This is a genomic window from Streptomyces lydicus (assembly GCF_000717345.1).
Classification (GTDB): domain Bacteria; phylum Actinomycetota; class Actinomycetes; order Streptomycetales; family Streptomycetaceae; genus Streptomyces; species Streptomyces lydicus.
Genome location: NZ_JNZA01000028.1, coordinates 1 through 94432 on the forward strand (window position 1 = coordinate 1; position 94432 = coordinate 94432).

The 94432-nt window shown below is 72.4% G+C and carries 91 protein-coding genes and 2 tRNA genes; 44 read left to right on the plus strand and 49 right to left on the minus strand.

The genetic code is table 11. The features are described 5' to 3' along the window. Together OO62_RS24750 and OO62_RS24755 are read right to left on the minus strand one after the other, a co-directional pair. Window positions 1-486, minus strand: a 486-nt coding sequence (locus OO62_RS24750; RefSeq protein WP_033269771.1) for a DEAD/DEAH box helicase, incomplete at its 3' end; no start/stop codon positions are given. 190 nt (window positions 487-676) lie between these two features. Then, window positions 677-880 (minus strand): cold-shock protein, encoded by a 204-nt coding sequence (locus OO62_RS24755; protein ID WP_033269772.1) that lies wholly within the window; start codon window positions 878-880, stop codon window positions 677-679. A gap of 760 nt (window positions 881-1640) precedes the next feature. On the opposite strand from OO62_RS24755, the gene OO62_RS24760 reads away from it, so the two are divergent. After that, window positions 1641-1988: a MerR family transcriptional regulator gene (locus OO62_RS24760; RefSeq protein ID WP_033269773.1), complete on the plus strand. Its 348-nt coding sequence runs from the start codon at window positions 1641-1643 to the stop codon at window positions 1986-1988. 36 nt (window positions 1989-2024) lie between these two features. On the opposite strand, the gene OO62_RS24765 is transcribed toward OO62_RS24760, so the two are convergent. Further along, window positions 2025-3317 carry a cation:proton antiporter gene (locus tag OO62_RS24765; protein WP_033269774.1) on the minus strand — a complete coding sequence of 431 codons (1293 nt, stop codon included), beginning with the start codon at window positions 3315-3317 and terminating at the stop codon, window positions 2025-2027. A gap of 239 nt (window positions 3318-3556) precedes the next feature. Between OO62_RS24765 and OO62_RS24770 the strand changes: the two genes are divergently transcribed. Both OO62_RS24770 and OO62_RS24775 read left to right on the plus strand, forming a co-directional pair. Continuing rightward, window positions 3557-4750: a hypothetical protein gene (locus tag OO62_RS24770; protein WP_129322869.1), complete on the plus strand. Its 1194-nt coding sequence runs from the start codon at window positions 3557-3559 to the stop codon at window positions 4748-4750. Beyond that, entirely contained in the window at window positions 4740-5702 is a 963-nt protein-coding gene (locus OO62_RS24775; protein WP_033269775.1) for a hypothetical protein, read from the plus strand. Before OO62_RS24770 ends, OO62_RS24775 begins: the two co-directional genes overlap by 11 nt. Before the next feature lie 16 nt (window positions 5703-5718). On the opposite strand, the gene OO62_RS24780 is transcribed toward OO62_RS24775, so the two are convergent. Continuing rightward, window positions 5719-6678 carry a LysR family transcriptional regulator gene (locus OO62_RS24780; protein ID WP_033269776.1) on the minus strand — a complete coding sequence of 320 codons (960 nt, stop codon included), beginning with the start codon at window positions 6676-6678 and terminating at the stop codon, window positions 5719-5721. Window positions 6679-6897: 219 nt separating this feature from the next. On the opposite strand from OO62_RS24780, the gene snpA reads away from it, so the two are divergent. Next, window positions 6898-7563: a snapalysin gene (gene snpA, locus OO62_RS24785; RefSeq protein ID WP_033269777.1), complete on the plus strand. Its 666-nt coding sequence runs from the start codon at window positions 6898-6900 to the stop codon at window positions 7561-7563. Between the two features lie 211 nt (window positions 7564-7774). Here snpA and crcB read toward each other — a convergent pair whose 3' ends face one another. The 3 genes from crcB to OO62_RS24800 are packed head-to-tail and all read right to left on the minus strand — an operon-like array spanning window position 7775 to window position 8972. Continuing rightward, entirely contained in the window at window positions 7775-8149 is a 375-nt protein-coding gene (crcB, locus tag OO62_RS24790) for a fluoride efflux transporter CrcB (protein WP_033269778.1), read from the minus strand. After that, entirely contained in the window at window positions 8146-8538 is a 393-nt protein-coding gene (locus OO62_RS24795; protein ID WP_033269779.1) for a DUF190 domain-containing protein, read from the minus strand. Before OO62_RS24795 ends, crcB begins: the two co-directional genes overlap by 4 nt. Beyond that, window positions 8535-8972, minus strand: a complete 438-nt coding sequence (locus OO62_RS24800) for a fluoride efflux transporter FluC (RefSeq protein WP_033269780.1) — start codon at window positions 8970-8972, stop codon at window positions 8535-8537. Before OO62_RS24800 ends, OO62_RS24795 begins: the two co-directional genes overlap by 4 nt. Window positions 8973-9073: 101 nt before the next feature. Here OO62_RS24800 and OO62_RS24805 point away from each other — a divergent pair, with 101 nt between their 5' ends. Together OO62_RS24805 and OO62_RS24810 are read left to right on the plus strand one after the other, a co-directional pair. Then, window positions 9074-9808, plus strand: coding sequence for a FadR/GntR family transcriptional regulator (locus OO62_RS24805; protein WP_033269781.1), 735 nt, complete (start codon window positions 9074-9076; stop codon window positions 9806-9808). Beyond that, complete coding sequence (locus OO62_RS24810) at window positions 9805-11058, plus strand: CynX/NimT family MFS transporter (protein ID WP_051733565.1); 1254 nt, start codon at window positions 9805-9807, stop codon at window positions 11056-11058. The genes OO62_RS24805 and OO62_RS24810 overlap by 4 nt, the downstream gene beginning before the upstream one ends. 47 nt (window positions 11059-11105) lie before the next feature. Here the strand turns inward: OO62_RS24810 and OO62_RS24815 are convergent, their stop codons facing one another. Together OO62_RS24815 and OO62_RS24820 are read right to left on the minus strand one after the other, a co-directional pair. Next, window positions 11106-12191 (minus strand): magnesium and cobalt transport protein CorA, encoded by a 1086-nt coding sequence (locus OO62_RS24815; RefSeq protein WP_033269782.1) that lies wholly within the window; start codon window positions 12189-12191, stop codon window positions 11106-11108. A gap of 147 nt (window positions 12192-12338) precedes the next feature. Then, window positions 12339-13874, minus strand: a complete 1536-nt coding sequence (locus OO62_RS24820; protein WP_051733566.1) for an MFS transporter — start codon at window positions 13872-13874, stop codon at window positions 12339-12341. A gap of 94 nt (window positions 13875-13968) precedes the next feature. Here OO62_RS24820 and OO62_RS24825 point away from each other — a divergent pair, with 94 nt between their 5' ends. The 4 genes from OO62_RS24825 to OO62_RS24840 all read left to right on the plus strand — a co-directional run bounded on the left by OO62_RS24825 (window position 13969) and on the right by OO62_RS24840 (window position 18941). Beyond that, window positions 13969-14973: a helix-turn-helix transcriptional regulator gene (locus tag OO62_RS24825; RefSeq protein WP_033269783.1), complete on the plus strand. Its 1005-nt coding sequence runs from the start codon at window positions 13969-13971 to the stop codon at window positions 14971-14973. Window positions 14974-15067: 94 nt separating this feature from the next. Next, the gene (locus OO62_RS24830; protein WP_106974895.1) at window positions 15068-17347 is read left to right on the plus strand and encodes a heavy metal translocating P-type ATPase; all 2280 of its coding nucleotides are present in this window, start codon (window positions 15068-15070) and stop codon (window positions 17345-17347) included. 138 nt (window positions 17348-17485) lie between these two features. Further along, a complete protein-coding gene (locus OO62_RS24835; protein ID WP_033269785.1) occupies window positions 17486-18424 on the plus strand; it encodes a beta-ketoacyl-ACP synthase III in 939 nt (312 codons plus the stop codon). A gap of 94 nt (window positions 18425-18518) precedes the next feature. Beyond that, window positions 18519-18941, plus strand: a complete 423-nt coding sequence (locus tag OO62_RS24840) for a VOC family protein (RefSeq protein ID WP_033269786.1) — start codon at window positions 18519-18521, stop codon at window positions 18939-18941. A 64-nt stretch (window positions 18942-19005) separates the two neighbouring features. Here OO62_RS24840 and OO62_RS24845 read toward each other — a convergent pair whose 3' ends face one another. The 3 genes from OO62_RS24845 to OO62_RS24855 all read right to left on the minus strand — a co-directional run bounded on the left by OO62_RS24845 (window position 19006) and on the right by OO62_RS24855 (window position 20922). Beyond that, on the minus strand, window positions 19006-19233 hold the full coding sequence (locus tag OO62_RS24845) for a hypothetical protein (RefSeq protein ID WP_033269787.1): 228 nt from the start codon (window positions 19231-19233) through the stop codon (window positions 19006-19008). 74 nt (window positions 19234-19307) lie between these two features. Beyond that, on the minus strand, window positions 19308-20234 hold the full coding sequence (locus tag OO62_RS24850; protein ID WP_033269845.1) for a glutaminase: 927 nt from the start codon (window positions 20232-20234) through the stop codon (window positions 19308-19310). A 10-nt stretch (window positions 20235-20244) separates the two neighbouring features. Next, complete coding sequence (locus OO62_RS24855) at window positions 20245-20922, minus strand: helix-turn-helix transcriptional regulator (RefSeq protein ID WP_051733567.1); 678 nt, start codon at window positions 20920-20922, stop codon at window positions 20245-20247. Window positions 20923-21115: 193 nt separating this feature from the next. Between OO62_RS24855 and OO62_RS24860 the strand changes: the two genes are divergently transcribed. The 3 genes from OO62_RS24860 to OO62_RS24870 all read left to right on the plus strand — a co-directional run bounded on the left by OO62_RS24860 (window position 21116) and on the right by OO62_RS24870 (window position 23166). Continuing rightward, window positions 21116-21349: a hypothetical protein gene (locus OO62_RS24860; RefSeq protein ID WP_033269789.1), complete on the plus strand. Its 234-nt coding sequence runs from the start codon at window positions 21116-21118 to the stop codon at window positions 21347-21349. Between the two features lie 210 nt (window positions 21350-21559). Continuing rightward, window positions 21560-22150 carry an N-acetylmuramoyl-L-alanine amidase gene (locus OO62_RS24865; RefSeq protein ID WP_033269846.1) on the plus strand — a complete coding sequence of 197 codons (591 nt, stop codon included), beginning with the start codon at window positions 21560-21562 and terminating at the stop codon, window positions 22148-22150. 86 nt (window positions 22151-22236) lie between these two features. Continuing rightward, window positions 22237-23166 carry a 1-aminocyclopropane-1-carboxylate deaminase/D-cysteine desulfhydrase gene (locus tag OO62_RS24870; RefSeq protein WP_051733568.1) on the plus strand — a complete coding sequence of 310 codons (930 nt, stop codon included), beginning with the start codon at window positions 22237-22239 and terminating at the stop codon, window positions 23164-23166. 77 nt (window positions 23167-23243) lie between these two features. Here the strand turns inward: OO62_RS24870 and OO62_RS24875 are convergent, their stop codons facing one another. After that, window positions 23244-24845, minus strand: coding sequence for a Na+/H+ antiporter (locus OO62_RS24875; RefSeq protein ID WP_033269791.1), 1602 nt, complete (start codon window positions 24843-24845; stop codon window positions 23244-23246). 58 nt (window positions 24846-24903) lie between these two features. Between OO62_RS24875 and OO62_RS24880 the strand changes: the two genes are divergently transcribed. The 4 genes from OO62_RS24880 (at window position 24904) to OO62_RS24895 (ending at window position 27412) form a co-directional block, all read left to right on the plus strand. Continuing rightward, window positions 24904-25164, plus strand: coding sequence for a UBP-type zinc finger domain-containing protein (locus OO62_RS24880; RefSeq protein ID WP_033269792.1), 261 nt, complete (start codon window positions 24904-24906; stop codon window positions 25162-25164). Window positions 25165-25214: 50 nt separating this feature from the next. Next, the gene (locus OO62_RS24885) at window positions 25215-25703 is read left to right on the plus strand and encodes a GNAT family N-acetyltransferase (protein ID WP_033269793.1); all 489 of its coding nucleotides are present in this window, start codon (window positions 25215-25217) and stop codon (window positions 25701-25703) included. A 292-nt stretch (window positions 25704-25995) separates the two neighbouring features. Continuing rightward, on the plus strand, window positions 25996-26409 hold the full coding sequence (locus OO62_RS24890; RefSeq protein WP_033269794.1) for an ATP-binding protein: 414 nt from the start codon (window positions 25996-25998) through the stop codon (window positions 26407-26409). Between the two features lie 43 nt (window positions 26410-26452). After that, entirely contained in the window at window positions 26453-27412 is a 960-nt protein-coding gene (locus OO62_RS24895; protein WP_033269795.1) for an RNA polymerase sigma factor SigF, read from the plus strand. Window positions 27413-27475: 63 nt separating this feature from the next. Here the strand turns inward: OO62_RS24895 and OO62_RS24900 are convergent, their stop codons facing one another. Then, a complete protein-coding gene (locus OO62_RS24900; protein WP_033269796.1) occupies window positions 27476-27937 on the minus strand; it encodes a hypothetical protein in 462 nt (153 codons plus the stop codon). A gap of 96 nt (window positions 27938-28033) precedes the next feature. On the opposite strand from OO62_RS24900, the gene OO62_RS24905 reads away from it, so the two are divergent. Together OO62_RS24905 and OO62_RS24910 are read left to right on the plus strand one after the other, a co-directional pair. Then, complete coding sequence (locus tag OO62_RS24905) at window positions 28034-29017, plus strand: diacylglycerol/lipid kinase family protein (RefSeq protein WP_033269797.1); 984 nt, start codon at window positions 28034-28036, stop codon at window positions 29015-29017. 317 nt (window positions 29018-29334) lie between these two features. Further along, window positions 29335-29592: a WhiB family transcriptional regulator gene (locus OO62_RS24910; RefSeq protein ID WP_003983230.1), complete on the plus strand. Its 258-nt coding sequence runs from the start codon at window positions 29335-29337 to the stop codon at window positions 29590-29592. A 232-nt stretch (window positions 29593-29824) separates the two neighbouring features. Here OO62_RS24910 and OO62_RS24915 read toward each other — a convergent pair whose 3' ends face one another. Together OO62_RS24915 and OO62_RS24920 are read right to left on the minus strand one after the other, a co-directional pair. Continuing rightward, window positions 29825-31297, minus strand: a complete 1473-nt coding sequence (locus OO62_RS24915) for a sensor histidine kinase (protein WP_033269847.1) — start codon at window positions 31295-31297, stop codon at window positions 29825-29827. A gap of 322 nt (window positions 31298-31619) precedes the next feature. Continuing rightward, complete coding sequence (locus OO62_RS24920; RefSeq protein WP_051733569.1) at window positions 31620-32273, minus strand: TetR/AcrR family transcriptional regulator; 654 nt, start codon at window positions 32271-32273, stop codon at window positions 31620-31622. Window positions 32274-32396: 123 nt separating this feature from the next. On the opposite strand from OO62_RS24920, the gene OO62_RS24925 reads away from it, so the two are divergent. Both OO62_RS24925 and nagB read left to right on the plus strand, forming a co-directional pair. Further along, window positions 32397-33170 carry an SDR family oxidoreductase gene (locus tag OO62_RS24925; RefSeq protein ID WP_033269798.1) on the plus strand — a complete coding sequence of 258 codons (774 nt, stop codon included), beginning with the start codon at window positions 32397-32399 and terminating at the stop codon, window positions 33168-33170. 167 nt (window positions 33171-33337) lie between these two features. Beyond that, window positions 33338-34120: a glucosamine-6-phosphate deaminase gene (gene nagB / locus OO62_RS24930; RefSeq protein WP_033269799.1), complete on the plus strand. Its 783-nt coding sequence runs from the start codon at window positions 33338-33340 to the stop codon at window positions 34118-34120. 94 nt (window positions 34121-34214) lie between these two features. On the opposite strand, the gene yczR is transcribed toward nagB, so the two are convergent. After that, window positions 34215-35702, minus strand: a complete 1488-nt coding sequence (gene yczR / locus OO62_RS24935) for a MocR-like transcription factor YczR (protein ID WP_051733570.1) — start codon at window positions 35700-35702, stop codon at window positions 34215-34217. Between the two features lie 103 nt (window positions 35703-35805). Here yczR and yczE point away from each other — a divergent pair, with 103 nt between their 5' ends. Further along, window positions 35806-36618 (plus strand): membrane protein YczE, encoded by an 813-nt coding sequence (gene yczE / locus OO62_RS24940; protein WP_228332530.1) that lies wholly within the window; start codon window positions 35806-35808, stop codon window positions 36616-36618. Here yczE and OO62_RS24945 read toward each other — a convergent pair. The 4 genes from OO62_RS24945 to OO62_RS24960 all read right to left on the minus strand — a co-directional run bounded on the left by OO62_RS24945 (window position 36587) and on the right by OO62_RS24960 (window position 41433). Further along, complete coding sequence (locus tag OO62_RS24945; RefSeq protein ID WP_033269801.1) at window positions 36587-38161, minus strand: glycoside hydrolase family 3 protein; 1575 nt, start codon at window positions 38159-38161, stop codon at window positions 36587-36589. The genes yczE and OO62_RS24945 overlap by 32 nt on opposite strands. 8 nt (window positions 38162-38169) lie before the next feature. After that, window positions 38170-39009, minus strand: a complete 840-nt coding sequence (locus OO62_RS24950) for a carbohydrate ABC transporter permease (RefSeq protein ID WP_033269802.1) — start codon at window positions 39007-39009, stop codon at window positions 38170-38172. Further along, entirely contained in the window at window positions 39006-40067 is a 1062-nt protein-coding gene (locus tag OO62_RS24955; RefSeq protein WP_033269803.1) for a carbohydrate ABC transporter permease, read from the minus strand. The genes OO62_RS24950 and OO62_RS24955 overlap by 4 nt, the downstream gene beginning before the upstream one ends. A 97-nt stretch (window positions 40068-40164) precedes the next feature. Then, the gene (locus OO62_RS24960) at window positions 40165-41433 is read right to left on the minus strand and encodes an extracellular solute-binding protein (protein WP_033269804.1); all 1269 of its coding nucleotides are present in this window, start codon (window positions 41431-41433) and stop codon (window positions 40165-40167) included. A gap of 241 nt (window positions 41434-41674) precedes the next feature. Between OO62_RS24960 and OO62_RS24965 the strand changes: the two genes are divergently transcribed. The 3 genes from OO62_RS24965 to mctP all read left to right on the plus strand — a co-directional run bounded on the left by OO62_RS24965 (window position 41675) and on the right by mctP (window position 44569). After that, window positions 41675-42433 (plus strand): GntR family transcriptional regulator, encoded by a 759-nt coding sequence (locus tag OO62_RS24965; protein ID WP_033269805.1) that lies wholly within the window; start codon window positions 41675-41677, stop codon window positions 42431-42433. A gap of 205 nt (window positions 42434-42638) precedes the next feature. Further along, window positions 42639-42899: a DUF3311 domain-containing protein gene (locus OO62_RS24970; protein WP_078617344.1), complete on the plus strand. Its 261-nt coding sequence runs from the start codon at window positions 42639-42641 to the stop codon at window positions 42897-42899. Next, window positions 42896-44569 (plus strand): monocarboxylate uptake permease MctP, encoded by a 1674-nt coding sequence (gene mctP / locus OO62_RS24975; RefSeq protein ID WP_206738428.1) that lies wholly within the window; start codon window positions 42896-42898, stop codon window positions 44567-44569. The genes OO62_RS24970 and mctP overlap by 4 nt, the downstream gene beginning before the upstream one ends. Before the next feature lie 72 nt (window positions 44570-44641). On the opposite strand, the gene OO62_RS24980 is transcribed toward mctP, so the two are convergent. Continuing rightward, complete coding sequence (locus tag OO62_RS24980) at window positions 44642-45229, minus strand: Uma2 family endonuclease (RefSeq protein WP_033269807.1); 588 nt, start codon at window positions 45227-45229, stop codon at window positions 44642-44644. A gap of 449 nt (window positions 45230-45678) precedes the next feature. On the opposite strand from OO62_RS24980, the gene OO62_RS24985 reads away from it, so the two are divergent. From OO62_RS24985 to OO62_RS24995, 3 genes are all read left to right on the plus strand, one after another. After that, a complete protein-coding gene (locus OO62_RS24985; protein ID WP_033269808.1) occupies window positions 45679-48102 on the plus strand; it encodes a ribonucleoside-diphosphate reductase subunit alpha in 2424 nt (807 codons plus the stop codon). Beyond that, the gene (locus OO62_RS24990) at window positions 48102-49154 is read left to right on the plus strand and encodes a ribonucleotide-diphosphate reductase subunit beta (protein ID WP_033269809.1); all 1053 of its coding nucleotides are present in this window, start codon (window positions 48102-48104) and stop codon (window positions 49152-49154) included. The genes OO62_RS24985 and OO62_RS24990 overlap by 1 nt, the downstream gene beginning before the upstream one ends. Before the next feature lie 119 nt (window positions 49155-49273). Beyond that, window positions 49274-51235: a transglycosylase domain-containing protein gene (locus tag OO62_RS24995; RefSeq protein WP_033269810.1), complete on the plus strand. Its 1962-nt coding sequence runs from the start codon at window positions 49274-49276 to the stop codon at window positions 51233-51235. A gap of 45 nt (window positions 51236-51280) precedes the next feature. Here the strand turns inward: OO62_RS24995 and def are convergent, their stop codons facing one another. The 6 genes from def to OO62_RS25025 all read right to left on the minus strand — a co-directional run bounded on the left by def (window position 51281) and on the right by OO62_RS25025 (window position 57461). After that, entirely contained in the window at window positions 51281-51925 is a 645-nt protein-coding gene (gene def / locus OO62_RS25000; protein WP_033269811.1) for a peptide deformylase, read from the minus strand. Between the two features lie 67 nt (window positions 51926-51992). After that, window positions 51993-52994: a tetratricopeptide repeat protein gene (locus OO62_RS25005; protein WP_033269851.1), complete on the minus strand. Its 1002-nt coding sequence runs from the start codon at window positions 52992-52994 to the stop codon at window positions 51993-51995. Window positions 52995-53388: 394 nt separating this feature from the next. Continuing rightward, window positions 53389-54750, minus strand: a complete 1362-nt coding sequence (locus OO62_RS25010) for an HD-GYP domain-containing protein (protein ID WP_078617345.1) — start codon at window positions 54748-54750, stop codon at window positions 53389-53391. Further along, window positions 54747-56168, minus strand: coding sequence for an HD-GYP domain-containing protein (locus OO62_RS25015; protein WP_323135825.1), 1422 nt, complete (start codon window positions 56166-56168; stop codon window positions 54747-54749). Before OO62_RS25015 ends, OO62_RS25010 begins: the two co-directional genes overlap by 4 nt. A gap of 190 nt (window positions 56169-56358) precedes the next feature. Next, window positions 56359-56760, minus strand: coding sequence for a mycothiol system anti-sigma-R factor (gene rsrA, locus OO62_RS25020; protein ID WP_033269812.1), 402 nt, complete (start codon window positions 56758-56760; stop codon window positions 56359-56361). After that, on the minus strand, window positions 56757-57461 hold the full coding sequence (locus tag OO62_RS25025; protein ID WP_169748613.1) for a sigma-70 family RNA polymerase sigma factor: 705 nt from the start codon (window positions 57459-57461) through the stop codon (window positions 56757-56759). Before OO62_RS25025 ends, rsrA begins: the two co-directional genes overlap by 4 nt. Window positions 57462-57914: 453 nt before the next feature. On the opposite strand from OO62_RS25025, the gene OO62_RS25030 reads away from it, so the two are divergent. Continuing rightward, window positions 57915-58478: a helix-turn-helix domain-containing protein gene (locus OO62_RS25030; protein ID WP_033269855.1), complete on the plus strand. Its 564-nt coding sequence runs from the start codon at window positions 57915-57917 to the stop codon at window positions 58476-58478. A 45-nt stretch (window positions 58479-58523) separates the two neighbouring features. Here the strand turns inward: OO62_RS25030 and OO62_RS25035 are convergent, their stop codons facing one another. Then, entirely contained in the window at window positions 58524-59171 is a 648-nt protein-coding gene (locus tag OO62_RS25035) for an alpha/beta hydrolase family protein (RefSeq protein WP_033269813.1), read from the minus strand. A 154-nt stretch (window positions 59172-59325) separates the two neighbouring features. Further along, window positions 59326-60153: an SOS response-associated peptidase gene (locus OO62_RS25040; protein WP_033269814.1), complete on the minus strand. Its 828-nt coding sequence runs from the start codon at window positions 60151-60153 to the stop codon at window positions 59326-59328. 35 nt (window positions 60154-60188) lie between these two features. Here OO62_RS25040 and OO62_RS25045 point away from each other — a divergent pair, with 35 nt between their 5' ends. The 4 genes from OO62_RS25045 to OO62_RS25060 all read left to right on the plus strand — a co-directional run bounded on the left by OO62_RS25045 (window position 60189) and on the right by OO62_RS25060 (window position 63933). Beyond that, entirely contained in the window at window positions 60189-60902 is a 714-nt protein-coding gene (locus tag OO62_RS25045; protein WP_033269815.1) for a M50 family metallopeptidase, read from the plus strand. A 142-nt stretch (window positions 60903-61044) separates the two neighbouring features. Beyond that, entirely contained in the window at window positions 61045-62427 is a 1383-nt protein-coding gene (gene aroA / locus OO62_RS25050; protein ID WP_033269816.1) for a 3-phosphoshikimate 1-carboxyvinyltransferase, read from the plus strand. Window positions 62428-62441: 14 nt separating this feature from the next. After that, complete coding sequence (rsgA, locus tag OO62_RS25055) at window positions 62442-63449, plus strand: ribosome small subunit-dependent GTPase A (RefSeq protein ID WP_033269817.1); 1008 nt, start codon at window positions 62442-62444, stop codon at window positions 63447-63449. 151 nt (window positions 63450-63600) lie between these two features. After that, window positions 63601-63933, plus strand: a complete 333-nt coding sequence (locus OO62_RS25060) for a DMT family transporter (protein WP_033269818.1) — start codon at window positions 63601-63603, stop codon at window positions 63931-63933. A 39-nt stretch (window positions 63934-63972) separates the two neighbouring features. Here OO62_RS25060 and OO62_RS25065 read toward each other — a convergent pair whose 3' ends face one another. Continuing rightward, entirely contained in the window at window positions 63973-64707 is a 735-nt protein-coding gene (locus OO62_RS25065) for a TetR/AcrR family transcriptional regulator (protein WP_033269819.1), read from the minus strand. 210 nt (window positions 64708-64917) lie between these two features. Here OO62_RS25065 and hisN point away from each other — a divergent pair, with 210 nt between their 5' ends. Together hisN and OO62_RS25075 are read left to right on the plus strand one after the other, a co-directional pair. After that, entirely contained in the window at window positions 64918-65721 is an 804-nt protein-coding gene (gene hisN / locus OO62_RS25070; RefSeq protein WP_033269820.1) for a histidinol-phosphatase, read from the plus strand. A gap of 209 nt (window positions 65722-65930) precedes the next feature. After that, the gene (locus tag OO62_RS25075; RefSeq protein ID WP_033269821.1) at window positions 65931-66332 is read left to right on the plus strand and encodes a CBS domain-containing protein; all 402 of its coding nucleotides are present in this window, start codon (window positions 65931-65933) and stop codon (window positions 66330-66332) included. An 85-nt stretch (window positions 66333-66417) separates the two neighbouring features. Here the strand turns inward: OO62_RS25075 and OO62_RS25080 are convergent, their stop codons facing one another. Beyond that, window positions 66418-67881 carry a catalase gene (locus tag OO62_RS25080; protein WP_033269822.1) on the minus strand — a complete coding sequence of 488 codons (1464 nt, stop codon included), beginning with the start codon at window positions 67879-67881 and terminating at the stop codon, window positions 66418-66420. Window positions 67882-68040: 159 nt separating this feature from the next. Between OO62_RS25080 and OO62_RS25085 the strand changes: the two genes are divergently transcribed. The 4 genes from OO62_RS25085 (at window position 68041) to OO62_RS25100 (ending at window position 71707) form a co-directional block, all read left to right on the plus strand. After that, complete coding sequence (locus tag OO62_RS25085; protein WP_033269823.1) at window positions 68041-68457, plus strand: Fur family transcriptional regulator; 417 nt, start codon at window positions 68041-68043, stop codon at window positions 68455-68457. A 373-nt stretch (window positions 68458-68830) separates the two neighbouring features. Beyond that, window positions 68831-69613 carry an ABC transporter ATP-binding protein gene (locus OO62_RS25090; RefSeq protein WP_051733577.1) on the plus strand — a complete coding sequence of 261 codons (783 nt, stop codon included), beginning with the start codon at window positions 68831-68833 and terminating at the stop codon, window positions 69611-69613. Continuing rightward, complete coding sequence (locus OO62_RS25095) at window positions 69610-70506, plus strand: ABC transporter permease (RefSeq protein ID WP_228332529.1); 897 nt, start codon at window positions 69610-69612, stop codon at window positions 70504-70506. Before OO62_RS25090 ends, OO62_RS25095 begins: the two co-directional genes overlap by 4 nt. Window positions 70507-70576: 70 nt before the next feature. After that, the gene (locus tag OO62_RS25100) at window positions 70577-71707 is read left to right on the plus strand and encodes an ABC transporter substrate-binding protein (RefSeq protein WP_033269825.1); all 1131 of its coding nucleotides are present in this window, start codon (window positions 70577-70579) and stop codon (window positions 71705-71707) included. Between the two features lie 70 nt (window positions 71708-71777). Here the strand turns inward: OO62_RS25100 and OO62_RS25105 are convergent. The 4 genes from OO62_RS25105 to OO62_RS25120 form a co-directional block, all read right to left on the minus strand. Beyond that, window positions 71778-71851, minus strand: a tRNA-Met gene (locus OO62_RS25105). 139 nt (window positions 71852-71990) lie between these two features. After that, window positions 71991-73841: a tetratricopeptide repeat protein gene (locus tag OO62_RS25110; RefSeq protein ID WP_180290209.1), complete on the minus strand. Its 1851-nt coding sequence runs from the start codon at window positions 73839-73841 to the stop codon at window positions 71991-71993. A gap of 218 nt (window positions 73842-74059) precedes the next feature. After that, window positions 74060-74133 (minus strand) — tRNA-Met (locus tag OO62_RS25115). A 110-nt stretch (window positions 74134-74243) separates the two neighbouring features. Continuing rightward, a complete protein-coding gene (locus OO62_RS25120; protein WP_228332668.1) occupies window positions 74244-77129 on the minus strand; it encodes a UPF0182 family membrane protein in 2886 nt (961 codons plus the stop codon). Between the two features lie 136 nt (window positions 77130-77265). On the opposite strand from OO62_RS25120, the gene OO62_RS25125 reads away from it, so the two are divergent. Next, window positions 77266-77820: a PPA1309 family protein gene (locus OO62_RS25125; RefSeq protein ID WP_033269828.1), complete on the plus strand. Its 555-nt coding sequence runs from the start codon at window positions 77266-77268 to the stop codon at window positions 77818-77820. Between the two features lie 112 nt (window positions 77821-77932). Here the strand turns inward: OO62_RS25125 and OO62_RS25130 are convergent, their stop codons facing one another. The 4 genes from OO62_RS25130 to OO62_RS25145 all read right to left on the minus strand — a co-directional run bounded on the left by OO62_RS25130 (window position 77933) and on the right by OO62_RS25145 (window position 81286). Beyond that, complete coding sequence (locus OO62_RS25130) at window positions 77933-79030, minus strand: YlbL family protein (protein WP_033269829.1); 1098 nt, start codon at window positions 79028-79030, stop codon at window positions 77933-77935. A 126-nt stretch (window positions 79031-79156) separates the two neighbouring features. After that, complete coding sequence (locus OO62_RS25135) at window positions 79157-79348, minus strand: hypothetical protein (protein ID WP_033269830.1); 192 nt, start codon at window positions 79346-79348, stop codon at window positions 79157-79159. A 180-nt stretch (window positions 79349-79528) separates the two neighbouring features. Further along, window positions 79529-80011 carry a molybdenum cofactor biosynthesis protein MoaE gene (locus tag OO62_RS25140; RefSeq protein WP_033269831.1) on the minus strand — a complete coding sequence of 161 codons (483 nt, stop codon included), beginning with the start codon at window positions 80009-80011 and terminating at the stop codon, window positions 79529-79531. Between the two features lie 123 nt (window positions 80012-80134). Continuing rightward, entirely contained in the window at window positions 80135-81286 is a 1152-nt protein-coding gene (locus tag OO62_RS25145; protein ID WP_033269832.1) for an SDR family oxidoreductase, read from the minus strand. 191 nt (window positions 81287-81477) lie between these two features. On the opposite strand from OO62_RS25145, the gene OO62_RS25150 reads away from it, so the two are divergent. Together OO62_RS25150 and OO62_RS25155 are read left to right on the plus strand one after the other, a co-directional pair. Beyond that, window positions 81478-82938, plus strand: coding sequence for a zinc-dependent metalloprotease (locus OO62_RS25150; RefSeq protein ID WP_033269833.1), 1461 nt, complete (start codon window positions 81478-81480; stop codon window positions 82936-82938). After that, window positions 82935-83465 (plus strand): NUDIX hydrolase, encoded by a 531-nt coding sequence (locus OO62_RS25155; RefSeq protein WP_033269834.1) that lies wholly within the window; start codon window positions 82935-82937, stop codon window positions 83463-83465. The genes OO62_RS25150 and OO62_RS25155 overlap by 4 nt, the downstream gene beginning before the upstream one ends. 57 nt (window positions 83466-83522) lie before the next feature. Here OO62_RS25155 and OO62_RS25160 read toward each other — a convergent pair whose 3' ends face one another. From OO62_RS25160 to OO62_RS25175, 4 genes are all read right to left on the minus strand, one after another. Then, window positions 83523-84281, minus strand: coding sequence for an AIM24 family protein (locus tag OO62_RS25160; RefSeq protein ID WP_033269835.1), 759 nt, complete (start codon window positions 84279-84281; stop codon window positions 83523-83525). Window positions 84282-84299: 18 nt separating this feature from the next. Continuing rightward, window positions 84300-84983, minus strand: coding sequence for an AIM24 family protein (locus tag OO62_RS25165; RefSeq protein WP_033269836.1), 684 nt, complete (start codon window positions 84981-84983; stop codon window positions 84300-84302). 11 nt (window positions 84984-84994) lie between these two features. Next, window positions 84995-86674 carry a TerD family protein gene (locus tag OO62_RS25170; protein ID WP_033269837.1) on the minus strand — a complete coding sequence of 560 codons (1680 nt, stop codon included), beginning with the start codon at window positions 86672-86674 and terminating at the stop codon, window positions 84995-84997. A gap of 111 nt (window positions 86675-86785) precedes the next feature. Then, the gene (locus OO62_RS25175; RefSeq protein ID WP_099871886.1) at window positions 86786-87412 is read right to left on the minus strand and encodes a M48 metallopeptidase family protein; all 627 of its coding nucleotides are present in this window, start codon (window positions 87410-87412) and stop codon (window positions 86786-86788) included. Window positions 87413-87596: 184 nt separating this feature from the next. Between OO62_RS25175 and OO62_RS25180 the strand changes: the two genes are divergently transcribed. Beyond that, window positions 87597-88733: a TOMM precursor leader peptide-binding protein gene (locus OO62_RS25180; protein ID WP_051733572.1), complete on the plus strand. Its 1137-nt coding sequence runs from the start codon at window positions 87597-87599 to the stop codon at window positions 88731-88733. A gap of 42 nt (window positions 88734-88775) precedes the next feature. Continuing rightward, on the plus strand, window positions 88776-90227 hold the full coding sequence (locus tag OO62_RS25185; protein ID WP_033269838.1) for an ABC1 kinase family protein: 1452 nt from the start codon (window positions 88776-88778) through the stop codon (window positions 90225-90227). A 34-nt stretch (window positions 90228-90261) separates the two neighbouring features. On the opposite strand, the gene OO62_RS25190 is transcribed toward OO62_RS25185, so the two are convergent. The 5 genes from OO62_RS25190 to OO62_RS25210 form a co-directional block, all read right to left on the minus strand. Next, window positions 90262-90459, minus strand: a complete 198-nt coding sequence (locus tag OO62_RS25190; protein WP_033269839.1) for a hypothetical protein — start codon at window positions 90457-90459, stop codon at window positions 90262-90264. Window positions 90460-90564: 105 nt separating this feature from the next. Then, window positions 90565-90882 (minus strand): hypothetical protein, encoded by a 318-nt coding sequence (locus tag OO62_RS25195; RefSeq protein WP_033269840.1) that lies wholly within the window; start codon window positions 90880-90882, stop codon window positions 90565-90567. After that, entirely contained in the window at window positions 90879-91232 is a 354-nt protein-coding gene (locus tag OO62_RS25200) for a WhiB family transcriptional regulator (RefSeq protein WP_026169602.1), read from the minus strand. The genes OO62_RS25195 and OO62_RS25200 overlap by 4 nt, the downstream gene beginning before the upstream one ends. A gap of 117 nt (window positions 91233-91349) precedes the next feature. Next, complete coding sequence (locus OO62_RS39700; RefSeq protein ID WP_033269841.1) at window positions 91350-91676, minus strand: hypothetical protein; 327 nt, start codon at window positions 91674-91676, stop codon at window positions 91350-91352. Between the two features lie 143 nt (window positions 91677-91819). Further along, window positions 91820-94048, minus strand: a complete 2229-nt coding sequence (locus OO62_RS25210) for an ATP-dependent DNA helicase UvrD2 (protein ID WP_051733573.1) — start codon at window positions 94046-94048, stop codon at window positions 91820-91822. Window positions 94049-94432 lie beyond the last annotated feature (384 nt).

The following is a 94432-nucleotide window of genomic DNA, read 5'->3' on the forward strand; positions in this document are numbered from 1 at the left end:
CAGCCGCAGCGTCAGCGAACGGGCGTAGGGGGTCAGGGCGTCGGTGACCTGCTGAGCCAGCTCCCGGGTGGGGACCAGGATCAGCGCCAGGGGCCGACGTGACTCGGCGCGCCGCCCGGCGATGCGGGCCAGCAGGGCCAGACCGAAGGCAAGCGTCTTGCCCGAACCCGTACGCCCGCGGCCCAGAACATCACGTCCGGCCAGCGAGTTCGGCAGCGTGGCGGCCTGGATCGGGAACGGGACCGTGACCCCTTCCGCGGTCAGCGACGCCAGCAGCGCGGACGGCATGTCCAGTTCCGCGAAGGTGTCGACCGGGGGCAGGGCGGGGGTGTTCGTGACGGGCAGGGCGAACTCTGCCGGCCGTGCGGCCGGACGGCGCCCCTTGCCGCCGGAGCGGTGCGCGGGCTGCGAGCGGTAGCCGCCGCGGCCGGAGCCGGCGGAGCGGGCGCGGGGTGAGCGGTCTTTCGAACGGACTGTGCGGTTCATGGAGAACCTTCCTCGATGCGGTACGTCGAGGAATTCCCGGCGGCCATGAGCCACAACGCAGAGAATCGCAAGAACGAACCGATGAACCGCTCGCGCGGCCGTTGCAGCACGCAACGGAAGTACGGAAAAGCAACGGGCTGGGGCCCGCACCCAAGGTGCGGGCCCCAGCCACGGCGTACGCGTGTCAGCGTCAGGCGGGAGTGATGTTCTCGGCCTGCGGGCCCTTCTGGCCCTGCGTGACGTCGAAGTTCACCTTCTGGCCCTCCTGCAGCTCACGGAAGCCCTGGGCGGCGATGTTCGAGTAGTGGGCGAAGACGTCAGCGCCGCCACCGTCCTGCTCGATGAAGCCGAAACCCTTTTCCGAGTTGAACCACTTCACGGTGCCAGTAGCCATGTCATATCTCCTTCGGGGCAGTGCCCGGAACCCACACCGTGTGGGCTCCGTGTCGCCGCGATGATTATCCCGTCGGAAATATTCCGGGAAATAGAAAAGCGCTCCCGCCGTGTACTACGGCGAGCGCACTTGAAGCCTTCGGGAACCACAACTGCAACTGAAAACGACGTTAGCACGACGCCGACGGCCCTGCACAGCGCATACGCCCGGAGCTTCCGAGAGGGTAAAAAATCCCTACCGCGCCCGTGGCCATTTCTGTCGTTGCGGCATTAGATATTCGACCTCGGTACCCGCCACAGTCCGGTGGGGAAACCCGGCCGGACCGCGGGGCCGCCGGGCGGCTCGCGGCGCGGCACGCCGGCGGACGCCGCAGCAGGCGCCTGGGGGGACGCCGTGCCAAGCCGACCGCACCGTCGGATTCTGTTACTGCAGCAGAGGGAAATCTGCGCTGACCGCGGTAGACACTCCCCCTTCTTACGGTTAGCGTTTCTTCCATAGACGACGAACCGCGAGAAGGAGAGGAGCAGGCACCATCAGGATCGCCCGGGTGGGGGCTCAGCCCGCTCGCTCGGGTACCGCAGGACCCGGATTGGACGGTGATCCACGGTCACGCAGCCAAGATCCCCGCACCCCCGCCCCTTCGGGCGCGCGTGCGGAAACAGAAGGCCGGCGCCCGGCGCCGGCAGATGGTGTTGAAAACCTCGGGGCCCTGGTGCCGTACGGCACCAGGGCCCCTCGACGCGCCCCATGAAGAGGTTCAATGACCCGACAGACCCCCGCACGCCCCACCGACAAGTTCGATGACGACGACTACCCCGCCTACACCATGGGCCGCGCCGCAGAGATGATCGGCACCACGCCCGCCTTTCTGCGGGCCGTCGGCGAAGCCCGCCTCATCGTTCCCCTGCGCTCCGAGGGCGGCCACCGCCGCTACTCCCGCTACCAGTTGCGTATCGCTGCCCGTGCCCGCGAACTCGTCGACCAGGGCACCCCGGTCGAGGCCGCCTGCCGCATCGTCATCCTTGAGGACCAGCTCGAAGAGGCCCAGCGCCTCAACGAAGAACTGCGCCGGCCCGCCGCCGGCCCCGGTCAGCCTCCCGGCGCCTGAACACCGTGTCGGCCGACGTCCCGTCCCCCGGAGCGGTCAGTGCGTGTGCCGCCGGTTCCGGGCCCGCCGGCGCAGGCCGTGCAGGCCGCCGGCCGCCATGGCGCGCACCGGGAGTTCGGGCAGCTCCGGCGGCGGGGCGGCGGGGACGGGCGCGGTGCGCCCGTAGCGCTTCGCCAGGGGGGCGGAGGTCAGGCCGTGGGCGAGGACACTGAGGAGCACGGTGATGCCGACCACCGGCACCAGGGTGCGCCTGTCGGGTCCGGACAGTTCCTCGATCGCCAGCAGGCCGAAGATGATCGAGGCCAGGCCGCGGGGGCCGAACCAGCCCACGAAGAGGACCGACCGGACGTCCAGACCGCTTCCGACCAGTGACAGCGCCACCGGCACCATCCGGACGACGGTCAGGCTCAGCACCGCGTAGAGCACGGCCTGCCAGGTGAGGGCGTCGAACACCGCCGGCAGCAGCAGCGCGCCGAAGACCAGCCACACCAGGACCGAGAGCAGCGAGGCGGACTGCTCGACGTAGAGCAGGACCCGCGGCGGGGCGCCGTGCGCGCTGCCGAAGGCCAGGCCCGCGAGGAAGGCGGCGACGAACCCGTTGCCGCCGAGCGCGAGGGCGGAGGTGTAGCCGAGGAGGGCCAGGGCCAGCACACCGGCGCCGGCGAAGTCCTCCGTCGCCCAGCCGGCGCGCAGCGCGGCCCGCAGCAGCAGGCCGGCCACCAGCCCGAGCGCCACGCCGTACGCCGCGCCGATGAGGAGCTCCACCACGGCCTGCCCGGAGGCGCCCGGCCCGGCCGTGCCTTCGGCGGCGGTGACACCGGCCAGGGCGAGCACCACGAACGGCGTGGCGATGCCGTCGTTCAGACCGCTCTCCACATTGATCAGCCGGCGGATCCGCGCCGGCACGTCGGGGTTCACCATCATCGTGGCGCCGAGCGCGGCGTCCGTCGGCGCGAGCGCGGCGCCGACGTACAGCGCGCCCCACCCCGACACCCCGGGCAGCAGGGCGGCCGCGAGGAGCGAGCCGAGTGCCATGCACAGCGGCAGTCCGACGCCCAGCAGCCGTACGCAGAGGCCGAGTTCGGGCCGCAGGGACCGGAAGGAGAGCCGCGCGGCGTCGGTGAAGAGGACCCAGACCAGGGTGATCTCCGCGAGCGCGGTGACCGTCTCGTGCGGCAGGGCGAGGTCCAGGACGCCGATGCCCTCGGCCAGCAGCAGGCCCGCCAGGACGAACGCGGCCGGCGCGGTGAGTTCGTAGCGCTCCATCCGCCGGGCGCACAGGCACCAGACGAACAACAGCAGCAGAACGAGGGAAAAGGTGCCGTCCACGGAGTCTCCAGGGCTTGGCCGCGCTGACGTCCGGCAGCCCACTCTCGGCCATCGGCAGACCGTACGGGCGCTGCCGGGAGGCCCGGGGACCGCCTTTCACACGGTTGGTCGACGCAGGCCGAGGCCGCCCGCCCCCGGACTGACGCATGATCATGCGGCGCTGGTACCGGAGGGGTTGGTGCGGCAGACTGGGAGCGGAGCCCGTCAGCGGGGGCGGGCCGCTCGGGGGAGTGCAGTCGATGAACCGCTTGATGTCCCTGCTGCTGGCCGCGGGGTACGCCATGGGCCAGGCGGTGTTCCTGTTCGCCTGCCACCCGGTGCGACTGCGCGCCGCCGGCGGCGGCCCCGGCCTCGTCCTGCACGACGTCCGGCTGTTCGGTCTGGATCTCGACGGCTTCTCGGTACAGGACACCGGCCGGGCCCAGGAGTGGGTCCCCCAGCTCGTCTTCCTCGTCCTGTGCTCCGTACTGACGTACGCGGTGCTCAGGTCCGCACCGCCGGACGCCCGGCCCCGGCTGCGGACGGTCCTGGCGCTGCTGGGGGCGGGCCTGCTGGCCGCGGGGGTCGCGGAGCTGGTCGGTCCGGCGCTGGACCCGCGCTCGCCGCTGCTGCTGCCCACCTCCGGCGAGTGGGTGGGCAGGGCGCAGGTGGCCGGGGCGACGGCCCTGCCCGAGCAGTACGCGCTGTGGTCGTGCTGGCTGCTGATGCCGTCCTGGGCGGCGGCGTGGCTGCTCCGGCGGTGGACACCCGTGCGGGTGCTGCTGGGGACGGCGGACGGCGCGGCCGGCGGGGCGGAGTCGCCGGCGCCGGGGTCAACGGTGCGACGGCGCGACGTGGTGTGCGCCGGGCTGATTCCGATGGTGCTGCTGGCCGTCGCCGGCGGGGCGGTCCTGCGGCACACGAACGTCCGGCAGCTGGACCAGTCGTCGAGCATCACCTTCGCCCCCGAACTCTGGCTCCCCTACCACCCGCCGGCCCTCGTCGACCGGTGGAGCGGCGTCCTCTACCCGGCGCTGCGGATGCGCCCGCTCGCCACGGAGGAGACCGCCGGGTGGCTGGCGACCCTGGTGGTCTGCCTGGTCTTCCTCGCGGTGCTGGCGGCGGCGCTGTACGCGGTGGTCCGGTGGGTGGAGGGACGGCACCCGGTACGCCTCTTCATGAACTGCTGGTACGCGACCGTGCTCGCCGCCGTCGCGGCCGCCCTCGTCGAGAGCGGCCTCCTGCAGGGGCCCTGGGCCGCCCCGCGCGAGGGGGCGGGCCCGATGGGCCTCGTCCGCCCCTTCGAGGCGGCCCTGGGCGACGCCGTCCGCTTCGGCGCCGTGTGGGGATGGGCGACGGGCGCCTGTTGCCTGGGCGTGGTCTGGGTGATGACGCGGCGGGGAGCCCGTACGCGGCCGAGGGTGCAAGAGGAGCAACTGAGCCATGCCGAGTAACCGACCGCGGGTCCGCACGTCCGGGGCGCTGACGCGCAAGAGCGTCAGCCGGGGCCGTGCGCGTCCGGCACCGGCGGATCCCCCGGACCGGCTGCGGCACCTCAAGAAGCCCGCCACCTGGCTGGCCGGCATCGTGCTGGCGGTGGCGGCGGTGACCTTCCAGGACGTGCTGGGCGGCACGGTGAAGGCGATCCTGCCGCTGGACCGGCTGCCGGACCGGCTCTCGCCGCAGGACGCGATCGACGTCGTCGAGGTCAAGGACGTCAAGGACACCGGCCGGTACGTGCTCCGCGGTGGCGCGGGCAAGGGCTTCGGCAAGGCCCTCCGGTCCGGCGACGCGTGGCGGCACCAGGCGGACGTCGTCGACGCCGGGGAGTCGGAGTGGATGGTCACCCTCCAGGGCCGGGCCGCCCAGCAGGTCCGGATCACCGACATCGTGCCGCAGCTGGTGGGCGGGAAGTGCGCGCCGCCGCTCCGCGGGGACCTGGTCCTGGCCCCGGGGCAGGGCGTGACGGACGTGATTCCGCTGGAGGTCACCATCGACGGCCCGATGCCCCGGCTCACGGCGTACACCAAGGGCGCGAAGAAGGGCGCACCGTACTTCACGGGCCCCGGGGCGAAGCAGATCACGCTGAACCAGAACGAGAGCGAGTCGTTCCTCATCCGGGCGTCGTCCGGGCGGGGCCACTGCCTGTGGCGCTACCGCGTCGAGTACCAGGTCGGCGGCGGCACCGCGTCGATGACGCTCAGCCGCGAGGGCGGCAAGCCGTTCGAGCTGACCGGTGAGCTGTCCGACGCGGGCGGCTACGGGTCCGTCTACTTCCCGTCCTTCACCTGTCTCTCCCCGTCCGGGCAGACCGCCGCCGGCAGGTGGTACCGGCAGACCGGCGCGGACTACGCCCGGGCCAGGAGCAGGAGCAAGGGCCGTCCCGTGCCCTGCCCGAAGGACTGAGCGCGGGGACGCCGGTTCAGGTCGCGACCGGCAGCGGGGCGTCGTGGCGCACCAGCCAGGCCCGGTACGCCTCGCTCGCCCAGGCGATCTCCATGTACGAGGAGGTCAGGTCAGCGAAGAGGTCGTCGGGGGCGGCGGCCGGGGTGCCGTCCTGGCGGCAGGCCATGAAGAGCCGGACGGCCAGCGGATCGCCGTGCAGCGGGCGGATGGCCATGCCGTGCCGGGAGCGGGCGGTGGGCTGGCAGGGGGTGACCACCTCGCCGGCCGTGACCAGGTCCACCGCGGTGAGGTAGTCGCCGTGCACGACCCGGGGGTTGATGCCGGCCGCGGCCCAGATCCGGCGCAATCCGGCCCATTCGCCGTCCACGGTCGGGTCGACCATCCACTGGTCGTCGGCTAGGTCGGCGACCCGGATGATCTCCTCGGCGGCCGCCGGATGGCTGTCCGACAGGGCGATGAACTGCGGTTCCCTGGCCAGGAGTTCATGGGCCACCAGGCCGTCGGGGATGCGCAGCGGCGCGCCCTCGACCTCGTGCACGAACGCCGCGTCGAGCTGCCCCATGGCGACCATGTGCAACAGGGCGTTGGCGGACACATCGGTCCGTATCGTGGTGTCCGTCTCCGGCAGGCGCACCCGTAGCCGGCGCAACCAGCCGGCGACCGCGGGGCTGTTGGTGCTGCCGATGTGCAGCCGGGCGCCCTGTTCGCGGTGCGAGGCGGAGGCCACCTCGTCGAGGAGGGCCCGCATTTCGGCCACTATGGGGCGGGCCCGGCACAGCACCGAGTGCCCCAGCGGGGTCGGCCGGCTGCCGGTCGGCTCGCGGAAGAAGAGCTGGCCGCCGAGCGCCTTTTCGATGCGGTGGAGTTGGGTCGTCAGGGAAGGCTGCGTCATGCCGAGCTGCCGGGCCGCCTTGCGTACGCTGCCGGAGTCCGCGATGGCGCACAATGCGCGAAGATGCCGTACCTCGAGCTCCACAACGGGAGCATAACGAGCACGGCATCCGTCACACCAGCCTCTCAAACCCGGCGGAACTCGCCTTTTTCGCAGGGGTATTGGCTGGTGCTATCGCCACCTAACATCTCCGTCCTCCGGGTGAACTCCGTCCAGACTCAACGGCACCAAGAAATCCGCAGGGCCCCGGTCGCCGCCCCACACGGCGACCGTACGGCCCTCGGAAATTAAGGAGCCCCCCACATGAGATCTCCTAAGACGGCGCTGTCGGCGGCGCTCGGTCTGGGCCTTGTCGCCGCGCTCGCAGCCGCGGCCCCGGTTTCGGCAGCTTCCCCCTCCTCCGGCAACTCCTCGCACAGCACCCGCGCTTCGATCGCGGCCTACAACGGCTCGGCGGCCGAGAAGGCCGACACCAAGGCGTTCTTCGAGGCCGTGATGAAGTCGGCGCGGGCCAAGATGAAGGCCGATCCGCACGCCGCCTCGGTCACCATCACCTACGACGCCAGTGCGGCCCCGTCGTTCAAGAGCCAGATAGCCGAGACCGCGTCGATCTGGAACAGCGCCGTGAAGAACGTGCAGCTGCACGAAGGCAGCGGCGGCGACTTCCAGTACAAGGAGGGCGACGACCCGCGGGGTTCGTACGCCAGCACCGACGGCCACGGCAAGGGCTTCGTCTTCCTGGACCACAAGCAGAACCAGGAGTACAACTCGACCCGCGTCACCGCGCACGAGACCGGCCACGTGCTGGGCCTGCCGGACCACTACGAGGGTCCGTGCAGCGAGCTGATGTCCGGCGGCGGCCCCGGCACGTCCTGCCAGAACACCCAGCCGGACGCGAACGAGCGCGCCAAGGTGGAGCAGCTCTGGGCCAACGGTCTGAAGGGCGTCCACTTCGGCAAGGTGGCGTGACGTACCTGCCGCCTCACGAGTTCGGCGGTGGCCCACGGTCCGGACCGGCCTGACCCCGGTCCGGACCCGGTGGGCCAAGGGCTGACGAGCACCGGAACCTGGCGGCCGGCTCTCGTATCCCCACCAGCCCTCGCATTTCCTGCGCCGCCCGTGCGGTGGGGCCCTCTCCGGGCCCCACCGCTTTCGTGTGCCGTCCCGCGGCGCCGACCGCTCAGCCCCAGAGCGCCTGGCCGGCGGCGACGCCGGCGAACGCGGCCGCGAGCCCGATCAGTACGCTCCCGACGACGTTCGCCACCGCATAGCCCCGGGCGCCGTCCGCCGCCAGCCGGAGCGTCTCGTACGAGAAGGTCGAGTACGTCGTCAGCGCCCCGCACAGCCCGGTCCCGATCAGCAGCTGGAGCTGCGCGGACGCGGCGCCGGCGGTCACCGCGCCGGCCAGCAGGCCGAGGATCAGCGACCCGGCGGCGTTGACCGCGAACGTCCCCCAGGGGAACACGGTGTCGTGCCGGGACTGCACAAAGCGGTCGGTGAGAAAGCGCAGCGGCGCCCCGACCATGGCACCGGCCACCACCAGCAGCCAGTTCACCCGCGCCCGCCCTCGCCCCCGTCCGGACCGCCGGCGTCCGGGGCCCGGTGGGCGATCATCTCGCACCGGTCGAGGGTCACCAGGCCGCCGCCGGCGAGGAGTTCGTCGAGCTGCGGCAGGAAGCCCCGGACCCGCTCCTCGGCGTCGACGACGACGATCGCCACCGGCAGCTCCTCGCTCAGCGACAGCAGCCGCTGGGTGTGGACGACGGAGCCGGCGCCGAAGCCCTCGATGCCGCGGAAGACGCTGGCGCCGGCGAGCCCGGCCGCGCGGGCGCGGTGCACGATCTCGGCGTACAGGGGCCGGTGGTGCCACACGTCCTGTTCGCCGATCAGGACCGTGAGCCGCAGTGCGGGGGCGCCGCCGGGCGCGGGTACGTCGGGTGTCATGCGGTCCGCCGCCTCAGTTCGAGAAGTGCACGGGTCATGGCCACCGCGCCCCACACGGCCGCGAGCGCGGCCAGCAGGGTGCCCGCGAGGTACGCCAGCGCGAGCGCCGGCTGCCGGTGGCCGGCCAGCCGCTGGATGTCGACCGCGTAGGTGGAGAAGGTGGTGAAGCCGCCGAGGATGCCGGTGCCGAGGAAGGGGCGCAGCAGCCGGTGGGGTGCGCCGGCCTCGGTGATCAGCGCCATCAGGACGCCCATCAGCGCGCAGCCGACGGTGTTGACGGCCAGGATCGTCCAGGGGAAGGCACCGGGGGCCGTCGGCCAGAGGAGCGAGGCGCCGTAACGGGCCGTCGCGCCGATCGCGCCGCCCGCGGACACCGCGCCGATCACCGGCCACTGGCCCTGCCAGGGCGCGGGTCGGCGGGCTCGCTGTTCCATAGGACTCCCGAGATCATCGGCGCCCTCAGGCTATCCCTGGCGGTTTGACACCGTCAAACATGGGATGTTCCCATCACCGGTGGAATCAATAGGAGGAGACCGTGCCGCTGCGCAGCACCGCCCGCACCAACCTGGTGGACCTGGTCATCGAGCAGATGGAGAGCCTGATCGCGGACGGCGAGTGGGAGGTGGGGACGAAGATCCCCGCCGAACCGGTGCTCGTGGAGCGGCTCTCGGTGGGCCGCAACACCGTCCGCGAGGCGGTCCGCGCCCTGGTGCACACTGGGCTGCTGGAGCCGCGCCAGGGCGACGGCACCTACGTCCGCGCCCGCAGCGGCTTCGGTGCCGCCGTGCAGCGCAGGCTGCGGCGGGCCGGTGACCTGGAGACGTTCGAGGTGCGGGCCTCGCTGGAGCGCGATGCCGCGCGCCATGCCGCCCTGCGCCGTACCGACGAGGACCTCGCCGCGCTGCGCGCCGCGCTGGCCGAGCGGGCCCGCGCATGGCAGAGCGGCGACCTGACCGCCTTCGTCGACGCGGACCTGGACTTCCACCGCACCATCGCCGCCGCGGCCCACAACAGCGTCCTCGCCGAGCTGTACGCGCACCTCAGCGACGCCCTGCGCGCCACGCTCCGGTCCGTCATCGGCGCCCCCGTCCCCGATTCCGTACGCAATCAGTACGAGGCGCACGAGGCCATCGTCGACGCCATCGAGGCGCGGGACGCGGACGCCGCCGAGCGGGCGGCGCTGGCGCATCTGGCCGAGGGCATGGCGGCCCTGCGCGCCGGCGCCGAGGACGGCGACGGACCGGACCGCGCGACGGGGGTCCAGGAGTGACACCGAACCAAACCACGACCTACGCGGCGGACGCCCCGGCAGCGGCCGCCGCGACGCCGGCCACCGGCACGGGAGGGCGCCGCGCCCTGTACGCCGGCACCGGCGTCGTCCTGCTGGCGCTGAACCTGCGCCCGGCGCTGGTCGCCGTCTCCCCGCTCGCCGGCACCATCCGCGACGCCAGCGGGATGTCGGCCGCCGCGACGAGCCTGCTCACCGCGCTGCCGCTGCTCTGCTTCGGCCTGCTGGCGCCCCTCGCGCCGCGGCTGGGGCGGCGCTTCGGCATGGAGCGGTCCCTGCTCGGCACGATGGCGCTGATCTGCCTGGGCACCGCGCTGCGGCTGCTGGATTCGGTCGTGGCGCTGTTCGCCGGGACGGTCGTGATCGGCGCGGGGATAGCCGTCGCCAACGTCCTGCTGCCCGGCCTGATCAAGCGGGACTTCCCCGCCAGGACCGGGCTGATGACCGGCCTGTACTCCATGTCGCTGTTCGGCGGCGCCGCCCTGGCGGCCGGCGTCACGGTGCCCGTGCAGCAGGCCACCGGCCTCAGCTGGCAGACCACTCTCGCCTGTTGGGGCGGGCTCGCGGTGCTGGCGCTGCTCTTCTGGCTGCCGCGGGCCGGCCGTCGTACGCGGGTGGCGCGGGCCGCCGCCCAGGAGGCGGCGCACCCGGTGCGCGGGCTGTGGCGCGATCCGCTGGCCTGGCAGGTCACCGGCTACATGGGCCTCCAGTCGCTGAGTTACTACGCGGCCGCCGCCTGGCTGCCGACGATGCTCACCGACGCCGGGATGAGCGCCGGCGACGCGGGCTGGATGCTGTCCTTCTCCTCGCTGCTGGGCATCGCGGGCTCGTTCCTCGCCCCGGTCGTCGTCGGGCGGCGGCTGCCGGCCGGGGTGCTGGCGGCCGTCGGGGCGCTGTTGTGCGCGGCCGCCTTCACCGGTGTCCTGCTCGCGCCGGCCGAGGGCGCCTACCTGTGGATGGTGCTGCTCGGCCTCGGCCAGGGGGCGGCGATCAGCCTGGCGCTGCTGTTCATCGTCCAGCGCGCCCCGGACGCCCGGCACACCGCGCAGCTCTCCAGCACGGCCCAGTGCTTCGGTTACGTCCTCGCCGCCACCGGCCCGGCCGTGCTGGGCGCGGTGCACGACGCCTCGGGCAGCTGGACGGTGCCGCTGGCCGTGCTGCTGGCACTGCTGCTCCCGCAGGTCGCGGCCGGGTGGGGCGCGGCGCGCCCGCGGCACGTCAGGGGCCGGTAGGGAGCCGGCCGGTCACCGCGGGCCCGGCATGATCCGCAAGACCCGGCCTAGAGCCAGCCGTTCCGCTTGAAGCCGCGGTGGATCACCCAGCAGGCGACCACGGTCAGCACCATCACCAGCGGATAGCCGAAGGTCCAGTGCTTCTCCGGCATGTACTCGAAGTTCATGCCGTACACGCCGCAGACCATGGTCGGCACGGCCAGGATCGCGACCCAGGCACTGATTTTGCGCATGTCCTCGTTCTGGGCGACGGTGACCTGCGCGAGATGGGCCTGGAGTATGGAGTTGAGCAGTTCGTCGAAGGCGGTGATCTGCTCGGTGACCCGGTCGAGGTGGTCGGCGACGTCCCGGAAGTACGTCTTGATCCGGGGGTCGACCTGCCGCATCGGCTGCGTCGCCAGCTCCTGCATCGGCCGGTCCAACGGGGCGACCGCGCGCCGAAGTTCGAGCAGTTCGCGCTTGAGCTGGTAGATCCGGCCGGCCCCGCCGCTGCCGCGTACGGAGAAGACCTCGCTCTCGACGTCGTCGATGTCGTCCTGGACGGCGGCCGTGACGTCCAGGTAGTCGTCCACGACGAGGTCGGCGATGGCGTGCAGCACGGCGGACGGGCCGAGCGCCAGCTGCTCGGGCTCGCACTCCAGTTGCTCCCGCAGCGGGCCCAGCGAGCCGTGCCCGCCGTGCCGAACGGTGATCACGAAGTCGGTGCCGGTGAAGACCATGATCTCGCCGGTCTCCACGACCTCGCTGGTGTCGGTCAGCTGGTCGTGCTCGACGTAGCGGACGGTCTTGAAGACCGTGAACAGCGAGCCGTCGTACGTCTCCAGCTTGGGCCGCTGATGGGCGTGCACGGCGTCCTCGACGGCGAGCGGATGCAGCCCGAACAGCTCGACGATTCCGGAGAATTCCTTCTCGGACGGCTCGTGCAGCCCGATCCAGACGAATCCCCGGCCCGCCTCGCGGACCCGGCGTATCGCCACATCGGCCGGGTGGTTGCCGTCCTGCCGCACCCCGTCCACGTAGACAGCGCAGTTCACCACGGCGGTGCCGAGCGGCGAACGCGCCGGGTGGCTGAGGTCGACTCCCCGGGTGCGCGGCTGCGGCAGCCGGACGGCCTTACGGAGGTTACTGATCACCGACACCCGGCCAGTATGGCTGCTGCCCGGCCGCGAACGGTATGCCAAAGGGGCTGTTTTTCCGCAGACGGCTCCCGCCGGGCGGCTTCCGGCGGCGGCTTCCGGCGGGCCGCTGTGCGGGGACGGGCCCCGTTCGCGGGGGGGCCGTCAGCCCACCGGGGCCGGCTGCCGCTCCGCCGCCCGGTCCGCGTCACCCTGCGGCACCGCCCTGTCCGCCTCCGCCGCCGCATGCTGCGTACGCGCCCGGCGCGGCAGCAGGAACAGCAGGCCGAAGACGAGGACCAGGCCGGCCGAGACCCACCACAGCGCGTGGACCGTGGCGTCGACGAACGAGGCTCCCGCCGCGGCGCCGCCCGGCCGGCCCGGGTCGCCGGTGACCCCGAAGAAGGCCACCGAGGACAGCCCCAGGCCGAGCGCCATGCCCAGCTGGCCGGTGGTGTTGAAGATCCCGGACGCCGAGCCGGAGTGCTCCGCCGGTACGTCGGAGATCGCCGCATCGGTGAGGGGGGCGACGATCAGCCCCATACCGGCCCCCATCAGCACCATCGCCGGCACCATCTGGAGGGACGTCATGGCGGTGCCCTGCCGCCCGGCCTGCCAGAGGTAGAGCAGCGCACCGGCCAGCATGATCAGCGCGCCCGCCTGCAGCACCTTCCGGCCGAAGCGCGGCACCAGCTTCTGCACGGACATCCCGGCCGCGGCCGAGCAGGCCAGCGAGAACGGCACCCCGGTCAGTCCCGCGTGCAGCGGGCCCCAGCCCAGGCCCAGCTGCATGTAGAGCGTCCAGATCAGGAAGAACAGGCCGCTGACCGCGCCGAACGTCAGCTGCACGCCGGCCCCCGCCGCGAAGGTCCGGACCCGGAAGAGGGAGAGCTCGACCAGCGGCGAGCCGTCCTTGCGGGCCTTGGCGCGCTCGTAGCGCACGAAGAGCGCCAGGACCACCGGGCTCAGGGCCATCGAGACGAAACCCCACAGCGGCCAGCCGGACTCCCGGCCCTGGGTGAGCGGGTAGAGCAGCATCAGCAGGCCCGCGGTGGCCAGCGCGGTGCCGACGAGGTCGAGGCGCAGCGCCTCCGGGGACCGGGACTCGGTGAGGAAACGGCGGCCGAGCAGGATGCCGGCGATCCCGACCGGCAGGTTGATCAGGAAGATCGGGCGCCAGCCGAGGCCGAAGAGGTCACCCTCGGTGAGCAGGGCGCCGATCAGCGGGCCGCAGACCGCGCCCAGGCCGATCACCGCGCCGAACATGCCGAAGACCTTGCCGCGCTCGTGCGCGGGGAAGCTGACGTGGATGATCGCCAGCACCTGCGGCACCATCAGCGCGGCCATCGCGCCCTGCAGCACCCGCGCACCGACCAGCATCCCCGGCGTCGCGGCGAACCCGCACAGCGCCGAGGCGACGGTGAACCCGGCCATGCCGAGCAGGAAGACCCGCCTGCGGCCGTGGATGTCCCCGAGCCGGCCGCCGGTGATCAGGCCGAGGGCGAACGCGAGCGCGTAGCCGGCGGTGACCCATTGCAGGGCGCTGAAGGTGGCGCCGGTCTCCTGCTGGATGCGCGGCAGGGCGATGTTGACGATGGTCGCGTCGACCAGGTCCATGAAACTGGCCGTGAGGACGACGGCGAGCGCGATCCAGCGTCTGCGGTCGGCCGCGGCGGGGGCCACGGGGACGGTCGTGGGCATGGGTTCTCTCCAAGGGCTGTGGTGTGCGACGCCGTCGACGTTAGGCGGGATATAGGACAGCCCCGGTCCTACTGGGAGAGGCATCATCGGCGCCATGAGTGAGACGTCGGCACGACTGCTGAATCTGTTGTCCCTGCTCCAGACCCCCCGCGAATGGCCCGGCAGCGAGCTGGCCGGCCGGCTCGGGGTCACCTCCCGCACGATCCGCCGCGACATCGAGCGGCTGCGCGACCTGGGGTATCCGGTGCACGCCACGATGGGCGCCGACGGCGGCTACCGGCTGGCGGCGGGCACCGCGATGCCGCCGCTGCTGCTGGACGACGAGGAGGCGGTGGCCATCGCGGTCGGGCTGCGCTCGGCGGCCGGGCACACCATCGAGGGCATCGAGGAGGCGTCCGTACGGGCGCTGGCCAAGCTGGAACAGGTGCTGCCGGCCCGGCTGCGGCGCCGGGTGGGCACCCTCGGCACGGCCACCGTCCCGCTGCCGGCCGGCGACGGCCCGACCGTCGACCCGGAACATCTGACGGTACTCGCCGCGGCCATCGCCAATCACGAGCGGCTGCGCTTCGGCTATCAGGCGGGCGCCGGCACCCGCAGCAAACGCCTGGTGGAACCGCACCGGCTGGTGGCGGCGGGCCGCCGCTGGTACCTGGTGGCATACGACAACGACCGCGAGGACTGGCGGATCTTCCGGGTGGACCGGCTGAGCGAGCCGTTCCCCACCGGGGTACGGACCCCGCCGCGCGAGCTGCCGGCCGCCGACGCGGGCGCCTACGTCCGGGAGCGGATGCAGGGCACGGCGGCGTCGCACCGCGCGGTGGCCACGGTGTACGCCCCCGCCGCGGAGGTGGCCGGCCGGCTGGGCGGACCGGCGGCGGGCGAGGTCGAGCCGCTCGACGAGGCGTCCTGCCGCTGGCACAGCAGGCCCGATTCGCTGGAGTGGCTGGCCGTGCGGCTGACGCTGCTGGGGCACGAGTTCACGGTGCACGAGCCGGCCGAGCTGACCGCGTATCTGCGGGCGCTGGGCGGGCGGGCGAGCCGGGCGGCGGACCGGGGCGCGCCCGGCGGACCGGCCGCGGACCCGGAACAGGCACCGTGACGGAATACCCCTAGGGGGTATATGGTTCTCGCCAGGGAACGCGCACTCGCACCACGCACTGGCAGCATGAGTCGCAGTACACCGAGGAGCACTGATGACCACCGCGATCGGCGAGCACGGCATCGAGCTGGAGATCGGCGGGATGACCTGCGCCTCGTGCGCCGCCCGCATCGAGAAGAAGCTCAACCGCATGGAGGGCGTCACCGCCACCGTCAACTACGCCACCGAGAAGGCGCAGGTGGCGGTCGCGGCCGGCAGCGGCGTACGGACGGCGGACCTGATCGCCACCGTCGAGAAGACCGGCTACACCGCCGGCGTGCCCGAGCCGCCGGCGCCCGCCCCGGCCGCCGGGGAGACCCCCGGCGAGGCGGCCGGCGACGCCCTCGCCCCGCTCCGGCAGCGCCTGCTGATCTCCGTGGCCCTGTCCGTGCCGGTGATCCTGCTGTCGATGGTGCCCCCGCTCCAGTTCACCTACTGGCAGTGGCTGTCGCTGACCCTGGCCGCCCCGGTGGTGGCGTACGGGGCCTGGCCGTTCCACAGGGCCGCCTGGACGAACCTGCGGCACGGCGCCGCCACGATGGACACCCTGATCTCGATGGGCACCCTGGCGGCGCTCGGCTGGTCGGTGTGGGCCCTGTTCCTGGGCCACGCGGGCATGCCGGGGATGACCCACCCGTTCGAGCTGACCATCGGCCGCACCGACGGCAGCAGCGCCATCTACCTGGAGGCCGCGGCCGGCGTCACCACGTTCGTCCTGGCCGGCCGCTACTTCGAGGCGCGCGCCAAGCGGAAGGCCGGCGCGGCGCTGCGGGCGCTGATGGAGCTGGGGGCCAAGGACGTCGCCGTCCTGCGGGACGGCCGGGAAATCCGGGTGCCCACGGGCGAACTGCGCGCCGGCGACCGGTTCGTGGTGCGCCCCGGGGAGAAGATCGCCACCGACGGCACGGTGGTGGAGGGCTCCTCCGCGGTGGACGCCTCGATGCTCACCGGCGAGTCCGTCCCGGTGGAGGTCTCCCCCGGCGACACCGTCACCGGTGCCACCGTCAACGCGGGCGGCCGGCTGGTCGTCGAGGCCACCCGGGTCGGCGCGGACACCCAACTCGCCCGTATGGCGCGGCTGGTGGAGGAGGCGCAGAACGGGAAGGCCGCGGCGCAGCGGCTCGCCGACCGGATCTCCGCGGTCTTCGTCCCGATCGTGATCGCGCTCGCCCTCGGCACGCTCGGCTACTGGCTCGTGACCGGCGCCGGCGCGGTGGCCGCTTTCACCGCGGCCGTCGCCGTGCTGATCATCGCCTGCCCGTGCGCGCTGGGACTGGCCACCCCCACCGCCCTGATGGTGGGCACGGGCCGGGGCGCGCAGCTCGGCATCCTGCTCAAGGGCCCCGAGGTACTGGAGTCGACCCGCAAGGCCGACACCGTCGTCCTGGACAAGACCGGCACGGTCACCACCGGCGTGATGACGCTGACCGAGGTGCACGTCGCCGACGGCGTCGAGGAGGCGCAGGTGCTGCGACTGGCCGGCGCGCTGGAGCACGCCTCCGAGCACCCGGTCGCCCGCGCCGTCGCCGCCGGCGCCGCCGCCCGTACGGGCGCCGCGCTGCCCACCCCCGAGGACTTCGCGAACGTTCCCGGCCTCGGCGTCCAGGGAGTGGTCGAGGGGCACGCCGTCCTGGTGGGCCGCGAGCAGCTGCTGAACGACTGGAGCCAGTCGCTCCCGTCCGGGCTGGCGGCCGCCAAGGCCGCGGCGGAGGCCGAGGGCCGCACGGCGGTGACGGTGGGCTGGGACGGCGCGGCGCGCGCGGTGCTGGTCGTCTCCGACGCGGTCAAGCCGACCAGCGCCGAGGCGGTGCGCCGGCTGCGCGCGCTGGGCCTGACGCCGGTGCTGCTGACCGGCGACAACAAGGCCGTCGCGGAGGCGGTCGCCGCCGAGGTCGGCATCGACGAGGTGATCGCCGAGGTGCTCCCCGAGGACAAGGTCGCCGTCGTCGAACGGCTGCAGGCCGAGGGCCGCTCGGTCGCCATGGTCGGCGACGGCGTCAACGACGCGGCCGCGCTGGCCCGCGCCGACCTGGGCCTGGCGATGGGCACCGGCACCGACGCCGCCATCGAGGCCGGCGACCTCACCCTCGTACGGGGCGACCTGCGCGCCGCGGCGGACGCCATCCGGCTGGCCCGGGCCACCCTCGGCACCATCAGGGGCAACCTGTTCTGGGCCTTCGGCTACAACGTGGCCGCGCTGCCGCTGGCCGCCGCCGGGCTGCTCAACCCGATGATCGCCGGGGCCGCCATGGCCTTCTCCTCGGTCTTCGTCGTCGGCAACAGCCTGCGGCTGCGCCGCTTCAAGCCGCTGGCCGGCGCCGGGGCACGCGGCTGACCCGCACCGACAGGGGTCTGCCCGCACTGGCACCTGTCTCCAGTTCTGGAGCCGGAACATTGGCAGATCGCTCACCCGCCGGCCGCGGCCGGCGGGTGAGACTGGTGGGGAACCGTCCGTCCACGTACAGGGGAACTCATGACCGGGTCACGCGTTCTGGCTCTCGGCCATTACCAGCCCTCCGGCGTGCTCACCAACGACGACCTCGCCAAGATCGTCGAGACCGACGACGCATGGATCCGCAGCCGGGTCGGGATCCGCACCCGGCACATCGCGGCGGCGGACGAGACGGTGGACTCCATGGCGGCGGCCGCCGCCGAGAAGGCCCTCGCCGGCAGCGGCCTCGCCCCGCAGGACATCGACCTGGTGCTGGTCGCCACCTGCACGGCCACCGACCGCAGTCCGAACGCCGCGGCCCGGGTCGCCGCCCGGCTCGGGCTGGACGCGCCCGCCACGATGGACATCAACGTCGTCTGCTCCGGCTTCACCCACGCGCTGGCCACCGCCGACCACGCCATCCGGGCCGGTTCCGCGACGAACGCGCTGGTCATCGGGTCGGAGAAGTTCACCGCCGTGACCGACTGGACGGACCGTACGACCTGTGTGCTGGTCGGCGACGGGGCCGGCGCCGCGGTGGTCACCGCCGCGCCGGAGCCGGAGATCGGCCCGGTGCTGTGGGGTTCGGTACCGCAGATGGGCGGCGCGGTCCGCATCGAGGGCGAGCCGGCCCGCTTCGCCCAGGAGGGCCAGACCGTCTACCGCTGGGCGACGACCCGGCTCCCGGACATCGCCCGGCAGGTCTGCGAACGCTCCGGGATCCAGCCGGCCGACCTCGCGGGCGTGGTGCTCCACCAGGCCAACCTGCGGATCATCGAGCCGGTCGCGCAGCGGCTCGGCGCGGTCAACGCGGTGGTCGCCAAGGACGTCGTCGACTCCGGGAACACCTCCGCCGCGTCCGTGCCGCTCGCCCTGTCCAAGCTGGTCGAACGCCGGGAGATCGGCTCCGGCGACCCGGTGCTGCTGTTCGCCTTCGGCGGCAACCTCTCCTACGCCGGCCAGGTCATCCGCTGCCCGTGAGGCGGGCCCGGCCGCGACCGGGGCATCCCGCGCCTGCCGGGTCGCGTCCGATTCGTTCAAGACCGCGGCGCGGCGGGCTGCCTACGCTCGCGCCATGACCACTGCCGCACAGCCTTCGCCCCCGTTCCCCCGGTTCGCCGCCATCGGGATGGTCGTCGCCGACATGGCCGCCTCCCTCGCCTTCTACCGCCGCCTCGGCCTCGTCGTCCCCGCCGAGGCGGACACCGCCCCGCACGCCGAGGCGCAGCTGCCCGGCGGTCTGCGCCTGATGTGGGACTCGTACGCGACCGCCCGCGCAGTCGACCCGGACTGGACGCCTCCGCAGGCCGGCTCCCCCACGGGGCTGGCGTTCGAGTGCGACGGCCCGGCCGGGGTGGACGCCCTCTACGCGGAACTCACCGCGGCCGGCCATCCGGGCGAGAAGCCTCCGTGGGACGCGTTCTGGGGCCAGCGCTACGCGGTCGTCCGCGACCCGGACGGCCACGGGGTGGACCTGTTCGCGCCCCTGCCGCAGTGACGGCTCCCCGGCCGCCGCGCCTCCTGGCCGGCGGGCCACGGCGGGCCAAGGCGAAAGACACGCCCTAGTTCGCGGGATGCTCACCCAGGTACAGCACGCCGCATTGGCGGCAGAACGGCTTGGCGCCGGCTGCGCCCCAGGCGTCGGCCGACTGGGTGGCGGCGGCCGGGGCGAGGTCCCGCCCGCACATGGCCGTGGTGGAGCCCACCCGTGTCATGTGCCAGAGCTTGACCGGCGTGTCCTCGTGCGGCAGGACGCCTTCCTCGTACTCAGCGCGAATCTCGTGCTCCATGGGGTGCACCTCCTACCCATACGATGCGCCTGCCGGTAGGGGGCCACAACGCCAGGACCGCGGGGCGGACCGGCTCAGAACACCGACCACCCGGTGAGCGTCGTGAAGTGGTCCAGGGCCGCCGCACCCGCGACGGAGTTGCCGCGGGCGTCGAGGCCGGGGCTCCAGACGCAGAGCGTGCAGCGGCCGGGGATGACGGCGATGATGCCGCCGCCGACACCGCTCTTCGCGGGCAGCCCGACGCGGTACGCGAACTCCCCGGCCGCGTCGTACGTCCCGCAGGTCAGCATCACCGCGTTGATCCGCTTGGCCTCGCGGGCCTCCAGCAGCCGGCTGCCGTCCGCGCGCAGTCCGTGGCGGGCCAGGAACCCGCCGGCGACGGCCAGATCGCGGCAGCTCATCTCGATCGAGCACTGCCAGAAATAGTGCTCGATGACGCTCGGCACCGGGTTCTCCAGATTGCCGAACGACGCCATGAAGTGCGCGAGGGCGGCGTTGCGGTCGCCGTGCTCGGCCTCGGAGTCGGCCACCGCCTGGTCGAAGGCGAGGTGCGGGTTGCCGCTCTCCTCACGCAGGAAGTGCAGCATCGAGGTGCTGGCGTCGCCGGTGAGGGTCTGCAGCCGGTCGGTGACCACCAGCGCACCCGCGTTGATGAAGGGATTGCGCGGAATGCCGTTCTCCGCCTCCAGTTGGACCAGGGAGTTGAACGGCGTACCGGACGGCTCGCGGCCGACCCGCTTCCAGATGTCACCGTCCCCCTGGCTCCCGTGGCTCTGCGCCATCACCAGCGCCAGCGAGAACGTCTTGGAGATCGACTGGACGGAGAACGGCACCTCCCAGTCGCCGACCCCGTACACCGCACCGTGGATGTCGGCCACCGCCATCCCGAACCGGTCAGCGGAGACCCGCTCCAGCGCCGGTATGTAGTCGGCGACCTGCCCCTGACGCACGAACGGCCGGGCGTGGGCCGCTACCTCTTCGAGAACGGCCTGGTAGTCCATGACGGACACGCTAACCCGACGTGAGCAGCACCCCCATAGGGGCCCCCGCCAGCGACTTCACCTCTCGCGCGAGGTGCGCCTGGTCCGCGTATCCGGCGCGCGCCGCGACCTCGGCCCAGGGCACTCCGGCGCGCGCCAGGTCGAGCGCGCGCACCAGCCGCAGCACCCGGGCGAGGGTCTTGGGTCCGTAGCCGAACGCGTCCAGGCTCAGGCGGTGCAGCTGGCGTGCGCTCAGCGCGACGGACAGCGCCACCTCGGCGACCGGGCGGCCGCGGGCCAGCGCCGCGGCGACGGCGGCGGTCCGGCCGTCCGGCGGGCCGGCCTCCCGGAGCCGGGCCGCGGCGGTCCGCTCCAGGACCCGGGCGACGGCGCCCGGCGTGCCGGCCGCGGCCGCCCGCTCGGCCGCCTCCCGCACCCGGCCGGCGGGCCACAGGTCCGCCAACGGCACGCGCCGGTCGCGCAGTTCACGGGCCGGCACGCCGAAGACGGCCGGGCCCCGGCCCGGCGCGAACCGCACCCCGGTGTAGCGGGTGCCGGGCGGTACGCCGTCGGGGTGGTGCGGCCCGGTGTCCGGCCCCGCCACCAGCAGCCGCCCCTCGCTCCAGATCAGGTCCGTGCAGCCGTCGGGCAGCACCGGCCGCACCGGCGCGGCCGACGTCGTACGGGTCCACACCACCGCCCCGGCCATCCCCGACGGCCGTTCCCGGTATCCGCCGTACACCTCTGCCCCGGTGGCCGCCCCCGATACCTCACCCACGGCGGATACGCCGGGTGGCCCACCCGTCTCGCACACCTCAGCCACATCCCCCAGCCTGGCACGGGAACCCCACGGCCGTCCGCGCCGTTGATCCCTTACGACACGGAGCGCACGGAGGTGGCACATGTCAGGGTTTCTCGACCGCGCCAAGGAGCAGGCACGGCAGGGGCTGGAAGCGGGCAAGCAGAAGGTCGACGAGGTGCAGCAGACGCGGCACGGCAGCGAACTGCTGAAGAAGCTCGGCGCCGCGTACTTCGCCGAGCGCCGCGGCAGCGGCACGCCCGAGGCGACCCAGGACGCACTCAACACGCTGGAGGCCCATGTCAACGCCCACGGGGACGCCTTCCTGAAGGGCTGACGGACGGGCTGACGGACACCGGGCGGCCGGGAGTCCCCGGGCCGGGCCCCGGCGCCGCACGGCCGTCCCGGACGGCCGAAACCACTCGTACAGGCCGCGAACGACCGATCCTTTTTTTGCTGTTCCCCTCCGCACCGACCGGACCGTCGCGTACAAGCGAGACAGGAGGCGGTGCGCGGCCGGCGTCCGCCGCAGGCATCGGAGTGGGTCATGTCCGTACCGCTGTCCGCCGATCGGTTCCTCGACGCGCTCACGTCCGAAGGGCTGCGGGTCGTGGAGCTCGACGGCTGGAAGACGCACAACCGCAACAGCAAGGGGCCGTGGGGCCCGGTCCACGGAGTGATGGTGCACCACACCGGCACCTCGGGCGCCGAGGACACCGTCCGGCTCTGTCACGACGGCCGGCCGGACCTGCCGGGCCCGCTGTGCCACGGGGTGATCACCAAGGACGGCCGGGTGCATCTGGTGGGCTACGGCCGCGCCAATCACGCGGGCCTGGGTGACGGCGACGTCCTGCGCGCGGTGATCGCCGAGAAGCGGCTGCCGCCGGACAACGAGGCCGACACCGACGGCAACAGCGTCTTCTACGGCTTCGAGTGCGAGAACCTCGGCGACGGCCACGACCCCTGGCCCGAGGCGCAGCTCGACGCCCTGGTGAGGGCCACGGCGGCGGTCTGCCGCGCGCACGGCTGGGGCGAGCGCTCGGTGATCGGCCACCTGGAGTGGCAGCCCGGCAAGGTCGACCCGCGCGGCTTCACGATGGACGCCCTGCGCGACCGCATCGCCGACCGACTGAAGTAGCCCCACCCACCGACGCCCCACCGACGCCCGCGCGGCGGACCGGCCACCGGCCCGCCGCACACCCGCACCCGTACCCGCACGCGACAATGGAGCGCGTGACCGGCCCCGCTCCCCTGCCCGACCCCGCCGCCGCCCTGCGCCCGCGGCTGCCCTCGCCTCTTCAGGAGGTCATGGAGGAGCCGTTCGCGCGGCGCGGGGTGCGGCTGGTGCTCAAGCGGGACGATCTGATCCACTCCGCGCTGCCCGGCAACAAGTGGCGCAAGCTGGAGCCGAATCTGCGGGCCGCGGCCGCCGCGGGCGAGCGGACGCTGCTGACCTTCGGCGGCGCCTGGTCCAACCACCTGCGGGCGACCGCCGCGGCCGGCCGGCTGCTCGGCTTCGCCACCATCGGCGTGGTCCGCGGCGACGAGCTGGCCGGTGCCCCGCTCAACGACTCGCTGGCCCGCTGTGCCGCCGACGGGATGCGGCTGCACTTCCTGGACCGGGCCCGCTACCGCCGCAAGACCGACCCGGACGTGCTCGCCGCCCTGCACGACCGCTTCGGCGCCTTCCGGCTCATCCCCGAGGGCGGCAGCAACTCCCTTGCCGCCCAAGGGTGTGCGGAGCTGGGCCGGGAGCTGCGCGGGGTGGCGGACACCGCCGCGGTGGCCTGCGGCACCGGCGGCACCCTGGCGGGACTCGCCGCCGGACTGGGGCCCGACGGGCAGGCGCTCGGCATCCCGGTCCTCAAGGGCGGCCGGCCGCACTTCCTGCAGGGGACCGTCGAGGAACTGCAGCGCGCCGCGTTCGGTGGCCCGCGCGGCACCTGGCGGCTGGACGACCGCTTCCACTGCGGCGGCTACGCCCGGCGCACCCCGGAGCTGGACGCCTTCGCGGATGCCTTCGAGCAGCGGCACGGGCTGGCGCTGGAGCGGATCTACGTCGCCAAGCTGCTGTACGGGCTGACCACGCTGGCCGGGGAGGGCGCCTTCCCGCCCGGCAGCACGGTGGCCGCGGTCATCACCGGCGCCCCCTGAGACCGGCCCCGCCGACCGGGGCGCGGGCCCGGCTCACCCTCCCCCGGGCCCCCGGCCCCGGCCCGGCCCGTTCCCGGTCACGACGCCCCCTCCCGGTACGCCGTCGCCTCCTCCAGGTCCAGCCGGCGCAGCAGGGTGCGCATCATCTCGTCGTCGATCTTCCGGTCGTCCCGCAGCCGGACGAGGACCCGGCGCTCGGCGTCGATCATCTCCCGGGCCAGCCGCCGGTACGTGGCGTCGGCGGACTCACCGGTCGTCTCGTTGACCGCGCCCAGCCGCTCCCACACGGAGTTGCGCCGCCGCTCCAGGACCGTGCGCAGCCGGTCGGTGAGCGGGCCGGGCAGCGCGTTGCGTTCGTCGCGGAGCAGTTCGTCCAGCCGTTCCTCGGCGGCCCGCGACGCCTCGCTCTGCGCCTGGGCCTCGGCGAGCGTCTCGGCCTGGGCGTCCCGGCCGGGCAGCCGCAGGACCCGGATCAGCGCCGGCAGCGTCAGCCCCTGGACGACAAGGGTGGCGATGACGGTGGTGAACGTCAGGAACAGCACGAGGTTGCGGGCCGGGAAGGGGCCGCCACCGGTCACATGGGTGGGGATCGAGAACGCGACGGCCAGCGAGACCACCCCGCGCATCCCGGCCCAGCCGACGATGACCGGCGCCGTCCAGTTCGTATCGGGTTCCCGGGCCCGGATCCGGGACGACAGCAGCCGCGGCAGATAGGTCGCGGGGAACACCCACACGAAGCGCGACAGGACCACGACGACGAACACCACGGCCGCGTACCAGAGGGCCTGGGCGGTGCCGAACTCCCCCAGGCCGCGCACCACCACCCGCAGCTGGAGCCCGATCAGCGCGAAGACCGCGGACTCCAGCAGGAAGGAGATCACCTTCCAGACGGCCTCCTCCTGGAGCCGGGTCTCGAAGTCGACCTGCCAGGCGCGGTGTCCCAGATAGAGGCCGACCACGACGACGGCGAGCACCCCGGAGGCGTGGAACTGCTCGGCCGTCGCGTAGGCGACGAACGGGATGAGCAGCGACAGGGTGTTCTCCAGGAGCGCCGATTCGCGCAGCCGGACGCGCAGCCAGTGCAGCGGCACCATCAGGACGACGCCGATCCCGATGCCTCCCAGGGAGGCGATGGCGAACTCCTTGATCCCGTCGGTCCAGGTGGCGCCCACCCCGATGACGGCCGCCAGCGCCACCTTGTAGGCGGTGATCGCGGTGGCGTCGTTGACCAGCGATTCGCCCTGGAGGATCGTCGTGATCCGGTGCGGCAGCCCGAGCCGGCGGGCGATGGCGGTGGCCGCCACGGCGTCCGGTGGCGCGACGACGGCGCCCAGGACGAGCGCGGCGGGCAGCGGCAGGTCCGGGATGACGAGGTAGGCCGCGTAGCCGACCAGCACCGTCGCGAACAGCACGTACCCCACCGACAGCAGCGCCACCGGCCGCAGATTGGCCCGCAGGTCCAGATAGGAGCTGTCCAGGGCCGCGGTGTGCAGCAGAGGGGGCAGCACCAGCGGCAGCACGACGTGCGGATCGAGGGTGTAGTCGGGGATGCCGGGGATGTACGAGGCCAGGAGTCCGGCCGCGACCAGCATCAGCGGCGCGGGGACGGGTGTCCGCCGCGCCAGCCCGGCGATCGCCGCACTCCCCGCGACCAGCAAAAACAGCGGCATCACAGCCATCGGCCCGTCCCGTCCCCGTCATCTTCGCCAACCGTCCCGGCGATCTAACCTGGCCATCATGAGCGAGTGCACCCACGTTGCCGAACTGCCGCGCGCCGAACCGGCGCCGCTGAGCGCCACCTGCCAGGAGTGCCTGGCGGTCGGCAGTCATCCCGTACAGCTGCGGCTGTGCCTGGTCTGCGGCTTCGTCGGCTGCTGCGACTCCTCGCCGTACCGGCATGCCACCGGGCACTACGAGGAGACCGGCCACCCCGTGATGCGGACGTTCGAGCCGGGCTACGCCTGGCGCTGGTGCTTCGTCCACGAACAGCTGGTGTGACTGGTGTGAGGGGCATGAAACATTCACCGCTGTCGGTTTAGCCTTCAAGGATGATCCGTGAAGCGACGCCCGACGACGTCCCCGTCATCCACGCCATGATCGGCGAGCTGGCCGCCTACGAACGTGCCCCGGAGGCGGCGCAGGCCACCGAGCCGCAGCTGAAGGAGGCCCTCTTCGGCGCGCAGCCGGCCGCCTTCGCGCTGATCGCCGAGGCGGATGACGCTCCGGTGGGCTTTGCCCTGTGGTTCCGGAACTTCTCGACGTGGACGGGCACGCAGGGTGTCTACCTGGAGGACCTGTTCGTACGCCCCGAGGCGCGCGGCGGCGGCCACGGCAAGGCGCTGCTCGCGGCCCTCGCGGAGATCTGCGTGACCCGCGGATACGAGCGTTTCGAGTGGTCAGTCCTGGATTGGAACGAACCGTCCATCGGTTTTTACCGGTCGATCGGCGCGCGACCCATGGACGAATGGACCGTCTTCCGGCTCACTGGAGAGGAGCTGCACAACCTTGCGGCCACCTCGCGCGTCAACGCTGCGTAATCAACTTCGATTGGGCAGTGCACACCCCTAGCCACTGTCCGTACCCGTGGATTTACAATCAGTGACAGCGGGGGCGCCCGACGGCCTCGGGGTGGATCGCTGCCCGGAGGCGGCCGTGCTCCTTCCGGGCGACACCGGCCCGCGGATCGCGATAGCGTCACAGCCGAACCATGAGCCGCGCCGGATCGTTCTCCTTTCACACGTCAGGAGAGCGGACCGGAGCGAAACATCCCGAACAACGCGCACATCGCGCATTCCAGCTCAACCAGCTTGTGCCACCTTGGAGGTGAGGGTGTCCCAGATCGCAGGCGAGCCCGGGACTCAGGACTTCGTGGAAGTCCGTCTGCCCGCTGCGGGTGCCTACCTGTCCGTGCTGCGTACGGCCACGGCCGGGCTCGCAGCCCGCTTGGACTTCACCCTCGACGAGATCGAGGATCTGCGCATCGCGGTCGACGAGGCGTGCGCGATCCTGCTCCAGCAGGCCGTCCCCGGCAGCGTACTCAGCTGCGTCTTCCGTCTGATCGACGACGCACTGCAGGTGACCGTGTCCGCCCCGACGACCGACGGCCGCGCCCCGGAGCGCGACACCTTCGCCTGGACGGTGCTCTCCGCACTCGCCGGGAAGGTCGATTCCACCGTCGCCGACGACCGTACGGTCACCATCAGTCTGTACAAGGAGCGCGGCGCCGGTCCCGGACCGTCATGACCGAACAGGGGGCCCCGTGAAAGATCTCGAGCGCGGCGGGCGGATGGCGTCCAGTGCGACCATCCCCGAGCAGCAGGCCCGGCCGCATCCGATGGGCGTAGACGACCACGGCGGCCATTTGGACGCGGCGGAGCAGGCAGAGCGGGCGGACCACATGGACCACAGCGAGCAGCAGGGGCAGCAGGCGCAGCAGCACGACGCGCCGGCTCCCGAGGAGAAGCTGCCGGAACCACAGCATTCCCAGGGGCCGCAGGACCGCAGCGGCGCCCGGGCGATGTTCTACGAGCTGCGCAAGCTGCCCGAAGGCTCCCCGGAGCGTGCTGAGCTGCGCAACACCCTCGTCCGCATGCACCTCCCGCTCGTCGAGCATCTGGCCCGGCGCTTCCGCAACCGCGGCGAGCCGCTGGACGATCTCACGCAGGTCGCCACCATCGGCCTGATCAAGTCGGTGGACCGCTTCGACCCGGAGCGCGGCGTGGAGTTCTCCACGTACGCCACCCCCACCGTCGTCGGCGAGATCAAGCGGCACTTCCGTGACAAGGGCTGGGCGGTCCGCGTCCCGCGCCGTCTCCAGGAGCTGCGGCTGTCGCTGACCACGGCGACCGCCGAGCTCTCCCAGCGGCACGGCCGGGCCCCCACGGTCCACGAGCTGGCCGAGCATCTGGCGATCTCCGAGGAAGAGGTCCTGGAGGGCCTGGAATCGGCCAACGCGTACAGCACCCTCTCCCTGGACGTGCCGGACACCGACGACGAGTCCCCCGCCGTCGCCGACACCCTCGGGGCCGAGGACGAGGCACTGGAGGGCGTGGAGTACCGCGAGTCCCTCAAGCCGCTGCTGGAGGACCTCCCGCCGCGCGAGAAGAAGATCCTGCTGCTGCGCTTCTTCGGCAACATGACCCAGTCGCAGATCGCCCAGGAGGTCGGCATCTCCCAGATGCACGTCTCCCGGCTGCTGGCCCGTACCCTCGCCCAGCTGCGCGACAAGCTGCTCGTCGAGGAGTGAGGAACGACAGGTGGGCGGGGCTCTTACGGGCCCCGCCCACCTGTATGTGCGTCACAGGACCCGTCAGGGGTTCTCCCGCGGCCCGATGCCCAGCGCCTCGGTGGCCGTCGGATTCACCAGCAGCACGAGCACGACGAGCGCGGCCACGGCCAGCACGACGCCGCCCGCGACCAGCGCCCCGCCGCCGTGGACCAGCGTCCAGGCCACCGGCAGCGCCACGATCTGGGTGATCAGCGACGGGCCCCGGCTCCAGCGCCGGCGCAGCCACAGCCCGCGCGCGGCGACCAGCGGCAGCACCGCCAGCGCGAGCACGGTCAGCCCGCCCATCTCGGCCTGCTGCGGACTGTCCGGCGAACCGGTCAGCCCGTCGATCAGCATGTACGCGCCGAGCGCGGCCAGCGCGAGCCCCTCGACCGCGGTGAGCGCCGCGGCGGCGGTCAGCCGGGCGGGCCGGGAACCGGACGGCTCGGGTGCGGCGGGGGTGCCGGCGCTTCGCCGGGCGGACTGCTTCTGCTGACTGCTCACCCCAGCAGGGTAGCGCCGGGCCCCGGGGCTCCCGGGGATGCCCCGGATCCGGACGGGGCGTGAGATGGGTACCAGCAGGTAGGTACGCTGCTGCACATGCGCGCACTTCTCGTGGTCAATCCCGCCGCCACCACCACCAGTGCCCGCACCCGTGAAGTACTCACCCACGCCCTCGCCAGCGACCTCAAGCTGGAGGTGGCCGAGACGCGGTACCGCGGGCACGCCCGCGACCTGGCCCGGCAGGCCACCGAGGGCGGCGAGACGGAACTGGTCGTGGCACTCGGCGGCGACGGCACGGTCAACGAGGTCGTCAACGGCCTGCTCGCCAACGGCCCCGATCCGGAGTCGCACCCGCGGCTGGCCGTCGTCCCCGGCGGCTCCACCAATGTCTTCGCCCGCGCCCTGGGGCTGCCCAACGACGTCGTGGAGGCGACCGGCGCCCTGCTGGACGCGCTGCGCGACGGCAGCGAGCGCACGATCGGCCTGGGTCTCGCCGCCGGCACCCCGGGCACCGAGGACGAGGGCGTGCCGGAGCGCTGGTTCACCTTCTGCGCGGGCTTCGGCTTCGACGCCGGCGTCGTCGGCCGGGTCGAGCAGCAGCGGGAACGCGGCAAGCGTTCGACCCATGCCCTGTACATGCGACAGGTCGTACGGCAGTTCCTGGGCGAGGCGAACCGCCGGCAGGGGGTGCTCACCCTCGAACGCCCGGGCGGGGAGGACGGCGCCGCGGAGCGCGTCGAGAACCTCGCGCTGGCCATAATCTGCAACACCGCCCCGTGGTCCTACCTGGGCAATCGGCCGATCTACCCCTCCCCGGACGCCTCGTTCGACACCGCGCTGGATCTGTTCGCACTGAGCAAGCTGTCCCCGCCCGCGGTGGCCCGCTACGCCACCCAGCTGCTGACGTCAACGCCCGAGCGCGGCCCCCATGGCAAGCACGCGCTCTCACTTCACGACCTCACGAACTTCACCTTGCATTCGCAGGTGCCGCTGCCCTTCCAGATGGACGGTGACCACCTGGGGGTGCGTACGAGTGTGACGTTCACAGGCGTTCGCCGTGCACTGCGTGTGATTGTGTGAGCAGTAGGGCCCAAAGTCCTTTCACTCGAACGTTTAGGCTGGTTCCCACCCCCTGGAATGACGGCTGTGACCGAGGCGACACCAAGGAATCAAAAAAAAGTTTCCGGAAGGGGTTGTATCCGCCGCCGAGGTTTGCGAGTCTCTTCATGGCGATCGGGACGGCCACTTCACCGGCCCCCTTGAGAGCCCGAATCCTCCTCCTCATTCCACAGGACCGCACCAGCGCAGCTGGGAATCGGCCCTTCCCTTGTGGAGGGATTCGTGAAAGCGTTCACATTCACAAGCAACGTTCCCGTATACGAGGAGATGGAGCAGCCATGGACTGGCGTCACCGCGCCGTTTGCCGCGAGGAAGACCCCGAGCTCTTCTTCCCCATCGGCAACACCGGTCCTGCGCTGCTGCAGATCGAGGAAGCCAAGGCCGTCTGCCGCCGCTGCCCCGTCATGGAGCAGTGCCTGCAGTGGGCGCTCGAGTCCGGCCAGGACTCCGGCGTCTGGGGTGGTCTGAGCGAGGACGAGCGCCGCGCGATGAAGCGCCGTGCAGCTCGCAACCGGGCGCGCAACGCCAGCGCCTGAGCCAGCCTCCCCGTGGCCCCCGAGCCGCAGCGCGCAGTACCCCCGATGCACTCTCGGCGCTGAAAAGCCCGGTCGTTACCGCATCGCAATAGCTTTGAGCCCCGGACCGAACGGTCCGGGGCTTGTTGCTGTCACGGGCCCGGCGGCCGGGCCGGCAACCCGCCGCCAGGGCCGGTCCCGATACCGTCCCGATAGCGTCTCGGTCCCGCCTCGGTGCGGTATCGGTGCGGTCTCAGTGCTGCTTCTCGGGCCGCACGGGCACATCGAGGACGACCTGGGTGCCGCGGCCGGGCGCGGGCACCATGTCGAACTTTCCGCCCAACTCGCCCTCCACCAGCGTCCGCACGATCTGCAGCCCCAGGTTTCCGGCACGGTGCGGGTCGAACCCCTCGGGCAGTCCGCGGCCGTTGTCCTGGACGGTGACCAGCAGCCGCGGCTCGGTACGGCTGCCGCCGCGCACCGCGCCGACCTCGACCACGCCGTGCTCCGCCTGCTCGAAGGCGTGCTCCAGGGCGTTCTGCAGGATTTCGGTCAGCACCATCGACAGCGGCGTGGCCACCTCGGCGTCGAGGATGCCGAAGCGTCCGGTGCGGCGGGTGGTCACCTTGCCGGGGGAAATCTCCGCGACCATGGCCAGCACCCGGTCGGCGATCTCGTCGAACTCCACGCGTTCGTCGAGGTTCTGCGACAGCGTCTCGTGCACGATGGCGATCGAACCGACCCTGCGCACAGCCTCGTTGAGCGCGTCGCGGCCCTGTTCGGAATCCATCCGGCGGGACTGCAGCCGTAGCAGCGCGGCAACTGTCTGCAAATTGTTCTTCACCCGGTGGTGGATTTCCCGGATGGTGGCGTCCTTGGTGATCAGTTCCCGCTCACGCCGTCGCAGCTCGGTCACATCGCGCAACAGCACAAGCGAACCGATGTGTGTGCCCTTCGGTTTGAGCGGAATGGCGCGCAATTGAATGACGCCGTCATTGCCCTCGACCTCGAATTCCCGGGGGGCCCAGCCGCTGGCGAGTTTGACCAGGGCCTCGTCCACCGGGCCGCGGGCGGGCGCCAGTTCGGCGGTGGCCTGGCCCAGGTGGTGGCCCACCAGGTCGGCGGCGAGGCCCAGCCGGTGGTAGGCGGAGAGCGCGTTGGGGCTGGCGTACTGGACGACGCCGTCCGCGTCGAGCCGGATCAGCCCGTCGCCGGCCCGCGGTGAGGCGTCCATGTCGACCTGCTGGCCGGGGAAGGGAAACGTTCCGGCAGCGATCATCTGGGCGAGGTCGGAGGCGCTCTGGAGGTAGGTGAGCTCCAGCCGGCTGGGGGTGCGCACGGTCAGCAGATTGGTGTTGCGGGCGATCACTCCGAGTACCCGGCCCTCCCGGCGCACCGGGATGGACTCCACGCGTACCGGAACCTCCTCTCGCCACTCCGGGTCGCCCTCGCGTACGATGCGGCCCTCATCCAAGGCGGAGTCCAGCATCGGCCGGCGGCCCCGGGGAACGAGGTGGCCGACCATGTCGTCCTGGTAGGAGGTGGGGCCGGTGTTCGGCCGCATCTGGGCGACGGAGACGTAGCGGGTGCCGTCGAGGGTGGGGACCCACAGCACGAGATCGGCGAAGGACAGGTCGGAGAGCAGCTGCCACTCCGAGACCAGCAGGTGGAGCCACTCGAGGTCGGTGTCGCTCAGAGCGGTGTGCTGGCGTACGAGTTCGTTCATGGAGGGCACGCTTTGGAGCCTACCGGCGTACGGTGTCAGTGTTGTCCTCGCACGAGCATGGACAACCAATAATGGTCTAGTCCACAATTCAGCAAAGACTTCCGTTCTCCCCGCACAGGAGAGCGGATCGAGACCGACGCGCTCTCTGCCCTGACTGCGCCGAGGTCTCCGATCGACCGGTCCCAGGTCGGTGGCACCCCACCGCACACGGGGCTTCCTCCGACCGCACGGCGGGGCCGGGCGATGTGAGCTCCGGGCTGCGGTGCCGGACAGGTTGAGGGTCCTGTCCTGGCGCCGCGGCCCGCGGGTGTTTCCAGGGCCCTTACGGGGCCGGGCGGGCGCCCGCGGCGCTCCGCGATTCCGCCGCCGCCTCCGGCCAGGCCCGCATCGCCAGCTCCACGACCGCCTCCAGCGCCGTGCGCTCCGCGCCGTCCCGCGCCTGCTGGGAGATGCCCTGGATGACGGCGCCCACATAGTCGGCCAGCGCGTCGGCGTCCGTGTCGGCGGGCAGCTCACCGGCGGCGACGTCCGCCCGGACGGCGCTCGCGATCTCCCGGAGGTTGGACCGCCTCATCTCCCGCAGGGACGCGGCGACTTCGGCGGAGGCGGGCGAGATGTTCAGGGCGGCGCTGATGACGAGGCAGCCGCGGGGGCGGCCGGGCGCGGTGTACTCGGCGGCGGCTTCGCGCAGCGCCCGCTCGACACCGCGGCGGGCGGTGGGCTCCTCGGCCACCGCCCGGGAGATGAAGCCGCCGTAGAGGCGCCCGTACTCGGCGACGACCTCGTCGAACAGGGCGCGCTTGTCGCCGAAGGCGGCGTAGAGGCTGGGGGCGCTGATGCCCATGGCGCGGGTCAGGTCGGAGATCGACGTGGCCTCGTAGCCCTGCTCCCAGAAGGACCGGACCGCCTGCTCCAGAGCCGTCTCCCGGTCGAAGGACCGGGGCCGGCCACGCTGCTTCGTTTCCTTGGTCGCCATGGGACGAATTTTATAGCGACCGGTACGGAACGCGTGCTACGGTTTTTCTGTAGCGAGCGATACACAAATCGTCCGCCGCGCGGAGGCCGTGCGCGCGGACGCCGATCGGGGAGGGGCACCGCCATGGGCGCGCTCAGCGGCAAGACGGCACTGGTGACGGGCGGCAGCAGGGGGATCGGCCGGGCGATCTCGGAGCGGCTGGGGCGGGACGGGGCGCGGGTCGGCGTGCACTACGGCCGCGACGAAACTGCCGCCAAGGAGACGGTCTCGGCGATCGAGGCGGCGGGCGGCGAGGCGTTCGCGCTCCGGGCCGAGCTGGGCGCCTCGGGGGACGCCGAGGCGCTGTGGGCGGCGTTCGACGAGCAGGCCGAGGGGCTGGACATCCTGGTCAACAACGCCGGGATCAACACGGCGGTCGACGGGACGCTCAAGGGCATCGGTGAGCTGACGGCGGCGGACTTCGACCACCTCTTCGCGGTGAACACCAAGGCGCCGTTCTTCATCGTTCAGCAGGGGCTGTCCCGGCTGCGGGACGGCGGGCGCATCATCAACACCTCGACGGGCCTGACGCGCGGGGCGGCCAAGCCCGAGCTGATCGCCTACGCCATGACCAAGGGTGCGCTCGATGTGTTCACCTCGACGCTGGCGAAGGACCTGGGACGGCGCGGCATCACCGTGAACGCGGTGGCGCCCGGCGCGGTCGACACCGATATGAACGCCGGCTGGCTGCGGGGGGAGACCGCCGCCGCGGCGCGGGAGAGGCTCCGGGCGATATCCCCGCTGGGCCGGGTCGCGGACGCCAGCGACATCGGCGACATCGTGGCCTTTCTGGCCTCGGACGACAGCCGCTGGGTGACCGGGCAGTGGATCGACGCGACGGGAGGCGCCCTGCTCTGACGAGGCGTCGCCCGCCGGGGTACCCCGGCCCCTCCCGGTCATCGGGGCGACGGGAAATTGCCCCCCTCCGTTCGGGAGCGCCACCGGCCCCCGGGGACCGCCCTCTGGTAGATTGGTCTATACCACATGACCGCGTAGGACCACTCTCCAGAACGGCAGGCCAAAGCGTGGAAGTTGTCATCGTTCCGGACGCCGCGGCAGGCGGCGAGCTGATCGCGGAGGCCATCGCCACCCTGCTGCGGCGCAGGCCCGACGCGCTGCTCGGGGTGGCCACCGGCTCGACCCCGCTGCCCATCTACCAGGCGCTGGCGGCGAAGGTCCGGGCCGGCGCGGTCGACGCCTCGCGGACCCGTATCTGCCAGCTCGACGAGTACGTCGGCCTGCCGGCGGGGCACCCCGAGTCCTACCGCTCGGTGGTGCTGCGTGAGGTGGTCGAGCCGCTCGGTCTCGACGAGCACGCCTTCATGGGCCCCGACGGCACGGCCGAGGACGTCCAGGCCGCCTGCGAGGCGTACGACCGTGCGCTGAGCGAGGCCGGCGGGGTGGACCTCCAGCTGCTCGGCATCGGTACCGACGGGCACATCGGCTTCAACGAGCCCTGCTCGTCGCTGGCTTCCCGTACCCGCATCAAGACGCTGACCCGGCAGACCAGGGAGGACAACGCCCGGTTCTTCGACAGCCTCGACGAGGTCCCGCACCACGTCATCACCCAGGGCATCGGCACCATCCTGGAGGCCCGCCATCTGGTGCTGCTGGCCACGGGCGAGGGCAAGGCCGACGCGGTGGCCCATGCCGTCGAGGGCCCGGTCGCCGCACTGGTCCCGGCCTCGGCGCTGCAGCTCCACCCGCACGCCACGGTCGTCGTCGACGAGGCCGCGGCCTCCAAGCTGAAGCTCGCGGACTACTTCCGCGCCACCTACGCGGCCAAGCCGGACTGGCAGGGCATCTGACCGAACCGGCAGGGCATCTGGGGGCAGCTCGGCACAGGGGGCAGCGCCCGGTGGTCCGTGAGGGCGCGGAGCGGGCGGGCCGGGCCGGTTGCCGTCAGGCGATCCAGTGGGGTCGTGGGGTGGTGGACGCGGGCGAAAGGCCCTCGGCGAGGGCGGTGGCCATGCGGCGTACGGCCTCGCGGAGGGTGTCCGGGGGCGCCGTGTAGGGGACGCGCAGGCGCTGTTCGAAGATGCCGGGGTCGGTGGCGAAGTGGGTGCCGCCCTCGATGCGCACGCCGTGGTCACGGGCCTGTTCGGCCAGCGCCGCGGCGACGGGTGCGCCCAGGTCGGCCCAGAGCGACAGCCCGCCGGGCGGCAGGCGCCAGGTCCACTGCGGGAAGTGCTCGGCCAGGGCGGCGGCCAGTGCGGCGCGCTGCCCGCGCAGCTGTTCCAGTCGCGGCGGCAGCAGCTCCCCGGCCCGCGCCAGCAGGTGCAGGGCGAGAAGCTGGTCCAGCACCGAGCCGCCCATGTCGGTGGCGACCCGCTGGCCGGCGAGTTCGGTGACGAGCCGGGCCGGGGCGCGCAGCCAGCCGATCCGCAGCCCCGCCCAGTGGGTCTTGCTCATCGAGCCGATGGTGATGACCTGCCCGGTGCCACCGGGCGTGGCGTGGGAGGCGAAGGGCGGCGGGGCGGGGACGTCGAGGGCGAGGTCGGCCAGGGTCTCGTCGATGACCAGCCAGGTGCCGGTGCGCGCCGCGGCGTGCAGCAGCCGGACGCGTTGCGGGGCGGGCATGAGGCAGCCGGTCGGGTTGTGGAAGTCGGGTATCAGATAGGCCAGTCGGGGCACCGCCTGGCGCAGTGTCGAGGCGACGATCCCGATGTCCCAGCCGGTGTCGGTCACCGGGACCGACACGGTGCGCAGCCGGGCGCGGCGCATGGCGTCCAGCGCGTTCGGATAGGACGGGTTCTCGACCATGACCCGGTCGCCCGGGCGGCACAGCACTCCCAGGACGAGGGTGAGGGCGTGCTGGGCGCCGGAGGTCACCAGGATCTGTTCGGGCACGGTGGCCAGGCCGCGCCGGGTGAACCGCTCGGCGACGGCGGCGCGCAGGTCCGGGAGCCCGTAGGGGTGGTAGCCGGGCGTGTGCGCGTGCGCGGCCAGTTGGGGGGCGACCCGGGCGAGCGCGTCGGTGAGCGCCTCCGCCGGCAGTCCGGGAGCCGCCCGGGCCAGGTCGATCGCGGTGTCCTCGGGGCCGAGGAGCCGGGTGACGCCGTGCGGCGTGCGGCCCTCCGGCAGGTCCGTCCAGGTCCCGGCGCCTTGCCTGCTGTACGCGTAACCGCCCTCGCGCAGCAGGTCGTACCCGGCGGTGACGGTGGCCCGGCTGGTGTTCAGGGCGGCGGCCAGTTCCCGCTCGGCGGGGAGCCTGACGTGCAACGCGATCCGTCCGTCCAGGATGAGTTCGCCGATCGCCCGGGCCAGCCGGCGGTAGGCGGGGCGCGCGCCCGCCGGGTCGGGCAGCATCGCGGCGAGCCGACGGCTGCCGAGGGTCCGGTCGCCGCGCTCCCGGCCCTCCGGGGAGTGCGGTGCAGGCGCGTCGGTCATACCAACCATTCCCCTGGTATTGGCCCTGCTCTCCGGGCCAATGACTCTACAGAATCGCCGCATTGGCCCTGGAGCAGGACAAGCATCACAGGAGGCGAGCGGTATGGAGCAGGCGGGAACCGACGACCGGAAGGGCACCTTCCGCCGCGGCCGGGCGGCGCGCGCCGCCGCTCCCCCGACGCCCCGCCAGGGCCCGCCCCCGCCCCCGCTCTCCTACGTCCGGCTCGCCGAACGTCCGCTGCGACGCCTCCCCCAGCTCTTCACCGGTCTCGCGCTCTACGGCTTCAGCCTCGCGCTGATGGTGCGGTCCTCGCTGGGCCTGAGCCCCTGGAGCGTCCTGAACGAGGGCCTGGTGCGGCACACCTCCCTGAGCTTCGGCACGGTCAGCGCCGTCGTCGGGGTGCTCGTGCTGCTGGGGTGGATCCCGCTCAGGCAGCGTCCGAGGTTCGGCACCGTCGCCAACGTCCTGGTCGTGGCGTACTGCTCCGACCTCGGACTGTGGCTGCTGCCCGCGCAGTTCGGGCTCCCGGCCCGGGCCGGCCTGCTCGTCGGCGGGATCCTGCTCAACGGGTTGTCCGTCGCCGTCTACGTCGGGGCGCGCTGCGGGCCCGGCCCCCGGGACGGGCTGATGACCGGCGCGTCCGCCGCGACCGGGCGTTCGCTCCGGTTCATCCGCACCCTGCTGGAACTCGTCGTCCTCGCCGTGGGCTGGCTGCTCGGCGGGAGCGTGGGCGTCGGCACCGTGCTGTACGCCCTCGCCGTCGGTCCGGCCGCGCAGTTCTTCCTGCCGTGGTTCGCCTACCGCGGCACCGCCGGCCGGCAGGACGGCGCCGGGGCCGGTGGCGGAACCGGGCCCGGCGCCGGCCCGCGGCGGACGCCCGTCCTCAGTCCCGCTCCCCCGGCCCCCGGCCCGTGAGGGCCTCGGCGGCGGCCTGGCCGCAGACGCGGGCGGCGCCGTGGGTGGCGAGGTGGAGGGCGCCGCGGGGCGGGGCCTGGGGGACGCCCATCTCGACGACCGCGGTGTCGGGGCGGGCGGCGAGGAGGGCGGTGAGCGCGTCGGCCATCCAGGGATGGCGGTGCAGATCGCGTACGACGGCGACGACGCGGCGGCCGGCGGCCGCGGTGAGCAGGCCGTCGATCAGTGCGGCGGTCCCGTCCGCGGCGGCCGACTCCGCGGTGCAGGTGGCGGTTTCGGTGCCGGGCAGGAGGCGGGCCAGTTCGGCGGCGACGCCCCACGGGGTCTCGTCCCCCACCGCGATGTTGGCGAGCGGGGTGAAGGCCGCGACGTATGCGGGGGCGGTGAGCGGCGCGTAGGGGCGTCCGCCGTCCGGCGTGCGGCGCAGCGCGCGGCGGGCCGCGGTCAGGCCGATGTCCGGTGCGGGCGCGGCTCCCTCCCCCGCGTCCGGGCCCCCGGGCCGGCGGGCCAGCGCCCGCACCCGTGCGGCGGCGTCGGCGAGCCGCTGCTCCGGCAGTTCGCCGTCGCGCACCGCGCGCACCAGGGCGTCGCGCAGCCGCAGCACGGTGTCCTCGTCGGCCAGTCCGCCGCCCACACAGATCGCGTCGGCACCGGCCGCGACGGCGAGGACGCTACCGCGCTCGATGCCGTAGGTGGCGGCGATGGCCCGCATCTCCATCCCGTCGGTGACGATCAGCCCGTCGAAGCCGAGGCCGCCCTCGGCGACCGGGGCGCGCAGCAGTCCGTGCAGCGCGGCCGGGCTGAGGGTGGCCGGGTGCGTGCCGTCCAGGGCGGGCAGCAGGATGTGCGCGCTCATCACGGCCCGGGTGCCGGCGGCGATCGCGGCGCGGAACGGCACCAGTTCGCGTTCCTGGAGGGTGGCCAGGTCGGCGGTGATCCGGGGCAGGTCGTGGTGGGAGTCGACGGCGGTGTCGCCGTGCCCGGGGAAGTGCTTGGTGCAGGCGGCCACGCCGGCTGACTGGAGGCCCGCCACGTAGGCGGCGGTGTGCCGGGCCACCAGCTGCGGATCGGCGCCGAAGGAGCGGACCCCGATGACCGGGTTGTCCGGGTTGGAGTTGACGTCGGCGGAGGGCGCCCAGTTGAGGTTGACCCCGCACGCGGCCAGCCGGCGGCCCAGCTCGCGGGCGACCGCGCGGGTCAGTGCGGTGTCGTCGACGGCGCCCAGCGCGTGGTTGCCGGGGAAGGAGGAGCCGCCGCGCACTTCGAGGCGGGTGACGTCGCCGCCCTCCTCGTCGATGGCGACGAGCAGGTCCGGCCGCTCGCGGCGCAACCGGGCGGTCAGCGCGGCGAGTTGGGCCGGGTCCTCGATGTTGCGGCCGAAGAGGCCGACCGAGACCAGTCCCTCGCCGAGCCGGCGCAGCAGCCAGTCGGGGGCGGTGGTGCCGGTGAAGCCCGGCTGGAGGACGGCGAGCGCGTCGCGGGTGAGGGTGCCGGCGGAACGTACCGCGCGTGCGGAGCCTGCAGAACCTACGAAGGAAGCCATGGGCTGCGTCATCCCTTCACCGCGCCGGAGGTGAGACCGCCGACCGCCTTGCGTTGCAGGAACAGGAAGAGGACCAGGACCGGGACGGCGAAGATCGAGGCGGCGGCCATCGTGGCGCCCCAGTCGTCCCCGAACGCGGTCTGGAACTGCGAGAGCCACAGCGGAAGGGTGCCCATCGCCGGCTCCTTGTTGAGGACCAGCACCAGCGGGAACTCGTTCCAGGCCGTGATGAAGCCGAAGAGGGAGGTGGCCATCAGGCCGGGTGCCAGCAGCGGGAAGACGACCTTGAGGAATGCCTGGCGGCGTGAGCAGCCGTCGACCATCGCGGACTCCTCCAGTTCCTTGGGCACCGCGGCGACGTAGCCGCGGAGGGTCAGCAGGGTGAAGGGCAGCACCATCAGCATGTAGAAGAAGGTGAGCGGCACCAGGCTGTTGAGCAGGTCCGCGTCCCGCACGATCAGGTAGATCGAGATCACCATCACCTCCCAGGGCGCCATCTGGGCGACCATGAAGGTCAGCAGGATGCCCTTGCGGCCCTTGAAGCGCATCCGGGTGAGGGCGAACGCCCCGCAGAGCGCGATGACCAGCGAGAGGCCGACCGCCAGGACGGTCACCAGCACCGAGTTCCCGGCGAGGGTCCAGAAGTTCGGGGCGTTCACGGCGGTGGCGAAGTGTTCGAGGGTGCCGTGGAAGGGGAACCACACGGGGTCTTCGCTGAGGATGTCCCGGGTCGGCTTGAAGGCCGTGTTGAACATCCAGTAGACGGGGAAGACGAAGCCGAGGGTGAGCACGGCCGCGACGGCGTTGGGCCAGATGCGGCCGGCGGTCGGGAAAGCAGCGCGCTTCACAGCCCGTTCTCCTCTTGCTGTTCCTGCTTGAACGTCAGACGCAGGTAGTAGGCGGTCATGGCCAGCAGCACCACGATCGTCAGCAGCGAGATCGCGGCGCCCATCCCGAAGTGGAGGTTGCCGACGCCCTCGGTGAAGGCGTAGATCGGCAGCGTCTCGGTGAGCCGGTCCGGCCCGCCCTGGTTGATCGCGAAGATCTGCGGGAACGCCTTGAAGACCCAGATGATCTCCAGGAACGTCGTGGCGAGGAAGAACGGCTTGAGGAACGGGAAGGTGACGGAGGTGAAGACCTTCCAGGTGCCGGCGCCGTCCATCCGGGCCGCCTCGTAGAGCTCCTTGGGGATGGTCGTGGTGGCCGCGTACAGGTTGAGCGCCACGAACGGCAGCGACTGCCAGACGATCAGCACGGTGATCACGAAGAAGGTCGACAGCTGGGAGCCGACCCAGTCGTAGTGGGCCATGGAGTGCCAGCCCAGCCTGTCCAGCACCCAGTTGACGACGCCGTAGCGGGAGTCGAAGAGCCACTGGAAGACGGTGGTGGCGGCGATCACCGGCATCGCCCAGGCCAGCACCAGCGCGGCGGACAGCACCAGGCGCACGGTGGTGCCGAGGCGGGCCAGCAGCAGTCCGATCAGCACCCCGAGCACCATGATCAGGACGACGTTGACGGCGGTGAAGACGACGGTGCGCGAGGTCACCCGCCAGAACTGCTCACTGCCCAGGATCTCCTGGTAGTTGCCGGTCCCGCGCCAGTCGGTGAGGTGCTGGATCAGCTCCTTCATGTTCAGGTTCTGGAAGGAGAGCAGCAGGTTGCGGACCATGGGCCAGCCCAGGAACACGGCGGTCGCGAGCAGGGCCGGCAGCAGGAGGAGATACGGGGTGCGGCGGGCGGGAGCGGACGCCGCGCGGCCGGCGGGAGCAGACGCGGTGCGGCCGGCGGGAGCGGTCGGGGTGCCACTGCTGCCGGCCCCCCGGCCGCCGCGGCGGCCGGGGGGTGCGTCTCCCTTGCCGGTCCGCGGCGCGGCCTTGTCCGCCGCGTCGTCGAGCTGCACTGCCATGGGCCCCTGCTCCCCCTTGTAGCCGTGATGGATCCCTGCACCTGCTGATACGCGTACGGGGCCGGGGACGGCCGGCCCCGTACGCAGCCGGTGGCGTCTACTGCTTGGCGAGCCGCGCGTTGATCTCGGACTCGATGTCCTTGGCGGCGTCGGCCGGGGCCTTACCGTTCAGCACGGCCGTCATGTAGTTCTTGATCGGGTTCGGTACGTTCTCCACCGCGGCCCACTGCGGAATCAGCGGAGTGGTACCGCCGGACTTCTGCGCCGCGGGCGCGGCGGCAGCGGCGGCCGGATTCTCCTTGGCGGCGCCGGCCAGGTCCGGGGACTTCGGGGTCCAGCCGCTCTCCTTGACCATCTGGCCGTCGTTTTCCTTGGACAGCGCGATCTTCAGGAATTCCTTGGCGAGTTCCTGGTTCTTGCCCATGCCGGCGACGGCGAAGTTGGAGCCGCCGAGGAAGACGCCTTCGGGCTTGTCGGCGGTCTCACCGGGGATGGTGAAGAATCCGATGTCGTTCTTGATTTTCGGGTTGGCCTTGACGGCGGTGGCCGCCTCGTAGCCCATGGCGATGACGGCGCCGGTCCGGCCCTTGGCGAAGACCTCGGCCTGCTGCGGGGTGGCCTCGTCCTTGTTCTTCGGGGCGGTGCTGAACGCCTGGTACTGCTTGTAGATGTCCATGGCCTTGGCGACCTTGGGGTCGCCGAGGTTGGAGACCCACTTGCCGTCCTGCTTCTTCACCAGGTCGGCGCCGGTGCCGATCGTCAGGCCGTCGAGGAAGTACCAGTTCTGGCCGGGCAGATAGAGCGGTTCGGCGTCGGTCTTCTTCTTGATGGTGTCAAATGCCTTGAAGAGTTCGGTGCGCGTCCGGGGCGTGCCCTTGAGGCCGGCTTCGGCCCAGATCTTCTTGTTGTACATCACCACGCGGTTGCCCGCGTACCACGGCAGCGCGTACTGCTTTCCGTCCACCACCGACGCCTTGTTGAACGCGTCGTTCCAGTCGGCGCCGATCTCCTTCTTCAGATCTCCGAGATCGGCCAGGGCGCCGGCCTTGGCATAGGCGGCGGTCTGGGTGTTGCCGATTTCGACGACGTCCGGCGGGGTGTCCTCCGAAAGGGCGGTGCTCAGCTTCTGCTGAATGCCGTTCCACTGCTGGACCTTGAACTCGACGGTGGCGCCGGTCTTCTTCTTGAACTGCTCGGAGACCTGCTTGCTCCACTGCTCCGGATTCGAACCACTCATCACCCAGACGGTGAGCTTCTGGCCCTTGAAGCCGTCCGTCCCCGCCTTGTTGCCGTCGCTGGACCCACAGGCAGCGACACTCACCAGCATTCCCGCGACCGCCGTCGCTGCTATGAGCCCACGCTTCATTGCGCTCTCCCCTAGAGGCCGGGTGTGGTCTTTAATGGTTTAGACCAGTTCCCGCAGCTTGGCCTAGACCTTTTGGGGTGTCAAGGGTGTATAAGAGTCGCTGTCAGGTCCGTTACCGGACCGACATCTGGCGCGCCGGGACCTGCGAGGGAGCACGGAGAACCCACCCGTGCCACGATGTGAGCCGCTACGTACGGAGGCGCCGGTGACGGCAGCACGACAGGAGTCGGAGAGGCGGGTCATGGAGACGGACGGGGGCAGCGCCGAGAGCGGCAGCGGCGCGCGGACGGCGCGGGTGCCCAAGTACTACCGGCTCAAGCGGCACTTGCTGGAGATCACCGACACCCTGCCGCCCGGCACTCCGGTCCCGCCCGAGCGGACCCTCGCCGCGGAGTTCGACACCTCGCGGACGACGGTCCGCCAGGCGCTGCAGGAGCTGGTCGTCGAGGGCCGGCTGGAGCGCATCCAGGGCAAGGGCACGTTCGTGGCCAAGCCCAAGGTCTCCCAGGCGCTGCAACTGACCTCGTACACCGAGGACATGCGCGCCCAGGGCCTGGAGCCGACCTCCCAGCTGCTGGACATCGGCTACGTCACCGCGGACGACCGGCTTGCCGGCCTGCTGGACATCGCCCCCGGCGGCCGGGTGCTGCGCATCGAGCGGCTGCGGCTGGCCAGTGGCGAGCCGATGGCCATCGAGACCACCCACCTGTCCGCGAAGCGCTTCCCCGCGCTCCGCCGCAACCTCGTCAAGTACACCTCGCTCTACACCGCGCTGGCCGAGGTCTACGACGTCCGCCTGGCGGAGGCCGAGGAGACCATCGAGACCTCGCTGGCCACCCCGCGCGAGGCCGGCCTGCTGGGCACCGACGTCGGCCTGCCGATGCTGATGCTCTCCCGGCACTCGCTGGACGCCCAGGGCCGGCCGGTGGAGTGGGTGCGGTCGGTCTACCGCGGCGACCGCTACAAGTTCGTCGCCCGGCTCCAGCGCCCCACGGACTGACGCCGGGCCCGGCGGCCGCCTTCCGCCTCCGCCGTACGCCACAGCCCGGCGGCCGCCCCCGCACCCCGCCACGGGGGCGAACGTCACCCCGCCGCGCGGGAATTCGTCGTCATACCGATATGCGGACAGGTAGTGACGCGCGCCACGGCCCTGCCATAGATTTCCAGCCGATTACCCAGGAGTTCGCCACGGACGGAGCCGCCCGATGCCAGAGCCATCCGAGTCACCGACCAGCAGACAAGTCGTCACACCGACGCGTGTGGTGGCCGGACTGTGTCTGATCGCTCCCTTCGTGGCGATGCTGTGGGTGAGTTCGTACGCCCGGATCGAGCCGACGCTGATCGGCATCCCGTTCTTCTACTGGTACCAGATGCTGTGGGTGCTGATCTCCACGGTGCTGACCATGACCGCCTACAAGCTCGTGCAGCGTGAGCAGCGCGCCCGCAAGGGCGGTGCGGCCAAGTGACTCTCCACACGACGGCCCAGCTCGCGGCCTCCTCGACCAAGGGCGTCAACGGCGTGGCACTCGCCGTCTTCGTCTTCTTCTTCCTGGCCGTGACGGTCATGGGCTTCCTCGCCGCCCGTTGGCGCAAGGCCGAGCAGTCCGCCAACCTCGACGAATGGGGCCTGGGCGGGCGGAGCTTCGGCACCTGGGTGACGTGGTTCCTGCTGGGCGGTGACCTCTACACCGCCTACACCTTCGTCGCGGTCCCGGCGGCGATCTACGCGGCGGGCGCCTCCGGCTTCTTCGCCGTGCCGTACACGATCCTGGTGTACCCGCTGATCTTCACCTTCCTGCCCCGCCTGTGGTCGGTCTCGCACAAGCACGGCTATGTCACCACCTCCGACTTCGTCCGCGGCCGCTTCGGCTCGAAGGGACTGTCGCTGGCGGTGGCGCTGACCGGCATCCTCGCGACGATGCCGTACATCGCGCTCCAACTGGTCGGCATCCAGGCCGTCCTGGACGTGATGGGCATCGGCGGCGGCGAGCACACCAACTGGTTCGTCAAGGACCTGCCGCTGCTGATCGCGTTCGCGGTGCTGGCCGCGTACACCTACTCCTCCGGCCTGCGCGCCCCGGCGCTGATCGCCTTCGTCAAGGACGGCCTGATCTACCTGGTCATCGCCGTCGCGATCATCTACATCCCGATCAAGCTGGGCGGCTTCGGCCACATCTTCGACGCGGCGGGCAAGGCGCTGGCCCAGCCCGGCGCCGTCCCCGGCAAGCCGCGCGGCGAGCTGACCAGCGGCCCGCACGCCCAGTGGGCGTACGCGACCCTGGCGCTCGGCTCCGCGCTGGCGCTGTTCATGTACCCGCACTCGATCACGGCGACGCTCTCCTCGCGCAGCCGCAACGTGATCCGCCGCAACACCACGATCCTGCCGCTGTACTCGCTGATGCTGGGCCTGCTGGCACTCCTCGGCTTCATGGCGATCAAGGCCGGCACGGACATCCAGGGCAATCCGCAGCTGGCCATTCCGCAGCTGTTCGAGGACATGTTCCCGAGCTGGTTCTCCGGCGTCGCGTTCGCCGCGATCGGCATCGGCGCCCTCGTACCGGCGGCCATCATGTCCATCGCGGCCGCCAACCTCTTCACCCGCAACGTCTACAAGGACTTCCTCAAGCCGGACGCCACCCCCGAGCAGGAGCACAAGGTCGCCAAGCTCGTGTCGCTGCTGGTCAAGGTCGGCGCCCTGGTCTTCGTCCTCACCATGGACAAGACCGTCGCGATCAACTTCCAGCTGCTGGGCGGCATCTGGATCCTCCAGACCATGCCGTCGCTCGTCGGCGGCCTGTTCACCCGCTGGTTCCACCGCTGGGCGCTGCTGACCGGCTGGGCGGTCGGCATGCTCTACGGCACGCTCGCGGCCTACGGCGTCGCCAGCCCGACCCAGAAGCACTTCGGCGGATCCAGCGCGGAGATCCCGGGCATCGGCGAGATCGGCTACATCGGCCTGACCGCCTTCGTCCTGAACGTCGTGGTCACCGTCGTCCTCACCTTCGCCCTGCGGGCCGCCAAGGCCCCGGAAGGCGTCGACGAGACCAGCCCCGCCGACTACACCGCGGACGCCGGCGACGCGGGCGTGGCCGTCGACCTCCCCCCGGCGACGGCGGGAGCCCCGGCCGGGCACTGAGTCACCGTTCCCTGCACGCACAAGGGCCGCCGCAACCTGGGGGGTTGCGGCGGCCTTTTGCCGTATGCGGGTTCAGCCGACCCAATTCTTGAGTGGCTCGGTGTCCAGGGTGATGCCGACAGGGTCCGGAAGGTGGAGTGACTTGCCGAACGGCACGGTGTGGATGGTCTCGTAGCGGCCGTCATCGGGTTCGCTGTAGAGCGACAGCTGGCAGGCTTGGCGGTCGATCAGTAGGTAGAGCGGAATGCCGGTCTCTGCGTACGCGCGCGGCTTCTCCACCCGGTCACGCCGGTCGGTGTCGGAGTCGTGCGAGGTGACCTCGACGACCATCAGCACAGCCTCGGGCTCTGCCCACTCGCCCTGGCCCACGAAGGCGTCACACGGCGCAAGCGACCCGTCAGGGCGGGCACGGCCACCTCGATACGGCTGCACCTTCAGCCCCTGATTGCCGTCGAGCCAGAGTTCCGGCCGGTGCTGCATGCAGATACGCGTCAACCACTGGATGATCCGCCCGTGGTCCCCGTCCGGCCGAGCCTTGCTCCTGATCTTCCCGTCGATGAACTCCAGCCGCGCGCCTTTCTCCAGTCGGGCGAGTATCCGGGCGATCTCTTCGAAATGCTCGGTCTCCACGATGTGCAGCCGGCCTGCGAGCGCGGCCATGAGCCCTTCTCCTTCTTCCACGGGACAGAGCAGAGAACGTGCCACCGACCATAGCCGAGGCCACTGACAGGCACCGTCTGATCACTCGTTGATCACTCGCGACACACTAGATGTGGGGGTGCACAGGAGAGGTCACCCCCACATGTATGCTCGTCTCGCTGTCGCCGCAGGGGAATCCGGTGCGACCCCGGAACTGTCCCGCAACGGTGTAAGAGCGCGCCCGGTGGCCCGATGACGGCCCTGCCGCGCGCGTGTGAAGTCCGAGGACCTGCCGACGGTACGTCCGCACCACCATCGGTGCGGATGTCGATACGTCCGGGCCCCGAGGGTTGGGCCGGTGGACGCCGCGCGGTGTGCCCGCGCACCCCGTCGTCACGGGGTGCCGCATGCCCGCGTGCGCCCGTCGCGTCCCTCCCTCCCGGCCCCCGCCGAGTGAGGGAGAGCATCACGTGACCATCGCGCCAACGGAGCCCGCGTCAGACGCCGAGGTCGTGCAGCCCGCGGTGGGCGCGCCTGCCGCCCGCGCCGGCGGCGGGGCGGGCGAGGACGGCCCGGGCGTCGCCCTGCTGCGCACCCTGACCGAACTCACCGCGGACCTCACCGCCACCGACCCCGGCAAGGTGGCCGCCGCCGCCCTGCGCGGCCGGCACGCGGGCTCCGACGAGGCCGAGCTGCGCTCGCTGGCCACCGAGGCCGCGGCCGGTCTGATCGGTGACGAGCCGCAGTACTCCAAGCTCGCCGCGCGGCTGCTCACCCTCGCGATCTCGGAGGAGGCGGCCGGACAGGGGGCGGTCGCCTTCTCCGCCTCCATCGAGGTCGGCCACCGCGAGGGGCTGATCGCCGACGAGACCGCGGAGTTCGTACGGACCCACGCCGCGCGGCTGGACGCGCTGGTCGAGCGGGCGCTCGCGGACGGGGCGGACGACCGCTTCGGCTACTTCGGGCTGCGGACGCTGCACTCGCGCTATCTGCTGCGGCACCCCACCACCCGTCAGGTCATCGAGACCCCGCAGCACTTCCTGCTGCGGGTGGCCTGCGGCCTCGCGGAAGACCACAGCGACCGCGCGCTGGCCGACGTCACCGAGCTCTACCGCCTCACCAGCTCGCTGTCGTACCTCCCCTCCTCCCCCACCCTCTTCAACTCCGGCACCCGCCACCCCCAGATGTCGTCCTGCTACCTGCTGGACTCCCCGCTGGACGAGCTGGACTCGATCTACGACCGGTACCACCAGGTCGCGCGGCTCTCCAAGCACGCCGGCGGCATCGGCCTGTCGTACTCCCGCATCCGCGCCCGCGGTTCGCTGATCCGCGGCACCAACGGGCACTCCAACGGCATCGTGCCGTTCCTGCGCACGCTCGACGCCTCGGTCGCGGCCGTGAACCAGGGCGGCCGGCGCAAGGGCGCCGCCTGCGTCTACCTGGAGACCTGGCACGCGGACATCGAGGAGTTCCTGGAGCTGCGCGACAACACCGGTGAGGAGGCCCGCCGGACGCACAACCTGAACATCGCGCACTGGATCCCCGACGAGTTCATGCGCCGCGTCGAGGCGGACGCCGACTGGTCGCTGTTCTCGCCGTCGGACGCCCCCGAGCTGGTGGACCTGTGGGGCGACGAGTTCGACGCCGCGTACCGCAAGGCCGAGGCCGACGGCCGGGCGGTCAAGCAGATCCCGGCGCGGATGCTGTACTCCCGGATGATGCGGACCCTGGCGCAGACCGGCAACGGCTGGATGACGTTCAAGGACGCCGCCAACCGCACCGCCAACCAGACCGCCGAGCCCGGCAAGGTCGTGCACTCCTCCAACCTGTGCACCGAGATCCTGGAGGTGACGGACGACGGGGAGACCGCGGTCTGCAACCTGGGGTCGGTGAACCTCGCCGCCCACCTGGGCAACCACGGTGAGATGGACTGGGAGCGGCTGGACGCCACGGTCCGCACCGCCGTCACCTTCCTCGACCGCGTCGTGGACATCAACTTCTACCCGACCGAGCAGGCCGGCGCCTCCAACTCCCGCTGGCGCCCGGTCGGTCTGGGCCTGATGGGTCTGCAGGACGTGTTCTTCCGGCTGCGGCTGCCCTTCGACTCGGCCGAGGCGCGGGAGCTGTCGACCCGTATCTCCGAGCGGATCATGCTCGCCGCCTACGAGGCGTCCGCCGACCTCGCCGAGCGGCACGGCCCGCACCCGGCGTGGTCCGCGACCCGCACCGCCCGCGGCGTGCTGCACCCGGACCACTACCCGAACGCCGAGCCCCGCTGGGCGGACCGCTGGGCGGCGCTGCGCACCCGTATCGCCACCACCGGGATGCGCAACTCGCTGCTGCTGGCGATCGCGCCGACCGCGACCATCGCCTCCATCGCGGGCGTGTACGAGTGCATCGAGCCGCAGGTCTCCAACCTCTTCAAACGCGAGACGCTGTCCGGCGAGTTCCTTCAGGTCAACGCGTATCTGATCGAGGAGCTCAAGGCCCTGGGGCTGTGGGACGCGCGGACCCGTGACGCACTGCGCGAGGCCAACGGCTCGGTGCAGGAGGTCAGTTGGATCCCCGAGGACGTGCGGACGCTGTACCGCACCGCCTGGGAGATCCCGCAGCGCGCGCTGATCGACATGGCCGCGGCCCGTACGCCCTACCTCGACCAGAGCCAGTCGCTGAACCTCTTCATGGCCTCGCCGACCATCGGCAAGCTCAGCTCGATGTACGCCTACGCCTGGAAGCGCGGCATCAAGACGACGTACTACCTGCGGTCGCGCCCGGCGACCCGGATCGCGCAGTCCGCGCGCGCCGCGACCGTTCCCGCACAGCTGTCGGTGACCGACCCCGAGGCGGTCGCCTGCTCCCTGGAAAACCCCGAGTCCTGCGAGGCCTGCCAGTAATGACCACCGCACCGGAGACCAACGCCGCCGCGCACACCGCGACCACCGGCGCCAAGAACCTCCTCGACCCGGGCTTCGAGCTGACCCTGCGCCCCATGCGGTACCCGGACTTCTACGACCGCTACCGCGACGCGATCAAGAACACCTGGACCGTGGAGGAGGTCGACCTCCACTCCGACGTCACCGACCTCGCCAAGCTCTCGCCGGGTGAGCAGCACATGATCGGCCGGCTGGTCGCGTTCTTCGCGACCGGGGACTCGATCGTCGCCAACAACCTCGTGCTGACGCTGTACAAGCACATCAACTCCCCCGAGGCGCGGCTGTACCTGAGCCGTCAGCTCTTCGAGGAGGCGGTGCACGTGCAGTTCTACCTGACGCTGCTGGACACCTACCTCCCCGACCCGGACGACCGCGCCGCCGCCTTCGCGGCCGTGGAGAAGATCCCGTCCATCCGGGAGAAGGCGGAGTTCTGCTTCAAGTGGATGGACTCGGTCGAGTCGATCGACCGGCTGGAGTCCAAGGCCGACCGGCGCCGCTTCCTGCTGAACCTGATCTGCTTCGCGGCCTGCATCGAGGGCCTGTTCTTCTACGGCGCCTTCGCCTACGTCTACTGGTTCCGCTCGCGCGGCCTGCTGCACGGGCTGGCCACCGGCACCAACTGGGTGTTCCGGGACGAGTCCATGCACATGGAGTTCGCCTTCTCGGTGGTGGACACCGTCCGCGAGGAGGAGCCCGACCTCTTCGACGACAAGCTGGAGCAGCAGGTCACCGAGATGCTCAAGGAGGCCGTCGAGGCGGAGCTCCAGTTCGGCCGGGACCTGTGCGGTGACGGCCTGCCGGGGATGAACACCGAGTCGATGCGCGAGTACCTCCAGTGCGTCGCCGATCAGCGGCTGCAACGGCTCGGCTTCCCGCCCGTGTACGGCTCGGAGAACCCGTTCTCCTTCATGGAGCTCCAGAACGTCCAGGAGCTGACCAACTTCTTCGAGCGGCGGGCCTCCGCCTACCAGGTCGCCGTCGAGGGCTCGGTCTCCTTCGACGACGACTTCTAGTCCGGTTCCGGCCGGCCCGTCCTCCCGGGCCGGCCACCCCCCTTCCCCCTGGTCACCGGCCTTTGTGAGCGTTCTGTTACCTCGGCAACCGGAGCCGTGGCCGCCACATCTAAGCGGGTATGAAGGGCACGAAGGGGCGTCGCCGGTTCATCGACTATCCGCGCCAGGGACGGGAGGGTCCGCGCCGCTGGCTGCCGTCATGGCGGCTGTGGCTCGGCACCTTCTCGTTCGGCGTTCTCTCGCTGGCCGGGCTGTTCGCCATTGTGTACGCAAACGTCGACATCCCCGACGAGAACGAACTGGCCGCGCAGGAAGCGACCGTCTACTACTGGGCGGACGGCAGCCAGATGGTGAGCGTGGGCGCCGTCAACCGGCAGAACGTCACCCTCGGCAACGTGCCGGACTCCGTCGAGAACTCCGTCATCGCCGCGGAGAACGCCACCTTCTACAGCGACCCCGGCATTTCCTTCCAGGGCATCGCCCGCGCGGTGGTCAACATGGTCTCCGGCGAGGAGACCCAGGGCGGCTCCACCATCACCCAGCAGTACGTGAAGAACACCTACCTGTCGCAGGACCAGACGGTCACCCGCAAGGTGAAGGAATTCATCATCGCGCTGAAGGTGAGCAATCAGAAGTCCAAGCAGGACATTCTGCGCGGTTACCTCAACACCAGCTGGTTCGGCCGGGGTTCGTACGGCATACAGGCGGCCGCCCATGCGTATTACGGCATCGACGCGAGCAAACTGAACCCCAGCCAGGGCGCGTTGCTGGCCGCCCTGCTGAAGGGCTCGGAGCAGTACGACCCGGGGCTGAGCAAGGCCAATCACCAGCGGGCCGTGGAGCGCTGGAGCTGGATACTCGACCGGCAGGTCGCCACCGGGAAGATGAGCGAGGAGGAGCGGGCGAAGTACCGCGCCTTCCCCGAGCCCCGGTCACCCGCGAAACCCACCAGCCAGGCCGGCCAGACCGGCTATCTCGTCGATGTGGCCAACAAATTCGTCAAGGCCGAAACGGGGCTGACCGACGCGGATCTGGCACGCGGCGGCTACCGCATTCACACCACCTTCGACAAACAGCGCACCCGCCGCCTGGAAAAGGCGGTCACCGACGTCCGCCGGCAGCACCTCGACCCGAAGAAGCGCGCCGCCGACAATTACGTGGAATTCGGCGCGGCCTCCGTACGCCCGAAGGACGGCGCGATACTCGCCGTCTACGGCGGCACCGACGCCACCCGGCACTTCAGCAACAACGCGGACACCACGGCGGTCCCGGCCGGTTCCGCCTTCAAGCCGTTCGTGCTGGCGACCGCGCTCCAGCAGCAGGTCGGCCGGGCGGAAGTGCCCGTCAAGGAGCCCGAGGTCACGGGAGAGGGGCGGCCGGCGGACTGGGAGAGCGACTTCGGGGATCTGCGCGGCGCCCTGATGAAGGCCGAGAACCCGCCGTTCGTGCAGGCCGGGAAGCGCCTCGGGCTGGAGCGGATCCGGGATCTCGCGGTGGCCGCGGGGCTGCGCGAGGAGAGCATGGCGCGGCTGGAGCAGACCTTCCCGCTCGGCACCTCTGCGCCCAGCGCGATCCGGATGGCCAGCGCCTACACCACGTTCGTCAACGGCGGACTGCACGCCGACCCCTACGCGGTGTCCTCGATGACCTACGGCGGCAGAAAGATCCGCGGCTTCGACCGGGCCGAACCCGACCAGGTCCTGGACGCCGGGGTCGCCCAGCAGGTGTCCGCCAGCCTGGAGGGGCTGGGCTGGCGCTCGCTGGGGCTGCCCGGCGGCGGCGCGTCCTCGCGGCCGGTCGCGGCCGGCCGCACGGAGCCCGGCGACCGGATGAAGTCGGCGTGGTTCATCGGCAGCCCGCTCGCCGCCCCCGGTGCCGGTGGCGAAACCGGCGCCGGCACCGACGCGGAAGGCCGGCACGGCGAGGGCGACGGCGACGAGCCGACCACCGCCGTCACCATGTTCCGCAACAAGCCGGGAGCCCCCGAGCTGCTGCCCATGCAGGGCGTCGGCGGCGACGGCAAGGGGCTGGGCACGGCCCTCCCCCCGAAGGTGTGGAGCGCCTACCAGAACGCGTCCTGACGGGCCCGGGCGCCCGCTCCCGGCCGGGCCGGGCGCCCACCGGCCTCAGTCGTTGGGGACGACGGGGTAGCGCGGCTCCCGCTCGGCCATCTGCTTCAGCGCGTCCTTGCGGTCCCGCTTGCTGAGCCGGTCGATGTAGAGGTAGCCGTAGAGGTGATCGGTCTCGTGCTGCAGGCAGCGCGCGAAGTAGCCGGTGCCCCGCACGGAGATCGGCTCGCCCTTGGCGTCCCGGCCGCGGACGACCGCGACGTCGGGGCGCGCCAGCTCGGCGTAGGCGCCCGGCACGGACAGGCAGCCCTCGTTGGAGTCGTCCAGCACCCGGCGCTCGGCGGGCAGCTCGTCCAGCACCGGGTTGCAGATCGCGCCGACGTGCCGGACGCCCTCGTCGTCCAGGCAGTCGTAGACGAAGACCTTCAGGTCCACCCCGATCTGGTTGGCGGCCAGCCCCACGCCCTCGGCGGTGCGCTGGCTGGCGAACATGTCGTCGATGAGCTGGGCGAGCTTGTCGTCGAACTCCGTGACGTCCTTGCACTCCTTGTGGAGCACCGGGTTGCCGACGACCGTGATCGGCCGCGAGGTGCCGCGCTCGCGGTGTGCGATCTCACGCTCCTCCGCGTCCGTGACGTCGTCGATGAACGCGTCATCCACCCGCTGGTCACCCTCTTGATCAAAAACAGGCTGCTGGGCCATCTTCGCCGTACGCCTTCCTGAAAACCCTGAATAGTCGCCCTACAGCCTACGGCGACCGTGCGGGCGCTCAGCAGACCTCTTCAAGATCGCGCCATTCCCGGGTGTCCGGGCTGTCCGCGACCCAGCCGTCCAGCAGGCCGCGCACCAGGGCGGACGGCGCCGCGATACCGCACTCGCGCTCCGGCACCCACAGGGATCCCGAGCCCGCGGTGCGGTGGCCGAGCGGGCCGGGATGGCCCGGCTCGCTGTGGTCGTGCGGGTCCAGGTGCTCGCCGTCGCCCTCGTCACTGGGCATCCGGCTCTCCGAGCACGTACGGCACAGCAGCCGTACGGACGACGACCAGTCCTCGGCGGCGAAGCCCGCCTCGGCCGCCAGCCGCTCCAGGGCGTCCCGGTCGGCCTCGGTGGCGGCCTCCAGGAGCACCACCCAGGTGGGGACCGGTGAGGGCGCCCACAGCTCGATCTCGTCGAAGACCGGGAAGGCCCTGGTGGCGCCGCCGGCGCCGACGGCGGTGGTCCGCTCGCCGTGCGGCACGCCGTCGTGCAGCACCACCTCGCCCCAGCGGCGCCCGGAGGACGGCAGCGGGATGGAGAGCACCTCGATACGGGCCGGGTCCAGCCGGCGGCCCCAGACCACCTCGGCCTCCCCCTCCGGGGAGAGCCGGACGGCGGCGCTGCCCAGGGCCATACCGAGCGGTTCGCCGGACGGGGAGCCCTCGCCGGGGACCTTCAGGCCGTACGCCTGCCAGGCGCGGCGGGCCAGTGGCCAGTCCTGGAGGGCGGTGGCGGAGATGCCGACGTTCCACCAGTCGGGCGCCCCGGCCTCGCGGTCCAGCAGCGCGACCGCGCGCAGGCCGGCGGCCCGGGCCTGCTCCCAGTCGTGCCGGAATTTGTGCAGCAGGGCCAGGTTGAACCAGGACTCCGACAGCCACGGCTCCATGTCCGCGGCACGGGTCAGCAACGCCCCCGCGTCCTCGTAACGGCCGTCGCCGATCAGCGTGAAAGCGCGGTCGGTCGCCTGCCGCCACGAGGCGGAAGGCCGGTGCCGTACCTTGCCGAAGATCCTCACGATTCCCGCCTGCTGGTTGCTCTCGATTGCCGCTCCGGAGGTGTCCCGGGCGGCGCCGGGGCCCTTCTGGGGGCCCACTCGACAACCTGCCACAGATTGCCGTCGGGCTCAGCCCGGTTTGCTGCGCCCCCTGCGGCTCCTTGCCCTTCACCGACCCCCTGAACCCCCCTGAAAGGGGCTCCCTTCGCATCCAACCATGCCCATCTCGGAGGGCGCTCATTACCCATGGGTTCCACGGCATCGGACACCCTGCGGGGGCGCGCGGGGCCACAGTCGGTCACCGGAACGCCGCCGCGCGCCCGCCATGCCGGTTTTCTCCGTGTATGTGCTCCTGGCAGGCGTTACGCACCGAAAAGCGGTGCTCTGCGACCCTCGCCGGGGACCGTCGCTCCGCTCACGCCGCCCGGCCGCCCCGCGCCAGCACCCGGGCGAGCGCCTCGACGACCCCGGGCTCGTGGTCCCGCGCCGTCGCCAGCCGCAACCGTTCCAGGGCCCGCAGCGGGCCGCCGGGCCCCGCGACCGTGCCCGACAGGTCGTCGTAGGCGTTGACGGTGCGCACGATACGGGCGGTGACCGGCTGGTCCCGGTACGGATCCGCCTGCCGCTCGACGATCATCGCGACCTCAGAGGGCACCCCGGTCTGCCGGACCACGGCCCCGCCGAGCAGCGCGATGCGGCGCTGCTCGGCGGACGGCAGCGGCGCGGTCGCCCCGTGGGGCACCGGGTCCAGCAGGGACAGCTGCCCGATGTCATGCATCAGCGCGGCGTACTCCAGCACGTCGAGGTCCGGCTCGTTCAGGCCCAGTTCGCGGCCCACCGCGCGGCTCAGCGCGGCCACCCGGCGGGCGTGGCCGGGCGGGGTGTAGCCGGCGATCTCGGTGGAGCGGGCGAGCGAGGCGATGGTCTGGCGGTAGGTGGTGCGGACCGCCGCGAACCGGCGGAAGGCGCACTGGGTCAGCAGCAGCGGCAGGCAGAACACCGGCAGCGCCCACAGCCCGGCGACCGCGGTGGCGAGCGAGATCACCACGCCGGTGGCGCAGATGGCCGTGCCGATGCCCAGCAGCGCGCGCAACTCGTCGCGCAGCAGCGGCCCGAACGGCCAGCCGGTACGGGCCCGGGCGAGCGCGGCCGCCAGCACCGCGTCGCACAGCGTGGTCAGCGCCAGCAGAGCGACCAGGAACAGCGGATGGGCCGGCCCGGACGCCACCCCGGCGCCCAAGCTGCCGCCGCCGTGCAGGGGTTGGAAGCAGACGGCGGCGAAGCCGACGGTCAGCACCCGGCGCGCGAGGTGGTCCAGCGCCGGCCCCCGGCCGCGGGCGAGCTGCGGGACCAGCCCGATCAGCCCGGCCGCGAGGACCACCGCCACGGTCTGCGGCACGCCGTGGCCGGTGGGCCGGCCGCCGGCCTCGCCGAGCAGCGCGTACGCGAGCGCGCCGGCCGCACCGAGCGGCGCACCCTCCCGCTCCCCCACCGCCCGCCGGTACTCGGCCGCCGGCGCGCCGCCCCGGCCGACCACCTCCCCGACCGCGATCAGCACGCCGAAGGCCAGCGCGATGCCGGGCCGGTCCACCCCGTCCCAGAGCGTCCGGCCGAGCGACCAGCACGCCAGGACGGCGGCCGGGACGTGGACCGCGGCGACGACGATCCCGCCGCGGCCGGCGGGCGGGACGGGGCGCGGGGAGGAGTCGCCGCGGCCCTCCCGGCCACCCGGGCCCGGGTGGCCGGCGTCCGGCGGCTCCTGGGGGGCGCCGGTCATCGCGCCCCGCCCCGCGCCGCCTCAGGTGTCCCGTCCGCCCCTTCCCTCACGGCCGTCGCGTCAGCCGCGTCAGGCGTGACGTTTCCTCTGCCGCTGCCGTGCCCCACCACGCCCTGTTCCGCGTCCGCCGCCGTCACCAGGTCCGGCTGCCAGCCGTACCGGTCGAGGGCCGCCGCCAGCGCCCGGACCATCCGCGGATCGAACTGCGCGCCGGCGCACTTGCGCAGCTCCGCGACCGCGGCCGGCACCGGCCGGGCCCGGCGGTAGGAGCGGGTCGAGGTCATCGCGTCGAAGGCGTCGGCGACCGCCACCACCCGGGCGAACTCCGGGATCTGATGACCCCTCAGGCCGTACGGGTAGCCCCGGCCGTCCAGCCGTTCGTGGTGGTGCAGGATCGCCGCGCGCGCCTCCCCCAGGAAGCCGATGCCGCGCACGATCTCGTGCCCGTACTCCGGGTGCAGCTCGATGACCCGGCGCTCCTCCGGGGTCAGCGGCCCGTCCTTGCGCAACAGCCGGGTGGGAACGCCGAGTTTGCCCACGTCGTGCAGGATGCCGGCGAACCGCAGGACCTCGGTCCGATCGTCCGGCATGCCCAGCTCCCGGGCGATCATCACGGAGGCCCGGCCGACCCGCTCGCTGTGCCCGCGGGTGTAGCGGTCCTTGATGTCCACGGCCTGCACCAGTGCGCGGATGGTGGCCTGGTGGGCGGCGCGTTCGCGGTGGTACCGGTCGAAGACCCAGGCCGACAGGCACATCGGCAGCAGCACCAGCAGCGCCGCCGGCGGCCCGTACGCGCTGCGCCACAGCACCGCCATCATCAGCCCGGCGAGACCGTGGACGAGGTGCGGTCCGAGCGAGCGGGTCAGCAGCCCGCGCCAGGCGGTGCGCGGCGGGTGCCGTTCGGCGGCGACCAGCACCCCGCCGTCCAGCGCCGCGAGCACCGCGCAGAAGGTGGCAGCGGCGGCCGCGGCGGGCAGCAGCAGGACGGGGAAGCGGGGTGCGGCAAGGGCGTGCGGGCCGAGGGCGCGGAAGACCTCGGCGGCCGCGCAGGAGGCCAGCGCCGGCTCCGCGGCGTGCCAGAGCCTGCGGGCGGCGGCCGAGCGGGCCGCGGCCGGCGCGAGCAGCCCGCCCGGTACGGCGGCCAGCGCGGCGAGGGCGGGCGGCAGCAGGAAGACCCCGGCGAGCAGGACCGGGTCGGCCCAGCCGGGTCCCGCGTACGACCGGGTCCCGTGCGGCGCCCGGCCGCCCGGCAGCGGGCAGCCACGGATCCGTTCGCTCAGTGCGTAGAGGGCGGCCAGGGCCAGGGCGCTGCTCCAGGGAGCGCCGGCGCCGAGCCGTAGGACGGGGGCGGTGCACAGGGCCGCGGCCAGGGCGGCGCAGCCGATGTATCCGCGCGCCGCCGTCGGAAGTCCCCGTATCGCGCCCATCGCGCCGTCCTCCTCACCGTGCCCGCGGTCCCGTGCCCGTGACGAGCCAGGGCCCGGCGCCCCGCACTGCGGAGCGCCCGGGTTCGGTGAGAATAGAGGGGCTGCGGCGCCGGGGAGGGCGCATCAGCGGATCGGGCGGGGGGATCGCCTCACCCCTCACCCCTTAGGGTGATCTGCCGTCTTATTCGGCGCGCGCGGTCTCGGACCGTGCATCGCCGGGGCCGGCCGGCTCGCCGCCCGCCTGCCCGGCGGCGGCCGCGTCCGCCTGCTCGCGCCGGGCCGCGTCCCGCTTGGCCTGTTCCAGCACGCTCACCTCGGGCACGGTCTCACCGGCCCGGATGAGCTCGATCCGGCCCATCACCTTGGAGCGCAGATCGGCGGGGACGTCGTCGTGGCCGCAGCAGCGCTTGACGAGCTTCTTGACGGCCTGCTCCAGGCCGTACTTCTCCAGGCACGGCGAGCACTCGTCGAGATGCACCTGGAAATCGGCGCACTCCCCCGCCGGCATCTCACGGTCGAGATACTCGTAGAGGTGATCAAGGACCTCGGAGCAGTCCTTCTCGTGCGGCTCTCCGCAGCTCATGATCCCGAGCCTTTCCGGTCGTGCGGCTCCGGCGACGGCCCGGCCTGCGGATCCGCAGCCGTTGCCCCCGCCGGGACCAGCCCGCGCTCACGGGCGTAATCCTCCAGCATGCCCCGCAGTTGGCGCCGGCCGCGGTGCAGCCTGGACATCACGGTGCCGATGGGTGTCCCCATGATGTCCGCGATCTCCTTGTACGCAAACCCTTCGACGTCCGCGAGGTAGACCGCGATGCGGAATTCCTCGGGAATCGCCTGGAGCGCGGCCTTCACGTCCGAGTCGGGGAGGTGGTCGAGCGCCTGGGACTCGGCGGAGCGCAGACCCGTCGACATGTGCGACTCGGCGCGCGCCAGCTGCCAGTCCTCGATCTCCTCGGCGGCACTGCGCTGGGGCTCGCGCTGCTTCTTGCGGTAGGAGTTGATGAAGGTGTTCGTGAGGATGCGGTAGAGCCACGCCTTGAGGTTGGTGCCCTCCCGGAACTGGTGGAAGGACGCGTATGCCTTGGCATACGTCTCCTGCACCAGGTCCTCCGCGTCGGACGGATTGCGCGTCATGCGCAGCCCGGCGGAGTACATCTGGTCCAGGAACATGAGGGCGTCCCGCTCGAAGCGCGCATTGCGCTCGGCCGCGCTCTCCTCCGGGCGCGCAGACTGCTCCCCAGCAGTGCCGTCGGCCCCTGCGTCGGTACCGGTGACCGGACCCACCTCCTCCAACACCGTCACGGATCCGGAAGCGGACCCCCTCGAATCGGAGAATAGACGACGATCCGGTGCCGCCGCCGCTCCAGCCAGAGCTGGCTGCGTCACCTGCATCTGCGACCACGGCAGGTCAGCGGCCGGGCGGGCCGGGCAAGCGATTCCCATGCGGCGGACTCCCATTCCTCGTGCTTCGCCGGACGTACTCAAGTACTTCCAGCTCTCACAACAGCCCCCGCGCCCCGGTCATTCCCGCCCGCCGCACCGATCTTCGCCACCCTCCGGTCCCCTTCCCGCACCCCCGGGGTTGACAAATCCGCTTGCCGCTTCAGCAATGGGAGGGTGGACCACACACCGAACGACACACACCACGGCGCAGCCGGCGGCGGCCCGGGCGGCAGCGCGGACGGCACGGCCCGCGCCGACTCCGACAGCGGCGCGCACGGGAGCGCGTACGAACGGGTGCTCGCCGAGGTGGGGCCGCGGTTGCGGCGGCTGCGGCAGGAGCGCGGGGTGACGCTGGCCGCGCTCTCCGGGGCGACCGGGATCTCGGTGAGCACCCTCTCGCGCCTGGAGTCCGGTGGCCGCCGGGCCACCCTGGAACTGCTCCTGCCGCTCGCCCAGGCGCATCAGGTGCCGCTGGACGAGCTGGTGGGGGCGCCCGCGGTCGGCGATCCGCGGGTGCGGGCGGTGCCGGTGCGGCACGGGGACCGGACGGTGGTGCCGCTCACCCGCCAGCCGGGCGCCCTTCAGGCGTTCAAGCTGGTCATCGACCCGGGCGGGGAACCGCCGGAGCAGCGTACGCACGAGGGCTACGAGTGGCTGTACGTGCTGTCCGGGCGGCTGCGGCTGCTGCTGGCCGACCGGGACGTGGAGCTGCGGGCCGGCGAGGCCGCCGAGTTCGACACCCGGCTGCCGCACTGGTTCGGGCCGGCGGACAACCGGCCGGTGGAGCTGCTGAGCCTGTTCGGCCGGCAGGGCGAGCGGATGCACGTACGGGCCCGCCCGCGGGGACGGACGGACTGACCCGGCGAGGCCGGTGCCCGCGCCGGCCGGGCCCCGCCGCGGCGGTCAGCCGAACAGCCCGTCCAGCCAGGCGACCACCGCGTCCGTGAGCTGCGCCATCGACTCCGCCTCGGTGACGCCCGCCTTCTTCGGCACCGCGAAGCCGTGGTCCCCGTGCGGGACCTCGGTGAGCACGGTCCCCGGCGGGAACTCCTCCGGCCGGCCGAACGGGTCCCGGCCGCCCTGGACGACCAGGGTCGGCACCCCGGCGCCGGTCAGCTCGTCCACCCGGGACTTCTCCGGCTTGCCCGGCGGGTGCAGCGGGAAGCTCAGCGCGAGCACCGCCTCGGCGCCCAGCTCACGCGCCGTACGACAGGCGACCCGGGCCCCGGCGCTGCGGCCGCCGGCGACCACCGGCAGCCCCGGCTTCTCCAGCGCCGGCCACAGCGCCGTCCACGCCGCGTCCAGGGTCTTCGGCGCCGGTGCCACCTTCTTGCCCGCCACCCGCCACGGCTGCTCGACCAGCGCCACGGTGTAGCCACGGGCCGGCAGCGCGGCCGCCAGCGCCCGCAGGTCGCGCGCCTCGATGCCGCCGCCGGCGCCGTGGCTGACGGCGACCACGGCCCGGGCCGGCTCCGCGTCGCGGTGCCAGGTGATCCGGGCGTCGCCCGCCGGCGTCCCGACCGTCTCGGTCTCCCTCGCCCCTGTACTCATGCCGCACCCTCACTTCCCTCGGCCTGGCCCTCGCCCGGCGCGCCCCGTGCCGTGACGCCTCGCCGCGCGCGCTCGCGCTGCCCATCCTGCCCGCGCGAGGGCGAGAAGGGCAGCACAGCCCGCCGGCACCCCCGTGCGCGGCGCGGGCGCGCGGTCAGAACAGCGTGCCGACCTCGGGCGCCGCCAGCTCGGTGACCAGCTCGGGACCGTTGTTGCGGACGTTGCTGACCTCGGTCGGCACCGGGAAGGCCCGCATCAGGCCGGGTGGCGGGGGCGCCAGCAGCGCCCGCAGCTCGTCGGGGTCCGTACGGGCCGGGTCCAGCCAGGCGTCCCAGCGGTCCGGCGGGAGCACCAGCGGCATCCTGGGGTGGATCTCGGCCAGCGACTGCGGGCCCTCGCCGCCCGCCCCGGCCAGCGGGGTGGTCTCGGCGTCGGTGGTGACGACCGTGCAGGTCACCCACCAGGCCCCCGGGTGGCCCCCGGGCAGGGTGCGGTCCCGCCAGAACTCGTACAGCCCGGCCAGCGCCATCACGGAGCCGTCCGCGGGCGTGACGAAGTACGGCTGCTTGCGGGGCCGCTTCCGCCGGCCCCGCTCCTCCAGCTGCCGCTCGGCGGCGTCGGTGACCCACTCGAAGTAGCCGTCGCCGGGCAGCAGGCAGCGGCGGGCCGCGAACGCCTGGCGGAAGGACGGCTTCTCGTGCACCGTCTCGGCCCGGGCGTTGATCATCTTCGCGGCGGCGTCGGGTGAGGTCGCCCACGCCGGCACCAGCCCCCACTTCAGCGGCCGCAGCTGGCGCGCGGGGCCCGGCGGGAAGGCGCCGGCCGCCGCTCCCTTGAGGGGGCGTTCGAGCACCGCGTGCACGGTGTCCGTCGGAGCCACGTTCCAACTGGGCGCCAGGGTCTCCTCGGGTTCCCACTGCTGAACACCGAAGAGCTCCACCAGTTCCTCGGGACGACGACTCGCTGCATACCGACCGCACATGCGTGCCACACTGCCATGCCACACGAAGGGGAGACATGGACACCGACCACCTCACCGACATATGGGGCCGGGTCTTCGGGACCCAGCCCCCGCCCTCGCTCTGGCTGGTGCTCGTCACCGCGGCGCTGGCGCTGGGCGCCGTCGTCCCGCGCACCGCCTGGCGGCTGTCCCGCAACGCCGTCACCATCGCGCACGAGGGCGGGCACGGGCTGATCGCCCTGCTCACCGGGCGCCGCCTGGACGGCATCCGGCTGCACTCGGACACCTCGGGCCTGACCGTTTCGCGTGGCAAGCCGACCGGTCTCGGCATGGTGCTGACCGCCGCGGCGGGCTACATCGCCCCGTCGCTGCTGGGGCTGGCGGGCGCCGCGCTGCTCGCCGCGGGGCACATCACGGCGCTTCTGTGGGGTGCCACCGCCCTGCTGCTGGCGATGCTCGTCATGATCCGCAACGCCTACGGCGTGCTCACCGTGGTCCTGGCCGGCGCCGCGTTCGTCCTGGTCTCCTGGCTGACCACGCCCCAGGTGCAGGCGGTGTTCGCGTACGCGGTGGTGTGGTTCCTGCTGCTGGGCGGGGTGCGGCCGCCGTTCGAGCTCCAGGGCAAGCGGCGCCGGGGCGGCGCCGCGGACTCCGACCCGGACCAGCTGGCGCGCCTGACCCATGTCCCGCCGGCCGTGTGGCTCGGGCTCTTCCACGTCGTGACGCTGTGCTCCCTCACGGGCGGCGGCCGCTGGCTGCTCGGCCTCTGACGTCAACCCGGCCGGTACGTCCTCCCCCGCCCGCCGTTTCCGCCGCTCCCGTACGCGCGCGCACTACCAGTGCCACGTTTCGGCGGGGTTGCGCCACTTTTGATCAAGATCGGCACCCTTGCCCAGCCATTAAAGTAAGGGCATGACCGAGAGCCCCGCACACCCCGCCCTGTGGCCCGCCCCCCTCGCGCCCGGGGCCGTCGATGCAACCGTCACCGTGCCCGGCTCGAAATCGGTCACCAACCGCGGCCTGGTACTGGCCGCCCTCTCCTCCGAGCCGGGCTGGCTGCGCCGCCCGCTGCGCTCCCGCGACACCCTGCTGATGGCCGAGGCGCTGCGCACCATGGGCGTCGGCATCGAGGAGACGGCCTCGTCGAGTTCCTCCGGTCCGGCCGGGTCCGCGGACTCCGGGCAGCAGCCCGGCGGCGGCGAGGCATGGCGGATCATCCCGGCGGGGCTGCACGGCCCGGCCACCGTCGACGTCGGCAATGCCGGAACGGTCATGCGCTTCCTGCCCCCGGTCGCGGCGCTGGCGGACGGCCCGGTGCGCTTCGACGGCGACCCGCGCTCCTACGAGCGTCCGCTCGGCGGGGTCATCGACGCGCTGCGCGCCCTGGGCGCCCGGATCGACGACGACAACCGCGGCGCCCTGCCGCTGACGGTGTTCGGCGGCGGTGCCCTGGAGGGCGGCGCGGTCGAGATCGACGCCTCCTCGTCCTCCCAGTTCGTCAGCGCCCTGCTGCTGTCCGCGCCGCGCTTCAACCAGGGCGTCGAGGTCCGGCACGTCGGCGCGGCGCTGCCCTCGATGCCGCACATCCGGATGACCGTGGACATGCTGCGCAGCGTCGGCGCGCAGGTGGACACCCCCGAGGCGGGCGGCGAGCCGAACGTCTGGCGGGTCACCCCGGGTGCGCTGCTCGGCCGCGACCTCGTCGTCGAGCCCGACCTGTCCAACGCCCAGCCGTTCCTGGCCGCCGCGCTGGTCACCGGCGGTCGCGTCACCATCCCGGACTGGCCGGCGCACACCACGCAGCCCGGTGACGCGCTGCGTGAGATCTTCACCACCATGGGCGGCTCCTGCGAGCTGACCGAGCAGGGCCTGACCCTGACCGGCAGCGGCCGGATCCACGGCATCGACGTCGATCTGAGCGAGGTCGGCGAGCTGACCCCGGGCATCGCCGCGGTCGCCGCGCTGGCCGACTCCCCCTCCACCCTGCGCGGCGTCGCGCATCTGCGGCTGCACGAGACCGACCGGCTCGCCGCGCTCACCAAGGAGCTCAACGAACTCGGCGGCGACGTCACCGAGACCGCGGACGGTCTGCACATCCGGCCCCGCCCCCTGCACGGCGGGATCTTCCACACCTACGAGGACCACCGGCTGGCCACCGCCGCCGCGATCATCGGCCTCGCGGTGGAAGGCGTCGAGGTGGAGAACGTCGCCACGACGGCCAAGACCCTGCCCGACTTCCCCGCCCTGTGGGCGGAGATGCTCGACCCGTCGGCGGCCCCCGCCCGGAGAGCCTGAAGGGTCCGGCCGCCATGCGCCGCTACGGCAAGAACCCCGATGAGGACGACATCCGCGTCCGGCCCAACCGCAAGGGCAACCGTCCCCGTACGAACATCCGCCCCAAGCACGAGGACGCGGCCGAGGGCCTGGTCCTGACGGTCGACCGCGGCCGGCTGACGTGCCTCATCGACGACCGCACGGTCACCGCGATGAAGGCCCGCGAACTGGGCCGCAAGAGCGCGGTGGTCGGCGACCGGGTCGCCGTCGTCGGCGATCTGAGCGGCGCCAAGGACACCCTCGCGCGGATCGTCCGGGTCGAGCCGCGCACCTCGACACTGCGCCGTACGGCCGACGACGACGACCCGTTCGAGCGCGTCGTGGTCGCCAACGCCGACCAGTTGGCCATCGTCACCGCGCTCGCCGACCCCGAGCCGCGCCCCCGGCTGATCGACCGCTGCCTGGTCGCCGCCTACGACGCGGGCCTGGACCCGCTGCTGGTGCTGACCAAGTCCGATCTCGCCTCCGCGGACGCCCTGTTGGAGTCCTACGGCGCGCTCGGCGTCCCCTATGTCGTCACCAACCGCGAGGAACTCACCGACGGCCGCGCCGCAGAGCAGGTGCGCGAGGTGCTGAAGGGCCGGATGACGGCTTTCGTCGGGCACTCCGGCGTCGGCAAGACGACCCTGGTCAACGCGCTGGTCCCGGCGCGCCGCCGGGCCACCGGACACGTCAACGCGGTCACCGGCCGCGGCCGGCACACCACCACCTCCGCGCTGGCGCTGCCGCTGCCCGGCGACTCGGGCTGGGTCATCGACACCCCCGGCGTCCGCTCCTTCGGGCTGGCGCACATCGACCCGTCCCGCGTCATCCACGCCTTCCCCGACCTGGAGCCGGGCACCGCCGAATGCCCGCGCGCCTGCAGCCACGACGAGCCGGACTGCGCGCTGGACGCCTGGGTCACCGACGGCCACGCCGACCCGGCCCGGCTCTATTCGCTGCGCCGCCTGCTGTCCACCAGGGAACGACGCGAGGGCGACTGATCACCGGGTTTGCCCCCACCCGTCCGAGGTAAATGCATAATCACACCAAGGCTGGCGAACTGGTCACCAGGCCCTGATCGCCCGGACGGGGCCCCGGACGAGTGAGGCTGAAGTCCCGTCGTCACTCATCCAGCTGACGGAGGCAGGGCTTATGGCGTGGGCGTGGCTGCTGGTCGTGGTGGCGGGGCTCCTGGAGACCGGCTTCGCGGTCTGCCTCAAGCTCTCGCACGGCCTCACCCGCCTCTTCCCGACCCTCGCCTTCGCGGCGTTCGCGCTCGCCAGCTTCGGTCTGCTGACGCTGGCGCTGCGCAAGCTCGACGTCGGCCCGGCGTACGCGGTCTGGACCGGCCTCGGCGCGGCCGGCACGGCGGTCTACGGCATGGTCTTCCTCGGCGACGTGGTCTCCACCCTCAAGATCCTCTCGATCACGCTGGTCATCGTGGGCGTGGTCGGGCTGCAGCTGTCGGGCTCGGGCGGACACTGAGGCCCTCCACGCCCCGCACCGAGGGCTCCTGACGTTTCGTCACCCCTGTTCCGGCTGCCGTGCGTCGACCGTCGACAGCCGCGCGAAGGCCCCCGCCACGAGCCGTGACACCTCCTCCGTCTCCGCCTCCCGGCGGGTCCGCCGCGCCGGCACGCGTCCGGGCTTCGTGCCCGCGGCCACCGGCGCGACCACACACGACAGGGTCAGCCGCACCGCGGTCTCACAGGCGGCACCCAGGGCCGGCAGCTCCTCCTCGGGCCAGCCGGACTCCAGCGCGGCGACCGCCTGGTCGCGGAACCGGCCGACGAGCTCGGCGGGACCCGGCAGCGGCCCCTCGGGCGCGGGCGGGGTGCGCCGCGCCGCGGGACCGTTCGGCCGGGCGCCCGCCGGCGGCAGGGGCTCACCCGGTGCCGCCGGGAGCGGCAGCCGGTCGCCCCAGCACCCGGTCAGCGCGGCCCTGACCAGCGGATTGGTGCGCGCGGTACGCAGCGTCCAGGCGGCCGCGGCGACCACCTTGGCCGCCGCGTCGGCCCGGCCCCCGGCGACCGGGGAGCCGCCCCGCGCCAGTGCCCTGGCGACGCCGGCGAGGTAGTTGTCGGTCTCCCGGCGCACCAGTGCGCGGGCCAGCCCTTCCTTGCTGCCGAACTCGTTGTACAGCGTCTGCCGGGAGACCCCGGCGGCCGCCGCGACGTCGACCATCCGTACGGCCGGCCAGGCCCGGGCCGTCAGCGCCGTATAGGCGGCGTCCAGCAGGGATTCACGCGCTGCGGGCATCCATCGCCTCCCCGGCCGCCCGGCCGAGGTGGCCGGTGTGCGCACAGAATTGACGCGCCCTCAGACACTGTCAAGGGGGGTCGCAGCACCGGCGCACCGGACCCGCGCACGCGGCCCGCTCCGCGCCCGCTCACCTGGGCGGCGGGCGACACACGCCGGTCGGGACACAGCCGTGTGGCTGCGGCGTATACCAATGGATACTGTTCGCTCATGCCCGACTATCACGATGATCTTCGCCTCGGCCATGTGCTCGCCGACGCCGCGGACGCCGCCACCATGGAGCGCTTCAAGGCGCTCGACCTCAAGGTCGAGACCAAACCGGACATGACGCCGGTGAGCGAGGCGGACAAGGCCGCCGAGGAGCTGATCCGCAGCCAGCTCCAGCGGGCCCGGCCGCGGGACGCGGTGCTCGGCGAGGAATTCGGCAGCGAGGGCGCCGGGCCGCGCCGCTGGATCATCGACCCGATCGACGGCACGAAGAACTACGTCCGCGGGGTGCCGGTGTGGGCCACGCTGATCGCGCTGATGGAACGCGGTGAGGGCGGCGACCGCCCCGTGGTGGGCATCGTCTCCGCACCGGCGCTCAACCGCCGCTGGTGGGCCGCGGAGGGCCTGGGGGCCTTCACCGGCCGCAGCCTGACCTCCGCGAGCCGGCTTCAGGTGTCCAAGGTCGGCCGCGTCCAGGACGCGTCGTTCGCGTACTCCTCGCTGACCGGCTGGGAGGAGCGCGGCAAGCTGCCCGGCTTCCTCGACCTGAGCCGGGACTGCTGGCGGACCCGGGCCTACGGCGACTTCTGGCCGTACATGCTGGTCGCCGAGGGCGCGGTGGACATCTGCGCGGAGCCCGAGCTGTCGCTGTGGGACATGGCGGCCTGCGCGGTGGTGGTCAAGGAGGCCGGCGGGCAGTTCACCGGCCTGGACGGCAGGCCGGGACCGCACAGCGGCAACGCGGCGGCCTCCAACGGCCTGCTGCACGAGGAGCTGCTCAGCTACCTCGGCGACGCCAAGCACTGAGTCACCCCGGGCCGCCCGTCCCGGCGGCACCGGGCACCGGGCCGGCCGGCGCGAGCACGGGCGTGCGGGGCAAGCACTCGGACATGCGTCCACAACTTGCCCCTTGTTGCAGCCACCGCGGCATGTGAACATGAGAATCCCCCACTTTGTGAACTTGTGAATCCCTTCGCAAGGCACATTCACCAAGGAGGTGGCTCCACTCCATGCCCATGTACGTCAAGGACGCCATGAGCACGGTGGTCCTCACCATCGGCCCGGCCCACACCCTCCGCCAGGCGGCCCAGCTGATGGCGGCTCGCCGCATCGGCGCGGCCGTGGTCCTCGACAACGACAACAGCGGCATCGGCATCCTCACCGAGCGCGACATCCTCAACTCACTCGGCGCGGGCGAGAGTCCCGACCGGGAGACCGCCCAGTCCCACACCACCTCCGACGTGGTCTTCGCCGCTCCGGACTGGACCCTGGACGAGGCGGCGGAGGCGATGGTGCGTGGCGGTTTCCGCCATCTGATCGTGCTGAACGACCATGAAGTCGTCGGCGTCGTGTCCGTACGCGACATCATCCGCTGCTGGGCCACCGCCGAGATCCGCGCGGGCGCGGTGCCGGCCTGAGAAAACGGTCGCCCACGGCGGCCGGGCACACGAAGAGGCCGGAGCCCCATGGCGTCCGGCCTCTTCGGTTGGTACGGCAAGCCTGCTAGCCGCGCAGGGCCTGGACCGCGGCCTCCAGCCGCTTGCCGTAGTCCGCGTCCGCCTTGCGGAAGTTCTCGATCGCCCGCTGGGCGATGTCGTCGCGGGAGACCTGCGAGACGAAGCCCGCCAGGTTGTCGATCAGGCGCTCCTTCTCGTCCTCCGACATCAGGCGGTAGAGGTTGCCCGCCTGGACGAAGTCGTCGTCCTCGGCGTGCGAGGGCGCCGCCTGCTCACCCGTGGAGCCGGTCACCGCGACCGGCTGCCACAGCGCGCGGCCGGTCTCGGCCGGGCCACCGAAGCTGTTGGGCTCGTAGTTCTTCGCGCCGGCGTGCCGGCCGTCGTAGAGCGCACCGTCCCGGGCGTGGCTGCGCGCCTCGGTGGCGTGCGGGCGGTTGACCGGCAGGTGGTCGGCGTTGATGCCGACGCGGTAGCGGTGCGCGTCGCCGTACGCGAAGAGGCGGCCCTGGAGCATCTTGTCGGGGGACGGGCCGATGCCCGGCACGAAGTGGTGCGGGGAGAAGACCGACTGCTCGACCTCGGCGAAGATGTTCTGCGGGTTGCGGTTGAGCTCCAGCTTGCCGATCTCGATCGGCGGGTAGTCCTCGTGCGGCCAGACCTTGGTCAGGTCGAACGGGTTGAAGCGGTAGTTCGCCGCCTCGGCCGCCGGCATGATCTGCACCTGCACCGTCCAGGACGGGAAGTCGCCGCGCTCGATGGCCTCGCGCAGGTCCCGCTGGTGGCTGTCCGGGTCGCGGCCGGAGATCTCGGCGGCCTCGGCGGTGGTGAGGTTCTTGATGCCCTGGTCGGTCTTGAAGTGGTACTTGACCCAGAACACCTCGCCCGCCTCGTTGTTCCACTGGAAGGTGTGCGAGCCGAAGCCGTCCATGTGCCGGTACGACGCCGGGATGCCGCGGTCGCCGAACAGCCAGGTCACCTGGTGGGTGGACTCGGGCGACAGTCCCCAGAAGTCCCAGACGTTGTCCGCCTCCTGCGAGCCGGTGTACGGGTCGCGCTTCTGGGTGTGGATGAAGTCGGGGAACTTGAGGGCGTCCTTGATGAAGAACACCGGGGTGTTGTTGCCGACGAGGTCGTAGTTGCCCTCCTCGGTGTAGAACTTCAGCGCGAAACCGCGGGGGTCGCGCACCGCGTCGGCCGAGCCGAGGTTGCCGGCGACGGTCGAGAAGCGCAGGAACGTCTCGGTCTGCTTGCCGACCTCGGACAGGAACTTCGCGCGGGTGTACCGCGTCACATCGGCGGTGACCGTGAACGTGCCGTACGCGCCGGCACCGCGGGCGTGCACCACGCGCTCCGGGATGCGCTCGCGGTTGAAGTGCGCGAGCTTCTCGATCAGGAGCTGGTCCTGGATGAGACCGGGGCCGCCGATGCCGGCCGTCTCGCTGTTCTGGTTGTCCGCGACCGGGGCACCGGTCGCCGTGGTCAGCGGTCCGGTGGTGCTCTCTACCGACACGTGCGCCTCCTGAAGTCTTCTCCACCTGCCCTTGGCTTGCGCCGTACTCGATCCTACATTGGACAATGTCTAAGTCAAGAAGAGCCCGAAAGCCGTACACAATCCGGTGATGGACCGGCCACTGCTACCCTGGCTCTATCTGACTGATAGGTGATTGGCATGAGTGACCTGCTGGAACGACTCCGGGGACGCGGCTGGCGGCTGACCGCGCAGCGACGCGTCGTCGCCGAGGTCCTCGACGGGGACCACGTCCACTACACCGCCGACGAAGTGCACGCGCGGGCGTCCGAGCGACTCCCCGAGATCTCCCGCGCCACGGTCTACAACACCCTCGGTGAGCTGGTCTCGCTGGGCGAGGTGCTCGAGGTCAGCACGGACGGGCGCGCCAAGCGCTACGACCCGAACGCCCACCACGACCACCAGCACCTGGTGTGCTCGCGGTGCGGCACGATCCGCGACGTGCACCTCCAGGGCGACCCGCTCTCCGCGCTCCCCGAGCCGGAGCGCTACGGCTTCCAGGTCTCCGAGGTCACCGTGACCTACCGCGGCCTGTGCCCCAACTGCAGCACCGCCTGACCCCACCGGCAGACCCCCCACGGATCACCCCGCTGCGAGCCCGCGCCCCACGAGGCCGCGGGCTCCTTCGCGCGCGCGGCCGCGGCCGGCCCGGGGCGCCCCAGCCACCGCCGCCCCACCGCACCGACAGCACCCCTCTCCCGCCGCACCCCTTGCCCGGATCTGACGACCCGTCATATCGTCGGCCGCGCCGCGCATTCCGGCCACCGGACCGGCCCGCCCGACCGGCTCCGGGGCTGCGCACCCCCGCGGCGCCCTGTCCGCACTCCGCAAGGAGCACCCCGTGGGAGAGCCGCACCCCGTATCCGCCGCGCACCGCCCGCCCGCCGACCACCCCGCCACCCGTCGTCCACCGGCCCTCCGCGCCCGCGCCCTGACCAGGTCGTTCGGCCGCGGGCAGGGCGCGCTGGCCGCGCTCGGCCCTGTGGACGCCGAGATCGCGCCCGGCGAATTCGTCTGCCTCGTCGGCCCGTCCGGCTGCGGCAAGTCGACGCTGCTGCGGATCGCCGCCGGGCTGCTGCGCCCCAGCCGGGGCGAGCTGGAGCTCCGGGTGGACACCGCCCGCCCGGCCGCGATGATCTTCCAGGACTACGGCATCCACGACTGGAAGACCGTGCTGGCCAACGTCCGCTTCGGCCTCGACATCCAGCGCGTGCCCCGCAAGGAGGCCGACGAGCGGGCCCGCTCCTGGCTCGCCCGGCTGGGACTCACCGACTTCGCCGGCGCCTACCCGGCCGCCCTCTCCGGCGGCATGCGCCAGCGCGTCGCCCTCGCCCGCGCGCTCGCCGTCGAACCCGAGATCCTGCTGATGGACGAGCCCTTCGCGGCCCTCGACGCCCAGCTGCGCACCCTCCTCCAGGACGAGCTGCTCGACCTCACCCAGACCACCCGCACCACCACCCTCTTCATCACCCACAGCCTGGAAGAAGCCCTGGTGCTCGGCGACCGGGTCCTGGTGATGTCCGCCCGGCCCGGCCGGATCATCGCCGAACGCCGCCCGCCGTTCGGCCGCCCGCGCACCGGCGAGGTCCGCGCCACCCCCGAATTCACCGCGCTGAAGGCCGAGTTGTGGGAACTGCTGCGGGGCGAGGTGACCGGCCCCGGCACCGGCCAGGCCGCCCCGCACCAGGGGGCCGACGGGAGCGTGCCGGCATGAGCACCGACCGGCGCGGTCCCGGCCCGGACCACGACGACGCACCCCTCGCCGCGCCGGCGCGCCTCCTGGTCCGCCGACCCGGCCCCCAGGAGCTGCACCCCGGGCGCACCCACCGCCGCCGGCGCGCCCTGGAATTCGCGCTCGCCCTCGCCGTCCCGCTCCTGCTCGTCCTGGTGTGGCAGCTGGCCGCCGCCCGCTCCTGGATCGACGCCCGCATCTACCCCGCGCCGTCCACGATCCTCGCCGACGGCTGGGACCGCGCACTGGCCGGCGAGCTGTGGCCGGACGTGGCCGCCACCCTCCGGCGCGTACTGGCCGGCTATCTCCTCGGCACCGTCAGCGGCTACCTGCTGGGCCTGCTGATGGGCTCCCTGCGCCTCGTCCGGGCCGCCCTCGAACCGCTGCTGGACGCCCTGTACGTGGTCCCGAAACTGGCCCTGCTGCCGGTGTTCCTCAACATGTTCGGGCTCGGCGAGGGCCCGCAGATCGCGCTCGTCGCCGCCACCGTCTTCTTCTTCGTCTGGATCTCGACCATGGCGGCGGTGCTGGCCGTACCGGCCGGCCACCGCGACGCCGGGCGGGTCTTCGGCGCGAGCCACTGGCAGATGTTCCGGCACGTCCTGCTGCCCGCCTCGCTGCCCGCCGTCCTGGTGGGCGCCCGGATCGCCGCGGGCGTCGCCGTCCTGGTGATCGTGGCCTCCGAACAGATCGCCGCCACCGACGGGCTCGGCCACCTGGTCTTCGACGCGCGCGCCCTGTTCCAGAACGACGTGATGTTCGTCGGCATCGTGTGCGTGGCCGTCCTCGGCGTGCTCTTCTCCGAGCTGGTGCGGCTGGCCGGGCGCCTGCTCACCCCCTGGGCGCCCCGCGACCGCGGCCGCGCCCGGACCTGAACCCGCACGCGGTCCGCCCCTCCACCCCCGTACGCCTACGTCCGTACCTCGCCGCCCGCACGGAGGTCCCATGCGCACCCGCACCGCCACCCTCGCCGTGCTCCTCGCCGCGCTCGCCCTCGATGCGGGCTGCGCCGCCCCGCCACCGGACCGCGCCGCCTCCGCCGCGCCCCGCACCGTCAAGCCCGTGGCGGGCTGCTCCGCGACGGCCTGGACCGACCCCGCCGACCTCGCCCGGGACCGCGCCCCGGCCCGCTGCGTCAAGGGCGCTCCGGCACCCCGCCCGCTCCGTGAGCACCGCACCCTCACCGTCGCCACCGGCACGCTGAACGCCGAGTACGTGGCGCCGCTCCGGCTGGCCGTCGCCCGGGGCGAGTTCGCCAAGGAGGGCCTGGACGTCCGGCTGAAGGTGCTGCCCACCCCGGAGGCGCTGCCGCTGCTGGCCAAGGGCGAGCTGGACGCCCTGTGGGCGGCGCCCGAGGCCGCCGTCGTCAACGGCGTCAACGGCGGCTTCGACATCCGCTGGGTGGCCGGCAACTTCTCCCCGGACCGGCGCTCCAGGAGCGGCCTGTGGGTCCGGCTCAAGGACGGGCAGCGCGCCACCACGGCGTCCCTCGAAGGCACCCGCCTGGGCACCATGATCGGCAAAGGCTCCGTGATCATGTACCCGATGACCACGTCCCTCGCCGCCCACCACGCGGACCTCGGCTCCGTCGTCTTCCAGCAGCTCGGGTCCTCGGACGTGCTGACCGCGCTCACCGGCGGCGGCGTGGACGCGGCCTGGCTGCTCGACCCCGTCTGGCGCCAGGTCGACGGCGACCGGGCGTACGCGTTCCTCGGCGGCCAGCCCCCGGGCGAGCCGCTCGGCGGCGCCCTGTACGGCCCGAATCTGCTGCAACGGGACACGGACGCCGGGGTGGCCTTCCTGCGCGCCTACATCCGCACCGTCAACACCTACTTCGCCGGCGACTACAAGGCCGACAAGGCGTTCACCGCCGAGCTGGCCCGGCTGCTCGGGGTCGACGGCAAGGTGCTGGCCTCGGTGCCACCGCTGCGGATGGACTGGGAGATCAGGAAGGGCACCACGGACCGGCTCCAGAGGGCCTACCGCGCCGCCGGTGTCACCAAAGGGGCACCGCTGCCGGAGAACCGGCTCGTCGACCGCAGCCTCTACGCAGAGGCGGTCGGCCACCGGCCGTGACGCACACGCCCCGGACGCGAGCGCACGACAAAGGCCCGGATCCCATGGGATCCGGGCCTTGGCCTGTGAGTAGCGGGGACAGGATTTGAACCTGCGACCTCTGGGTTATGAGCCCAGCGAGCTACCGAGCTGCTCCACCCCGCGTCGATGCCCCAACTCTAACCCCGGCGCGACGACCAGCGCAAATTCCTTCCGGACGGCCCGGAAGCCGCCGCTCGCGGGCCCGATGGCACCCAGGCCCGGCGATGCCCCGGCCCCGGTGCCGACCGGCCCCGCGCGGCCGCTACGCGCTGAGCTCGTCCTGCAGCGCCGTACGCAGCCGCGCCGCCCGCTCCGCCACCTCCGGCGGGCCCAGCTCGACGGCCCGCGCACACCAGCTCTGCGCCTCGGCGAGCGCACCGCGCCGCGCGGCGAGCAGCGCCAGCCGCAGGGCGGCCCGGCCGTGCCCGGACTCGGCGGCGCGCTGCCACCACAGGGCGGCCTCGGGGAGGCTGCCCTCGCGGGCCAGCAGCAGCCCGAGGTTGAAGGCACCGTTGCGGCTGCCGGCCTCGGCCGCCGCGCGGTACCAGTTCGCCGCCTCGACGACCTCGCCGCGGGCCGCCGCGAACATGCCGACCCGCACCTGGGCGCGGCGGTGGCCCTGCCGGGCGGCCCGCTCGTACCACTGCATGCTCTCGTCGTCCGCGGCCCGCTCGTCGTCCGCCGGGGCCGCGCCCGCCGCCGACGCCATGCGGTCCAGCAGGTCCGCGAGCCGGAAGGCCGCCTCGGCGCTGCCGCCGCCGGCCGCGCAGCGCAGATTGCGCTCCGCGTCCCGCAGCTCGCCGTCCCGCAGCTGCACGATGGCGACCTGCAGCGCCGCCTCGGTGTGCCCGGCCGCGGCGGCCCGCTCGTACCAGGCGTGCGCCAGCCGCTCCTCGCCGCGGCCCGCGAAGAGGATGCCGAGGTTGAACGCGGCGTCCACGCTGCCCGCCTCGGCCGCCTTGGAGAACCACGGCTCGGCCCCGGAGGCGTCGCCGCGCTGCAGCAGCAGGATGGCGAGCGCGTTGGCGGCCTCGCGGTGACCCGCGTAGGCGGCCCGCCGGTACCACTGCTCGCCGCGGCCGGCCCGGCCCTGCCGGGCGCACAGCAGCCCGATGTTGTACGCGCCGTTGACGTCCCCGGCGTCCAGCGCGGCGCGGTACCAGCGCTCGGCGCTCTGGAGCTCGCCGCGCTCGGCGTGCAGCGCGCCCAGCGCGTTGGCCGCGTTGCCGTCGCCCTCCTGGGCGGCGCGTCGCCACCACTCCGCGGCGCTCTCCTCGTCACCGGCGTCCCGCAGCAGGTAGCCCAGCGCACAGGCGGCGCGCGCCTCCCCGTCCTTGGCGGCGGAGAGGTACCAGCGGCCCGCCTCCTGGACGTCGCCGCGGTCCTCCAGCAGGGCGCCCAGCTGCAGCGCGGCCCGGCGGTGCCCCCGAGCGGCGGCCTGGCGGTACCACTGCTCGGCCTCCTCCTGCTGGTTCAGCTCGCCGTACGCGGTGGCCGCCGGGCGGTCCGGGTCGCGGCCGTCCTCGATGAGCCGGGCGAGGCGGTACGCGGCCTCGCGGTGGCCGCGCTCGGCGGCGGTCCGGAACCAGCGCTCGGCGCCGATGTCACCGCGGTGCTCCAGCAGGTCGGCGAGGGCGTAGGCGCCCAGGCAGTGCCCGGACTCGGCGGACTGGCGCAGCCAGTACTCGGCGGCCGGCTCGTCGCCGCGCTCGCGGTGGTGCCGGCCGAGGGCGTGGGCCGCGGCCGCGGAGCCGGCGACGGCGGCGATCCGCCACCAGCCGGCCGCCTCGTCCCCGTAGCCGCGCTGATGGAGCAGAACGCCGAGGTTGTTGGCGGCGGCGCGGTCCCCCGCTGCGGCCGCGGAACGCAGGTGCGGTTCGGCGCCGTCGAGGTCACCGCGGCGCAGCAGCATCGCGCCGAGCGCGCTCATCGCGGCGGTGTCGCCCGCCTCGGCGGCCCGGCGGTGACCGGTCTCGGTCACCGCGTCGGACGCGTCGGCGGCCTCCGCGGCCTCCATCGCGTCCATCTGCAGCTCGGATTCGCGCCCGTCGTCGGGCGCATGCACAAACCGGTCCGTCTCCAACAACCTTGCCTTGTCCCCCATAAGACCCATCGTCGCATCACCTGTAACCCGCGTACACCTGGTATACCGCAGCCAGTGAGGTCACTTCAGCGGTTTGTCGACTTCCCGACACGACGACATGTCAAACTCAAGCACACAGGTTCCCTACATGGGCCGTGCGACCCGGCCTTGGCCGGGATCGAACCGAAACGTATGACGACGCATGACGAAGGCCCGGATCCCATGGAATCCGGGCCTTTGCCTGAGAGTAGCGGGGACAGGATTTGAACCTGCGACCTCTGGGTTATGAGCCCAGCGAGCTACCGAGCTGCTCCACCCCGCGTCGTTGTGTCCTTAACGTATCACGGTGCCGGGCCACCCCCGCACCGCCGTGGCCGTGCGGCCACCGGTTCGCACCGGCGGCCGCACGGCCGGCCTGACGTCGCCGACGGCTCAGCCGCCCGTCTTGCCGGCCTTCTCGGACGCCTTGGCGGCCCGGTCCAGCGCCGCCTTCAGCTTCTTCTTGGCCTCGTCGTACGCCGCCAGGTCACGCCGCCCGAGGGCCTTCTCGCCCTCGTCGTACGCCTTCTCGGCGTCGGACAGCGCCTGCTGCACCGACTGGTCGGCCGGCGGCTGCTTGCCGGTGTCGCCGCCGGGCGGGGTCTCCGTGCCGGTGCTGGGCGCCTTCTTGCCGAAGACCACGTCGAGCGCGTCCTTGAGGGAGTCCTCCAGGACGGGCTTGTTGTCGCCGTAGCTGACCAACACCTTCTTCAGCAACGGGTAGTTGGTGTTGGCGCCGCGCAGGTACACCGGTTCGACGTAGAGCAGCCCGCCGTCCAGCGGCACCGTCAGCAGATTGCCGTACTCGATTTCCGAGTCGCCGAACTTCTTGAGGATGTTGAGCTCGTTGGCGATGGCCGGATCGGAGTTGAACTTCGACTGCACCAGCTGGGGGCCGGGCACCGGTGTCTCCGACGGGAGCTTCAGCAGTCTGATCCTGCCGTAGTCGCCGCTGGTGGCGTTGGCGTCGACCGACATGAACGCCCCGAGGTTCTCCCGCTTGTTGGGCGTGAACGTCGTCGTCAGCGAGAAGGACTGGTCCTTCTGGTCCGGCATCTTCATGCTCAGGTAGTACGGCGGCACCGCGTTGCCCGACTTGGTCGTCGGGTCGCTGGGGATCTGCCAGCGCTCGGATCCGGTGTAGAAGGTCCCCGGGTCCGTGACGTGGTACGTGGTCAGCAGCTGGCGCTGCACCTTGAACAGGTCCTGCGGGTAGCGCAGGTGCTCCTTGAGCGACCCGCTTATCGCGCTCTTCTTCTCGACCGTGCCGGGGAACGCCTTCATCCAGGTCTTGAGGACCGGGTCCTTCTCGTCCCACTGGTAGAGCTTGACCGAGCCGTCGTAGGCGTCGACCGTCGCCTTGACGGAGTTGCGGATGTAGTTGACCTGGTTCTGCTGGGCCACCACCGCCCGCTGCCCGTCGGTGAGCGAGTCGGCGGTGGTGTCGCCGAGCGTGGTGCGCGAGGCGTACGGGTAGCCGTTGCTCGTGGTGTAGGCGTCCACGATCCACTTGATGCGGCCGTCGATGACCGCCGGGTAGGCGTCGCCGTCGATGGTCAGCCACGGGGCGACGGCTTCGACGCGGTCCTTGGGCGTGCGGTTGTACAGGATCCGCGAGCCGTCGCCGATGGCGCCGGAGTAGAGGATCTGCGGCTCCCCGAACGCCACCGCGTAGGCCGCGCGGTTGACCGGGTTGGAGAGGCTGACGCCGCTGCCGCCCCGGTAGCTGTAGCTCTTCTCGCTGCCCTCGTCGGAGTAGTCCAGTTCCTTCTGGGGGCCGCCGACGATGGAGTACTGCGTGGTCTTCTCGCCGTAGTACACCCGCTGCTGGTAGTCGGGGAGCTGCCCCTTGGAGGGCAGGTCCGACTCGGTGTACTGCGGGCCGCCGCCCTCGGCGGTCTCCGTGCCCTTGGCCGCGACCGCGCCGTAGCCGTGGGTGTACTTGAAGTGGTCGTTGATCCAGTTGCGCTCGGGGATACCGGCGATGTTCAGCTCACGCAGGCCGATCACGGTGTCCTGCTCGGCACCGTCCTGGTCCTTGTACCGGTCCACGTCGAGGGTCGAGGGGAACTGGTAGTAGCCCTTGACCTGCTGCTGTTGCTGGAAGGCCGGCGAGACCACGTTCGGGTCGAGCAGCCGCAGACTGGCCGTGGTGTCGGCGTCGTCCCGCAGCCGCTGGCTGTCCGCCTTGCCGGTGGGCTTGTAGTTGCCCTTGTACGGCGTGACCTGGGAATCCTGGATGTCGTACGCGTCCCGGGTCGCCTTGATGTTCTGCTTGATGTACGGCGCTTCCTTGGCCTGCTCGTTCGGCTGGACCTGGAACTTCTGCACGATGGCGGGATACAGCCCGCCGATCAGGATCGCGGAGAGCACCATCAGGCCGAAGCCGATCACCGGCAGCTGCCAGGTGCGCCGCCACAGCGTCGCGAAGAACAGCACCGCGCAGATCGCCGCGATGAAGAACAGAATCGTCTTCGCCGGGAGATAGGCGTTGGCGTCCACATAACGCAGGCCCGTCCAGTTGTCGGCCGACTTCAGGCCGCTGGACTTGACCGCGAGTCCGTACCGGTCGAGCCAGTACGCGATCGCCTTCAGCGAGACGAACAGGCCCAGCAGCACCGACAGATGACCGGTGGCCGCGGCCGTCGCCCGCGATCCCGGGCTCGTCAGCCGCAGCCCGCCGTAGAGGTAGTGCGTCAGCGCCGCGGCGACCAGGCACAGCACGGCGCAGGCGAAGCCGAAGCTCAACAGGAAGCGGTACCAGGGCAGATCGAAGGCGTAGAACGAGACGTCCATGCCGAACTGCGGGTCCGTCTTGCCGAACGAGACGCCGTTGACCCACTGCAGCCACGTGCGCCACTCACCGTAAGCCGAGGCACCGGCGATCAGCCCGATCACGGCGGTGATCGCGATCAGCGCCCACTTCTTGAACGGCGCGATGCTCATCCGGTAGCGGTCCAGGCTCTGCTGCTCCATGGACATCGCGCTCAGCGGCGGCCGCAGCCGGTGCGCCAGCCAGATGTTGAGGCCGACGGCCAGCGCCATGAGGACGCCGAAGACGGCGAAGAGGCCGATCTTCGTCCACAGGGTGGTGGTGAAGACCGACGAGTACTTGACCGAGCGATACCAGAGCCAATCGGTCCAGAACCCCGAAAACATCACAAAGAGCATGGCCAGTACGGCCAGCACACCCAGTGTCATCAACAGGGTCCGGATCCGCCGCGAAGGTCGGCCGACTCTGATCCGTGGCCCTGTGGGGCCTGAGCCGCGGTCCGGCATCTGGAAAGCCAAGGTGCGCACCTCGAAGTTCGCTGTCGTGTGGAGCAGGCCCCGCGATCGTAGGACCCACTGATGCAACTTACGAAGGCTTTACTCGGTTCCCGCTTTCCGGGGTGGACAAGGCACGATGTTGAGCATGACCAACCTCCCCGTTGACGGCACCCCCCTCGCCGCCGACCCGCTGACCCGCGCGGTACTCGAAATCGACGAGTACGCCGCCGGACTCGGCTGGGATCAGCCCGCCCGACTGTTCGCCCTCGTCGACTCCGCCAAGCTGCGCGAGCAGGAACCCTCGCTCGCCGCTCAGCTCGGCATCGACGACTCCACCACCGCTTCCCTGACCCCCGTGGAGCAGGACGAGATCCCGGCCGAGGTGCCGCTGGACGAGTTCCTGGCCACCATCGCCTGGCCGGACGCCGTCGCCGGCTGCGCCCTGACCGTGGAGCGGCTGATGCTGCCGCCGTCCGCCGAGGACTCCGAGCCCGCGGGCATGGACGAGGCCCAGCTCGCCAAGTGGGTCGCCGGGCACCCGGACCGCCAGGAGGTCCGGATGACGGTGGCCGTGCTGCGCGACGGCCGGCGCGAGTCGGCGCTGCGGCTGCGCGAGAAGGACTCCACGGCCGAGGTGCTCACCGGGGCGGCGCTCGTGCCGGGCCTGGCCGAAGCCCTCGCCACGACCTTCGAGAGCTGACCGGCGGTACGCCTTCCCGCCGCGGCCCCGAGGGGCGGCGGCGGGTCCCGCCGGGCCCTGCGTACGGGCCCGGCGGATCTGTGTACGGGCCCGGCAGACCTGCGTACGGGCCCTACGACCGGCCGGCCGGGCTGCAGCTCGGCAGGTCGGCGAGGTCGCCCTTGCGGATCTTGTCGAGCGCCTTGACGGCATCGCCGATGGTGTCGACCTTGACCAGGCGGAGCCCGGCCGGGGTGTCCTTCGCGGCGGTGGCGCAGTTGTCCTTGGGCGTCAGGAAGAACTCCGCGCCCTTGTCGCGCGCGCCGACGGTCTTCATCGAAATGCCGCCGATCGGGCCGACCTTGCCCTTGTCGTCGATGGTGCCCGTACCGGCCACGAACCTGCCGCCGGTCATGTCCCCCGGCGTGAGCTTGTCGACGATGCCGAGCGCGAACATCAGCCCGGCGCTCGGGCCGCCCACATCGGCCAGCTTGACGTCGATGGGGAACGGGAAGAGGTGGTCCACGCCGGCCTGGATGCCGACGATGGCGCGGCCGTCCGGCGCCTTCTGCGTCGGGATCGACACCTGCTTCTCGCCGCCCGCGGGCTTCTTGCCCTGCTTCTCCGCCGCGGCCGCGACCTTGACGGGGATGATCGTGAAGACGACCTGCTCGCCCGGCTTGTGCTTGGTCACGAGCTTGGCGACGTCACCGGCCTGCTTGACCTCCGTGCCGTCCACCGCCTTGATCACATCGCCGGCGTGCAGCCGCCCGTCGGCCGGCTTGTCCTTGACGACGGTGCCGACGACGGTCTGCCCGGCCACCGGGATGTGCAGTTGGTTCAGGGCGGCGGCCTTGGCGCTCTCCTGGGACTGGCTGAACTCCTCGGCGTTCTCCTGGTCGGCCTGCTCGGCCGTCTGTCCCTCGGGGTAGAGCGTCTTGTGCGGCACCACGGCGTTGTCGTGGTCCAGCCAGCCGTAGACCGCCTCGAAGAGGTTCATCCGGTAGTCGGGGCCGGTGACCCGGACGGTGGTCATGTTGAGGTGACCGGTCGTCGGGTACGTCTTGCGCCCGGAGATCTGCAGTACCGGCTCGCCGTCGTGCTCACCGAGCGTGTTGACCGTCGGTCCCGGCGACATCTCGGAGTACGGCACGGGAATCAGTACCCCGGCGCAGAGCAGCGCGATCAGCATCAGGGTCGAGGCGAGCAGCGTCGCGGTGCGGCGTGGCATGGAACGACAGTACGGGACGGGTATGACAACCGGCCCGCGGGGCCGTCCGTACGGGGGCGCACAGCCACCCGCCCTCGGGCACGGCACACCGAGCCGGCCGTGCCACCGCGTACGGCCGGGCGAACGTCAGGCGGAGTCCGACGCGGCCCGGACAGGTTCGGAAGCGGGATGTTCTTTTTCCATCGCGTCCCGGAACCGGGCATAGCCCGCGAGTTCCGCGACGTCCCCGGCCTTGCGGTTCCGCAGGGCCCAGGTGCTCCACAGCGCGGCCACCACCCCGGCACCCACCGGAATCAGCAACCAGAGGAGCGCACCCATCAGCGACCTCCCAACCCCTTGTACGACCGCGATCGACGAATAAGCAGATTAACCATCTACCAGGTCAACGCTTATGCCAGGGGGCCGGTTACGCAACCGGGAACTTCCGGAACACAATGCACCGGTACGGCTCCGCACCCGGGAGTTACTCCCCTGGTGCAGGGGCTCCTACCCGGAACTTCAGCACGCTCCCACCCATTCCTCGGTTCCGTCCGAGAACGTCTGGTGCTTCCAGATCGGCACCTCGTGCTTGAGGTCGTCGATCATCCGGCGGCAGGCGTCGAACGCCTCGCCCCGGTGCGGGCAGGAGACCGCCACGACGACGGCCAGATCACCGATGCGCAGCTCGCCCACCCGGTGGACGGCAGCCAGCGCCCGCACGGGGAAGTCCGCGACGACCTTCTCGGCGATCCGGCGCATCTCCGCCACGGCGGTCGGGTGCGCGGAGTAGCCGAGGCCCTCGACGTCGGCGCCGTTGTCGTGCGAGCGGACCGTGCCCACGAAAAGGGCCGTGCCGCCGGCCGCCGCGTCGCCCACGGCGGCGAACACCTCGTCCACGGACAGCGCGCTGTCGCGGATCTCCAGGAGCCGGATGGGGTCCGCCGCGGCCCGCTCACCGGGGTGGTCGCGGCCGGGGGTCGAGTCAGAAGGCGTGCCAGACATGCCTCCATCGTGCCGTACGCGCACCCGCGGCGGAATGGCCGTTTCCACCGGTCGTCCCGCCCCCGGTATGGAGACTTCTCCAGCCCCCCGGAAACCGGCCCGGCCCGGCCGGCCCGCTGCCGCTCAGATGCGACGGCGGGCCTTACGGGCGCGCCGCACGAGAGCGGCGGTGCCCAGCAGGGCGACGGTCGCGCCGGCGGCGCCCGCGGCGGTGGCGTCCTTGCGGCCCAGTCGGCGGCCGGCGACGGTGTGGCGGCCGGCGACCTCCTCCAGCAGCTCGGCGAGCACCTCCTCGTTCGTCCACCGGGGCCGCCAGCCCGCCTCGTGCAGCCGGCTGCCGCTGACCACCCACGGATGCATGGTGTACGCGAGGTCCCCGGCGGGCGACGGGGTCAGCCCGATGCGGTGCAGGCGGGCGGCGGCGCCGAGGGCCACCGAGGACGGCAGCTCCATGCGCCGGATCCCGGACAGCTCCTCGACCTCCTCCTGCTCCAGCCAGCCGTCGCAGCCCACCGCCAGCTCCCCGTCGACCTTCTCCAGCGCCGCGTACTCCAGGGCGCTGACCAGGTCCTCGACGTGGCAGAACTGCCAGGCGGGCCGGGATCCGGCGACGACCAGCAGGCGGGGCGATTCGAAGTAGCGGGTCAGCGCGGTGTCGGTGCCGCCCACCAGGACGGCGGGGCGCAGAACAGTGACGTTCAGGCCGGGGTGTGCGCGGGGCGCGCGGCGCGCGAGGTGCTCGATCTCCAGGAGGTCGCCGACGCCGGTGGCGTCCGCGGTGGCCCGCAGCTCGGCGTCCTCGGCCAGCGGCACGTCGTTGTCGGGCAGCGCCCCGTAGACCATGGCGGAGGTGCACAGCACCACCCGGTGGACGCCGGCGGCCGCGGCGGCGGTCAGCACGGTCTGGGTGCCGCGCACGTTGTAGGCGGTGCGCGCGGTGGCGTCGGTCTCCAGGTCGAGGTCGAGCGCAAGGTGGACGACGACGTCCACGCCGCGCAGCTTGTCGGCGATGGCGGGGTCGCGTACATCCAGGACGTGCCAGTGCGCACCGGCGACGTCGCCGCGCCGCTCGTCGAGCGCCACCACCTCCTTGACCTCGTCGGAGTCGACCAGGGCACGGGTGAGCTGCGCGCCGACGCCGGAGGCGGCGCCGGTGACGGCGACGACGGGCCGGCGCAGCGGCCGGTCCGGGGCGCCGCCCGCGGTGTCGCCTGTCTTCTCGGTCTGGGCCGCAGCGTTTCGCGCTGCGCGAACGGTCGGATCTGGGGAACTCACCGGGCGTCTCCAGCGGTTGTCTTCAGTACGGGCGCGTGCTGACGCGTCCGCACCAGGTGGCTCCATCCTGCCGCAGCCACCGGGCCAGCGAAGCACCGAGCCCCGAAGCGGTCCGGGTGTCTACGCTGGAGGTGATGTCGGGCAGCCGCCGTCGGCCACCTGGTCGGCGGCCCTACGAGCCGAGGAAACCCGTGAGTGACACCCCATTCGGATTCGGCCTTCCGCCGGAGGAGCCGGAGGACGGCGACAACGGCAAGAAGAAGGGCGGCCAGGGAGGTAGCCAGGGCCCCGCGGACCCCTTCGGGTTCGGTGGCGGGAGCGGCGCGGACAATCCGTTCGCGGCGCTCTTCGGCGGCATGGGCGGCCCCGGTGGCGAGATGAACCCCGGCGATCTGGGCGCCGCCTTCCAGAAGCTCGGCCAGATGCTCTCGTACGAGGGCGGCCCGGTGAACTGGGAGATGGCCAAGGACATCGCCCGGCAGACCGTCGCGCAGGGCGCGCAGGACGGCAGCAAGGACGCGAGCCTGTCGCCGGGCGAGCGCTCCGCCGTCGAGGAGGCGGTGCGGCTGGCGGACCTGTGGCTGGACGGTGTGACGTCGCTGCCGTCGGGCTCGGGCTCGGTGGTGGCGTGGAGCCGCGCCGAGTGGGTCGAGGAGACCCTGCCGGTGTGGAAGGACCTGGTCAATCCGCTCGCCGAGCGCGTCGGGGCGGCCATGGGCGATGTGCTGCCCGAGGAGATGCAGGCCATGGCGGGCCCGCTGCTCGGGATGATGCGTTCCATGGGCGGCGCGATGTTCGGCACCCAGATCGGGCAGGCGCTGGGCGTCCTGGCCGGTGAGGTCGTCGGTTCGACGGACATCGGACTGCCGCTGGGCCCGGCCGGGAAGGCGGCGCTGCTGCCCGGGAACGTCACGACGTTCGGCGCGGGCCTGGGCGTGCCGCAGGAAGAGGTGCGGCTGTATCTGGCGCTGCGCGAGGCCGCCCACCAGCGGCTCTTCGCCCATGTGCCGTGGCTGCGCTCGCACCTGTTCGGTGCCGTCGAGGGGTATGCGCGCGGCATCAAGGTCGACACGACCAAGCTGGAGGACGTGGTCGGCCAGATCGACCCCCAGCACCCCGAGGAGCTGCAGAACGCACTCCAGCAGGGCATGTTCCAGCCCGAGGACACCCCGGAGCAGAAGGCGGCGCTGGCCCGGCTGGAGACCGCGCTGGCGCTCGTCGAGGGCTGGGTGGACGCGGTGGTGCACGCCGCGGCCAAGCCGCATCTGCCGTCGGCGGACAAGCTCCGGGAGACGCTGCGGCGGCGCCGGGCGAGCGGCGGCCCGGCGGAGCAGACGTTCTCGACGCTGATCGGTCTGCAGCTGCGTCCGCGCCGGCTGCGGGACGCCTCGCGGCTGTGGGCGTCGCTGACGGACGCGCGTGGTCTGGACGGCCGCGACGGCCTGTGGGAGCACCCGGACATGCTGCCGACGGCGGCCGACCTGGACGACCCGGACGGCTTTGTGCATCACGAGCAGCCGGACTTCTCCGAGCTCGACAAGATGCTCGGCGAGGCGGCCCGCGACCGCGGGACGGACCTCGGCAAGCCCGGCCGGGAGGGCGACGACCCGGACGGGACGCCTGGCGACGGCAAGGGTGACGGCGACAAGTGAGTCTGCACGCCGAGGCGGCGCGGACGCTCAAGGAGTGGCCCGCGCCGTCGCCCGATCAGGACCAGCTGCGGCTGGCGTATCTGGACCATCTGGCCGCCCACCGGGACGGCATGTGGAAGCCCTGCAAGGAGGGGCATCTCACGGCGAGCGCGCTGGTGATCGACCCGGCCGCGGGCCGGGTGCTGCTGACGCTGCACCGCAAGCTGAAGATGTGGCTGCAGATGGGCGGCCACTGCGAGCCGGAGGACGCCTCGCTGGCGGACGCGGCGCTGCGTGAGGCGCGCGAGGAGTCGGGCATCGCCCGGGGGCTGACGCTGCTGCCGGGCGGACCGGTGCGGCTGGACCGCCACCGGACGCCGTGCGCGGTGCATCTGGACGTGCAGTACGCGGCGCTGGTGCCCGAGGGCGCGGTGGCGGCGATCAGCGACGAGTCGCTGGACCTGAAGTGGTTCGCGTACGACGAGGTGCCGGGGGTCGCCGACACGTCGGTGGTGCGCCTGGTGGAAGCCGCCCGCGCGCTCCTCTAGAGGGGACCTGCGGATCCGGCGCCCCCCGGGGGGCGCCGGATCCCTGTTCTCGGCGGGTCAGTTGGTGAAGATGTTGCCCTGGTTGGCTCCCCTGACGCCCTGCTGGCCCATGCCGAACTGGGCGGCCAGGCCGGAGCCGATGACCGCGTTCTGCGGCGGCAGCAGCTCGCTGGGCTGGACCAGCGCATAGCCCTGGCCGAGGAAGCTCAGCTCCCAGCCCTCGCCGGTGCTGCCGCGGCGCCGCCACACCCCGGAGGAGTGCGTCTGCGCCTGCATCTGCACCCGCAGTGACGCGGACCAGGCAACCACCGCGTCGGCGTCGGCGTTGACGTACTTGTCGGGCGTGACCTGCAGCATCAGCGGCTGGCCGGAGGTCATCAGGGCGACCTTGCCCTGCCCGGAGATGTTGAGCTGGTACTTGCCGGTGCCGGAGATCCCGTACTGGCTGTCGACGGAGACGACCTCCCAGTGGAGACCGGAGTCCAGCGCCAGCACGTAGCTGCTGTCGACGGTCAGGCCGTCGTGGTCGACGTCGACGACGTGCACGTACTGGGCGAGGTTGGCCAGGTAGACGGTGCCCTGCCCGGAGACGCGCATCAGGTCGAGGCCCTCGCCGGAGTGGGCGCGGGCCCGGTGCTGGCCGGGGGTCTGGTAGTTGCCGTCGAATTCGAGCAGCCCCTGATAGGCGACCATCGACCCCTTACGGGCGAGGACGTCGTCGTGGCCCTGGAGGGCGACCCGCAGCAGCTGGCTGTTCTGCAGGGCGTAGCGGTCCTGGGTCTGTGCCTCGGTGAAGGCGAAAAGCGGACTCTGCATGGCGTTCGGTCCTCCCCCTCAGCCCCGGGCCCGGAGCCGGTCGGTGCTGTCCTCGCTGGGCTGGACGACGACGAACCCCTGGCCGGAGAAGCCGAGTTGGTACGCCTCGCCGCTGCCGCGCCCGATCATCGAGGACGCCTTGAAGCTGCGCTTGCCCTTCATCTTCAGGTGCGTCGACCAGGCGACCAGCGCGTCCGGGTCCACGTAGGTCTCGTCCTCGCCGCGGCCGCAGTCGACGACGATGGGCGTGCCCCGGGAGGTCAGGGCGACCCAGCCGGTGCCGGAGATCCCGACGTTGAACAGGCCCTGGCCGGCGAACTTGGCCATGCCCTTGACGCGCTGCACGCCCCACTGGAGGTGGGCGTCGAAGGCGAGGAGGTTGGTGCCGTTGACGGAGAGCGCGTCGCCGTTGAGGTTGATGCAGACCACGTCGGCGCCGTAGTCGGCGAGGTAGAGCAGCCCGTCGCCGGAGCACTTCATCAGGGGCGCGCCCTCGCCGGTGAGCCACTGGGAGGCCATCTGGCGCACGGCGGGCGGATTCGGCTCGTACTGCACGAATCCCTCGTAGGCGACCATCGAGCCGGTGCGCGCGAAGACGTCCTGGCCGCTCTGCATGGCGATCTTCACCATGGCGCTGCCGTGGTTCTCCATACGGGCGGCGGGCGGGGTCGGGACGTAGCCCGACAGCTGTTGCTGGGTCATGACGGGCTCCCTCAGACCTCGTAGGGCTGGACGACGATGAAGTTGCCGGGCGCGCCGCGGAACTGGAGGTTCACGGTCTCGCCGGAGTGGCCCGGATAGGCGTGCCGGCGCAGACTCACCTGACTGGAGATGATCACCTGCGAGGCGGCGGACCAGGCCACGATGGCGTTGGCGTCGGCGAAGGTGGTCGGGGTGACCGGCAGGACGACCGGGGTGCCGTGGGTCTTGACGACGAGGGTGCCGGTTCCCTGGAACTGCATGGTGAACAGGGCGCCACCGGGGATGCCGTGACCCTCGATGCGGCGCACCTCGTGCTGCAGCGACTCGTCGAAGGCGAGCACGGACTCGGCGGACACGCAGATCGCGTCGCCCTGCAGCTCGATGGGGTGGACGTGGGCGCTGTTGTCGGCGAAGAAGACCTGGCCCTGGCCGGTGCAGCGCATCAGCTGCATCTCCTGGCCGGTGGCGTTGCCGACGATCCGGCCGCGGAATCCGGCGCCCTTGTAGCCGAAGTCGACCTTGCCCTGATAGAGGACCATGCTGCCCTGGCGGGCGAGCACCGGCTGGCCGTCGACACCGAGGTCGACCCGGATCAGCTTGCTGTTCTGCGGGGTCCAGCGCTGTCCGGTGGGGGCTTCCTTGTACTTGTCGAGGACGACGCCGAGGCCGGGACCGCCGCCCTGGGGCAGCGTGGGGGCCTGCCCGGGATACGGGGCGCCCGGGGGCTGCTGTGCCGGCTGCCCGTAGGGGGCGGGACCGCCGTAGGGGGCTGCCTGCGGGGCCTGCTGGCCCGGGTAGCCGCCGACGGGCGGGGCGGGCGGGGGCTGCGGCGGCCCGTAGGGGTCCTGGCCGGGCGCCGGCTGCCCGTAGGGGGCCGGCGGCTGCTGGCCGGGCGGCGGCACCGGGCCGGCGGGCGGGACCAGCGGGGCGGCGATGGTGGGGGCGTTGTGGACCTGCGGTGCGGTGGGCTGCGGGGGCGCGGGGGCGGGCTGCGCTGCCGCCGGGGGCGCATGCGGCGTCCCCTGGGGCGGGCCGAAGTCGGGCGCGGGCTGCGGGGCCGCGGGCGCCCCGAAGGACGGTGCGGGGGCGGCGGGCCCGGGGGGCGGCGCGAAGCCGGGCACGCCCTGGGCGGCGGCGGCCGGTTCGGGCTGCGCCTCCGCCTCCTCGGCGACCTCGCCGCCGAAGTTCTTCAGCAGCGCCTCCAGGCCGCCGTCGAATCCCTGGCCGACCGCGGCGAACCGCCAGACGTCCTTGAGGTAGAAGTCGCCGAGCATGACGGCGCGTTCGGTGCTGAACTCGCTGCCGGTGAAGGAGTAGCGGGCGACCTCCTCGCCGCCGGCCACGATCCGGAGGTAGCCGGGGCCGATCTGCGAGACCTGGCCGGTGCCGTCGAGGGCGGCGGTGAAGCTGAGCTTCGTGATGTGCGGCGGAATCTTGTCGAGGGTGACCCGGAAGGATTCGTTGTCGCCGGCCTGCGGGCCGAGCAGCTGGATCGACTCCTCGGGCGAGGCGGGCTGGTTGAAGAAGATGAAGTAGCGGTCGTCGGAGAGCCGTTCCTCGGCGTCCAGGCCGAAGCAGCTGATGTCGAAGCTCAGGCCGGGTCCGGCGATCTGCACGCCGACGTACAGATCCGTCCCCGCCGTCAGATCAGCGATCCTGGCCTTGTGGCCGCGCTGGAATTCCCTGGCCATACGTAACGCCCGTCCCCCGCTCCCGCCGTGATGTGCTCTGCGCGGCCAGGCTAACCGCTGACACCGACAGCAAGCGATGCCGGGGCGCACGGCACCTTCCGGGCGCCGCCGCTATTCGGGGCGGGCCGGGGGCAGATGGGGCAGCCGCTCCGCCGCCACCACCCCTTCGAGGTAGCCGCGGGCGCGTTCCGTCCGCGGATAGGACTCCAGCAGGCGCCAGAACGAGGGGCCGTGCCCGGGGACGAGCAGATGCGCCAGCTCGTGCAGCAGGACGTAGTCGACGACGTACTCCGGCATGCCCTGGAGGCGGTGCGAGAGGCGGATGCTGCCCTCGGCCGGCGTGCACGATCCCCAGCGGGTGTTCTGGTTGGTGACCCAGCGCACCGAAGCGGGCCGGGCCCGGCCGCTCAGGAACTGGTCCGACAGCCGCCCGGCGCGCTCGGCCAGCTCGCCGTCGCCGAGCATCCGCTTGCTCTCCTGGGCGGCGAGCTTGTCCAGCATGACGGTGACCCAGCGCTGCTCCTCGGCCTCCGACATCCGGGCCGGGATGAGCACCACGGTGCGGTCGCCCTCGCGGTAGGCGGAGACCGTTCTGCGGCGCCGCTGGCTGCGCCGCACCTCGACCGCGCTGGTGCCCGATCCGCGGGCCTTGGGGCCGGGCGCGGCCCCGCGCGAGGTGTCGGCGGCGCGGCGCAGGGGTGTCTCCCCGAAGCCGTGAGCGGGAGGGTCGGCGGGCACGCGCCCGACGTTACCCGCTGGCCCTGCGGGAAGTCCCGCCTCGCGGTCGGTTCGCCATCGAACCACTCCATGGCGTGCACCGCTTGTATGACTATTACCGCTCCGGCCTGTGGATAACTTCGGGCGCGGTCCGCCGCGGGGGGCATGCTGAGGGCCGGACGACGAAGGACGGGGGGCGGATGGCATGCATCCGATGCTCAAGCCCGCGCTGCGGCGCGGCTGGCGGGACAGGGAAACGGTGCGGTTCGGCGTGGCGCCGGCGCACGCGATGGTGGTCGGCCCGGTCGACACGGCCACCGGCAGCTTCCTCTCACTGATCGACGGCACCCGCACCATGCCGCAGCTCATCGCGGAGGCGGCGCGGCTGGACCTCCCCGCCGGGCATGCGCGCGGTGTGGTGGACCGGCTCGGCGCGGCCGGGCTGCTGGAAGCACCCACCGCCGGCGGTCCGGCAGCCGACGCCGTCCGGGCGGACCAGCCCGCCGTCGAGCGGCTCCGGCCCGACCTGGCCTCCCTCTCGGTGCAATACCGCGAACCGGCCGGCGCCCTGGAGCGGACCGGGGCCCGCCGGGCGGTCCGCGTGAAGGTCAGGGGCGCGGGACGGGTGGGCGCCGCACTCGCGGCACTGCTCTCGGCCGCCGGCGTCGGGCGGGTGGAGGTGGTCGACGGGGGCAAGGTCGCCCCGGGGGACGTGCTGCCCGGCGGGCTGGGGGCCGAGCGGATCGGTGAGCCGCGCGCCGCGGCCGCCGGGGCGCTGGTCCGCCGCTCCTCCCCCTGGAGCCGCCGGCCGAGGCCGAGGGTCCCGGTCAGCGAATCGGGCGAGCCGGGACTGTCCCTGGTGGTGCTCGCCCCGCGTGACGGGCTCGCCGCGTACGCCCCCGACCCGGTGCTGGCCGAGCCGCTGCTGACCGCCGGGATCCCGCATCTTTACGCGGGAGTGATCGAGGGCACGGGTGTGGTGGGCCCGCTGGTGCTGCCCGGCGGCTCGGCCTGCGCCGGCTGCGACGAACTGCGCCGCACGGACGCGGAGCCGGCCTGGCCGCGGCTGCTGGCGCAGTGGCGTTCGGGACGCGCCGCACCGGCGGTGCCGGCGTGTGACGCCGCGCTGGCCACGGCGGTCGCCGGGCTCGCTGCCGTACAGGCGCTGACGTTCCTCGACGGTGAACTGCCGCCGTCCACCGGGGCGCGGATGGAGCTCGCTCTGCCGTGTGCGACCGTGCGGACGGTGCGGATCGAGCCGCATCCGGAGTGCGCCTGTGGTACTGCCGCTTCACCGAGTACGACAGCGCCTCGGATCCTGGGCCGTGACACGCCACAATGACGGAGTAACCCCGGTAGGGGACAGTGTGAGTTGGAGGGGCGCATGTCTGATCTTCCCCGCAAGGCGGTCACCCGCACCGCCAAGCTGGCCGCGCTGCCACTGGGGTTCGCCGGCCGTGCCACCTGGGGCCTCGGCAAGCGGATCGGCGGCAGATCCGCCGAGATCGTGGGCCGTGAGCTGCAACAGCGCACCGCCGAACAGCTCTTCAAGGTGCTCGGGGAGCTCAAGGGCGGCGCGATGAAGTTCGGGCAGGCACTGTCGGTCTTCGAATCGGCGCTGCCCGAGGAGATCGCCGGGCCCTACCGCGCCGCGCTGACCAAACTTCAGGAGGCGGCGCCGCCGATGCCGACGAGCACGGTGCACGCGGTGCTCGCGGAGCGGCTCGGCGAGGACTGGCGGGAGCTGTTCGAGGAGTTCGAGGACAAGCCGGCCGCGGCGGCGTCGATCGGGCAGGTGCACCGGGCCGTGTGGCACGACGGCCGGGAGGTCGCCGTCAAGGTGCAGTACCCGGGCGCCGGCCAGGCACTACTGTCGGACCTGTCGCAATTGAGCCGGTTCGCCCGGCTGCTGGGGCCGCTGATCCCGGGCATGGACATCAAGCCGCTGATCACCGAGTTGCGCGACCGGGTCTCCGAGGAGCTCGACTACGGCCTGGAGGCCGAGGCCCAGCAGGCGCACGCCGAGGAGTTCGCCGGCGACCCGGACGTCATAGTGCCGGCCGTGGTGCACCAGTGCGAACAGGTCCTGGTGACGGAGTGGCTGGAGGGGGTGCCGCTGTCCGAGGTCATCGCGGACGGCACGGACGAGCAGCGCAACCGGGCCGGGCAGCTGCTGGCGCGGTTCCTGTTCTCCGGCCCGGCCCGCACCGGGCTGCTGCATGCCGACCCGCATCCGGGCAACTTCCGGCTGGTCCCCTCCCCGGACGCGCCCGCCGAGGAATGGCGGCTGGGCGTACTCGACTTCGGCACCGTCGACCGGCTGCCCGACGGGCTGCCCCCGACGATCGGCACTTCACTGCGGATGACGCTGGACGGCGAGGCGGACGCGGTCTACCAGCAGCTGTGCGACGAGGGCTTCGTCAAGGAGTCCATCGACCTGGACCCGGACGCGGTGCTGGACTATCTGCTGCCGATCATCGAGCCCGCGCAGGTGGACGCGTTCACCTTCACCCGCGGCTGGATGCGGCAGCAGGCAACCCGCATCGGCGACCCGCGCTCCCCCGCCTACCAACTGGCCAAGCGGCTCAACCTGCCGCCCGCGTATCTGCTCATCCACCGTGTGACCTTGAGCACCATCGGGGTGCTGTGCCAGCTGGGCGCGACGGTGCGGCTGCGGGACGAGCTGGAGGCGTGGATGCCGGGCTTCGTGCCCGAGGAGGAGCCGGCCGGCGCCGACCTCCCCGACCTCTCCGGCGTCGCCGCGTCCGTCCCGGCGGACCGTGCGGAGACCGGCGTGGACGCCCGGGAGGAGACCGTCGAGGAGTCCACCGCCTGACCTCGTCGCCGGGCGCCGGGTGCGGCGCCCGGCCTCACCACCAGCTGGAATCCAGGCGTCCCTCGATCGCCCGGATGTTCTCCCGCGCGCAGGCGTCACAGAAGTAGCGGCGCTCACCGTTCTCCACGGAGCAGGTCCAGGTCGGCAAGGTGCCCTCAGCCACCGCGCCGCATCCGGCGCACACCGTGCGCCCGTCGGCCAACTCCGCCTGCTCATGCGTCTTCTGGTTCACCGTCCGACGATATCCCCGTCAACCGCACGAAGCCGGATACAACGCACCACGGGGCCCGCCCTGTCGGACGGACCCCGTGAGTGGCGGCGGTGTCAGCGGACCGCCTTACTGCATCACGGCCATGGCCAGCGCACGGCGGGCCCGCAGCGACGCGCGCTCGGCGCGCCGCTGCATCCGCCGCGCGGCGGCGAGCCGGTGCCCCCTGCGTTCGGACTCGGCCTCCCGCAGGCGTTCATGCATATGCGCACGTGCCAGGGCTTCTGGGATGAGTTGCATGGCGTGGTTCCTGTTCTGACGCGACTCGATCGCGTCGGCGTTCGCGGGGGCGGGGGTGTCGGTGAAGGTGGAGTTCATCGTGGGGTCCTGCTTCTTGGGATCCCGTGTGACGGGACGGTCGATCGTTCCTGTGCCGGTGGTGTTCATGCCGCGACCGGGTTCTTACGCGGACGGCCACGCGGGCGCTTCCGCGGCACCACGACGCCCTGGACGAAGAGCTCGCCGCCCCAGACGCCCCACGGCTCACGGCGGTCCTTGGCACCGGCGAGGCATGCCTCACGGACCGGACAGGTCTGGCACAGCGTCTTGGCGTACTCGACGTCGGCCGGGGACTCGGCGAAGAAGACCTCAGGGTCATAGGTGCGGCACGGAACCGCGGCGCCGAGGCGGTCGATCTCGTCGTCGAGCTCGGTGAGGGGCAGCAAGGAGTTCTCCTGGGGGTCGGGCGGAGGGATCAGGTCGGTCGCTACGGACGGGGTGTGCGTCTGCAGTTGCACGGTGTGTGTTCCTCGTCTGTTTCGGCCCGCTGGTGGCGGACGGCTGGGGCAAACAAAAGGGCCGCGGATCCCGGTGTGGGTTCCGCGGCCCTGGAAGGTGCCGACCTGATCTGCCGATCAGGCTGGATCTCTCCAGGGTTCGAGGCCGCGGTAGGCCCACATTGCATGCTGCGTCTGGTACTGCTGCCGGGATTCGGCACCGTTGGCCGCCGCGTAGGCAAAGGCATTCGCCTCAGCCGCCACTGCTACTGCCGCAGGTGCCTCGGTCGGTCGCGCGGTGCGCTCGCTGCGCGTCAGCACGGCGAGGGACTCGGGGCGCGCGACCTCGGTACCGGAGAGGCGGCCGAAGCCGGACAGACCGGTGCCCAGGAGCGAGGAGCCGAGAGTGCAGGTGGCGACGACCGACAGATCGGTCATTTTGTTGGTCTCGTTAATGCTGATCACTGGTCTCGCCTCCTCTCGGCGTCTCGGTGGACCGGGAATCCCGTTCCAGGGTGTTCAAGTACAGCACGGATCCATCGGATCTCGGAAGATTCCGTTGTCTCCGTGCTTCCGAAGGCTATGGGGATGCGCTCCGCGCGCGCAAACTATTTTTCCGACGAGTTTTTCGCGGCGCCCCCGGACTCGTCCCCGGAGGCTTCCATGAGCTCCTCGCCGGCACAGATAGCCAGCACAGCACTGCCGTAGCGGTCGAACTTGCGCCGCCCCACACCTGAGATGACCGCAAGCTCCGCTTCGGTTCCCGGAACGGCCTCCGCGATCGCCATCAATGTCTTGTCGGTGAAGATGCAGTAGGCCGGCTGGCGCAGGCGCGCCGCCTGTCCGGCCCGCCACTCGCACAGCCGCTCGTACAGCGCCTCGTCGAGCTCGGACGGGCAGTCCTCACACCGCATCAGCTTCATCTCGCCCGCGTCCGTCAGCGTGCGGTTGCAGACCCGGCAGCGGGCCGGGCTGCGGTGCCGGGGCCGCCCGGCCGCCGCCGGAGCCCCGCCGCCGCGCTCGACGCCCCCGGAAACCGCGCCCGGCGTACGCCGCCCCGTACCGGTCCCGGAACCCGGCCGCAGGCTCCTGAGAAAGCGGCTGGCGCTGCGCGAGGCCCGTCCGCCGGGAGACCGCGCCAGCGACCACGAGAGCGCCAGATGCTGCCGGGCGCGGGTGACGCCGACATACAGCAGCCGGCGCTCCTCCTCGACCTGCTCGTCGGTCCTCGCGTACGTGATCGGCATCATGCCCTCGGTGAGACCCACCAGGAAGACGGCATCCCACTCCAGGCCCTTGGCGGCGTGCAGGGAGGCGAGGGTCACCCCCTCGACCGTCGGGGCGTGCTGGGCATGGGCACGCTCGTCCAGCTCCGCGACGAGATCGGCGAGGGACGCCGCAGGCCGGGCCCGCGCGAAGTCCTCCGCCAGCCGCACCAGGGCCGCCAGCGACTCCCAGCGGTCCCGCGCCGCCCCCGAACCGGCCGGCGGTTCACCCGTCCAGCCCATGTCGCTGAGCACCGCCCGCACCTCGGACGGCAGGTCCACCGCATCGTCCAGCAGCGTGTCGTTCGCACCGAAGCGCGCCGCGCCACGCAGCTTGATGCCCGCCTCACGCACCTCGGGCCGCTCGAAGAACCGCTCGGCGCCCCGCAGCTGATACGGCACCCCGGCATCGGCCAGTGCCTGCTCGTAGACCTCGGACTGGGCGTTGACGCGGAAGAGCACCGCGATCTCACTGGCCGGCACCCCCGACGCCATCAGGTCGCGGATGCGGCGGGCGGTGCCCTCGGCCTCGGCGGGCTCGTCCGAGTACTCCGTGTACACCGGCTCCGGACCGGCCGGGCGCTGCGAGATCAGCTCCAGGCGGTGCTCCGCGGCGCGCCCCTTGGCCGCCGAGAGCAGCCCGTTGGCGAGGTGCACGACCTGCGGGGTGGAGCGGTAGTCGCGGACGAGCTTGACGACCGTCGCGTTCGGGTGGCGGGTGCGGAAGTTGAGGAGGTGGTCGGGGGTGGCGCCGGTGAAGCTGTAGATCGTCTGGCTGGCGTCGCCCACCACGCACAGGGTGTCGCGGTCGCCGAGCCACAGCTCCAGCAGCCGCTGCTGCAGCGGGCTGACGTCCTGGTACTCGTCGACGACGAAGTGCTGGTACTGGGCGCGGACCTGCTCGGCGATGTCGTGCCGGTCCTGCAGCACGCCGACGGTGAGCAGCAGCACGTCCTCGAAGTCGATCGTGCCGCGGTCGCGCTTGAGCTGTTCGTACGTGCTGTAGATCTGCCCGATCTCCGCCGGGTCACGAGGGGCCTCGCGGGACGCCTTGGAGACGGCCGCCGGATAGTCGGCCGGCACGGTCTGCGTCACCTTGGACCATTCGATCTCGGCGGTGACATCCCGCAGCTCGTTGCGGTCGAGCCGGATCCGGCAGCGGGCGGCGGCCTCGGACACGACCTGGACCTTGCGCTCCAGCAGCCGCGGCACCTCCCCGCCGACGGCCTTGGGCCAGAAGAACTGCAGCTGCCGCAGCGCGGCGGAGTGGAACGTGCGCGCCTGCACCCCGCCGGCACCGAGCTGCCGCAGCCGGCCCCGCATCTCGCCGGCCGCGCGGGCGGTGAAAGTGACAGCGAGCACACTCGCGGGCTGCAGAATGCCCGCCCGGACCCCGTACGCGATCCGGTGCGTGATCGCCCGCGTCTTGCCCGTACCGGCACCGGCCAGCACACACACCGGACCGTGCAGAGCCGTCGCGACCTCCCGCTGCTCGGGGTCGAGCCCGTCGAGCACCCCGTCGGCCGAGTCCGGCACCCGCGGGAAGAGAGAGGAGTCTGTTGCTGCTGTCACCCCGCCATGCTGCCAGGTCCGCGAGGCCGCCCGGGAAGCCTGTCCACAGCCCCGGCACCCCGGTCATACGCATCCCACTCCCTGTGCACGACCGACCGCAGCCGGCGAGGGCGAGTGCTTTGCTGTGTCTGTGGCCACGGCGCGGGAGCGTCGGCCTCGGGGCTGGTGGCGTGGGACTGGGTGCTGTGGGCTGTGGGCTGGGCCGTTGGCTCTCGCCTGGGGCGGGCGGTTGCCCCTCCGGTTGCCCCTCCCCTGGGCCGGGCGGGGAGGGCGGCTGGCGGGGTGAGTCGTGGGGGACGGCGACGACGGGCATGGGACGGCCCGGCGCCGGGAGGGGCGTTGGGCGGGCGCGCGACAGGGTGGCGGTGGGGTCTGTCTCTTATA

Coding starts and splice junctions, on each gene's coding strand:
- OO62_RS24755 (WP_033269772.1), bottom strand. CDS start 880: ATGGCTACTGGCACCGTGAAGTGGTTCAACTCGGAAAAGGGTTTCGGC.
- OO62_RS24760 (WP_033269773.1), top strand. CDS start 1,641: ATGACCCGACAGACCCCCGCACGCCCCACCGACAAGTTCGATGACGAC.
- OO62_RS24770 (WP_129322869.1), top strand. CDS start 3,557: ATGAACCGCTTGATGTCCCTGCTGCTGGCCGCGGGGTACGCCATGGGC.
- OO62_RS24775 (WP_033269775.1), top strand. CDS start 4,740: ATGCCGAGTAACCGACCGCGGGTCCGCACGTCCGGGGCGCTGACGCGC.
- snpA (WP_033269777.1), top strand. CDS start 6,898: ATGAGATCTCCTAAGACGGCGCTGTCGGCGGCGCTCGGTCTGGGCCTT.
- OO62_RS24795 (WP_033269779.1), bottom strand. CDS start 8,538: ATGACACCCGACGTACCCGCGCCCGGCGGCGCCCCCGCACTGCGGCTC.
- OO62_RS24800 (WP_033269780.1), bottom strand. CDS start 8,972: ATGGAACAGCGAGCCCGCCGACCCGCGCCCTGGCAGGGCCAGTGGCCG.
- OO62_RS24820 (WP_051733566.1), bottom strand. CDS start 13,874: ATGCCCACGACCGTCCCCGTGGCCCCCGCCGCGGCCGACCGCAGACGC.
- OO62_RS24825 (WP_033269783.1), top strand. CDS start 13,969: ATGAGTGAGACGTCGGCACGACTGCTGAATCTGTTGTCCCTGCTCCAG.
- OO62_RS24830 (WP_106974895.1), top strand. CDS start 15,068: ATGACCACCGCGATCGGCGAGCACGGCATCGAGCTGGAGATCGGCGGG.
- OO62_RS24835 (WP_033269785.1), top strand. CDS start 17,486: ATGACCGGGTCACGCGTTCTGGCTCTCGGCCATTACCAGCCCTCCGGC.
- OO62_RS24840 (WP_033269786.1), top strand. CDS start 18,519: ATGACCACTGCCGCACAGCCTTCGCCCCCGTTCCCCCGGTTCGCCGCC.
- OO62_RS24845 (WP_033269787.1), bottom strand. CDS start 19,233: ATGGAGCACGAGATTCGCGCTGAGTACGAGGAAGGCGTCCTGCCGCAC.
- OO62_RS24850 (WP_033269845.1), bottom strand. CDS start 20,234: ATGGACTACCAGGCCGTTCTCGAAGAGGTAGCGGCCCACGCCCGGCCG.
- OO62_RS24855 (WP_051733567.1), bottom strand. CDS start 20,922: ATGGCCGGGGCGGTGGTGTGGACCCGTACGACGTCGGCCGCGCCGGTG.
- OO62_RS24860 (WP_033269789.1), top strand. CDS start 21,116: ATGTCAGGGTTTCTCGACCGCGCCAAGGAGCAGGCACGGCAGGGGCTG.
- OO62_RS24865 (WP_033269846.1), top strand. CDS start 21,560: ATGTCCGTACCGCTGTCCGCCGATCGGTTCCTCGACGCGCTCACGTCC.
- OO62_RS24870 (WP_051733568.1), top strand. CDS start 22,237: ATGGAGCGCGTGACCGGCCCCGCTCCCCTGCCCGACCCCGCCGCCGCC.
- OO62_RS24875 (WP_033269791.1), bottom strand. CDS start 24,845: ATGGCTGTGATGCCGCTGTTTTTGCTGGTCGCGGGGAGTGCGGCGATC.
- OO62_RS24880 (WP_033269792.1), top strand. CDS start 24,904: ATGAGCGAGTGCACCCACGTTGCCGAACTGCCGCGCGCCGAACCGGCG.
- OO62_RS24885 (WP_033269793.1), top strand. CDS start 25,215: ATGATCCGTGAAGCGACGCCCGACGACGTCCCCGTCATCCACGCCATG.
- OO62_RS24895 (WP_033269795.1), top strand. CDS start 26,453: ATGGCGTCCAGTGCGACCATCCCCGAGCAGCAGGCCCGGCCGCATCCG.
- OO62_RS24905 (WP_033269797.1), top strand. CDS start 28,034: ATGCGCGCACTTCTCGTGGTCAATCCCGCCGCCACCACCACCAGTGCC.
- OO62_RS24910 (WP_003983230.1), top strand. CDS start 29,335: ATGGACTGGCGTCACCGCGCCGTTTGCCGCGAGGAAGACCCCGAGCTC.
- OO62_RS24915 (WP_033269847.1), bottom strand. CDS start 31,297: ATGAACGAACTCGTACGCCAGCACACCGCTCTGAGCGACACCGACCTC.
- OO62_RS24920 (WP_051733569.1), bottom strand. CDS start 32,273: ATGGCGACCAAGGAAACGAAGCAGCGTGGCCGGCCCCGGTCCTTCGAC.
- OO62_RS24925 (WP_033269798.1), top strand. CDS start 32,397: ATGGGCGCGCTCAGCGGCAAGACGGCACTGGTGACGGGCGGCAGCAGG.
- yczR (WP_051733570.1), bottom strand. CDS start 35,702: ATGACCGACGCGCCTGCACCGCACTCCCCGGAGGGCCGGGAGCGCGGC.
- yczE (WP_228332530.1), top strand. CDS start 35,806: ATGGAGCAGGCGGGAACCGACGACCGGAAGGGCACCTTCCGCCGCGGC.
- OO62_RS24945 (WP_033269801.1), bottom strand. CDS start 38,161: ATGGCTTCCTTCGTAGGTTCTGCAGGCTCCGCACGCGCGGTACGTTCC.
- OO62_RS24955 (WP_033269803.1), bottom strand. CDS start 40,067: ATGGCAGTGCAGCTCGACGACGCGGCGGACAAGGCCGCGCCGCGGACC.
- OO62_RS24960 (WP_033269804.1), bottom strand. CDS start 41,433: ATGAAGCGTGGGCTCATAGCAGCGACGGCGGTCGCGGGAATGCTGGTG.
- OO62_RS24965 (WP_033269805.1), top strand. CDS start 41,675: ATGGAGACGGACGGGGGCAGCGCCGAGAGCGGCAGCGGCGCGCGGACG.
- OO62_RS24970 (WP_078617344.1), top strand. CDS start 42,639: ATGCCAGAGCCATCCGAGTCACCGACCAGCAGACAAGTCGTCACACCG.
- OO62_RS24980 (WP_033269807.1), bottom strand. CDS start 45,229: ATGGCCGCGCTCGCAGGCCGGCTGCACATCGTGGAGACCGAGCATTTC.
- OO62_RS24990 (WP_033269809.1), top strand. CDS start 48,102: ATGACCACCGCACCGGAGACCAACGCCGCCGCGCACACCGCGACCACC.
- OO62_RS24995 (WP_033269810.1), top strand. CDS start 49,274: ATGAAGGGCACGAAGGGGCGTCGCCGGTTCATCGACTATCCGCGCCAG.
- def (WP_033269811.1), bottom strand. CDS start 51,925: ATGGCCCAGCAGCCTGTTTTTGATCAAGAGGGTGACCAGCGGGTGGAT.
- OO62_RS25010 (WP_078617345.1), bottom strand. CDS start 54,750: ATGACCGGCGCCCCCCAGGAGCCGCCGGACGCCGGCCACCCGGGCCCG.
- rsrA (WP_033269812.1), bottom strand. CDS start 56,760: ATGAGCTGCGGAGAGCCGCACGAGAAGGACTGCTCCGAGGTCCTTGAT.
- OO62_RS25035 (WP_033269813.1), bottom strand. CDS start 59,171: ATGAGTACAGGGGCGAGGGAGACCGAGACGGTCGGGACGCCGGCGGGC.
- OO62_RS25040 (WP_033269814.1), bottom strand. CDS start 60,153: ATGTGCGGTCGGTATGCAGCGAGTCGTCGTCCCGAGGAACTGGTGGAG.
- OO62_RS25045 (WP_033269815.1), top strand. CDS start 60,189: ATGGACACCGACCACCTCACCGACATATGGGGCCGGGTCTTCGGGACC.
- aroA (WP_033269816.1), top strand. CDS start 61,045: ATGACCGAGAGCCCCGCACACCCCGCCCTGTGGCCCGCCCCCCTCGCG.
- rsgA (WP_033269817.1), top strand. CDS start 62,442: ATGCGCCGCTACGGCAAGAACCCCGATGAGGACGACATCCGCGTCCGG.
- OO62_RS25060 (WP_033269818.1), top strand. CDS start 63,601: ATGGCGTGGGCGTGGCTGCTGGTCGTGGTGGCGGGGCTCCTGGAGACC.
- OO62_RS25065 (WP_033269819.1), bottom strand. CDS start 64,707: ATGCCCGCAGCGCGTGAATCCCTGCTGGACGCCGCCTATACGGCGCTG.
- hisN (WP_033269820.1), top strand. CDS start 64,918: ATGCCCGACTATCACGATGATCTTCGCCTCGGCCATGTGCTCGCCGAC.
- OO62_RS25075 (WP_033269821.1), top strand. CDS start 65,931: ATGTACGTCAAGGACGCCATGAGCACGGTGGTCCTCACCATCGGCCCG.
- OO62_RS25085 (WP_033269823.1), top strand. CDS start 68,041: ATGAGTGACCTGCTGGAACGACTCCGGGGACGCGGCTGGCGGCTGACC.
- OO62_RS25095 (WP_228332529.1), top strand. CDS start 69,610: ATGAGCACCGACCGGCGCGGTCCCGGCCCGGACCACGACGACGCACCC.
- OO62_RS25100 (WP_033269825.1), top strand. CDS start 70,577: ATGCGCACCCGCACCGCCACCCTCGCCGTGCTCCTCGCCGCGCTCGCC.
- OO62_RS25110 (WP_180290209.1), bottom strand. CDS start 73,841: ATGGGTCTTATGGGGGACAAGGCAAGGTTGTTGGAGACGGACCGGTTT.
- OO62_RS25120 (WP_228332668.1), bottom strand. CDS start 77,129: ATGCCGGACCGCGGCTCAGGCCCCACAGGGCCACGGATCAGAGTCGGC.
- OO62_RS25125 (WP_033269828.1), top strand. CDS start 77,266: ATGACCAACCTCCCCGTTGACGGCACCCCCCTCGCCGCCGACCCGCTG.
- OO62_RS25130 (WP_033269829.1), bottom strand. CDS start 79,030: ATGCCACGCCGCACCGCGACGCTGCTCGCCTCGACCCTGATGCTGATC.
- OO62_RS25135 (WP_033269830.1), bottom strand. CDS start 79,348: ATGGGTGCGCTCCTCTGGTTGCTGATTCCGGTGGGTGCCGGGGTGGTG.
- OO62_RS25140 (WP_033269831.1), bottom strand. CDS start 80,011: ATGTCTGGCACGCCTTCTGACTCGACCCCCGGCCGCGACCACCCCGGT.
- OO62_RS25160 (WP_033269835.1), bottom strand. CDS start 84,281: ATGCAGAGTCCGCTTTTCGCCTTCACCGAGGCACAGACCCAGGACCGC.
- OO62_RS25165 (WP_033269836.1), bottom strand. CDS start 84,983: ATGACCCAGCAACAGCTGTCGGGCTACGTCCCGACCCCGCCCGCCGCC.
- OO62_RS25170 (WP_033269837.1), bottom strand. CDS start 86,674: ATGGCCAGGGAATTCCAGCGCGGCCACAAGGCCAGGATCGCTGATCTG.
- OO62_RS25180 (WP_051733572.1), top strand. CDS start 87,597: ATGCATCCGATGCTCAAGCCCGCGCTGCGGCGCGGCTGGCGGGACAGG.
- OO62_RS25185 (WP_033269838.1), top strand. CDS start 88,776: ATGTCTGATCTTCCCCGCAAGGCGGTCACCCGCACCGCCAAGCTGGCC.
- OO62_RS25195 (WP_033269840.1), bottom strand. CDS start 90,882: ATGAACACCACCGGCACAGGAACGATCGACCGTCCCGTCACACGGGAT.